The sequence below is a fragment of the Kribbella sp. WER1 genome (assembly GCF_054189145.1).
Genome location: NZ_CM135186.1, coordinates 7,738,158 through 7,852,615 on the forward strand (window position 1 = coordinate 7,738,158; position 114,458 = coordinate 7,852,615).

General features: G+C 69.0%; 102 protein-coding genes (2 of these 102 cut by a window edge). 56 read left to right on the forward strand and 46 right to left on the reverse strand.

Annotated features, from left to right (window positions below; translation table 11 throughout):
- Both ACXJJ3_RS37840 and ACXJJ3_RS37845 read right to left on the reverse strand, forming a co-directional pair.
- Positions 1-644, reverse strand: the 5' portion of a protein-coding gene (locus ACXJJ3_RS37840; protein ID WP_458166754.1) for an SDR family NAD(P)-dependent oxidoreductase. Its footprint begins 277 nt before the window's first position; 644 of the gene's 921 nt are visible here — the first part of the coding sequence; its start codon is at positions 642-644; its stop codon lies off the left edge, out of view.
- Positions 645-736: 92 nt separating this feature from the next.
- Positions 737-1,720, reverse strand: coding sequence for a hypothetical protein (locus ACXJJ3_RS37845; protein ID WP_458166755.1), 984 nt, complete (start codon positions 1,718-1,720; stop codon positions 737-739).
- A gap of 252 nt (positions 1,721-1,972) precedes the next feature.
- Between ACXJJ3_RS37845 and ACXJJ3_RS37850 the strand changes: the two genes are divergently transcribed.
- Complete coding sequence (locus ACXJJ3_RS37850) at positions 1,973-5,131, forward strand: alkaline phosphatase family protein (RefSeq protein WP_458166756.1); 3,159 nt, start codon at positions 1,973-1,975, stop codon at positions 5,129-5,131.
- A gap of 72 nt (positions 5,132-5,203) precedes the next feature.
- On the opposite strand, the gene ACXJJ3_RS37855 is transcribed toward ACXJJ3_RS37850, so the two are convergent.
- The 3 genes from ACXJJ3_RS37855 to ACXJJ3_RS37865 all read right to left on the reverse strand — a co-directional run bounded on the left by ACXJJ3_RS37855 (position 5,204) and on the right by ACXJJ3_RS37865 (position 8,169).
- A complete protein-coding gene (locus ACXJJ3_RS37855) occupies positions 5,204-6,493 on the reverse strand; it encodes an ABC transporter ATP-binding protein (RefSeq protein WP_458166757.1) in 1,290 nt (429 codons plus the stop codon).
- A 171-nt stretch (positions 6,494-6,664) separates the two neighbouring features.
- Positions 6,665-7,480 (reverse strand): LLM class flavin-dependent oxidoreductase, encoded by an 816-nt coding sequence (locus ACXJJ3_RS37860; protein ID WP_458166758.1) that lies wholly within the window; start codon positions 7,478-7,480, stop codon positions 6,665-6,667.
- 5 nt (positions 7,481-7,485) lie between these two features.
- The gene (locus ACXJJ3_RS37865) at positions 7,486-8,169 is read right to left on the reverse strand and encodes an alpha/beta hydrolase (RefSeq protein ID WP_458166759.1); all 684 of its coding nucleotides are present in this window, start codon (positions 8,167-8,169) and stop codon (positions 7,486-7,488) included.
- Between the two features lie 82 nt (positions 8,170-8,251).
- On the opposite strand from ACXJJ3_RS37865, the gene ACXJJ3_RS37870 reads away from it, so the two are divergent.
- Positions 8,252-9,154, forward strand: a complete 903-nt coding sequence (locus ACXJJ3_RS37870; protein ID WP_458166760.1) for a LysR family transcriptional regulator — start codon at positions 8,252-8,254, stop codon at positions 9,152-9,154.
- Positions 9,151-9,993 carry an aldo/keto reductase gene (locus ACXJJ3_RS37875; RefSeq protein WP_458166761.1) on the forward strand — a complete coding sequence of 281 codons (843 nt, stop codon included), beginning with the start codon at positions 9,151-9,153 and terminating at the stop codon, positions 9,991-9,993. The genes ACXJJ3_RS37870 and ACXJJ3_RS37875 overlap by 4 nt, the downstream gene beginning before the upstream one ends.
- Before the next feature lie 9 nt (positions 9,994-10,002).
- Here ACXJJ3_RS37875 and ACXJJ3_RS37880 read toward each other — a convergent pair whose 3' ends face one another.
- From ACXJJ3_RS37880 to ACXJJ3_RS37910, 7 genes are read right to left on the reverse strand one after another with little or no spacing between them, the layout of a single operon-like run.
- Complete coding sequence (locus ACXJJ3_RS37880; protein ID WP_458166762.1) at positions 10,003-10,878, reverse strand: sugar phosphate isomerase/epimerase family protein; 876 nt, start codon at positions 10,876-10,878, stop codon at positions 10,003-10,005.
- A gap of 37 nt (positions 10,879-10,915) precedes the next feature.
- Positions 10,916-11,740: a 3-keto-disaccharide hydrolase gene (locus ACXJJ3_RS37885; protein ID WP_458166763.1), complete on the reverse strand. Its 825-nt coding sequence runs from the start codon at positions 11,738-11,740 to the stop codon at positions 10,916-10,918.
- 16 nt (positions 11,741-11,756) lie between these two features.
- Positions 11,757-12,581, reverse strand: a complete 825-nt coding sequence (locus ACXJJ3_RS37890; protein ID WP_458166764.1) for a carbohydrate ABC transporter permease — start codon at positions 12,579-12,581, stop codon at positions 11,757-11,759.
- Positions 12,578-13,501 carry a carbohydrate ABC transporter permease gene (locus ACXJJ3_RS37895; RefSeq protein WP_458166765.1) on the reverse strand — a complete coding sequence of 308 codons (924 nt, stop codon included), beginning with the start codon at positions 13,499-13,501 and terminating at the stop codon, positions 12,578-12,580. The genes ACXJJ3_RS37890 and ACXJJ3_RS37895 overlap by 4 nt, the downstream gene beginning before the upstream one ends.
- On the reverse strand, positions 13,498-14,802 hold the full coding sequence (locus ACXJJ3_RS37900) for an ABC transporter substrate-binding protein (protein WP_458166766.1): 1,305 nt from the start codon (positions 14,800-14,802) through the stop codon (positions 13,498-13,500). Before ACXJJ3_RS37900 ends, ACXJJ3_RS37895 begins: the two co-directional genes overlap by 4 nt.
- Positions 14,799-15,545, reverse strand: coding sequence for a hypothetical protein (locus ACXJJ3_RS37905; RefSeq protein ID WP_458166768.1), 747 nt, complete (start codon positions 15,543-15,545; stop codon positions 14,799-14,801). Before ACXJJ3_RS37905 ends, ACXJJ3_RS37900 begins: the two co-directional genes overlap by 4 nt.
- Positions 15,542-16,597 carry a Gfo/Idh/MocA family protein gene (locus tag ACXJJ3_RS37910; RefSeq protein WP_458166769.1) on the reverse strand — a complete coding sequence of 352 codons (1,056 nt, stop codon included), beginning with the start codon at positions 16,595-16,597 and terminating at the stop codon, positions 15,542-15,544. Before ACXJJ3_RS37910 ends, ACXJJ3_RS37905 begins: the two co-directional genes overlap by 4 nt.
- Positions 16,598-16,706: 109 nt before the next feature.
- Here ACXJJ3_RS37910 and ACXJJ3_RS37915 point away from each other — a divergent pair, with 109 nt between their 5' ends.
- On the forward strand, positions 16,707-17,336 hold the full coding sequence (locus ACXJJ3_RS37915; protein WP_458166770.1) for a TetR/AcrR family transcriptional regulator: 630 nt from the start codon (positions 16,707-16,709) through the stop codon (positions 17,334-17,336).
- Between the two features lie 32 nt (positions 17,337-17,368).
- On the opposite strand, the gene ACXJJ3_RS37920 is transcribed toward ACXJJ3_RS37915, so the two are convergent.
- Positions 17,369-18,532: an MFS transporter gene (locus ACXJJ3_RS37920; RefSeq protein WP_458166771.1), complete on the reverse strand. Its 1,164-nt coding sequence runs from the start codon at positions 18,530-18,532 to the stop codon at positions 17,369-17,371.
- Positions 18,533-18,731: 199 nt separating this feature from the next.
- Between ACXJJ3_RS37920 and ACXJJ3_RS37925 the strand changes: the two genes are divergently transcribed.
- Complete coding sequence (locus ACXJJ3_RS37925) at positions 18,732-19,541, forward strand: sugar phosphate isomerase/epimerase family protein (RefSeq protein WP_458166772.1); 810 nt, start codon at positions 18,732-18,734, stop codon at positions 19,539-19,541.
- Positions 19,542-19,600: 59 nt separating this feature from the next.
- Here the strand turns inward: ACXJJ3_RS37925 and ACXJJ3_RS37930 are convergent, their stop codons facing one another.
- On the reverse strand, positions 19,601-20,470 hold the full coding sequence (locus ACXJJ3_RS37930; protein WP_458166773.1) for an aminoglycoside phosphotransferase family protein: 870 nt from the start codon (positions 20,468-20,470) through the stop codon (positions 19,601-19,603).
- Positions 20,471-20,840: 370 nt separating this feature from the next.
- Here ACXJJ3_RS37930 and ACXJJ3_RS37935 point away from each other — a divergent pair, with 370 nt between their 5' ends.
- Positions 20,841-21,338 (forward strand): GyrI-like domain-containing protein, encoded by a 498-nt coding sequence (locus ACXJJ3_RS37935; protein WP_458166774.1) that lies wholly within the window; start codon positions 20,841-20,843, stop codon positions 21,336-21,338.
- A 213-nt stretch (positions 21,339-21,551) separates the two neighbouring features.
- Here the strand turns inward: ACXJJ3_RS37935 and ACXJJ3_RS37940 are convergent, their stop codons facing one another.
- Entirely contained in the window at positions 21,552-23,546 is a 1,995-nt protein-coding gene (locus tag ACXJJ3_RS37940; RefSeq protein ID WP_458171992.1) for a HelD family protein, read from the reverse strand.
- Positions 23,547-23,652: 106 nt separating this feature from the next.
- Positions 23,653-24,336 (reverse strand): GntR family transcriptional regulator, encoded by a 684-nt coding sequence (locus ACXJJ3_RS37945; protein WP_458166775.1) that lies wholly within the window; start codon positions 24,334-24,336, stop codon positions 23,653-23,655.
- 94 nt (positions 24,337-24,430) lie between these two features.
- Between ACXJJ3_RS37945 and ACXJJ3_RS37950 the strand changes: the two genes are divergently transcribed.
- From ACXJJ3_RS37950 to ACXJJ3_RS37970, 5 genes are read left to right on the forward strand one after another with little or no spacing between them, the layout of a single operon-like run.
- Positions 24,431-25,435 (forward strand): polysaccharide deacetylase family protein, encoded by a 1,005-nt coding sequence (locus ACXJJ3_RS37950; RefSeq protein WP_458166776.1) that lies wholly within the window; start codon positions 24,431-24,433, stop codon positions 25,433-25,435.
- Positions 25,432-26,373: an ABC transporter substrate-binding protein gene (locus tag ACXJJ3_RS37955; RefSeq protein ID WP_458166777.1), complete on the forward strand. Its 942-nt coding sequence runs from the start codon at positions 25,432-25,434 to the stop codon at positions 26,371-26,373. Before ACXJJ3_RS37950 ends, ACXJJ3_RS37955 begins: the two co-directional genes overlap by 4 nt.
- A 1-nt stretch (position 26,374) precedes the next feature.
- Entirely contained in the window at positions 26,375-27,223 is an 849-nt protein-coding gene (locus tag ACXJJ3_RS37960; protein ID WP_458166778.1) for an amino acid ABC transporter permease, read from the forward strand.
- On the forward strand, positions 27,220-27,987 hold the full coding sequence (locus tag ACXJJ3_RS37965; RefSeq protein WP_458166779.1) for an amino acid ABC transporter ATP-binding protein: 768 nt from the start codon (positions 27,220-27,222) through the stop codon (positions 27,985-27,987). Before ACXJJ3_RS37960 ends, ACXJJ3_RS37965 begins: the two co-directional genes overlap by 4 nt.
- Positions 27,988-27,997: 10 nt before the next feature.
- Positions 27,998-28,852: an ABC transporter substrate-binding protein gene (locus tag ACXJJ3_RS37970; RefSeq protein ID WP_458166780.1), complete on the forward strand. Its 855-nt coding sequence runs from the start codon at positions 27,998-28,000 to the stop codon at positions 28,850-28,852.
- On the opposite strand, the gene ACXJJ3_RS37975 is transcribed toward ACXJJ3_RS37970, so the two are convergent.
- The 5 genes from ACXJJ3_RS37975 to ACXJJ3_RS37995 all read right to left on the reverse strand — a co-directional run bounded on the left by ACXJJ3_RS37975 (position 28,849) and on the right by ACXJJ3_RS37995 (position 34,225).
- Complete coding sequence (locus ACXJJ3_RS37975) at positions 28,849-29,214, reverse strand: DUF2255 family protein (protein WP_458166781.1); 366 nt, start codon at positions 29,212-29,214, stop codon at positions 28,849-28,851. The two genes, ACXJJ3_RS37970 and ACXJJ3_RS37975, sit on opposite strands and share 4 nt — an antisense overlap.
- Entirely contained in the window at positions 29,207-30,079 is an 873-nt protein-coding gene (locus ACXJJ3_RS37980) for a helix-turn-helix transcriptional regulator (RefSeq protein WP_458166782.1), read from the reverse strand. Before ACXJJ3_RS37980 ends, ACXJJ3_RS37975 begins: the two co-directional genes overlap by 8 nt.
- A gap of 65 nt (positions 30,080-30,144) precedes the next feature.
- Positions 30,145-32,166 (reverse strand): glycoside hydrolase family 36 protein, encoded by a 2,022-nt coding sequence (locus ACXJJ3_RS37985; RefSeq protein WP_458166783.1) that lies wholly within the window; start codon positions 32,164-32,166, stop codon positions 30,145-30,147.
- Positions 32,163-32,909 (reverse strand): FadR/GntR family transcriptional regulator, encoded by a 747-nt coding sequence (locus ACXJJ3_RS37990; RefSeq protein ID WP_458166784.1) that lies wholly within the window; start codon positions 32,907-32,909, stop codon positions 32,163-32,165. Before ACXJJ3_RS37990 ends, ACXJJ3_RS37985 begins: the two co-directional genes overlap by 4 nt.
- On the reverse strand, positions 32,906-34,225 hold the full coding sequence (locus ACXJJ3_RS37995) for an L-fuconate dehydratase (protein ID WP_458166785.1): 1,320 nt from the start codon (positions 34,223-34,225) through the stop codon (positions 32,906-32,908). Before ACXJJ3_RS37995 ends, ACXJJ3_RS37990 begins: the two co-directional genes overlap by 4 nt.
- Before the next feature lie 141 nt (positions 34,226-34,366).
- Here ACXJJ3_RS37995 and ACXJJ3_RS38000 point away from each other — a divergent pair, with 141 nt between their 5' ends.
- The 9 genes from ACXJJ3_RS38000 to ACXJJ3_RS38040 all read left to right on the forward strand — a co-directional run bounded on the left by ACXJJ3_RS38000 (position 34,367) and on the right by ACXJJ3_RS38040 (position 45,437).
- On the forward strand, positions 34,367-36,763 hold the full coding sequence (locus ACXJJ3_RS38000; RefSeq protein WP_458166786.1) for a glycoside hydrolase family 95 protein: 2,397 nt from the start codon (positions 34,367-34,369) through the stop codon (positions 36,761-36,763).
- Positions 36,763-37,755 carry an ABC transporter permease gene (locus ACXJJ3_RS38005; RefSeq protein ID WP_458166787.1) on the forward strand — a complete coding sequence of 331 codons (993 nt, stop codon included), beginning with the start codon at positions 36,763-36,765 and terminating at the stop codon, positions 37,753-37,755. The genes ACXJJ3_RS38000 and ACXJJ3_RS38005 overlap by 1 nt, the downstream gene beginning before the upstream one ends.
- Positions 37,752-38,702 carry a carbohydrate ABC transporter permease gene (locus ACXJJ3_RS38010; protein ID WP_458166788.1) on the forward strand — a complete coding sequence of 317 codons (951 nt, stop codon included), beginning with the start codon at positions 37,752-37,754 and terminating at the stop codon, positions 38,700-38,702. The genes ACXJJ3_RS38005 and ACXJJ3_RS38010 overlap by 4 nt, the downstream gene beginning before the upstream one ends.
- Positions 38,703-38,726: 24 nt before the next feature.
- Positions 38,727-40,415, forward strand: coding sequence for an ABC transporter substrate-binding protein (locus ACXJJ3_RS38015; protein ID WP_458166790.1), 1,689 nt, complete (start codon positions 38,727-38,729; stop codon positions 40,413-40,415).
- Between the two features lie 24 nt (positions 40,416-40,439).
- Positions 40,440-41,756 (forward strand): alpha-L-fucosidase, encoded by a 1,317-nt coding sequence (locus ACXJJ3_RS38020; RefSeq protein ID WP_458166791.1) that lies wholly within the window; start codon positions 40,440-40,442, stop codon positions 41,754-41,756.
- Complete coding sequence (gene larA / locus ACXJJ3_RS38025; RefSeq protein ID WP_458166792.1) at positions 41,753-43,030, forward strand: nickel-dependent lactate racemase; 1,278 nt, start codon at positions 41,753-41,755, stop codon at positions 43,028-43,030. The genes ACXJJ3_RS38020 and larA overlap by 4 nt, the downstream gene beginning before the upstream one ends.
- On the forward strand, positions 43,027-43,959 hold the full coding sequence (locus ACXJJ3_RS38030; RefSeq protein ID WP_458166793.1) for a glycoside hydrolase family 43 protein: 933 nt from the start codon (positions 43,027-43,029) through the stop codon (positions 43,957-43,959). Before larA ends, ACXJJ3_RS38030 begins: the two co-directional genes overlap by 4 nt.
- A gap of 102 nt (positions 43,960-44,061) precedes the next feature.
- On the forward strand, positions 44,062-44,556 hold the full coding sequence (locus ACXJJ3_RS38035; protein ID WP_458166794.1) for a SigE family RNA polymerase sigma factor: 495 nt from the start codon (positions 44,062-44,064) through the stop codon (positions 44,554-44,556).
- Positions 44,553-45,437: a hypothetical protein gene (locus ACXJJ3_RS38040; RefSeq protein WP_458166795.1), complete on the forward strand. Its 885-nt coding sequence runs from the start codon at positions 44,553-44,555 to the stop codon at positions 45,435-45,437. The genes ACXJJ3_RS38035 and ACXJJ3_RS38040 overlap by 4 nt, the downstream gene beginning before the upstream one ends.
- Here the strand turns inward: ACXJJ3_RS38040 and ACXJJ3_RS38045 are convergent.
- Positions 45,434-46,264: a ZIP family metal transporter gene (locus tag ACXJJ3_RS38045; protein WP_458166796.1), complete on the reverse strand. Its 831-nt coding sequence runs from the start codon at positions 46,262-46,264 to the stop codon at positions 45,434-45,436. The two genes, ACXJJ3_RS38040 and ACXJJ3_RS38045, sit on opposite strands and share 4 nt — an antisense overlap.
- 179 nt (positions 46,265-46,443) lie before the next feature.
- On the opposite strand from ACXJJ3_RS38045, the gene ACXJJ3_RS38050 reads away from it, so the two are divergent.
- Genes ACXJJ3_RS38050 through ACXJJ3_RS38060 form a run of 3 tightly spaced genes read left to right on the forward strand, consistent with a single transcriptional unit; the run spans position 46,444 to position 48,548 of the window.
- Positions 46,444-47,805, forward strand: a complete 1,362-nt coding sequence (locus tag ACXJJ3_RS38050; protein ID WP_458166797.1) for an MFS transporter — start codon at positions 46,444-46,446, stop codon at positions 47,803-47,805.
- A complete protein-coding gene (locus ACXJJ3_RS38055) occupies positions 47,802-48,125 on the forward strand; it encodes a carboxymuconolactone decarboxylase family protein (protein ID WP_458166798.1) in 324 nt (107 codons plus the stop codon). Before ACXJJ3_RS38050 ends, ACXJJ3_RS38055 begins: the two co-directional genes overlap by 4 nt.
- A 9-nt stretch (positions 48,126-48,134) precedes the next feature.
- A complete protein-coding gene (locus ACXJJ3_RS38060; RefSeq protein ID WP_458166799.1) occupies positions 48,135-48,548 on the forward strand; it encodes a (R)-mandelonitrile lyase in 414 nt (137 codons plus the stop codon).
- On the opposite strand, the gene ACXJJ3_RS38065 is transcribed toward ACXJJ3_RS38060, so the two are convergent.
- Both ACXJJ3_RS38065 and ACXJJ3_RS38070 read right to left on the reverse strand, forming a co-directional pair.
- The gene (locus tag ACXJJ3_RS38065) at positions 48,535-49,068 is read right to left on the reverse strand and encodes a hypothetical protein (protein ID WP_458166800.1); all 534 of its coding nucleotides are present in this window, start codon (positions 49,066-49,068) and stop codon (positions 48,535-48,537) included. The two genes, ACXJJ3_RS38060 and ACXJJ3_RS38065, sit on opposite strands and share 14 nt — an antisense overlap.
- Positions 49,050-49,604, reverse strand: coding sequence for a hypothetical protein (locus ACXJJ3_RS38070; protein ID WP_458166801.1), 555 nt, complete (start codon positions 49,602-49,604; stop codon positions 49,050-49,052). Before ACXJJ3_RS38070 ends, ACXJJ3_RS38065 begins: the two co-directional genes overlap by 19 nt.
- A gap of 103 nt (positions 49,605-49,707) precedes the next feature.
- Here ACXJJ3_RS38070 and ACXJJ3_RS38075 point away from each other — a divergent pair, with 103 nt between their 5' ends.
- Positions 49,708-50,709 (forward strand): LacI family DNA-binding transcriptional regulator, encoded by a 1,002-nt coding sequence (locus ACXJJ3_RS38075; protein ID WP_458166802.1) that lies wholly within the window; start codon positions 49,708-49,710, stop codon positions 50,707-50,709.
- Between the two features lie 112 nt (positions 50,710-50,821).
- The gene (locus ACXJJ3_RS38080; RefSeq protein WP_458166803.1) at positions 50,822-53,053 is read left to right on the forward strand and encodes a hypothetical protein; all 2,232 of its coding nucleotides are present in this window, start codon (positions 50,822-50,824) and stop codon (positions 53,051-53,053) included.
- Here ACXJJ3_RS38080 and ACXJJ3_RS38085 read toward each other — a convergent pair.
- Complete coding sequence (locus ACXJJ3_RS38085; protein WP_458166804.1) at positions 52,958-54,046, reverse strand: LacI family DNA-binding transcriptional regulator; 1,089 nt, start codon at positions 54,044-54,046, stop codon at positions 52,958-52,960. The two genes, ACXJJ3_RS38080 and ACXJJ3_RS38085, sit on opposite strands and share 96 nt — an antisense overlap.
- A 119-nt stretch (positions 54,047-54,165) precedes the next feature.
- Between ACXJJ3_RS38085 and arfA the strand changes: the two genes are divergently transcribed.
- From arfA to ACXJJ3_RS38105, 4 genes are read left to right on the forward strand one after another with little or no spacing between them, the layout of a single operon-like run.
- A complete protein-coding gene (arfA, locus tag ACXJJ3_RS38090) occupies positions 54,166-55,668 on the forward strand; it encodes an arabinosylfuranosidase ArfA (protein ID WP_458166805.1) in 1,503 nt (500 codons plus the stop codon).
- 20 nt (positions 55,669-55,688) lie between these two features.
- On the forward strand, positions 55,689-57,029 hold the full coding sequence (locus ACXJJ3_RS38095) for an ABC transporter substrate-binding protein (protein ID WP_458166806.1): 1,341 nt from the start codon (positions 55,689-55,691) through the stop codon (positions 57,027-57,029).
- A 9-nt stretch (positions 57,030-57,038) separates the two neighbouring features.
- Positions 57,039-57,932 (forward strand): carbohydrate ABC transporter permease, encoded by an 894-nt coding sequence (locus ACXJJ3_RS38100; protein ID WP_458166807.1) that lies wholly within the window; start codon positions 57,039-57,041, stop codon positions 57,930-57,932.
- A complete protein-coding gene (locus ACXJJ3_RS38105) occupies positions 57,929-58,831 on the forward strand; it encodes a carbohydrate ABC transporter permease (protein WP_458166808.1) in 903 nt (300 codons plus the stop codon). The genes ACXJJ3_RS38100 and ACXJJ3_RS38105 overlap by 4 nt, the downstream gene beginning before the upstream one ends.
- Positions 58,832-58,847: 16 nt before the next feature.
- On the opposite strand, the gene ACXJJ3_RS38110 is transcribed toward ACXJJ3_RS38105, so the two are convergent.
- From ACXJJ3_RS38110 to ACXJJ3_RS38125, 4 genes are all read right to left on the reverse strand, one after another.
- Positions 58,848-59,780 carry an aldo/keto reductase gene (locus ACXJJ3_RS38110; RefSeq protein WP_458166810.1) on the reverse strand — a complete coding sequence of 311 codons (933 nt, stop codon included), beginning with the start codon at positions 59,778-59,780 and terminating at the stop codon, positions 58,848-58,850.
- A 57-nt stretch (positions 59,781-59,837) separates the two neighbouring features.
- A complete protein-coding gene (locus ACXJJ3_RS38115) occupies positions 59,838-60,557 on the reverse strand; it encodes an alkaline phosphatase family protein (protein ID WP_458166811.1) in 720 nt (239 codons plus the stop codon).
- A gap of 216 nt (positions 60,558-60,773) precedes the next feature.
- The gene (locus ACXJJ3_RS38120) at positions 60,774-61,550 is read right to left on the reverse strand and encodes an alpha/beta fold hydrolase (protein WP_458166812.1); all 777 of its coding nucleotides are present in this window, start codon (positions 61,548-61,550) and stop codon (positions 60,774-60,776) included.
- On the reverse strand, positions 61,495-62,769 hold the full coding sequence (locus tag ACXJJ3_RS38125) for an MFS transporter (protein ID WP_458166813.1): 1,275 nt from the start codon (positions 62,767-62,769) through the stop codon (positions 61,495-61,497). Before ACXJJ3_RS38125 ends, ACXJJ3_RS38120 begins: the two co-directional genes overlap by 56 nt.
- A gap of 100 nt (positions 62,770-62,869) precedes the next feature.
- Here ACXJJ3_RS38125 and ACXJJ3_RS38130 point away from each other — a divergent pair, with 100 nt between their 5' ends.
- Both ACXJJ3_RS38130 and ACXJJ3_RS38135 read left to right on the forward strand, forming a co-directional pair.
- Positions 62,870-63,949 (forward strand): DUF5937 family protein, encoded by a 1,080-nt coding sequence (locus tag ACXJJ3_RS38130; protein ID WP_458166814.1) that lies wholly within the window; start codon positions 62,870-62,872, stop codon positions 63,947-63,949.
- A 71-nt stretch (positions 63,950-64,020) separates the two neighbouring features.
- Positions 64,021-64,479: a hypothetical protein gene (locus ACXJJ3_RS38135; RefSeq protein ID WP_458166815.1), complete on the forward strand. Its 459-nt coding sequence runs from the start codon at positions 64,021-64,023 to the stop codon at positions 64,477-64,479.
- Here the strand turns inward: ACXJJ3_RS38135 and ACXJJ3_RS38140 are convergent.
- Positions 64,443-65,669, reverse strand: a complete 1,227-nt coding sequence (locus tag ACXJJ3_RS38140) for a glycosyltransferase 87 family protein (protein ID WP_458166816.1) — start codon at positions 65,667-65,669, stop codon at positions 64,443-64,445. The two genes, ACXJJ3_RS38135 and ACXJJ3_RS38140, sit on opposite strands and share 37 nt — an antisense overlap.
- Positions 65,670-65,960: 291 nt before the next feature.
- Between ACXJJ3_RS38140 and ACXJJ3_RS38145 the strand changes: the two genes are divergently transcribed.
- A complete protein-coding gene (locus ACXJJ3_RS38145; RefSeq protein ID WP_458166817.1) occupies positions 65,961-66,854 on the forward strand; it encodes a GDSL-type esterase/lipase family protein in 894 nt (297 codons plus the stop codon).
- A gap of 50 nt (positions 66,855-66,904) precedes the next feature.
- Here ACXJJ3_RS38145 and ACXJJ3_RS38150 read toward each other — a convergent pair whose 3' ends face one another.
- The gene (locus ACXJJ3_RS38150; protein WP_458166818.1) at positions 66,905-68,623 is read right to left on the reverse strand and encodes a hypothetical protein; all 1,719 of its coding nucleotides are present in this window, start codon (positions 68,621-68,623) and stop codon (positions 66,905-66,907) included.
- Between the two features lie 143 nt (positions 68,624-68,766).
- Positions 68,767-69,720: a helix-turn-helix domain-containing protein gene (locus ACXJJ3_RS38155; protein WP_458166819.1), complete on the reverse strand. Its 954-nt coding sequence runs from the start codon at positions 69,718-69,720 to the stop codon at positions 68,767-68,769.
- Positions 69,721-69,821: 101 nt separating this feature from the next.
- Between ACXJJ3_RS38155 and ACXJJ3_RS38160 the strand changes: the two genes are divergently transcribed.
- The 5 genes from ACXJJ3_RS38160 (at position 69,822) to ACXJJ3_RS38180 (ending at position 76,585) form a co-directional block, all read left to right on the forward strand.
- Positions 69,822-70,955, forward strand: a complete 1,134-nt coding sequence (locus ACXJJ3_RS38160) for a glycosyltransferase WbsX family protein (RefSeq protein ID WP_458166820.1) — start codon at positions 69,822-69,824, stop codon at positions 70,953-70,955.
- Between the two features lie 2 nt (positions 70,956-70,957).
- The gene (locus ACXJJ3_RS38165; protein WP_458166821.1) at positions 70,958-72,952 is read left to right on the forward strand and encodes a DUF2264 domain-containing protein; all 1,995 of its coding nucleotides are present in this window, start codon (positions 70,958-70,960) and stop codon (positions 72,950-72,952) included.
- A 105-nt stretch (positions 72,953-73,057) separates the two neighbouring features.
- Positions 73,058-74,029: an ABC transporter permease gene (locus tag ACXJJ3_RS38170; protein ID WP_458166822.1), complete on the forward strand. Its 972-nt coding sequence runs from the start codon at positions 73,058-73,060 to the stop codon at positions 74,027-74,029.
- A complete protein-coding gene (locus tag ACXJJ3_RS38175) occupies positions 74,026-74,919 on the forward strand; it encodes a carbohydrate ABC transporter permease (protein ID WP_458166823.1) in 894 nt (297 codons plus the stop codon). The genes ACXJJ3_RS38170 and ACXJJ3_RS38175 overlap by 4 nt, the downstream gene beginning before the upstream one ends.
- A 151-nt stretch (positions 74,920-75,070) precedes the next feature.
- Positions 75,071-76,585, forward strand: a complete 1,515-nt coding sequence (locus ACXJJ3_RS38180) for an extracellular solute-binding protein (protein ID WP_458166824.1) — start codon at positions 75,071-75,073, stop codon at positions 76,583-76,585.
- Here ACXJJ3_RS38180 and ACXJJ3_RS38185 read toward each other — a convergent pair.
- The 6 genes from ACXJJ3_RS38185 to ACXJJ3_RS38210 all read right to left on the reverse strand — a co-directional run bounded on the left by ACXJJ3_RS38185 (position 76,582) and on the right by ACXJJ3_RS38210 (position 82,367).
- Positions 76,582-77,640, reverse strand: coding sequence for a hypothetical protein (locus ACXJJ3_RS38185; RefSeq protein ID WP_458166826.1), 1,059 nt, complete (start codon positions 77,638-77,640; stop codon positions 76,582-76,584). The two genes, ACXJJ3_RS38180 and ACXJJ3_RS38185, sit on opposite strands and share 4 nt — an antisense overlap.
- Positions 77,637-77,936: a hypothetical protein gene (locus tag ACXJJ3_RS38190; RefSeq protein WP_458166827.1), complete on the reverse strand. Its 300-nt coding sequence runs from the start codon at positions 77,934-77,936 to the stop codon at positions 77,637-77,639. The genes ACXJJ3_RS38185 and ACXJJ3_RS38190 overlap by 4 nt, the downstream gene beginning before the upstream one ends.
- 71 nt (positions 77,937-78,007) lie before the next feature.
- The gene (locus ACXJJ3_RS38195; protein WP_458166828.1) at positions 78,008-78,835 is read right to left on the reverse strand and encodes a carbohydrate ABC transporter permease; all 828 of its coding nucleotides are present in this window, start codon (positions 78,833-78,835) and stop codon (positions 78,008-78,010) included.
- A gap of 24 nt (positions 78,836-78,859) precedes the next feature.
- A complete protein-coding gene (locus ACXJJ3_RS38200; RefSeq protein ID WP_458166829.1) occupies positions 78,860-79,840 on the reverse strand; it encodes a carbohydrate ABC transporter permease in 981 nt (326 codons plus the stop codon).
- A gap of 8 nt (positions 79,841-79,848) precedes the next feature.
- Positions 79,849-81,189, reverse strand: coding sequence for an ABC transporter substrate-binding protein (locus ACXJJ3_RS38205; RefSeq protein WP_458166830.1), 1,341 nt, complete (start codon positions 81,187-81,189; stop codon positions 79,849-79,851).
- Positions 81,190-81,233: 44 nt separating this feature from the next.
- Positions 81,234-82,367, reverse strand: a complete 1,134-nt coding sequence (locus tag ACXJJ3_RS38210) for a DUF4185 domain-containing protein (protein ID WP_458166831.1) — start codon at positions 82,365-82,367, stop codon at positions 81,234-81,236.
- Between the two features lie 169 nt (positions 82,368-82,536).
- Between ACXJJ3_RS38210 and ACXJJ3_RS38215 the strand changes: the two genes are divergently transcribed.
- Entirely contained in the window at positions 82,537-86,436 is a 3,900-nt protein-coding gene (locus tag ACXJJ3_RS38215) for a hypothetical protein (protein WP_458166833.1), read from the forward strand.
- Here the strand turns inward: ACXJJ3_RS38215 and ACXJJ3_RS38220 are convergent.
- Complete coding sequence (locus ACXJJ3_RS38220; RefSeq protein WP_458166834.1) at positions 86,433-88,439, reverse strand: right-handed parallel beta-helix repeat-containing protein; 2,007 nt, start codon at positions 88,437-88,439, stop codon at positions 86,433-86,435. The two genes, ACXJJ3_RS38215 and ACXJJ3_RS38220, sit on opposite strands and share 4 nt — an antisense overlap.
- A 123-nt stretch (positions 88,440-88,562) precedes the next feature.
- On the reverse strand, positions 88,563-89,306 hold the full coding sequence (locus ACXJJ3_RS38225; RefSeq protein WP_458166836.1) for a FadR/GntR family transcriptional regulator: 744 nt from the start codon (positions 89,304-89,306) through the stop codon (positions 88,563-88,565).
- A 146-nt stretch (positions 89,307-89,452) separates the two neighbouring features.
- Here ACXJJ3_RS38225 and ACXJJ3_RS38230 point away from each other — a divergent pair, with 146 nt between their 5' ends.
- Genes ACXJJ3_RS38230 through ACXJJ3_RS38270 form a run of 9 tightly spaced genes read left to right on the forward strand, consistent with a single transcriptional unit; the run spans position 89,453 to position 98,584 of the window.
- Positions 89,453-90,760, forward strand: coding sequence for an ABC transporter substrate-binding protein (locus ACXJJ3_RS38230; protein ID WP_458166837.1), 1,308 nt, complete (start codon positions 89,453-89,455; stop codon positions 90,758-90,760).
- Between the two features lie 8 nt (positions 90,761-90,768).
- The gene (locus ACXJJ3_RS38235) at positions 90,769-91,701 is read left to right on the forward strand and encodes a carbohydrate ABC transporter permease (RefSeq protein ID WP_458166838.1); all 933 of its coding nucleotides are present in this window, start codon (positions 90,769-90,771) and stop codon (positions 91,699-91,701) included.
- 3 nt (positions 91,702-91,704) lie between these two features.
- Entirely contained in the window at positions 91,705-92,532 is an 828-nt protein-coding gene (locus ACXJJ3_RS38240) for a carbohydrate ABC transporter permease (protein ID WP_458166839.1), read from the forward strand.
- A 4-nt stretch (positions 92,533-92,536) separates the two neighbouring features.
- The gene (locus ACXJJ3_RS38245; RefSeq protein WP_458166841.1) at positions 92,537-93,703 is read left to right on the forward strand and encodes a mandelate racemase/muconate lactonizing enzyme family protein; all 1,167 of its coding nucleotides are present in this window, start codon (positions 92,537-92,539) and stop codon (positions 93,701-93,703) included.
- On the forward strand, positions 93,700-94,437 hold the full coding sequence (locus ACXJJ3_RS38250; protein WP_458166842.1) for an SDR family NAD(P)-dependent oxidoreductase: 738 nt from the start codon (positions 93,700-93,702) through the stop codon (positions 94,435-94,437). Before ACXJJ3_RS38245 ends, ACXJJ3_RS38250 begins: the two co-directional genes overlap by 4 nt.
- Entirely contained in the window at positions 94,434-95,552 is a 1,119-nt protein-coding gene (locus ACXJJ3_RS38255; protein WP_458166843.1) for an aldose 1-epimerase family protein, read from the forward strand. Before ACXJJ3_RS38250 ends, ACXJJ3_RS38255 begins: the two co-directional genes overlap by 4 nt.
- 4 nt (positions 95,553-95,556) lie before the next feature.
- A complete protein-coding gene (locus ACXJJ3_RS38260; protein WP_458166844.1) occupies positions 95,557-96,768 on the forward strand; it encodes a CaiB/BaiF CoA transferase family protein in 1,212 nt (403 codons plus the stop codon).
- Positions 96,768-97,820, forward strand: coding sequence for a hypothetical protein (locus ACXJJ3_RS38265; RefSeq protein WP_458166845.1), 1,053 nt, complete (start codon positions 96,768-96,770; stop codon positions 97,818-97,820). Before ACXJJ3_RS38260 ends, ACXJJ3_RS38265 begins: the two co-directional genes overlap by 1 nt.
- Positions 97,817-98,584: an enoyl-CoA hydratase/isomerase family protein gene (locus ACXJJ3_RS38270; RefSeq protein WP_458166846.1), complete on the forward strand. Its 768-nt coding sequence runs from the start codon at positions 97,817-97,819 to the stop codon at positions 98,582-98,584. Before ACXJJ3_RS38265 ends, ACXJJ3_RS38270 begins: the two co-directional genes overlap by 4 nt.
- Here ACXJJ3_RS38270 and ACXJJ3_RS38275 read toward each other — a convergent pair.
- Genes ACXJJ3_RS38275 through ACXJJ3_RS38285 form a run of 3 tightly spaced genes read right to left on the reverse strand, consistent with a single transcriptional unit; the run spans position 98,581 to position 100,896 of the window.
- A complete protein-coding gene (locus ACXJJ3_RS38275) occupies positions 98,581-99,258 on the reverse strand; it encodes a FadR/GntR family transcriptional regulator (RefSeq protein ID WP_458166847.1) in 678 nt (225 codons plus the stop codon). The two genes, ACXJJ3_RS38270 and ACXJJ3_RS38275, sit on opposite strands and share 4 nt — an antisense overlap.
- Before the next feature lie 10 nt (positions 99,259-99,268).
- Positions 99,269-100,039: an SDR family NAD(P)-dependent oxidoreductase gene (locus ACXJJ3_RS38280; RefSeq protein WP_458166848.1), complete on the reverse strand. Its 771-nt coding sequence runs from the start codon at positions 100,037-100,039 to the stop codon at positions 99,269-99,271.
- Positions 100,036-100,896 carry a fumarylacetoacetate hydrolase family protein gene (locus ACXJJ3_RS38285; RefSeq protein ID WP_458166849.1) on the reverse strand — a complete coding sequence of 287 codons (861 nt, stop codon included), beginning with the start codon at positions 100,894-100,896 and terminating at the stop codon, positions 100,036-100,038. The genes ACXJJ3_RS38280 and ACXJJ3_RS38285 overlap by 4 nt, the downstream gene beginning before the upstream one ends.
- A 99-nt stretch (positions 100,897-100,995) precedes the next feature.
- Here ACXJJ3_RS38285 and ACXJJ3_RS38290 point away from each other — a divergent pair, with 99 nt between their 5' ends.
- Entirely contained in the window at positions 100,996-101,964 is a 969-nt protein-coding gene (locus ACXJJ3_RS38290) for an aldo/keto reductase (RefSeq protein ID WP_458166850.1), read from the forward strand.
- On the opposite strand, the gene ACXJJ3_RS38295 is transcribed toward ACXJJ3_RS38290, so the two are convergent.
- The gene (locus tag ACXJJ3_RS38295; RefSeq protein ID WP_458166851.1) at positions 101,936-102,907 is read right to left on the reverse strand and encodes an L-threonylcarbamoyladenylate synthase; all 972 of its coding nucleotides are present in this window, start codon (positions 102,905-102,907) and stop codon (positions 101,936-101,938) included. The genes ACXJJ3_RS38290 and ACXJJ3_RS38295 overlap by 29 nt on opposite strands.
- 43 nt (positions 102,908-102,950) lie before the next feature.
- Here ACXJJ3_RS38295 and ACXJJ3_RS38300 point away from each other — a divergent pair, with 43 nt between their 5' ends.
- A complete protein-coding gene (locus ACXJJ3_RS38300; protein WP_458166852.1) occupies positions 102,951-104,312 on the forward strand; it encodes an MGH1-like glycoside hydrolase domain-containing protein in 1,362 nt (453 codons plus the stop codon).
- On the opposite strand, the gene ACXJJ3_RS38305 is transcribed toward ACXJJ3_RS38300, so the two are convergent.
- On the reverse strand, positions 104,305-106,623 hold the full coding sequence (locus ACXJJ3_RS38305) for an alpha-L-rhamnosidase-related protein (protein ID WP_458166853.1): 2,319 nt from the start codon (positions 106,621-106,623) through the stop codon (positions 104,305-104,307). The two genes, ACXJJ3_RS38300 and ACXJJ3_RS38305, sit on opposite strands and share 8 nt — an antisense overlap.
- 271 nt (positions 106,624-106,894) lie before the next feature.
- Here ACXJJ3_RS38305 and ACXJJ3_RS38310 point away from each other — a divergent pair, with 271 nt between their 5' ends.
- Entirely contained in the window at positions 106,895-107,665 is a 771-nt protein-coding gene (locus ACXJJ3_RS38310) for an SDR family NAD(P)-dependent oxidoreductase (RefSeq protein WP_458166855.1), read from the forward strand.
- Positions 107,662-108,912 carry a WS/DGAT domain-containing protein gene (locus tag ACXJJ3_RS38315; RefSeq protein WP_458166857.1) on the forward strand — a complete coding sequence of 417 codons (1,251 nt, stop codon included), beginning with the start codon at positions 107,662-107,664 and terminating at the stop codon, positions 108,910-108,912. The genes ACXJJ3_RS38310 and ACXJJ3_RS38315 overlap by 4 nt, the downstream gene beginning before the upstream one ends.
- Here ACXJJ3_RS38315 and ACXJJ3_RS38320 read toward each other — a convergent pair.
- Entirely contained in the window at positions 108,868-110,055 is a 1,188-nt protein-coding gene (locus tag ACXJJ3_RS38320) for a PucR family transcriptional regulator (RefSeq protein ID WP_458166858.1), read from the reverse strand. The two genes, ACXJJ3_RS38315 and ACXJJ3_RS38320, sit on opposite strands and share 45 nt — an antisense overlap.
- A gap of 101 nt (positions 110,056-110,156) precedes the next feature.
- On the opposite strand from ACXJJ3_RS38320, the gene hpnC reads away from it, so the two are divergent.
- The 5 genes in view from hpnC to shc are tightly spaced (each overlapping or abutting the next) and all read left to right on the forward strand, a layout consistent with a single transcriptional unit that may run on beyond the window.
- Positions 110,157-110,987 carry a squalene synthase HpnC gene (gene hpnC / locus ACXJJ3_RS38325; protein WP_458166859.1) on the forward strand — a complete coding sequence of 277 codons (831 nt, stop codon included), beginning with the start codon at positions 110,157-110,159 and terminating at the stop codon, positions 110,985-110,987.
- A complete protein-coding gene (gene hpnD, locus ACXJJ3_RS38330; protein ID WP_458166860.1) occupies positions 110,984-111,841 on the forward strand; it encodes a presqualene diphosphate synthase HpnD in 858 nt (285 codons plus the stop codon). Before hpnC ends, hpnD begins: the two co-directional genes overlap by 4 nt.
- Positions 111,838-113,163, forward strand: coding sequence for a hydroxysqualene dehydroxylase HpnE (gene hpnE, locus ACXJJ3_RS38335; protein ID WP_458166861.1), 1,326 nt, complete (start codon positions 111,838-111,840; stop codon positions 113,161-113,163). The genes hpnD and hpnE overlap by 4 nt, the downstream gene beginning before the upstream one ends.
- Positions 113,160-114,200, forward strand: a complete 1,041-nt coding sequence (locus ACXJJ3_RS38340) for a polyprenyl synthetase family protein (protein ID WP_458166862.1) — start codon at positions 113,160-113,162, stop codon at positions 114,198-114,200. The genes hpnE and ACXJJ3_RS38340 overlap by 4 nt, the downstream gene beginning before the upstream one ends.
- Positions 114,197-114,458 carry the 5' portion of a squalene--hopene cyclase gene (gene shc / locus ACXJJ3_RS38345; RefSeq protein ID WP_458166863.1) on the forward strand. It continues 1,637 nt past the right edge of the window, so 262 of the gene's 1,899 nt are visible here — the first part of the coding sequence; it begins with the start codon at positions 114,197-114,199; the stop codon falls past the right edge of the window. The genes ACXJJ3_RS38340 and shc overlap by 4 nt, the downstream gene beginning before the upstream one ends.

The window sequence follows — 114,458 nt, forward strand, 5'->3', positions numbered from 1 at the left end:
TCGAAGACGGACACGTTGACACCCGCGGGCGCTCGCCGCTGGAGTTCGTGCGCGTAATAGAGGACGGCGAGCTTGGAGTTGGAGTAGGCGACACCGCCCGCCTGCAGCGAGGCCGGTACGTCGGCAGCGGCGGGCCGCGCGAGCTCGAGAGGGTCCCGCCACTCGGCGGCCGGTACCCGAAGCAGCCTGCGCGGGAGGTTGGCGTAGTACGTATTGGATCCGAGCAGGACGACACGCGCCGGTGCGGTGAGCGAGTCCTGCAGTTCACGGATGAGCAGCGCGTGCGCGAGGTGGTTGACGGCGAAGGTGAGCTCGTACCCGTCCGCGGAGGCGCGCCGAGTGTCCGTGACCGTCAGCCCGGCGTTCGCCACCACTCCACGCAACGGCCGAACGTCGCCCGAGGCAACCATCTTCCGCACCTGAGCAGCCGCGTCCCGTACGTCGGAAAGCCGCGCCAGATCACACGCCACCTCGACGGCGGTCGCCCCCGCGGCCCGAACGTCCTCGGCAATCCTGGCCAGTCGTTCACCGGCACGCCCGACCAGAACCAGATCCAGCCGCTCCGCTTCCGCCCGCCGCGCCATCGCCAGCGCCGCCTCCCGCCCGAGCCCACCGGTCGGCCCGGTGATGAGTACAGATCCCATACCCACAGTCTCGAACACCGGCCCCCGCACAGCCATCCGTCCATCAGTCCTAGGACTGGAACACCACCGGCCGGCAGCACCGTCGCGACCGGTCAGGCGAAGGAGACGCCGGTGAGCTCGATATGGCCGGTCCAGCGGAGCAGGCGTACGCCGTCGACGTACAGCAGTTCGCTGTGGTCCTTGTTGATCCGGGCGAGGCCCTGGCGCAACGCTTCACCGCGAGAGCCGGCGCGGGCGAGTACGGCGTACGCGTCGACCATCACGGGTGCGTCGTACGCGGGGGCCGAGCCGCTCCACCAGACGGACATCGTGCTGATCCCGTTGTCGACGATGCCGCCGTCCATGCTGAGGTCGTCCTTCTTGCACTCGAAGTGGCTGCCCGGGTCGACCTTGCAGTCGTAGCCGCGCGTGCGGAGCTCGTCGACGACCGGGCGGTAGTCCTCGGCGACCGGCCAGTACGGCAGGTACTGCACTGTTGGGGCTTCCAACCCGAGCGTTGCGGTCGTGGGGGACTGGGCGAGGTTGAGCTTGCCCCATTGGGCCTTGCCGCGCTCGATGTTCTTGCCGGTTTGGAGTGAGGTGGTGATCAAGGAGCGGTCGGCCGCTGACAGCTTGACTGCGTCGAAGACGGGGGCGGCGAGCTTGAGCAGTTCGTTCACGCGGGCGCTGGGTGTGGCTTTGTCGTCCATGACCTGCAGTTGGAACTTATCGATGGTGCCGCCGGCGGTGATCTTGAAGCGTGCTTGCACGATCCGGCCGTCTTCGTACTTGTAGCAGCCCTTGAGCTGCCATGGTTCGGTGACTTCGTCGTAGCAGGTCAGGCCGGCCAGCGACGCGACCGCGGCCACGGCGGGCGGTGTCTTGATCGTGGGCGCTTGCGGCAAGGTGCCATCTGGTAGCGGCGCGGCCTGTGGCTTGTCAGGCCGCGTGAAGTAGTACGTCGTTGCGCCGGCCACCAGCAGCAGGCACAGGCCGGCAACCAGCGTGACGATCAGCCCCGTCCTCCGACGACGTGGGGGCCTGACCGGCGGCCCAAAGCTCTGCTGGAAGTGCTGCGGTGGAGCGAAGTCGGGCACCAGTGAGTCCTTTCGGGAGCGTCCTCGACCGAAGTGCCGAGCACGCGGATCAGACGCCAGTTTCAACGGCCCGGCTCCCCGAACAGGCACCTTGAAGGCTCAGCCTTAATCCGTCCGGAGCGTCGGTTTCTGAGAAGGCGGGTCGGTCCGGCTGTCTTGCGTTTGCGTTGCGTTCGACTGCGTGCCGGGGGTGTGTCATGCGTCGTCCTTAGGTTCCTCCAGGCCACCCCGAACGCTCGGAAGGACGAGTCGATGCAAGTAACACGTCAACGGCGTGCGAAGGACCGGACGGGCCTTGGTGCGCGACAGAAGGCACGGAAGCCGCTCATCGCGATGGTTGCGCTGACGGTCGTCGCCACCAGCACGAACGCGTTCGCGAACACCACCCAGTTCGGCTTCGAGCATGTCGGTCAGACCACCGACCTGGGTCAGGTCGTGTCGGACAACCAGTACATCAAGCCGATCGGCCGCCGCCTGGTCATCCCGTACGGCAAGATCATGTCGTCCTCGGTCAGCCCGGACGGTACGCACCTCGCGGCCTCGCTCACCGACGGCGGGCAGGTGCTCGCGATCGTGGACCTGAGGACCTCCAAGGTGCAGCAGTACGTCGGTAACAACGCGCAGTCGGATCTTCGCGTCAGCGGCGGCGACGTCGGCCAGGAGGGCCCGACGTACACGCCCGACGGGTCGCAGCTGTGGCTGGGCCGCGCCGACGGCTTCACGAAGTTCACGGTGAACCCGGACGGCAGCCTGGCCGATCCGACGAACATCAGCATCGCCGCGCAGGGCTCGAAGCGCGCGCTGTCTGCCGCGCCGGTGTTCTCGGCCGACGGCAAGACCGTGTACGTCGCCGTCAACGGCCAGAACCGGGTGATCGCGCTCGACGCGGCGACCGGCGCCGTACAGCAGAGCTGGGGCGTCGGCATCGCCCCGCGCGGCATGGTGAAGGTCGGCGACAAGCTGTACGTCAGCAACGAGGGCGGTCGCCAGGCGAAGCCCATGCCTGGCAGCGTGCTCGACCAGGTCAGCGCCGTCACCACGAGTGGCGACAATCCGCCGAGCGAGGTCGCGGCGAACGTGAAGGACCGCGACCCGTCGACCAAGTGGCTGTCCAAGCAGCCGACCGGCTCGGTGACGTACCAGCTGGCCAAGCCCGCAGCGGTGGTGCACTACTCACTGACCTCCGCGAACGACTCGCCCGGGCGCGATCCCAAGGACTTCACCCTGCAGGCGTCGAACGACGGCAGCACGTGGACCGACCTGGACAAGCGCACGGGCCAGCGGTTCGACTCGCGGTACATCACCAACAGCTACACGTTCAAGAACACCACCGCGTACCGGTACTACCGGCTGAACGTCACCGCGAACTACGGCGAGCCGCTCCTCCAGCTCAGCGGCTGGGACATCAGCGACTCGACCGCGCGCGCCGAGACCACGATGAACTCGTACGGCACCGCCGTACCGGCCGATCCGTTCACCGGTTCGTCCACCACCGGCACGGTCAGCGTCATCGACCTGGCGAAGCCCGCGGTCACCAGCATCGACGTCGGGCTGCACCCGACCTCGATGTACGCGAAGAACGGCACGGTGTTCGTCACCAACACGGCCTCCGACAGCGTGTCGGTGATCGACGCGTCCAAGGACAAGGTCGTCCAGACCATCGCCACCCAGCCGTGGCCGGAGGCCTCCGTCGGGTACGAGCCGACCGCCGTCAGCCTGACCGACGACGGTCGCCTGCTGGTGACGCTCGGTCGCGCGAACGCGGTCGCGGTCTACAAGTTCAAGAACGCGGTCGAGCCGGTCAGTTACGTCGGTCTGCTGCCGACGGACTACTTCCCGTCGGAGATCACCACCGCCGGCGGCAACGTCGTCGTCTCCAACACCCGCGGCGTCGACGCGCTCCGCAACACCAGCAGCCACGGCACCCACGACACGACCTCGAGCCTGCAGCAGTTCAAGCTGCCGGACGACGGCGTCGTGAGGACGTACACGCAGCAGGTCTTCAAGCAGAACGGCTGGACGCCGAACTCGGTCCAGCGCGCCACGGGCGGCGCCAAACCGGTGCCGGTCCCGCTCAAGCTCGGCGACCCGTCGACGATCAAGCATGTCTTCCTGCTCGTCAAGGAGAATCGGACCTACGACCAGGTGTACGGCGACATCCCGCAGGGCAACGGCGATCCGTCGCTGACGCAGTACGGCGAGAACGTCACGCCGAACCAGCACGCCCTGGCGAAGCAGTTCGGGCTGTACGACAACACGTACGACATCGGCACGAACTCCGCCGAGGGGCACAGCTGGCTGATGCAGGCCGACGACCCGGAGTACACCGAATCCACGGCGGGCGAGTACCAGCGCAGCTACGACTCGTACAACGACGTCCTCGGTCACCAGAAGAGCGGCTTCATCTGGACCGGTGCGGAGGCCGCGGGCAAGACCGCGCGGGACTTCGGCGAGTACCAGATGCAGCAGAACAACAAGCCGTCGAGCGCGAGCTGGCAGAACCTGTACTGCGACACGAAGAACATGGCGGCCGATCCCGCGCAGAACACGGCGTACCCCATGTACTCGAACGTCGACATCCCGTCGCTCAACGACATCTCGGTGCACGGCTACCCGGGTGGCGACCTGAGCATCCCGGACATCTACCGGTACGAGATCTGGAAGCGCGACTTCGCGAAGTTCGGGCCGGCGAACCTGAACATGTTCTGGTTCCCCAACGACCACACCGGCGGTCCGACCAGCGGCCCCGCCCAGGTCGCGGACAACGACCTCGCGGTCGGCAAGGTCGTCGACGAGATCTCGCACAGCAAGTACTGGAAGGACTCCGCGATCTTCGTGCTCGAGGACGACTCCCAGGCCGGCGTCGACCACGTCGACGGTCACCGCGCCCCGATCCAGATCATCAGCCCGTGGGCCCAGCACGGCACCGTCGACAGCCGGTACTACTCGCAGATCACGGTGATCCGCACCATCGAGCAGATCCTCGGGATCCACCCGATGAACCAGAAGGACAGCGCCGCCACCCCGATGCGTACGGCGTTCACCGGCAGGCCCGACTACACGCCGTTCACGCTCCAGCCCAACCGGACCCCGCTGACCCAGGGCCTGTCCACCTTGCCGACCTGCGGCGCGGACACCCCCGCACCGCAGAACCCGAACGCCGCACCGGCACCGACCGGCAAGGTCCCCGCGGCCGAGCAGGCGATCGCGACGCAATGGGAAACCTGGAAGGCGAAGCAGCCCTTCACCGGCCCCAACGCCAAGGTCGACTCCACACCTCCCGCCCAGATGAACCGCTTCTCCTGGTACGAGGCCCACGAGTTCACCAAGCCCTACCCGGGCGACACCAAGATCTACACCCCCGACGAGGTCCCCGGCGCCTACATCCCAGCCTCCGACTCCGACGGCTGACCCAACCCACCAGCGACGGCCCGCCGCTCCGGCGGGCGTCGCTGGTGGTGTACTCCGCTCCCGGCGAAGGACTCAACGTACGACGCGGTCGATGCGTTGGCCGTGTTCGTCGAAGATCTGCAGGCGTGAGGTGTCGACGGTGAGGTGTACCTTGTCGCCGGTCGTGAGGCCGGTTCCGGGGGTGAGTTCGAGGACCAGGTCCGCTCGGCGGTGCGACGGATCGGCGGTCGTGTCGGGTGCCGGCGGGGTGCTGGGCCGTCGCAGCAGTGATCTGGTGACGGCCGTGAGGGTGGACACGCGTCGTGCTGCATGCCGGGTGTGCGACCGGGCCTCGCGTTCCGGCGGCGGAGGTGGTCCGACGAAGTCGGGGTTGACGGTGTCGATGTTGCAGGCAACGAACGCGATCCACTGGTTGCCGTGGAACTCGAGCGCGCGCAGCGATCCTGTCAGCTGGTCGGTGTCGACGCCCTCGGCCGTTGCCGTGAAGGCGTCCGAGCGGGCGCCGACGATGACCTTGATCCCGTCGTGCCGACTGAGGATCAGCGAGCGGCTGTCCGTCGGCGGTAACGGCAGGGCCTGCGAACCGAAGTCGAGGCTGACCCGGTGGTGAGCGGTGACCCGGACGGTGGCCGCCATCAGATTGATCCGCGGCGTACCAAGGAAGCCGGCGGCGAAGGCGGTGGCAGGGTCGTTGAAGACCTGCGTCGGTGTCCCGACGTCCTCGATGCGGCCGTCCCGCATGATCGCGATCCGGTCCGCCAGCGTGAGCGCCTCGACCTGGTCGTGGGTGACGTAGACGGTGGTCACGTCGAGATCGCGAACCATGTCGCCGATCTCCTGGCGCAGCTCGGTGCGCAGGGTGGCGTCGATGTTGGACAGCGGTTCGTCCATCAGGAAGATGCGCGGCTGCCGGACGATCGCCCGGCCGATCGCGACCCGCTGCCGCTGGCCGCCGGACAATGTCCTCGGCAGCCGGTCGAGGGTGGAGTGGATGCGCAGGATCCGGGCGAGCCCGCCGGCCTTGGCGCTGGCCTCGGCGGGGGCTTCGCCGCCCATCCGCAGCGGGAACATGATGTTCTCGCGGACCGTGCGGTTCGGGTACAGCGCGCCGTTCTGGAACACGAGCGCGACGCCGCGGTCCTTGGGCGTCAGGTCACTCGCCTCGGTGCGGTCGAGCCAGACCTGGCCCGCGGTGAGTTCCTCGAGTCCGGCGATGATCCGGAGCAGGGTGGTCTTTCCGCACCCCGACGGTCCGAGCAGCACCATCACCTCGCCGGTCGCGATGTCCAGTGTCAGGTTGTCGACGGCAACATGCCGGCCGTCGTACACCTTGGAAACGGCATCGAGCCTGATGGCGGTCATCCTCACCTCCTCGGACCCCCGACTCCCGAGTACACCGGTAGGTCGCCCGGATTGTCCATACCTGGAGGCGATCCAACGGTGGTTGCCGAGGGCAAGCTGAAGCTTCCTCAGCTCCGAGAAGCTGATCGTGCCCGGCCGGTCGCGGAGAGTCGACCTGCTGCCCCGGTTGTCTCAGAGTTCGATCGGCCCGTCGCGGACGACACCGCGGACGTGGTCCACCGCGGCGCCGGGTCCGAAATCGGTCATCCACCAGGTGGCGCCGGCCGCGGCGTACGGTGCGGGGTCGATGCCTGGCTCGAGGGCGATCGCGATGTCGTACGGCGTGGACGTGTCGCCGCGGAGCTCCGCGATGGTGGTGGCGATCCCGGCGAGCTGGTCCGGGTGGTCGAGGTGCACCGGGAAGAAGCCGTCGTGCCGGGCGGCCCGTCGTACCGGCTTGGGATTCCCGGGGAAGCCGGCGACCCAGACGGGTACGCCGGGCTCTTGGACAGGACGGGGGAGGAACTGCATGCCGTCGACGGTGTAATGCTCGCCGTGGTGGTGAACCTCCTCGCCGGACCAGGCGGCGCCGAGGATCTCCAGCGATTCGTCCAGCATCCGGCCGCGCTGCCGGTCGTCTTGCGGCTCGCCGGTCTTCGAGAACTCGTTGCCGAACCGGTCGCTGCCCAGACCGACGCCGAGGGTGAGGCGGCCGCCGCTGAGGCGGTCCAGCGTGGCGGTCTCCTTCGCGACCTTGGCCGGCCGCCGTCGAGCCACCGGTGTGACCATCGGGCCGAGCCGCACCTGTTCGGTGGCCGTGGCGATCGCCGACAGTGTGATCCACGGGTCCGCCACCTGCCGGACCGGTGCTCGCCAGCGCAGGTGGTCCCACACGAACACGGCGTCCCACCCCGCCGCTTCCGCTTCGGCCGCGAGCCGCGCCACGACCAAGGGGTCCGCGAGCTCGTCGAAGATCGGCAGCCAGAGGGCAGAACGTAACTTCTTCACACAGCTCATCGGTAGCTCTCCAGGAGGTTGGCCAGTTCTGTCGGACGGCTCAGCGCGACGCAGTGACTGGCAGCGATCTCGTCCGGGGTGATGCCGAGGCGGTCCACCGCCAGCTCGCGCAGGAAGTCGGGCGGGAAGCAGCGGTCTTCGGTGCACAGCACGAACCTCGTCGGGATCTCCGGCCAGGCGGCCAGCGGCCACGGCTCGGTCCGCCCGGCCGGCGACGGGTGTTCCCTTGACCTGCGCATCGCCTCTTCCGCGAGTGCCTGCGGTACGTCGTGGAGGAACCCGACGTACGGATCGGAGCTTCCGGTGCGGCCACCGTCGCGGGCCGCGGCCGCTCGTACCGCCTCAGCGTATCCGGTGATGCGGCCCCAGTCCGCGGGTGATTCACCGGGCGCGGGGATCATCGCGGCCACGAGTACCAGCAGTTCGGCCCCCAGTCGATCGGCGACCATCGGTGCGGTGTAGCCGCCGAACGAGTGCCCGACGACGACCACGTCCTCTCGGTTGCCGACGGCATCGATCACCGCATCGGCGTAGTCGGTGAACGTGGCGGACGCGTCGCCGGGCAGGTCCGGCGCCACCACCTCGTGGCCCCGGCGCCGGAGTTCGGCGGCGACCAGGTGCCAGGACCAGCCGACGTCGCCGCCACCGTGGATCAACACGTACGTACTCATCTGGGTCATGGCACCACGCTAGGGCGCACGTCGAATCACGAAAAGCGATGATTTCCGATCATGTCGATCGTCAGTGCTTATGCTTGGCTGCATGGCGGACGTCGAACTGCGGTACCTGCGGACCATGGCCGTGATCGCCGAGGAGCGAACGTTCGGGCACGCGGCGGTCAGACTCGGCTACACCCAATCCTCGGTGAGCCAGCAGATCGCCGCACTGGAGAAGGCCGTCGGCGGCCTGGTCTTCGACCGGCCCGGCGGTCCGAGACCCGTCCGGATCACGCCGCTCGGCGAGGTGGTGCTGTCCCACGGCCGCGAACTTCTCGCGAAGGCGGAGGCGCTGACGAACGCCGTCGATCGTTTCCGGGACGGCAACGGCCGGATCGATATCGGCACGTTCCAGAGCGTGTCGAACCTGATCCTGCCGACCGTCATCCGCCGGCTGCTCGACGAGCATCCCGGCTGCGACATCAGGCTGTCGGAGGTGCAGCCGGACGATCCCCGGATCGGGGAACTCGATCTGCTCTTCCACGACGGCCCGGTCGAGGGCGAGGCGGAGCACGCCAAGCTTTTCGACGAGCCGTACCTGCTGGTGGCCCGCTCGGGCGCGTTCACCGCCGGGCCCGTCCGGGCGAAGGCCCTCGACGACGTTCCGATGGTCGGCTGGCCGCTCACCTATCACCAGAGATGGCTGGAGCGGACGCTCGCCCGGGCCGGCGCCCAGCCGCGATTCGTCTTCCGTACGACGGGCCATGAGACGATCCTGTCCATGGTCCGGGTCGGCATCGGCTGCGCGGTGCTGCCGTGGCTCGCCCTGCACGCAACCGATGCCTGGTCCGACGACGAGCTCAGCATCCACCCGCTGAAGCCATCGCCGTCCCGGGAACTCTCGTTGTACTGGCCCGCCGGCCGCACCGAGTCCCCACTCGCACTCCGGACACGAGAGATCGCGCTCGACGTCGCGGGCGAACTCTCGAGGTCCAAGGCCGCCTCGTGAGGCTCACCGGCCGGGTCGCGCTCGGCGTCGCCGGTTTCTCCTTCGACCCCCGCGACCGCGACGCCGACCTCGCGACGATCCGGGCCGGCATCGCCGCCGGTACGGCGATTCTCGACACAGCCCGTGCCTACACGCGTGTCGACGAGCCGTGGTACGGCGAGGCGCTGGCGGCCGACGCTGCTCGGGGTACCGGCGTACTTGTCGGGACCAAAGGCGGGCACACCCGGCGTGGGACCACGTGGGATGCCGACATCGGCGCGGAGCGGATCCGGTCCGACGTGGAGACGAGCTTGCGCGTACTCGGCGGCGAGCGGCTCGACCTGTACTACCTCCACCGGGTCGACCTCGCCGAACAGCCGGTCGAAGAGGGCGTCTCCGCACTCGCCTCGCTCCGGGACGACGGCAAGGTGGCGCGGATCGGCCTGTCGAACGTGACCGTGGCCGAACTCGACCGCGCCTGGACCGTCGCCGAGATCGATGCGGTGCAGGACCGGCACACAGCACTCGGCCAGGAGTCGGCGGACGTCCTCACCTGGTGCGAAACCCACCAGGTGCCCTTCTTCGCCTACTCACCCCTCCGCAACACTGCCACCGCGCCTAACTCGGCCGCCGCCGCACCCAGCCTGGCCGCCGCGCCTCGCTTGGCCGCGGCGGCCGGTGCTCGAGGCGTCTCGCTCCAACGCCTCCTGCTCCGCGCCCTCCTGGCATCGTCTCCCGCACTCTCGGTCGTCTCGGGCGCCACCCGCCCGGCCACCGTCCTCGACTCCCTCGCCGCCGAGACCGAACCCTGGGACGACCACCTCGAGGCCGCGTACCGAGCAGACCTCACGCGGCCCTGAACCCTTGTATCAGAAGACGTCCGGGCCGAGGTGTGTGGTGATCCACTCCGCCGAGAGCTGGGTCGATCGGAGGTTCGTGCCGGCCTCAGGTACGTCGACCTCGACGATCAGCCAGCCGTCGAACGCGTCGGGAAGGGCGGCGACGGCAGCGATCAGGTCGACGTCGCCGCGGCCGGGCTCGGTCCAGACGGTGTGGGCGGTGACGGTCGCCTCGAAGTAGTTCGCGTCGGCCTTCTTGGCCGCTGCGGCCTGGTCGAGGTGGACGTCCTTGAGGTGAACGGCGGCGATGCGATCGGCGTACTGCGTCATCAACGTTGCAGGGGTGCTGCCGGCCCAGGCTAGGTGGCCGGTGTCGGGGCCGAAGGCAAGGATCGAGGACGGGACGGCGTCGAGGACGGCGCGGATCTCGGGTTCGGTCTCGATCGGGCTGCCGACGTGCGGATGCAGCGCGGGTACGACGCCTTCGGCGCGGATGGCGTCGGCGGCCGCGCCGATGCAGTCGATGACCTTCGGGAGACCGGTGTCGCCGTACCCGATGGCCGGGTGGGCGATGCGGTCGGCGGTGAGGCCGGCGGCGAGGAAGACCTCGGTGTTGCCGAGTTCGGCCTGGACGGCGGCGTGCCGCTTGGCGGCCTCGGCGAGGTCGGCAGGGGACGTGTTGACGTCGGCGGAGTAGTAGCCGGGCGCGGGCGTCAGGCCGTGGTTCGCGAGCAGGGTGCGGTACCCGGCGGCATCGAGCCCGGCCGGCGGGTCGGCGTGGATGCCGCGGAACGGGGTGGTCGCGATCTCGGCGAAGGCGCCGTCGAGGACCGGGACGCTGAGGTCGAAACCTGCGGGGGTGAGGACCCAGGGGAGTGGGTTCAGCCCGACACGGAAGGTTGTCATCAGGGAACTCCTTCGGTGCAGATCGTGGGTGGACCGGTCAGAGTTCTTCGATCGTGAGGTTGCGCCAGCGGCAGCGGGCACCGCGGCCCCAGCGGGCTTCGCCGAAGCGGGGGTCGTTGTCGTGGACCTCCAGCGCGATGTGGCCGGCCGGACCGAGCGCGTCGGCGACCGCGTCGGCGTCGTACTGCGGGTGCTGCATCGTGGCGAGGTCGACCTCGGCGACGAACACGTCGTTGACCCAGGTGGTGATGCGTGGTTTCGCGCCGACGCAGCGGACCCGGAGGGTGTTCCAGTCGCCGAAACGCCACCTGTCGAGGAACTGCCCCGGGTCGCCGCGGCGGGTGAGCAGCGCGGGTTTGTCGGGGGTCATCGGCTCGGCGGAGCTGGCCGGGTCCTCGAGGCGGAGCCCGGTGGGGTTGCCGTTGGCATCGAGTTCGGCGTCGAGGACGTACGGTACGGCGTGGAAGCCGCCGGTGCCGTTGCCGAAGAATCCGCCGATCGACCCGGACTTGCGGTGGTCGACGAGGATCTGGAACCCGGCCCAGTTGTCCGGCCGGCGGCGGACCATGACGCCGGTGTCGGCCGGCCAGTCGGGTTTCGTTTCCAGGGTGAGCTCGAAGTCGCCGAAGGTCTTCTCGGTGACCAGGTAGCCGCCGTACCCGGGCTGTTCGGGGTCCTGGAATCCTTCGATCGCGCCGTCCAGCACCTGCCAGTGCGCGGGATGTGCGGCAGCTTGCTCTTCGTAGTCGGCGGCCAGTTCCGGGACGAGGTCGCGGACGGTCGGACCGCCCGGCCACAGGGTGTCGTAGGTGCGTGGTACGGCGTACCAGCCGTCGAGTGTGTGTCCGTCGAACAGTTCCACGGAGTCGTGTCCTTTCTCAGCGGCCGGCGAGGGCGCCGCCGATGCCGCCGATGCTGAAGTACTTGTTCAGGACCGCGAAGATGATTGCGGGTGGCAACAGCATCACGACGGACAGGGACATCACCGAGCCCCAGTCGACCGCGTTCTGCTGGAAGAAGGTCTGCAGGCCGATCGGCAGCGTGAAGATCGAGCTGGACCGCAGGAAGACGAGCGCGACCAGGTAGTCGTTCCAGGCGAGCAGGAACGCGAAGATCGCGGTGGACAGGATGCCGGGCAGCGAGTTCCGCAGCACGATCCGGGCGAAGGAGCCGAACACCGAGCAGCCGTCGACCCAGGCGGCTTCCTCGAGGGCATGCGGGATCGAGTCGAAGTACGCCGCCATCATCCAGGTGGCCACCGACATCGTGCTGCCGACGTACACGATGACCAGGCCGATCAGGTTGTCGGTGAGTCCGAGCCGGGCGAACAGCACGAACAGCGGGATGATCGCGGTGATCACCGGCAGCGACTGGATCACGAACAGCAGCAGCGACAGCCCGGAGACAGCCTTGCTGCGGCCGCGGGACAGGACGTAGCCGGCCGGTGCGGCGACGACGACCGAGACGAGGACGGTCGCGAGGGTCACGCCGAGGCTGTTGCCGAGCCAGATCCGTACGTCGGTCTTCGCAAAGACGTTGCGGAAATTGTCGATTGTCAACAATCCTCCGGTTCCGGACGGGCGGAGGGACAGCAGCAGCGTGGCGAAGATCGGCACCAGGACGACGAGCGTGACGAGCAGCAGGACGGCGAACCGCCACCACTGCCCACGGGTGCCGGGTTCGCGTGCGGTGATCGTGCTCATGCGATGTCCACCTTCCGGATCTGGCGGTAGAGCGCGGTGGACACGATCACCAGGACGAGCGTCATCAGGAACGCGATCGCGACGCCCGGCCCGGTCTGCAGGTCCTGGAACACGGTGCGGTACGCCAGGACGACCAGCGACGAGGTCGCGTCGACCGGGCCGCCGCCGGTCAGCAGGTAGATCGTCGGGAAGTCGTTCACGCAGAAGATCGTCATCAGGATCCAGCTGATGTACGTCGATCGTGAGATCAGCGGCAGCGTGATGTGGACGAACTGCTGCCGGCGGGACGCCCCGTCGATGCCCGCGGCCTCGTACACCGTGGTGTCGACCGCGGCCAGCGCCGCCGACGTCATCAGCATCATGAACGGGAAGCTGACCCAGACCTTGAACACGCAGACCGTGACCGCGGCGAGTGTCGGATCGGCGAGGAAGTTGACCTCACCGAAGCCGAGCTGGGCGGCCAGGCTCGGGATCGGGCTGCTGGGCGTGGCGACGAGCCAGTTCCAGGCGGTCGAGGAGACCACGATCGGGACCACCCAGGGCAGCATCAGCAGGACCTTGAAGACTGTCCCACCGGGGATCTTCGTGCGGAGCAACAGTGCGAGCCCGAGGCCGACGAGCCAGCTGCCGAACACGCCGACGACCGTGAAGATCAGCGTGAACCGGGCCGCGCTCCAGAACCGCGGGCTGGTCAGCACGTCCGCGTAGTTGCCGAGGCCAACGAAGTTTCCGGTGACGATCAGAGTGCCGTCGCGGACCGACTGGGAGGTGGCGACCACGAGTGGGTAGGCGTTGATCAGCAGCAGCAGGACGACGCACGGCGCGACCAGCACGATCATCGTGATCGCCGAGCGGCTGAGGCGGAGCCCGTGACCCGGCGCGGCCGAACTCGCTGCGCGCGGCACGGTCTGCGCCGTCATCGTTTGACGACTCCTTCGAGGCCCTGCTGGAGAGTGGTGAGCGCGCTCTTCGGGTCGGTCCGGCCCTGGAGCATGGTCTGCGCGAACTGGGCGAGCGCCTGACCTCCGTCCACTGCCGCGAGCGCGGCGAACGATGCCGTCTTCTTCGCGGCGTACGTCTTGCAGACCGGCATCCACTTCTCCACGATCGCGACCTGGTTCGGGTCCTTCGTGTAGTAGGAGGCGTTCGCGATCGACTTCAGCACCGGTACGGCGACACCGACCGCGCTCTCCCAGTACTTGTGGAGCTGGCCGAAGTAGTACTTGAGGAACGCCTCCGAGGCCTCCTGTGACGGGGTGTTCGTGTACATCATCAGATTGTTGACAAAGAACAATCCTGCGATCGTGCCGCTCGGGCTCTTCAGCGGACTCGCGACGTGCAGGTTCTTGCCGGTCTTGGCCGCCTGCGTCGCCAGACCGGGGGAGTGGATCCCGAGGCCGGCCTTGCCGCTGTCCCACTGGGCGCGAAGGTTCTCGATCGTGTAGGACACCGCGCCGTTGTCGACAATCCCCTCGTTGACAAGCTGCTTGACGAAGGTCATCGCCTCGACGTTCGCGTCGGTCACGCAGTCCGGCTTGCCGTCCGGGTCGAACAGGCCGCCGCCGTTGTTGACCATCATGGCGACCATCGTGTGGGCGCCCAGGTTGTTGTCCGACCCGGATCCGGTGGCGAAGCCGGTGACGCCGATCTTCTTCAGCGCCTGCCCGGCCGTGAGCAGCTCGTCCCACGTGGTCGGTACCTTCGCGCCGGCCTGGTCGAGGAGTGCCTTGTTGTACCAGAGCGGGCGGACGTCGGTCTGCCACGGCAGGGCGACGTACCCTTTGTCGGTCTTCATCGTCTCCAGCACGCCGGGCAGGAAGTCGTCGTACGTGCCGTCCTTCTTCATCGATTCGACGAGGTTGTCGGCGTACGCGATCGCTCCCTGCTCGGCGAACTGGAACGCCTGGAACCCGGCGCCGGAGCTGACCGCCGGACCGGTCTTCGACGCGATCGCGGACGAGAACGTCTGGTAGAAGCCGTTCCACTGGATGATCTGGTACGACGCCTTGCCGAACCCCTGCGCCGGGGCGTACCCGCCGATGATCTGCTTGCCGAGGGTGTTGTACGTCGGGGCGCCCCACGGCATGTCCCAGAACTTCAGCTCGCCGGACGCGTTGCCGGCCTTGCTCGCACCGCTGTTGCCGGACACGGTGCACGAGCTGAGGCCCGCCGCGCCGGCGATTCCCAGGAACCCGCGGCGGGTGAGTCTTCCGTGGTTCATGACAGGGCTCCTTCCGTGGCCGCGAGCGCGGCCGACGCCACCTGGACGTCGTCGTACAGGTGGTTCAGATCGGTGAGTCGATCGGCCGGAGCGGTGTCGTGCAGGCGCCGCAGCGTCGCGCGATGGCCGGTCTCGTAGACGGTCGGCGTGAGTACCGCGCCGTCGGGGCTGACGACCGTCAGCCGGGCGGGTCGAGCCGTGTCGCCGGCGGGGATCCAGAGCTCGACGCTTCCATCGGGGGTCGGCATCTGCACGTTCGCGGAGGCCGGTACGGCGGCGGTGCGGACGACGGAGAGGCCGACGTGAACGCCGTCGTCGGTCGAGCCTTGGGCGTACAAGACGTGGCCGGACAGATGCAGTACGGTCAGCCGGCGCACCGGATTGCGGAGTGCCCGGACGAGCGCCAGTTCGTGGAGCAGCGCGGTGGTCAGATCGCTGCCGGGCGGTGTCAGTACTCGACACTCCATCCGGTTGCCCTCGGCAACGCGGAAGGCCTGCGCGGCGCTGTCGATCACCGGGTTGGACGCCCACGGTGAGTCGACGAGTACGGGTGCGCTCAGCAGGTCGGCGAACTCGGCGATCCGCGGGTGTACGACGACGACCGCCGTACTGCCTGAACGCAGTGCGCGCCGTACCTCCGCGGGCCAGTCGGACGCCCCGTCGACGAGGCTCACGTCGGCGGGACGAGGGATCGAAACCGGCAGCGTCGCCAAGGTCGCCCGCGCGGTGTACGTGGTGTTCATGCGGCCGCCTCCGTCTTGTCGGCGGTGCGCACTGCTTCGGCCGCGGCATCGGCGACCGCGACGGTGAATTGCAGATCGTCGACAATCCTGTCCAGGTCGGGCGGCGCGACCTCCCCGCGGACGACGGCCGCGAGCTCCAGCCATTCGGCCTCGTAGCCGTTCACGGGCGTCGGGCCGAACGCCCTTGCCGACTCGGCGGTCGTGAGTGTGCTGACGGCCGAGCCCGCGTGGACGTACGACGGCGTGAACTCGGTCCGCAGTACCTGGTCCTCGGCGTACGCCTCGAGGACCCAGCTCGGCTGCCACGTCTGCGACATCACCGCATGCAGCTCGACGACCTTGCCTCCGGCAACCATCAGGATCCGGTACCCGAACGGCGTCACGAGCGTCGCGCTCAGCACGCGCAGATCGTCGTACCGGGGAAGCAGGCTGCGAACCAGCGGCAGGTCGTGCACGGCGAGGCCCATCACGCCCGCATGCACCATGCCCGCGCGCACCTCGACGTCCGCGAGATCCATTGCGGGGAAGGTCGGGCGGCTGAGTACTTCGGTCGCGACGTCTTCGAAGCGCGCGTTCGGCGGGAGGACGATCGACGACCGGATGGTGTGGCTGGTGGCCGGGAGGTCGCCCCAGTGCGCGACCGCCGACCGCCAGCCCGGATCGAACGTGTGCATCGCCCCGACCAGGACCGGGACGCCTGTCGCGGCGGACACCGCTGCGACCGCGGCGGCCTCGTCGGCCGACATCGCCAGCGGCTTCTCGCAGAGCACCGCCTTCTTGCCGGCCCGGCAGGCCGCGATCACCTGTTCGGCATGGAAGGCGTGCGGACTGCAGACCGCGACGATGTCGACGTTCGGATTGTCGACAATCTCCTGGAGCGACGTCGTGGACGCCGCCCCGACGCGGGCCGCGACCTTCGCGGTCACGGCGGTGTCGACGTCGTGGAGTTGGCGGACGGTGAAGTGGTCGGCGAGCCGGGCCAGGGTCGGCAGGTGAATCGCCTGCGTCACCGGGCCCGAGCCCAGGAAACCGACACCGAGAGTGGACTGCATACGTGGCTCCTCACCAGAGCGAAACCAGATCAGTCGTTCAGATTTCGGCAAACGTAAACGGCTGGTAAGGTTTCGTCAAGAGTTCGGCGACCCGATGGGGGTGGGGCCCGTGGCAGGCGAGACGGCACCGACGATCCGCGGCCCGTACCGCAGGGGGATCGAACGGCGGGAGCGCATCGTCCGGACCGCGTCCGAGGTGTTCGGCGAGTTCGGGTACGTCGGTGGTTCGCTGCGCAACATCGCCGAACGCGTCGGCGCTTCGCCCGCGACCCTGATCCAGTACTTCGGCAGCAAGGAAGGTCTGCTCGCCGCGGTGCTGGAGGACTGGACGGTCCAGACCGGCCGGTCGACGCTGCCGGAGAGCGCGCGCGGATTGGCGTACTTCCGTCAGATGCGTGACCTGATGGAGTTCCACGTCCACCATCGCGGTCTGCTGGAACTGTTCATCACGCTCGCCGCGGAGGCGACGAACCCGAGCCACCCGGCCCGCGATTTCATCCGCCGGCGCTACGCCAACGGTCTCCAGCTCTGGACCGGCAAACTGCGCGAAGCCATCGAGGACGGCGAAGTTCCGGCCCTCACCGATGAGCAGATCGAAGCCGAGATCCGCATCCTGGTCGCGGTGCTCGACGGGCTGGAGTTGCAGTGGTTACTCGGTGCCGACATCGACCTGGCTGGTCTGGTTGCTGTCCACGTCGAGCAAGCGATCGCGCGCTGGCAAGCCGGCCTCGCGACCTGACCGACCGGCGGATTCGCCGGGCGAGGCGTCGATCACGCAACCAGGTCGCGGGTTTGTAGCGGGCCGGCGGCGAGGAGGGTGCGGTAGCGGCCGGCGATGACGGCCAGACCGATCGCGGCGATTGCGGCGAGTGTTCCGGGGATCAGGAAGACGTGGGGTAGTCCGACTGCGCCCACGCCGAGGCCGCCGAGGGTTCCGCCGAGTGCTTGGCTGACCGCGGTGGAACTCATGAAGATGGCGCCTGCGGTGGCGACGGCGTGTGGCAGGAGACGCTGCGCGGCGATGATCCCGAGCGCTGCGAAGACGCCCCATACTCCGCCCATCAGAATCTGCCCGGCGAACAGCCCGACGGCTGTGTGCGTGAACGCGAAGAGGAGGTTGGCGCCGACCCCGAAGCCCGCACCCACCACCATGAGCGGCATCGAGCCAGTGCGTCGGGCGACCAGGACGCTCAGCGGCATGAGCCCGAGTTCGACGAGCGGCTGGATGCCGATCACGGCGCCGCTGATCTCGGGCGCGAGGTGGAGTTGCTGGTTCATGTAGAGCGGCAGGTAGGCGTACTTGATGGATTCACCGGCGTACACGAGCACGTACAAGGTCGTGAACACCAGCAGGGGAGTCATCTCCGCCAGGCTTGCCGTTCGCCGGGGGAGCTGTGCAGTGGCTGTGGATTCGGTGCGGAGCCTCAGCGTTCCGAGGGGCAGGAGTTGGACGAGGTTGCACAGTGCGGTGGCGAACAGTGTCGCGCGGACGCCGAACGCGGCGGCACCGAACGCCCCGAGCATCGGCCCGATCACCCACCCGGCAGTGAGCGCCATCCGGACGATCGCGACGACCCCTTCGGGGTTCGGAGTACGGTCGGCGCCCAGTTCGTCGTGGATCGCGGCGAACAACTGCGAACCCGCCGCTCCGGCGAACCCGAGCACAGCGGCACTGATGACGAACGGCAGCCAGGCAACCGGAGACCAGGCGATGCCGGCCCAGCCGAGGAAGCCGGCGATGCCGCACCAACGGAAGAGCCCCAGGCGGCTGCCGGTGCGATCCGATCGCGCGCCGACGACCCAGCCGGCGACCGGGGCAAGCAGGTTCGTCAGGTAGAAGAGTCCCGCGGTGCTCAGCGACGTGTGCAGTTCGGTGACGAGGAACGTCGCGATCTGCGGCGCGGCCGCGGACATGCCGAGTCCTGCGAGCAGCATGGACAGCGCCGATCCGCGATACAGCGGCTGGGCGAGAACGGCTCGAAACGCACTGCTGCGGCGAACATCGGCGGACGACACGGCGGCCACTCCTCGGCATCGGTCCAGCGCTTCGTCTCAAAACCGTGCAGCGCTCGGTTTTCGTGGGTACGATCGTACACGTCGTGACACATTCCGGTCCCACGAAGGAGTTCCACGCATGCCCGCTACTTCCGTCCAGCTGTACTCGCTGCGCGACGCGATCGCCGAAGACCTCGACCGGGCGGTCGCCCGGGTCCGGGAGATCGGCTACCGGAACGTGGAGCCGTACGCCTTCGTCGAGCGTGCCGCCGACTTCGAGCGCGCCTTCGCCGCGACCGGTCTGACGGCTCCGTCGGGGCACGCCGCGGTGATCGACGTGCCCGACGCGAACGTCGTGTTCGACGCCGCCGAGCGCCTCGGGATCGGGATCGTCATCGACCCGTTCATCCCGACCGACCGTTGGCAGAGCGCGGACGACGCCAAGCGGCTCGCCGAGCGCGTCAACGAGCTCACGCGGCAGGCGAGCGCGCGGGGCCTGCGGTTCGGGTACCACAACCACCAGTGGGAGTTCACCAACAAGAGCGACGGCCGCACCGTCTTCGACATCTTCGTCGAGCATCTCGAGCCCGAGGCGGTCCTGGAGGTCGACACGTTCTGGTCGACCGTCGGCGGCGCCGACACCCCCGCGGTGCTGAAGGCGCTCGGCGAGCGCGTCGTCGCGATCCACGTCAAGGACGGCAAGGTCGACGGCGACATCCTCACCGCACTGCCGTCGTCGGAGAGCGCACTCGTCGTACCGGAGGCCCTCCAGCGCGCCTTCGAGAACCAGACCCCGGCCGGCCAGGGCGACGTCGACGTTCTGGCGACGCTCACCGCCGCACCGCAGGCCATCCGCGTGGTGGAGTTCGACGCCTACTCGGGTGACATCTTCGACGGGATCGCAGAGTCCCTCACCTGGCTGACGGCCAACGACCCCGCGGGCGAGTAGCCAGGCCTGTCGGACGGGCTCCAACAACCAGTGCAGTCGGAGCCCGTCCGATCCGGTGATCACCAGCTGACGTCGTCGAGCGCCGGCCAGGGCGGACCGTCCCGCAGAACGTCGAGGAATGCGACGCCTGACTCTCTGCCGCTCGGGTGCTGGTCGTCGCGACGCCAGCGGTAGGCCGCGACCATTGCCAGCACGAGTCCGCGGCATTCATCAACCAGATTCTGGTCGGCGCTCGAATAGCGGTCCGCCACATCTTTGGGGACCCAGCCGAGGTCGTACTCGACGGGTCCGTGGGCGGTGTTCTCGAAGTCGATGAGGAGCGGCCCGTTCGTCGTACTGAGCACGTTCCCGGGGTGCGGCTCGCCGTGGAGGAGTTGTTCGGGTGCGTGCCGATTGACGATCGACCACTTCAGATCGCGCAGTATGTCGGCCAGAAAGCGTCGGTCCACGGCTGTGAGATCCGGAGTGATGTTGCGGTTGGCAACGTCTTCCTGTACGGCGCTGACACGGTCCATGGCGTGTGGGGTCGTGACGTCGAGCTGCCGTAGACCCGCATGAAGACATTCGAGCGCCCGCGCATAGTCGGCCGGCTGAATTGGTGGGGACTGCAGCGGCTCGCAGTAGGTCCAGAATGCGATCTTGAAGCCGTCATGTACGACGATATGTGGCTCGACCCGGGGGTCGAGCGGAGCAACCGGGCTGTCCGTCTGCGCGAGCCGTCGAACGACGTCAACCTCCCGCTCCGGGCTCACCTGATGACCGGCGTGATGGTTCTCGGGCGTGATCCGCGCCACGGTGTCACACGGCGTCAGGTGGACGACAAGACGGTTGGAGTCGTTGAGAACGCCGGCGTCGTCGACCTCCAAGCCGAGCGCCGACGCGATCGATATCGCGGCAGCCATTGCACGCTGTGTCTGCATTGATTGCATCCATGCCTCCTCGGCACAAGCAATTCGGTGACAGGGCAGGCTAAAGAGCGCGGACTTGTCACGCTGCCCGCGTCCGCCTGTCGACCGACAGACTCAAGAGGCAGGCACGCCAGCCGACAAAGTCAGCGCGTGCCGTCAACACCGGGTGAGCACATCACCCGACGCACGCTAGCAAACTCCGTCCACGAGACCGACAGGTTTACAGGCACCCGCTTGTTAACGGCCGACGATGTCGTCGTACGCGCGTACCTCGGCATCGCCGGAGAGAAAGTCATCACGCCGAGAGCCCCTCGTTCCCGCCGGAGGCCGGACGCCACAAGAAGGCCAGAGTTCTTGACCCTGCCCCTGGGGTCGGCTGCATGCTGACCGCATGGCTACCGAACCCAGCATTGTCGAGCGAGCCGCGCAGCCCTACGTCGGGATCACCGCGAAGGTGACGATGGGGCAGATCGGCGCCGTCGTGCCGCCGCTGAGCGGGGAGGTGTTCAGCTGGCTCGGCGCGCGCGGGATCAAGCCGGCGGGCCCGGCGTTCTGGCGGTACGTCGTGATCGACATGGGCAACCTTCTCGAGATCGAGGCCGGCGAGCCGGTCACCGAACAGGTCGACGGCGACGAGCGGGTGCGCGCGGGAGTGCTGCCGCCCGGGCGCTACGCGACACTGCACCACATCGGCGCCCCGCACACACTGATCGACGCGACCGGCCGGCTACTCGAATGGGCCGACCGACAAGGCCTGACCTGGGACGCCGCTCCGTCACCGAACGGCGAACAGTGGGGATGCAGGCTCGAGATCTACCACACCAACCCACAGGACGAGCCGAACATGGACAAGTGGGAGACCGAGCTCGCGTTCCGCCTGGCCGACTGATCCGGGGACGCGACCGAGCAACTGCTGAGGAGCGCGGCGACCCACCGCGGGGTGCTTCGTGATCTGCCACGGCCAGGTGAACGAGGACAGCACCGGTCCTGTCGAGGTCTGCGTCAGAGGAGTGGATCGATCGGCATGACCGGCGTCGCGTCGGTTCGCCGCGTGAGGTGTATCGCGCCGGTGCCAAGCCGCCGTCGGCGCTCGTCCGGCGACTTACGGTGCGGGGTTGAGGTTGATGATGCACAGTTTGTGGGTGGGGCGGGTGAGGGCGACGTACTGGTCTCGTTCGGTGGTCATTTCGTGGGGGAGGGCGACGATTGCCGAGTCGAACTCCAGGCCTCGGGTTTGGGAGGCGGGGACCAGGTGGGCCGATTGGGTGATCCGGGGGTCGGTGAGTTCGGTGAGTGTCGCGTCGGGGCAGATGACTGCGCGGAGGTCGTTCGGGTAGGCGGCGGTCTGGGTCTCGAGTTCGTCGAGCAGTGTGGCGACCAGGTCGGAGCGGGCGGCGAGGGTGCGGGTGCGAGGGCGGTCGCCGTGGCGGAGCGAGGTGCTTGGTGTCTGGTCGGGCGCGATGCGCTTCAGCAGATCGGTGGTGGAGTCCAGGACTTCTGCTGTGGTGCGGTAGTTGACGGTCAGCGTGTGCAGAGCGAAGTGGACTCCCACGTGCGGGCCGAGGGCGTGGTGCCAGTTTGCGGCGGTGGCAGCCGGCCCGGCCTGGGCGAAGTCGCCCACTGCGGTGATCGAACGGGACGGGCAGCGTCGCAGCATCATGCGCCACTGCATCGGACCGAGTTCCTGGGCTTCGTCGATGATGACGTGCCCGAAGATGCGCTCAGGTGGACCGTCGAGCAGGTCCGCGGCCTCGTCCAGCAACGCGGCATCGGCGACCGTCCAGTCGTAGCCCGGAGCGTGCGCCAGGAGATCCCGGACGAGCTGCTCCGGTGCCAGTCGGGGCCACAATCCCTGTACGGCGCTTTCGGTCTGGGCGTCGTCGAGCAGGGCCGCTCGTACGGCATCGGTGTCGAGTTCGTCAGCGGGATGCATGGAGAAGGTGTCGTCCAGCCCGAGTCCACGGAGGTCGTCGTCGACGGCCTGGTCGAGATCGAGCCCGGTACTCGCCGCAGCCTCGGCGTCGATACGGGCCAGGTCGTCAGCAAGGACTTGCTGCAGCCTCGTGACGGCGGCCTCGACCAGTTGCTCCTTGAAGACCGAGCGGGCCCGGTTGTGCGACAAGCCGCTCGTCGTTGCCGCGTCGCGTGCTCGGGCGATGTCGTGCTGAGTGAGTCGGAGCAGTTCTTGACCCACTCGTACTGCGAAGTCTCCGTCCAGCGTCTGACGCGCCCGCACCAGGGACGCCAGCTCGTCGGCCATCGCGAGGCTGCCTTTGCGTCGTGCGGACTCGACGGAATCCGGGGCCGCGTCAGGTATCCCGGCGAGTTCCTCGCACGTCGCCAGTACGGCGTTGTGCTCGCCGAGCGACGGCAGCACCTCGGAGATGTACTCGAGGAACCGGCCGTTCGGGCCGACGACCAGGACGCCGAGCTCGGCGACGCGCGGGGCGGCGTACAGCAGGTACGCGGCCCGATGCAGTGCCACGACACTCTTCCCGGTGCCTGGACCTCCCTGCACCACGGTGACACCGCGGTGCCCGCTGCGGACGATCGCGTCCTGCTCCGTCTGCAGCGTGGCGACCGCAGCGCCCATCTGTCCGGTACGGCGTGCCTGTAGCGCCTGCGTGAGCGGACCGTCGCCCACGACGTCCTCCGCAGTCGTCGCGGATCCGTCGAGGATCTCATCGGCGATCGCCAGCACCTGCCGCCCGTCGCACCGTAGATGCCGGCGCCGCCGCAGTCCGAGTGGATCCACCGGTGTCGCCGCGTAGAACGGCCCCGCCGCCGGCGCTCGCCAGTCCAGCAGATCCGGCCCGTTCTCGCCGTGGAGCCCGATCCGCCCGACATACAGCACACGCCCGTCCGCGCCATCGAGACGCCCGATCACGAGCCCTTGTTCAGCATCTTCCAACCGGCCGACCAAGCCCGCCAACCGCGCAGCCTCGGCTTCACGCGCGATCACGTCGCCAGGCGATCTCAGGACACCCGCCAGTCGAACCCGCGCCTCGGCGATCTGCGCCTCGAGCAACTCGTACAAGCGTGAAACCCGAGTCTGCTCGCTCAACGCCTCGCGCTCGACATCACCGTCGATCCACACCAACAGCCGACCTCCTCGTCGTTCCGGAGGACCACTATGAAGCCGAAAACCCAAGAAAATCAGGCTTGACTTACTTGGCTGACTCAGCCGACGGCGTGGTGGTGCGTCAGGAACTCGCGGTCGGTGGGTTGGCGAAGCTGGGCACGATGGCGGCCCGGGTGGCTCGGACGTGGTCGGTGGCCAGGGTGGAGGCGAGGTCAGGATCGCGGTTGGCGATGGCGTCCAGGAGTTGGGTGTGTTCGCTGAGGACCGTGAGGGAGTCGCGGTCGGTGGCGAAGTGCCAGCGGAGGCGGACGCCTACCGGTTCGAGCATGGCGCTGAGGGGTGGGTTGTCGGCGAGTTCGGTGATCGCCTCGTGGAAGCCGAGATTGGCGGCGGCGAGGGCCTGGTCGTCGCCGTCCTCCAAGGCGTGGCGGGCTTCTTCGAGGAGCCAGCGGGTGCGGCGGATGTCGGCGGTGGTGGCGCGGGTGGCGGCGCGGCGGGCTACCAGGGCTTCGAGGGCTTCGCGGATGTCGAAGAGGTCTTCGATGTCCTTGACCTGGAGTTGTTTGACCAGGACGCCACGGCGCGGGACCGAGGTGAGGAGTCCCTCGGCTTCGAGCATCGCGATCGCTTCGCGGACCGGGACCCGGGAGATGCCGAGTTCTTCGGCGACCTCGAGTTCGCGGAGCCGGACGCCTGGTTGCAGGCGGCCGGAGACGATCCAGTTCCGCAGGATCTGCCGGACCTGATCGCGCAGTGAGCGCGGGTCTCCCTCGACGACCTGGCTCAACGGCGTGCTGTTGCTCATGCGTCCCCACCCTGCATGCGATGGCCTTCTCACTGTCAGTGATCTTGTCGATTACCTTGACACCCTACCGTGTCTAAAGAGTATACGTGTATACATGGCGTCGACAGTAGAGCGTGACCTGGTGGGCTACGGCTCGCGGCCCCCGCGGGTCGAGTGGCCGGACGGTGCCCGGATTGCCGTCAACATCGCGATCAACTACGAGGAGGGATCCGAAGGGAACCCGCTGCTGGGGGACCGGACCCGGGACGAGCGCGCCTGGGTGCCGTCGCGGCTGCCACCGGAGCGGCGGGACCTGATGCAGGAGGCGGAGTTCGAGTACGGCAGCCGGGTCGGGATCTGGCGGTTGCTGTCGCTGCTCGAGGACCGGTCGATGCCGTTCAGCGTGTTCGCGTCCGCCCAGGCGCTCGAAGTACATCCGGAGCTGGCCAGATCCTTCGCCGAGCGGGACTGCGACATCGTCGGGCACAGCTACCGGTCCGTCGCCCGGCTGGACAAGACCGAGGACGACGAGCGGGCGGACATCCGCCGGGTCATCGACACCGTGAAACGGCTGACGGGCAAGGACGTGCTCGGAAGCTTCCCGCGGCCGCCGATCACCGAGCACACCCGGCGGGTGCTCGCCGAGGCCGGGCTGCTCTACGACTCGGGGACGACGAACGACGACCTGCCGTACTTCGCCCCGGTCGCCGGCCGGCCGATGCTGGTGTTGCCGTACGCAACGGATACGAACGACGCCCGGTTCTGGGGCGGCAGCAGCGGCCCGGGGTTCGCGACCGGGACCGAGTTCTTCGAGTACCTGCGGGACGCGTTCGACTTCCTCTACCAGGAGTCGGCCGCCGTACCGCGGATGATGTCGATCGGACTGCATGCGCGGATCATGCGGCCCGGACGGGCGATGGGCCTGCTCCGGTTCCTCGACCATCTGAAGTCGTTCGGCGACGTCTGGGTAGCTCGCCGTGACCAGATTGCTCTCAGTTTCGCTGAGCAATACGCACCACCGGACATGTGGAACTGGCCGGTCAGGCCGGACCAGCTGTCCGATTCGCCACGGGGCCCCTCGCCGGCCGACGCGCCGGCCACCGAAAGGAGTCTGCAGTGACCTTGCCACTGAGCGCCGTGAGGGCGGCTGTCGTACTGATAGCGGTCGGCGCGCTCGCGGCCGGCTGTGCCGAGCCGAGCACCGGAGCCGCCGGTACGCCGGCCCCGCAGAACACCGCGCCGGTCAAGAACGTCGCGTTCGACCAGAAGCTGCAGGACCTGCTCCCGCAGCAGATCCGGAGCGCGGGCGTCGTGAAGGTCGCGACCACGGCGTACACGCCGCCGATCGTGTACCTCGGTCCGGACAACAAGGACATCATCGGGCTGGACGCGGACATCGCCGCGGCGTTCTCGACGATGTTCGGCGTCCGGTTCGAGCTCACCGACCTCGGCAACTTCGGCGCGCTGATCCCGGCGCTGAAGGCGCAGCGGTTCGACCTGTCGATCTCCGGCATGGGTGACACGGTCGAACGTGAGAAGGAGCTCGACCTGATCGACTACATGTTCGACGGCAAGACGATCATGGTTGCCAAGGGCAACCCGAAGAACATCAAGTCGATGGACGACCTGTGCGGCAAGACCGTCGCGGTCGGGGTCGGCACCGCGCAGGAGGCGCTGGTCAAGCAGAAGTCCGCGACCTGCCCGAAGCCGATCGACGTATTGAGTATTCCCAAGCAGCCCGACGTACTGGTTGCCGTCCGCACCGGTCGCGCCGACGCCACGGTCGGCGGGTACGCGACCGGCGTCTACACCGCCCAGCACCAGATCGGCAACGGCATCGGGCTCGAGGCCCTGCCGGGTGTCCGCGAGGACGTCGGCTACAACACGATCGCGTTCGACAAGTCGAAGACCCAGCTCCGCGACGCGATCCAGGCCGGGCTGCAGGCGCTGATCGTCTCGGGTGCCTACAAGGACATGATGGCGAAGTACGGGTTGACCGACCTCGCCGTCAAGGAGGCCAAGCTGAACGACGCCGCCAACCTCACGTCGGGAGGCTGAGATGACGGCCATCGACACCGTCCAGGACAACCGCCCGGACTCCGGCGTCGAGATCGTCCCGCTGCGGCACTGGGGACGGATCGCCGGCGCCGCCGTCGTGATCGCGTTCATCCTGCTCGTGCTCTACACCGTCGGCAGCAGCCAGAACGTCCGCTGGAACGTCGTACCGCCGTACCTGCTGACCGTTGCCATCCTCAACGGTGTGCTGACCACCCTGAAGCTGACCGTGCTCTCGATGCTGTTCGGCATCGCGCTCGGCACCGTACTGGCGGTGATGCGGATGAGTCCGGATCCGGTACTGCGGACCGTCAGTTCCGGCTACATCTGGTTCTTCCGCGGTACGCCGCTGCTCGTGCAGATCTTCTTCTGGTTCAACATCGCGCTGTTCGTGCCGCGACTGAGCCTGCCGGGGTGGTCGGCGTCGACGAACGACCTGATCACGTCGACGACCGCGGCACTGCTCGCGCTGAGCCTGCACGAGGCCGCGAACATGGCCGAGATCGTCCGCGGCGGCATCCTCTCGGTGGAGACCGGCCAGCTGGAGGCGTCGCTGGCGCTCGGGCTGCGGCGCGGGCAGGCGATGCGCCGGATCATCCTGCCGCAGGCGATCCGGGTGATCATCCCGCCGACCGGCAACCAGGCGATCGGGATGCTCAAGGCAACGGCCATGGTGTCGGTGATCGGCGCCCACGAGCTGCTCACCAACGCGCAGAACATCTACGCGCGGAACTTCCTGGTCATCGAGCTGCTGATCGTCGCGACGATCTGGTACCTGTTCCTGACCACGCTCGCGTCGATCGGGCAGCACTACCTGGAACGGCACTTCACCCGGGGCGTGGTCGCGTCATGACCGATCGACCGATCGTCTCCGCGCGCGACGTCCACAAGAGCTTCGGCGACGTGGAGGTACTGCGCGGCATCGACCTCGACGTCGGCCAGGGCGAGGTGGTGTGCATCATCGGCCCGAGCGGATCCGGGAAGAGTACGTTCCTGCGCTGCATCAACCACCTGGAACGGATCGACCGCGGCATCCTCGAGGTCGACGGCGAACTCGTCGGGTACGAGGAGCGGCAGGGCAAGCTGTACGAGCTGAAGGAGAAGCTGCTCGCGCGACGGCGGGCCCAGATCGGGATGGTCTTCCAGCGGTTCAACCTGTTCCCGCACCTGACGGCGGAGCAGAACATCATGGAAGCACCCGTCCTGCTCGGGCGGATGGGCAAGGACGAGGCCCGTGCCGAGGCGGTCCGGCTGCTGACCGCGGTCGGCCTCGCGGACAAGGTGGCGTCGTACCCGCATCAGCTGTCGGGTGGTCAGCAGCAACGGGTCGCGATCGCCCGGGCGCTGGCCATGCACCCGAAGCTGCTGCTGTTCGACGAGCCGACGTCCGCGCTCGACCCGGAGCTCGTCGGCGACGTACTCGCGGTGATGAAGGACCTGGCGCGGCAGGGCCGCAGCATGATCGTGGTCACCCACGAGCTCGGCTTCGCCCAGGAAGTCGCGGACACGCTCGTGCTGATGGACCAGGGCGTGATCCTCGAGCGCGGTACGCCGAAATCCGTCATCCACAACCCTGCCCACGAACGCACCGCGGCCTTTGTCAAGAACGTGCTGTGAAAGGAACCACATGCTGCAATCACTCCGGCTGACGGAGTCCTCGACGGCCCTGAAGTTCGCGCCGCAGTACGTCGCGCTGGACCTGGGCTGGTTCGCCGACGCCGGCCTCGACGTGTCGATCGACGTCGACGCCGGGCCGGCCGGATCCTGGCTCGCGGAGAACCTCGCGACCGGGCGGGCCGACGTGGCGCTCGGCGGGGTCTGGCTGCCGTTGCTGTACGACCAACTCGGGCGTCAGCGGCTCCGCTCGTTCGCGGTGCTGTGCCATCGGAATCCCGCCGTACTGCTCAGTCGGGAGCCTGTGGACGAGCCGTGGTCCTGGACGCGGCTGCACGGACACAAGGTGCTGATGTCGCTCGCCGCTACCAGTCAGTGGATGTTCCTGGAGGGCGTACTCCGAGAGCACGATGTCGACATGTCCCGGGTCAAGTTCGTCCGGGATCTGCATGTCGACACCACGCGGGAGCTCTGGCGGGCCGGGTACGCCGACTTCTATCTGGTGGAGCCGCTCGCCGCCACGCAACTGATCGGTGAAGGCAGTGAGGTCGCGACCACGATGGCGGAGGCGGCAGGTCCGGTGCCGTGGAGCGTCTATTACGCGAGCGAGGAGTTCCTGACGACCAACCGGGACACGATCGATCGGTTCCGCTCGGTGCTGCAGCGTGCGTCCACCTGGCTGCTGGAGCAGGACGTCGACACCGTCGTGGAGGTTCTACGGAGGCGCTTTGCGAGCGAGGACCTCGGCTGGGCTGTCCGGCATTTCCGGACGCACGGGATCTGGCAGCGGACACCGGATTTCGACCAGGACGCGCTGCGGCGCTACCAACGGATGATGCTCGACTACGGCCTCCTCGACCCGGCCTAGCGGGGTTCGACGCGCAGGGTGGTGGCCCGGGCCGTCTCGTTGATGATCGCCCGGGTCGCCGATCCGTTGCCGTACTTCGCGAGGTAGGCGGCGTCGAGCTGGTCGTCGGCCGCGGCGTCGGGGACGTAGCTGACGTCGCGGGTCCGCCCGTTCCAGGAGATCGCGCCTTCGTGGTGGCGTACGACGCCCTTGTACCAGCTGCCCTCGGCGCCGCGGACCGACCGTACGTACAACTTGCCGTCGACAACGACATGCCACACGATCGTCAGCGTCCGTACCGAACCGTCGTTGCGGCGTCCGGCGACCCGGATCTCACCGACGCGGTCCAGCGCCTGCAGTTCGGCTGCGGTCCAGCTAGTCATGGGTTGCTCCTTCGGGGTGGAGTTCGTGGGTGGTCCAGCTGGCGAGGAGGTCGAGGGCGGCCGCGGAGGACGAGTCGGGCGGTGCGGTGTAGACGTTGATCCGTTGTCCGGGGTCGGCGGCGAGCTCGAACGCCTCGAAGTCCAGCTCGACGTCGCCGACCAGCGGGTGGTGGAAGCGCTTCTGGCCGGTGCGGTGGTACCGGACGTCGTGCGCCGCCCAGCGGCGCCGGAAGTCCTCGCTGCGGGTGGAGAGTTCACCGACGAGGTCGGACAGGTCCTTGTCGTACGGGTCGGTCCCGGCCGCGGCCCGCAGGAAGGCGACGCAGTCGTTCGCGGACTTGTCGTAGTCGAGGAAGAACTCCGTCGCGGCGCGATCGAGGAAGCAGAACCGGGCACTGTTCGGCGGCCGGCCCGGGGTGTGAGCCGCCGCGTGGTCGTACAGCGGGCTGTACAGCGCGCGTCCGAGCACGTTCGCGGCGAGCAGGTCGAAGCGGTCGTTCCGCAGGTACGCCGGCATCGGCATCTCGTCGAGGATGCGCTGCACCACCGGACGCACGCGCTGCTTCGCCGGCGTACGCCGAGGGACTCGGCCCGCGGGCGTGCCGGCCGCGCGGACGAGGCGGAACAGGTGGTCACGCTCGGCCTCGTCCAGCTGGAGCGCATGCGCGAGCCCTTCGAGGACGCCGTCGGACACGCTGCCGACGTTGCCGCGTTCCAGCCGCGTGTAGTACTCGACGCTGATCCCGGCGAGCAGCGCGACCTCCTCGCGGCGCAGCCCGGTCACCCGCCGGTTGGCGCCGTACACGGGCAGGCCGGCCTGATCCGGCGTGATCCTGGCCCGCCGCGTACCGAGGAACTCCCGCAAGTCACTCCTGCTCGTTGGACCCATTCCTCCACGCTACGTCGTCCCGCGTCGCCTACCAGACCCTGTCAGTACCCCTCCCGACCCCTCCCGCCCAGGCGGAGTACGCGGGCCGACGGCTCGGGGACGTCAGTGGTGATGGTGAGTACGTCGTCGGTCCACGTGTAGGTCCAGCCGTCGTCGGCGGTCGGGAAGTGGGGCGTGACAGTGGCGCGAGGGAGGCGGAGCTCGATCGCGGCGGGGCCGGGAGAGCGGTGCCATACGGTCAGGTAGGTCGTGTCGGGCCCGTGGAGAGCCAGGGCGACCCAGTCGTCGGTCCAGCCGGGCAGTCCGAGGGGCCAGCTGGGGACGAGGGTGTCGAGGGACTTCAGGATGTCGCGGTGCGCGGTGAGGGCCGAGCGGACCAGGTCCAGCTCGGGCGCGGTCATCCGGTTCAGATGGCCGGACAGGTAGAGGCGGCCGGGGATGCCGTTGACGAGCGCGAACGTGAACTGTTCGCGGGTGGTGCCCGTGATCGGGTACGCCCAGTGGCCGGCTTGTTCGGGGAGCAGGGCGGCCGGGGCGGCGGCGGTGATCGGTGCGTAGCGCAACGGATCTTCCTGGTCCGAGGTCGACTGCAGGTGCAGGCGGGACAGCATCGCGTAGTCCATCCGCATCGCGCCGGACGCGCAGTTCTCGATCAGCAGTTCCGGATGGCGGCGCTGCAGGTCGTCGAGCCAGTCGAGCAGCGCGCGGTTGTGTTCGAGGAGTCCGTGGCCGAGCGACGTACCGCCCTTGTCGGTGCCGGGGCCGGTCATCGTGTTGTTGTCGAACTTGAAGAAGCCGACCCCGAACTCCGCGACCAGCCGGTCGACGGTGTCGTCGAGATGCTTGCGGGCGGTCGTGTCGCGCAGGTCGAGCAGGTAGCGGCCGGAGTCGGCGACCCGGAGGCCGCGGCGGGTCAGGAACGCCGCGTCGGGCAGCTCGTCGGCGATCGGTGACCGGACGCCGATGACCTCGGGTTCGAGCCAGAGGCCGGGCACCATGCCGCGCGCGTGGATCCGGTCGACGACCTCGGCGAGTCCGTTCGGGAAGCGGGTGGTCGAGGGTTGCCAGGCGCCGACGGTGTTCCACCAGTCGCCCTCGGCGTACCAGCCGGCGTCGATGCAGAAGTAGTCCGCGCCGGCCTCGGCGGCGGCGTCGATCAGCGGCAGCAGCTTCTCGGTGGTCGGGTCGCCGACCAGGGTGTTCATGTAGTCGTTGAAGATCACCGGCATCCGGTCGTCGGCCGGGCGGCGACGGCGTACGGCGCGGCGTTGCCGGGTGAGCGCGGCGAACGTGCTGTCGCGGTCCGTCCCGGCCACGAGCGACACCGGTACGGACGTGAACGGCTTGTCGTCGGTGAGCTCGACGCTCCACTGGTGTTCCTGATCGGTCGGGCCGCTGAGCACCAGGTAGCCGCCGCGCCGGCTCTCGCCGATCTCGTAGTGCCACGGTCCGTTGTGCTCGATCTGCCAGCCGAGCGCGTACGGCGTACTCCGGTCGACGAGAACGCCGATCGGCAACTGTTCCCCGCTCGACCAGGACCCGAAGTTCGTCACCGCGTGCCGGGTGCGGGCGACATGCCGGTGGTCCTCGCTGGTGATGTCGGCGAGCGCCCCGGCCCGCAACGGCTGCACCGACCAACGGCTCTCGGCCATCCAGCTGTTGGCCGCGGAGTAGAGGTCGGCGTCCACGGACCCGAGGCCGACCGCGAGCGACGACAGGAACGTCAGCTCGAGCGATCCCGGTCCGGCGACGGACGCCTCGGACCAGGTACGGACGCCGGCTCCCGCTTCGAACACGCTGGTGACGCGCAGCCCGGATTCCGGGTCCTCCTGCAGGATCCGCAACGTACGGCCGGTCTCCTCGTGCCGGACGTACCGCAGCCGCTGACCGAGCACGGTGTCCACGTGCCGACTGCTACTGGGCGAACGGCCGGACCCGACGGCGGACACCTCGACCAGCGGCTGGCTGGTGTCCTGCGCGGGATGCTGGAACAGCCGCACCGGGCCGTCGTCGAGGGCGAAGGTCAGGGTCAGGTCGGGGGTGTTCCAATGCAGCAACGTCACAAGGCCTCATTCACGACGCTTTGTTCGAGGAGGTAGTCCTCGACGGTGAACAGATGGGCGGACATCCGGGTGCGGGCTCGGTCCGGGTCGTGCGCGGTCAGCGCGGCGAGGATCGACAGGTGCTCGCGGTGGGCGGTGTCGTCGGCGCCGGGCTGGGTGATCGAGCGGCGGAGCCGGTCTCGCATCGTGCGGCCGCCGAGCGCGTCGATCAGCGCGGCCAGGACTGGGTTGCCGGCCGCTGCCGCGATGATCCGGTGGAACGCGATGTCGTTCTCGATGACCGTTTCGTGGTTCGGTTCGCGCAGTGCCAGTTCGGCCTGGTTGTGCCGGAGCAGTTCGGCGGCGGCGTCGAGTTCGTCGATCCCGATCCGCTGGGCCGCGGCGGCCGCGGCCTCGGTCTCGAGCATCCGGCGTACCGAATGCAGATGGGTGGTGCCGCTGCCGTCCTGCAGGTCGACTACGAAGCCGATCGGTGCCAGCAGCATCGACGGGTCGAGCGTGGTGACGTAGGTGCCGTCGCCGCGCCGGGTCTCGAGCACGCCCATCATCGACAGCGCGCGAACCCCTTCGCGCAACGGGTTGCGGGAGACACCGAGAGCCGCGGCGAGGTCCTTCTCGACGGGCAGCCGGTCACCCGGCCGGAGCCGGCCGTCGATGATCAGCTGCCGGATGCCCTCGACCACGACGTCGGTCTGCGAAACGCCAGGGGTGCGGGCCTGTTCGGCGAGCTTGTCCGGCGTCATGGCTGCGCGTCCGTGGCCAGACGTCCGGCCCAGTAGCTGCCGTCCGGGAACCGGTACGTCTCGAGTGACTCCGTGTGCATCTCGGCACTGTAACCGGGCGCGACCGGGAGCACGTACGAGCCGTTCCGGACCACGCACGGTTCGACGAAGTGCTCGTGCAGGTGGTCGATGTACTCCGTGACGCGGCCGTCGAGGCTCCCCGAGACCGCGACGTAGTCGAAGATCGAGAGGTGCTGAACCAGTTCGCACAGCCCGACACCGCCGGCATGTGGGCACACCGGTACGTCGAAGCGGGCGGCGAGCAGGTAGACCGCGAGTACCTCGTTGACGCTGCCGAGCCGGGCGGCATCGAGCTGGCAGTAGTCGAGGGCGCCGGCCTGGAACATCTGCTTGAACAGCACGCGGTTCATGCCGTGCTCGCCACTGGCGACACCGATCGGAGCAACGGCCTTGCGGATCGCGGCATGCCCGAGGACGTCGTCCGGGCTGGTGGGCTCCTCGATCCACAGCGGGTCGAACTCGGCGAGGGCCTTGACCCATTCGATGGCCTGCGGCACCTCCCACACCTGGTTCGCGTCGATCATCAGGTGACCGTCCGGCCCGAGCACCTCGCGGGCGATCCCGCAGCGCCGGATGTCGTCGTCCAGGTTCGCGCCGACCTTGAGCTTCACATGTTTGTAGCCGGAGGCAACGGCTTCCTCGGACAGCCTGCGCAGCTTGGCGTCCGAGTACCCGAGCCAGCCGGCCGACGTGGTGTAGCACGGGTAGCCGGTCGCCTCGAGTTCCTCGATCCGTTGCTTGCGGCCCGGTTCCTGGCGGGCGAGCAGCGCGACCGCCTGGTCGGGAGTCAGTACGTCGGCCAGGTACCGCAGATCGGCGGCGTCGACGAGTTCTTCGGGGGACATGTCCGCCAGCAGCCGCCACAGCGGTACTCCGGCCCGCCGGGCGGCCAGGTCCCAGACCGCGTTCATGACCGCGGCGAGGGCCAGGTGGATGACGCCCTTGTCCGGTCCGAGCCACCGCAGCTGACTGTCCGACTGCAGCTCGCGGTAGATCCCGCCGAGGTCGGCGCACAGCTCGTCCACGTCCCGGCCGATCAGCGGTTCGGCGCGCCGGCGGGCCGCGGCCGCGCACAGGTCGGTGCCCCGACCGATGGTGAAGGTCAGGCCGTGGCCGGACAGTTCGGGGTCGTCGGTGCGCAGGACGACGTACGCCGCCGAGTGGTCGCCGTCCTTGTTCATGGCGTCGGACCCGTCGCTGTTCAGCGAGGTCGGGAAGCGGACGTCGACGACCTCCACCGAGGTGATGCATCGCATGGCGGGCCCTCTCACAGTGCGCGATAGATGGGATCTTTCCTCAGCTTTGATGCCGTTCAGTATGGACCAGTGTCCGTGGCAGCGCTACGATCCCGGAAATTCATGGGATTAATACCTCGTCGTCTCGACGGAGGACATGGTATGAGCAACCTGGTGAGCTCTGATCGCTCCGGCTCGCACCGGCTGTACTACGACCGCCCGGCGGCGACCTGGCTGGAGGCGCTGCCGATCGGCAACGGCCGGATCGGCGCGATGTGCGGCGGCGGACTCGGAACGGACCGGATCACACTCAACGACGAGACCCTGTGGTCGGGAGGCCCGGAGACCGTACGGGCGTTGTCGACGCCGCTCGGCGCGACCGGCGCGAACGCCGTACAGGCTGTGCGCGACGCGCTGCGAGCCGGCGACGTCAGACGGGCGCACGAGCTGGCCCGCGGCTTTCACTCCGGCTACTCGCAGGCGTACCTGCCGGCCGGTGATCTCCTGCTCGACCTGCGGGTCGCCGGTACGACGCCTGAGGCCGCCGGCGTGACGCAGTACCGTCGCGAGCTGGATCTCGACGCCGCGGTGGTCACGACGGCGTACGAGATCGGGGGAGTGGCGGTACGGCAGGAGGTCTTCGTCAGTGCGCCGGACGGTGTGCTGATCCAGCGATTGAGCTCATCCGAGCCGGTGCTTGCGCTGACGTGCCGGTTGACGTCGCAGCTGCGAGCACGCCGGCAGGCGGTCACTGACGGGCTCGGGCTGATCCTGCAGGCTCCGGCCGACGTCGCCCCGCCGCATTGCGACGTCCCCGAGCCGATCCGGTACTCCGACGGCGACGACCGCGGGATGTCGGCGGCGATCGCGATCCGCGCCCGGACCGACGGACAGCTCCGGGCCGACGAGTCCGAGCTCGTCGTCGACGGCGCGACCGAGGTCATCCTGATCCTCGCGACCGCCACCGGGTACGACGGTCCGTACGCCGTCCCGCAGCGCACCGGCGACGAGTGCCTGGCCACGGCGGACCGTACCGTCCGCGCAGCGCTCGATCGCGAGTACGACGACCTGCTGGCCGATCATCAAGCGGATCACCGGCGGCTGTACCGGCGCGCGTCTCTCGAACTGGCCGGACCGGCGGAGCTGTCCGAAGTACCCACCGATGTCCGGGTGGCCCGGGTGGGCGAGGATCCGGCCCTGGCCGCGTTGATCTTCAACTACGGCCGGTACCTCATGGTTGCGAGCTCGCGACCGGGCGGGCTGCCGACCAACCTGCAGGGGATCTGGAACGAGATCCTCCGCCCGCCGTGGAGCTCGAACTTCACGATCAACATCAACACCGAGATGAACTACTGGCCGGCCGAGACGACCAACTTGTCCGCGTGCCACGAACCCCTGTTGAGGTTTATCGTGAAACTCGCCGAGTCGGGCGGCCGGACCGCGCGCGAACGGTACGGCTGTGCCGGCTGGGCCGCGCACCACAACGCCGATGCCTGGTGCTGGTCGGATCCGGTCGAGGGTGACCCGCGGTGGTCGAACTGGCCGATGGCCGGCGCGTGGCTGGCCCGGCACCTGTGGGACCACTACGCGTTCACCGGCGACCTCGAGTTCCTCCGCGAGACCTGGCCCGTACTGCGCGGGGCCGCCGAGTTCTGCCTGGACTGGCTGGTCGAGATGCCCGACGGCAGCCTCGGTACGGCGCCGTCGACGTCGCCGGAGAACGACTACATCGCCGCCGACGGGCAGCCGGCCTCGGTCACCGAGTCCGCGACGATGGACATCTTCCTGATCTCGGACCTGTTCCAGCGCGTCGAACAGGCGGCCGAGCTGCTCGACGTCGCCGACCCGCTGGTCGCGGACCTGTCGACCGCGCGAAAGCGGCTGCCAGAGCCGTCGATCGGTGCGCGCGGTCAGCTCCAGGAATGGGCGGCCGACCTGCCCGAGGAGGACCCGCACCATCGGCACATGTCGCACCTGATCGGCGTCCATCCCGGCGACGCGATCACGCCGGACGGTACGCCGGAACTCGCCGCGGCGGCGCTGCGGACGCTGGACCTGCGCGGCGACGAGGCCACCGGGTGGTCGCTGGCGTGGAAGATCTGCCACCGGGCCCGGCTGCGCGACGCCGCCGCGGCCCACCGGCTGGTCCGCGCGTTCCTGCGCCCGGCCGACGACTCCGTGAAGGGACGTCCCGGGACCGGTGCCGGCGTCTACCCGAACCTGTTCTGCGCGCATCCGCCGTTCCAGATCGACGGCAACTTCGGCGCCACCGCGGGAATCGCGGAGATGCTGCTGCAGAGCCACACCGGCGAGCTCGAGCTGCTGCCGGCGCTGCCCGCCGCGTGGCCGAGCGGGCGCATCGCCGGCCTGCGGGCGCGGGGCGGCGTCACGGTCGACCTCGCCTGGACACCGCGGGGTGTCGAAGCAGTCCTGACCGCCGATCGGGACCAGGAGCGGGTCGTCCGCCACGGTACCGATCGGGCGCTGGTGCGGTTGACGGCCGGGATCGGTCAGCGCGTGAGTTCGGCCCTGATCGCCGGCCCGGACGAGGAGGTCTGATGGCAACGCTGACAACCGTCCAGCCACCGGCCGGTGAGCTACCTGCCCGGCCGAAACGCCGCCGACGGCGGGAACGGGCCGGCATCAAGGGCTTCCGCCGCAGCCTTCGGCGGCACTGGACCCTGTACCTGCTGATGGTCGTGCCGCTGATCTGGTTCGCGGTCTTCAAGTACGTCCCGATGTCGAACGCGGTGCTGGCGTTCAAGAGCTACAACGTGGTCAAGGGCATCTGGGGAAGCCCGTGGATCGGCTCGCAGAACTTCGAGCTGTTCTTCCACAACCCGGTGTTCTGGACCCTGGTGAAGAACACCTTCGTGCTCTCGGTCTACACCGTCGCGGCGAGTTTCCCGCTCGCGATCGTGCTTGCGCTGGCGCTGAACGAGGCCCGCCAAGGTCTCTTCAAGCGGACCGTGCAGCTGGTCACGTACGCGCCGTACTTTATCTCGACCGTGGTGGTCGTGTCGATGACGATCCTGGTGCTGTCGCCGCGGCTCGGCATCGTCAACGAAGGTCTGGGGTTCTTCGGCGTATCGGCGATCGACTTCCTCGGGAACCCGGACTACTTCCGGCACATCTACGTGTGGTCGGACGTGTGGCAGACCACGGGGTACTCCGCGGTGATCTACCTGGCCGCGCTCGCCGGGATCGACCCGGCGTTGCACGAGGCGGCGAAGGTCGACGGTGCGGGCCGGCTGCGGCGGATCATGCACGTCGACCTTCCGGGCATCATGCCGACCGCCGTGATCATCCTGGTCCTTGCGGTCGGCAACATCATGGCGATCGGGTTCGAGAAGGCGTTCCTGCTGCAGAACCCGTTGAACCTGAGCCAGTCCGAGATCATCGCGACCTACGTGTACAAGACCGGTCTGCTGAACGCGGACTTCAGCATGGCGACCGCGGTAGGCCTGTTCAACTCGGTGATCAACCTGGTCCTGCTGCTCGTCGTGAACACGGTGGCCAAGCGGATCACCGGGAACGGACTGTGGTCATGAGCGCCGACACGCACGCCAGGACGGTGCCGAACAAGCGCGTCGAGCGCCGGGCGGCGCGGGCCCGCCGGATCCGCGAGCCGCGCACCGACCGCATCTTCATGATCTGTGTCTACCTGCTGCTCGCGGTGTTCCTCGCCGTCGTGCTGTTGCCGCTGCTGTACGTCCTGGCCAGCTCGTTCAGCAGCCCGGAGGCGGTGTCGTCCGGCCGGGTGCTGTTCTGGCCGGTGGACTTCTCGCTGCGCGGGTACCACGCGGTGTTCGAGAATCCGCAGATCATCCAGGGCTACCTGAACTCGTTGTTCTACACGGTCGTCGGCACGATCGTCAGCGTCACGATGACGATCGCGGTCGCGTACCCGCTGTCCCGCCGGACCCTGGTCGGCCGGAACGTCGTGATGACGCTGATCCTGTTCACGATGCTGTTCACCGGCGGCCTGATCCCGACGTACCTCGTGGTCCAGTCGGTCGGGCTGCTCGACACGCGCTGGGCGCTGATCATCCCGCAGGCGATCGGCGTCTGGCAGGTCATCATCGCCCGCACCTACTTCCGTACGGCGATCCCCGACGAACTCGTCGAGGCCTCGCAGCTGGACGGCTGCGGCGACCTGCGGTTCCTGTGGTCGGTGGTGATCCCGCTGGCCAAGCCGATGATCGCGGTGGTCGCGCTGATGTACGCGATCATGCAGTGGAACTCGTATTTCGACGCGCTGATCTACCTGAAGAACCCCGACCTGTTCCCGCTCCAGCTGGTGCTGCGGAACATCCTGATCCTCAACACGACGGGCGGCGGGGCGGTCGACGCCTCGGTCGTGATCCAGCGTCAACAGCTCGCCGACCTGCTCAAGTACTCGCTGATCGTGGTCGCGAGCGTGCCGGTGCTGCTGATCTACCCGTTCGTCGCCCGCTACTTCACCAAGGGAATCCTGATCGGCGCCGTGAAGGGCTGATCCTCAAACCTCTGTGAGGAACCCATGTCTGTCAAGCTCAGCAGGAAGAGGCGTGCCGCGGTCGCCGGAATCAGCCTCCTCGCACTCGCCCTCGCGGCCTGTTCCGGAGGCGGCGGCTCGAACGCCGCGGAGGGCAAGCCGCTCCCGACGATCACCGGCAATCCGGCCGTCACGCTGAACGTCTTCGCGCCGCAGTCGGCCGACACGAACCTGGCCACCAACGACTTCACGAAGATGATCCAGCAGAAGTTCAACATCACGATCAAGTGGCAGACGACCACGTACGACGGTGGTCCGGCCAAGGAGAAGCGGCAGATCTCGCTGGCCAGCGGCGACTACCCCGACCTGTACCTGCTGATCCCGTGGGTCGACCAGTTCAGCCAGACCGATCTGCAGAAGCTGTCGACGCAGGGGGTCGTCGTACCGCTGAACCAGCTCATCGACCAGTACGCGCCGAACATCAAGAAGGCACTCGACTCCACCCCCGAGTGGAAGGCGATGGCCACCGCGCCGGACGGCAAGATCTACGGCCTGCCGCAATGGGTGGACTGCTTCCACTGCTCGTACCAGGACAAGCTCTGGATGAACTCGGCCTGGCTGAAGAAGCTCGGACTGCAGCAGCCGAAGACGACCGACGACATGCGCAAGGTGCTGCAGGCGTTCAAGACCCAGGACCCGAACGGGAACGGCAAGGCCGACGAGATCCCGCTCAGCGCCGACGTGCGCGACTTCCTGATCCCGTACTTCATGAACGCGTTCATCTACGATCCGCAGGGCTCCAGCGGGTACAACAACTCCACGCTGGTGCTGAACAACGGCAAGGTCGACGTCCAGGCGAACAAGGACGGCTGGCGCGAGGGACTGAAGTACCTGAACTCGCTCTACAAGGACGGCCTGATCGACAAGGGCGCCTTCACCCAGAACGGGGACGCGCTGTCCCAGCAGGGCAACCACGCCGGCTCCGTCATCCTCGGCTCCGCGACCGTGCTGCACCCGGGCATCTTCGTCAACACCGGTTCGGCGGACGGCCGGGACAAGCAGTACGACGCGGTCCCGCCGCTGACCGGCCCGGACGGCAAGAACTACACCGGCTACAACTTCCCGAGCGCGCCGGGCGCGACGTTCGTCCTGACCAGCAAGGCGACGCCGGAGAAGCAGATCCAGGCGATCAAGATGCTCGACTACATCTTCACCGACCAGGGCCAGATCAACGGCCAGTTCGGGATGGAGGGCAAGGGCTGGACGACGCCGGGCGCCGGCGACGTCGCGCTCGACAAGTCGCTGAAGCCGACCTTCAAGCAGATCCCGCTGAAGCCCGGGTCGGCCCCGCGGAACAGCGGCTGGGGCGCGATGGCGCAGTACAACAACACCGCGACCTTCCGGAACTCCGAGGCGATCGGCACCGACATCTACTCGCAGGCGGGCTACGAGCGGAAGTTGTACGAGGCAACCAAGCTGTACGCCGGGCACGAGGACAAGGCGCAGATCTACCCGTTCTGGAAGGTGTGGATCGCCCCGAGCCTGGCCAGTGAGCTCGCCACGCTGCAGACGAACATCGACAGCTACGTCCAGCAGAACGCGCTGCAGTTCATCACCGGCTCGAAGAACCTCGACACCGACTGGGACAGTTACGTCAAGGGTCTCGACGGTCTCGGCCTGAAGCGCTACCTGGAGATCCAGCAGGGCGCGTACGACAAAACCCCCAACAAGTAGTCCGAATCTCCCGAGGAGCGACCAGTGCCGTTCGACGCAACCTTCGAATCCCTGTCCGGCTTCGAGTGTCCGGAGTGGTTCCGGGACGCGAAGCTCGGCATCTGGTCGCACTGGGGACCGCAGTCGGTCCCACGGTACGGCGACTGGTACGCGCGCCACATGTATCGCGAAGGCAGCGACCAGTACCGGTACCACCTGCGCACGTACGGGCATCCGTCGCAGTTCGGCTACCGGGACGTCGTACCGCTGTGGAAGGCGGAGCGGTTCGACCCGGACGAGCTGATGGATCGTTTCGTGGCCGCCGGCGCCCGGTACTTCGTCGCCCAGGCCGTGCACCACGACAACTTCTTCAACTACGACTCGACGGTGAACCCCTGGAACTCGGTGCAGGTGGGTCCCGGCAAGGACATCGTCGGGCTGTGGAGGGCCGCGGCGGCCGGGCGTGGGCTGCCGTTCGGTCTCACGGAGCATCTCGGCGCCTCCTTCACGTGGATGAAGGCCACGGAGGGCGGGGAGGTACCGGATCCCTGGTACACCGACGATCCCGAGTGGCATCGGTACTGGCTCGACGCCGTCACCGAGATGATCGACAAGTACGAGCCGGACCTGCTGTACTCCGACGGTCCGCTGCCGTTCGGGGAACTCGACTACACGCCCGGCCTGCGCGCGGTCGCCCATCTGTACACCACGAATCCGCGGGCCGTGTACCAGCAGAAGGACCGGAGCCCCGAGGTGAGCGCCGTCGGGGTGATGGACATCGAGCGCAGCCAGACGCCGGGGATCCATCCCACGCCGTGGCAGACCGACACGTCGGTCGGCGACTGGTTCTACAACGTCCGCGACGTCTACAAGACGGCCGGACACGTGATCGAGATGCTGATCGACATCGTGGCGAAGAACGGCAACCTGCTGCTCAACGTACCGCAACTGCCCGACGGCACGATCGACACCGAGTGCGCGCACCTCCTCGACGAGCTGGGCGCCTGGACGCAGGTCTGCGGCGAGGGCATCTACGGCACGCGACCGTTCCGCGTGTTCGGCGAAGGCCCTTCGACCGTTGTCATCAAGGGATTCACCGAGGACCGCGTCGGCTGGACGAGCTCCGACTACCGCTTCACCCGCCGCGACGGCACGCTCTACGCCTTCCAGCTCACCTGGCCGGCCGACGGGCGTGCCGTCATCCGCAGTCTGGCCGGGCACGAGACAGTGACCGGCGTACGCCTGCTCGGTCACGGCCCGGTCCCGTTCGAGCAGGCGTACGGCGTACTTGTCGTCAACCTTCCCGCTGCGGCGCCGCTCGAGGTGGCGAACTGCCTGGCGATCGACCTGGCATCGGCGTGAGGAAGGTTCGGCTGGCGTACGGCGACACGGGTCTGGTCGTGGAGGTGGATCCGGCGCGGGCGACCGTGGTGGAGCCGGTCCACCACGACGCCGTGGCCGATCCGGTCGCGGCGCTGCGTCGCGCACTGCGGGAACCGGTCGCCGGGCCGCCGCTGCGCGAGCGGGTACGGCGTGGTCAGACGGTGGCGATCTCCGCCTGTGACGGGACGCGTCCGCAACCGCGGCACCTGATGATCCCCGCCGTACTGGCCGAGCTGGACGGCGTGGTCGACCTCGACGACGTGGTCGTGCTGGTGGCGACCGGTACGCACCGGGGCAACAGCGACGCCGAACTGCGGCAGATGTTCGGCGACGAGGTGGTCGACTCGGTGCGGATCGTCAACCATGACGGACGCGACCGGGACCAGCTCACCTGGATGGGGGCGCACGGCAACGGTGTGCCGGTCTGGCTGAACAGCCGATGGGTCGAGGCGGATGTCCGGATCACCACCGGCTTCGTCGAGCCGCACTTCTTCGCGGGATTCTCCGGCGGCCCCAAGCTGGTCGCCCCGGGACTGGCAGGTCTCGACACTGTTCTCGTACTGCACGACGCCGCGCGGATCGGCGACCCGCGGGCGACGTGGGGCATGACGCAGGGCAACCCAGTCCATGACGACGTTCGGGCGATCGCCGACACCACGGGTGTCACCTTCGCGCTGGACGTCGTCCTCAATCGGGACAAGGAGATCGTCGCGGCGTTCGGCGGCGACCTGTTGGCGATGCACGCCGCCGCCTGCGCGATGGCCAAGCAGATCGCGATGCAGCCGGTCGAGGTGCCGTTCGACGTGGTGGTCACGACCAACTCGGGGTTCCCGCTCGACCAGAACCTGTACCAGTCGGTCAAGGGCATGTCCGCCGCCCATCAGGTGGTGCGCCCTGGCGGGACCATCATCTGCGCGGCGGAGTGCCGGGACGGTTTCCCGGACCACGGTTCGTACCGCTCGGTGCTCGGCTCCGCCGATTCGCCGCAGGGGCTGCTCGACCGGATCGCCCGCAGCGCGGAGACCACGCCCGACCAGTGGCAGGTACAGATCCAGGCCCGGATCCAGGCGACCAGCCGGGTCGTGATGCACACGGGGTTCCTGACCGACGCCGAGTTGGCCGCCGTACAGCTGGAGCAGACGGCCGATATCTCCGCTGCCGTCGCCGAATCACTCGCGGCGGCCGGTCCGGACGCACGCGTATGCGTACTTCCGGAAGGCCCGCAGACCATCCCCTACCTGGAGGGCCGATGACGGCCGGTTATCTCTACGTCCACTTCAAGCGGGAGGGCGTCGACGGTGAGCAGATCTACTTCGCGTTGAGCGACGGCGACGACCCGTTGCGGTTCGACGACCTCAACGGCGGCCGGCCGGTACTCCGGTCCTCGCTGGGGGAGTGCGGCGTCCGCGACCCGCACGTCGTCCGGTCCGGCGACCGGTTCTTCCTGATCGCGACCGATCTGTGTCTGTACGAGAGCCTGGATTGGGACCGGCATCAGCGCCACGGCAGCCGGTCGATCATGGTGTGGGAGTCGGCGGACCTGGTGAACTGGGGCGAGGGCCGGCTGGTCGAGGTCGCGCCGCCCGGAGCGGGGAACACCTGGGCTCCGGAGTCGGTCTGGGATCCCGAACAGGACGCGTTCCTCGTGCACTGGTCGTCCACGTTGTACGACAACGCCGCGCACGAGGGCGACAGCTACAACCGGATCATGTGCGCGACGACGCGGGACTTCCGGTTGTTCTCGGAGCCGCGGGTATGGATCGATCGGGGCTGGCAGACGATCGATGCGACGGTGGTCGAGCACGACGGCGTCTACTACCGCTTCCTCAAGGACGAGCGCAGCCGGGGCGGCGACGCCCCGCTCGGCAAGTCGATCTTCTCGGAGACGTCAACGTCGCTGACGGCCGCGGAGTGGACGCCGTTGGCCGAAGGCATCGGCCTGGGCGCGGTCGTGCAGGGTGAGGGGCCGCTGGTGTACAAGTCGAACACCGAGGACAAGTGGTACCTCTGGATCGACGAGTTCACCCCGGACCGCCGGTACGTCCCGTTCGAGACGACCGACCTCGCCGGTGGCGACTGGGTTCCGTGCAAGGACTACCGGCTGCCGGAGGACCCGTGCCACGGCGTCGTACTCCCGATGACAGCGGCGGAGTACGCGCGGCTCCGCACCGCCTGGGCCTGACGCAGCCGTACATCTCTGCTTGTACGGTCGTCGCCGTGGTAGATGCAACCAACTTCGCGGTCGGTGGCGTGTCTAACCCGGTATCGAGGATCGGGAGGACAGATGAGTGATCGGGACGCCGCGTTCGAGGCGTACTTCGCGGCACGGTCCGACGCCATGCGCGGGACGGCGTACCTGCTGTGTGGCGACTGGCATCGTGCGGAGGACCTGGTCCAGCAGACGTTCACGAAGATCTACCTGGTGTGGCGGCGGATCCAGCGGCACGAGGCGATGGACAGCTACACCCGGCAGACGCTCGTCCGGACGTTCCTGTCCGAGCGGCGCCGCGGCTGGTTCCGGCACGAGTCCGTCGGCTCTCCGGAGGCCGACCGGGCCGGGCCGTCGCCTGGGCTCGCCGACGAGCGACTCGTGCTGCTGGAGGCGCTCGCGAAGGTGCCGCCGCGGCAGCGCGCCGTTCTGGTCCTGCGGTACTGGGAGGACCAGTCGGTCGAGCAGACCGCCGTACTGCTGGATTGCTCGGCCGGAAATGTCAAGAGTCAGGCTGCGCGTGGGCTGGCGACGCTGCGCGGTCTGCTTGCTGAGGAGAGGGTTCGATGAACGAAGAGGATCTCGGCGAGGAACTGCACGACGTCATGGTGCGCAGCAGCCCGCCGCCGTCGATGGACCCGGCGAGCGCGCTCGCCCAGGGCCGCCGGGCGCTCAAGCGGCGCCGGATCGTGCTGTCCGGAGCTGCCGCCGCCACACTGGTGGTCGGCGCCGTGGCCGGCCCCGCGCTGGCCGCGCACTACACCCCCGGCCGGCCGGGGGAGCCGATGGTCGCCGGCGGGTTCAGTACGCCGACGACACAGCCGACGACACAGCCGACGACGCCGGCTTCCACGCTGACGCCGAAGGCACCGGCCACCCGGAAGTCCGGCGACCCGTGGCCGGAGGGCCAGACGGACCGTACGGCGAGCGCCGGACCACGCGCCGACCGGGCCGTGGCGCTGCTGGACGAACTGACGAAGTCGGTGCCGGCGGGGTTCGGGACGCCGAGCTTGAAGTACCCGGACGGCGGGCCGATGAGATGGCCGCAGGCGCAGTACGCGTCGAACGACGGGGAGCAGGACTACTGGGAGTACCAGGCGCTCATGCCGGTGCAGATGAGCGACCGGTACGGCAAGCTGCTGGTGGAGTCGACCACGCCCACGGGGAAGCCGGCGCTGACGCCGTGCAAGCTGGCCCAGCAGTTCTGGAGCGGCAAGGGTACCTGCACCGTCGTCGACGTCGCCGGCAAGAAGGTCGGCGTAGTCACTGACAACGGCCAGGGCAGCTACGACCAGTGGGCGACGTACCGCTACGACGACGGCACCGTCGTCCAACTCGCCCAGGCCAGACAAAGCGACGACAAGAACCGCCCACCGCTGACCCAGCCGGTGTTCACCGCCGCCCAGCTCGCCCAGCTGGCGACGTCCCCGAAGTTCAAGATCAGTAGCTAGGCGCCGGCCGCGGTCACGATCGCGTCGGTGGCGAAGCCGGCCAGGAGGCCGAGGAGGATGCACCAGGTGGTGAGTTCCTTGCGGCCGGTCTTGCGGGCTACGGCGAGGAGTTCGATGACGACGTACAGGATCGAGCCGGCGGCCAGGCCGAGGAAGGCCACCGAGAGGGTGTCGTTGACGAAACGCTGCCCGACGAGGGTTCCGACGAAGGTCGGGCCGCCGCCGATCAGGCCGAGCAGGGCGAGCTTGAGCCAGGACGGGCGCTCGCCGGCGGCGGCGAGCGGGGCGACGATGCCGAAGCCCTCGGTGGCGTTGTGCAGGGCGAAGCCGATCACGAGGAGCAGCGCGAGCGACATCTCGCCGGTGGCGGCGGAGTTGCCGATCGCGAGACCTTCGGCGAAGTTGTGCAGGCCGATGCCGGTCGCGATCATCGTCGCGAGTCCGGCAGCCGCCGAGCTCGCGTGCGGCTTCAGGGCCGGGTCGTCGGTCGCGGCCGCGCCCGGGCCTGCGTTCGCTCGCGCCGTACGGCGGTGCGCCATCCAGCGGTCGTAGTACACGAGGCCGAGCAGCCCGATCCCGAGGCCGACCGCGAGGACGAGACCGTTACCGAGCGTGGTACCCCAATGCTTGCCGGCGAGCGCGGTGTCGATCGGTTCCCAGGCGTGCGCGAGGACGTCCCAGAGCAGGAAGAGCAGGATCCCGATCGCGACCGCGTTCAGCCCGGCCTTGAGCCGGGGCGCGGGACTGCGCAGCCGTCCGATCGGCAGGCCGAGATAGATGGTGAGGCCGGCGACGGCGCCGAGGACGGCGACCTGCGAGCTGGACATCGAGACGCTCCGAGGGGGTTGTTGAGTACACAAATACAACCCTGGAGATTAGATCAGGCAAGCCTGGCCTAACAACTCTCCGGCGGCTGGAACTTTCCTACGTCCGCGAAGGGGGTTCTCGTAGTACCTGCAACAGCCCGGCCTGTTACCGGCGCTGAATCCGCAGTTGGCTGGACAGCGTGACACAGACCGTGACTACCGGCCGCGCCGCGAACCTGGCGTTGCCGACGGCGTTGCTCGGGTTCTTCCTGGTGACGCTGGACGCCGTGATCGTGAACGTGGCGTTGCCGCGGATCGGGGCCGAGCTGGGCGGCGGCATCCAAGGGCTGCAGTGGGTGATCGACGGGTACACGCTGATGTTCGCGGCGTTCCTGCTGGCGGCGGGTTCGCTGGTCGACCGGATCGGGGCGAAGGCCGCGTTCGGGATCGGTACGGCGCTGTTCGTGCTGGCGTCGGCGGCGTGCGGACTCGCGCCGGATCTGCCGGTGCTGGTGGTGTTCCGGTTCGTCCAGGGCATCGGCGCGGCGGTGATCATGCCGGCGTCGATGGCGTTGATCGCGCAGGCGTGTCCGGATCAGGTCCGGCGCGCGCGGGCGGTCGCGTGGTGGGCGATGGGCGGCGCGGTCGCGTCGTCGGCGGGTCCGGTACTCGGTGGCGCGCTGACGGTCGTGAGCTGGCGGCTGATCTTCCTCGTCAACGTGCCGGTCGGCGTGGTGACGTTGCTGTTGCTGCGTCGTACGGCGGGGTCGGCTCGGCATCGGGTGCCGTTCGACTGGGGCGGCCTCGGGCTCGCGGTGATCGGGATGGCGGCCGTGACGTTCGCCGCGATCGAGATCGGGTCCGTGGATGTGCGGGTGGTCGGCGCGGCGGCGGTGGCCGTGGTGGCGATCGTCGCCTTCGTGGTCGTCGAGCGGAGGACGGCGCATCCGATGGTGCCGCCGGAGCTGTTCCGGTCGCGGGTCGTGGTGTCGGCGGTCGTGATCGGGTTCGCGTTCATGGTCGGGTACTACGGGATGCCGTTCGTGATGAGCCTGTACCTCCAGCGCGCCGGGCTGTCGGCACTGCAGACCGGTCTCGTCTTCCTGCCGATGATGCTCGTCGGCCTGATCGTCACACCGCTCGGGCCGCGGCTGGTCGAACGGTACGGCGCGCGCGCCGTCATCGTGACCGGTCTCGCGCTGATGACCGCTGGTCTCGCAGGGATCGCGCTCACGCCCGCGTCCACGCCGGTCGTCGTACTCGCGGCTCTGATGGTGCTGGTCGGCCTGGCCGGTCCGACCGTCATCCCACCGGTGATCGCCCAACTCCTGCACGCCGTACCACCGCACCGCGCGGGCACCGCCAGCGGCGTCTTCAACACCACCCGCCAGTTGGGCGGCGCTCTGGCCATCGCTGTCTTCGGCACCTTCCTGAACAGCCCGGCAGGGATCCACGCCGGTGCCCGAACCAGTTTGCTGACAGCGGCAGCCGTCACGCTCACGGCCGGGGCAGCAGCCGCCGGCGGGCTTCGTCGTACCGTTTCGAGAGAGGAATCATCGTGACCGAGAAACAGCCTTCGGGTGCCGAGCGGATGCTCGGCGACTTCGCGCCCGCCTTGGTCGGTTTCACCGACGACGTGCTGTTCGGGCAGGTCTGGAAACGCGACCAACTGTCCGCCAAGGAACGCAGCCTGGTCACCGTCGCCTGCCTGGTGACCAGCGGGAACACCGATCAGCTCGTCTATCACCTCGGGCTCGCCAAGGAGAACGGCAACACCGAGGAAGAACTCGTCGAAGCGCTGACGCATCTGGCCTTCTACGCCGGCTGGCCCAAGGCGATGGCCGCCATGGGTGTGGCCAAGCAAGTGTTCACCGAACGATAGGAGACACCAATGGAACTCATTCCTGTTGGTAAGGCCAACAAAGCGCCCGCGCAGAACTTCACCGGGGACGTGTATGTGACCTCGATCAAGGGCCCCGCAGAGCCGTCGCGGCTTACGGCGGCGTTGGTTCGGTTTGCGCCGGGGGCTCGGACCAATTGGCATTCGCATGCCGTGGGGCAGGCGTTGTATGTGACCGAAGGGGTCGGGTACGTCGGGACCCGCGACGGGGAGGTGATCCGGATGCGGGCCGGTGACACCGTCTGGACGCCGCCGGGGGAGGAGCACTGGCACGGGGGTACTGCGGAGACCTTCATGTGTCACGTCGCGATGCTCGAGGCGACTGCCGACGGCGACCCGACCACCTGGCTCGAGCCGGTGGCCGACGACGTTTACCGGGCGGCTGGTGCCGTCAGATCGAGATGAACTCGGTGATCATGGAGATCGCGCCCGGGCGGCCGGGGCCGATGGCGAACCAGAGGAGGGCGAGGGCGAGTTGGTCCAGGTCGTCGGCGGGGGCGGCCGACTTGAGGTGCAGGCGGCCGAAGACGCCGGCTTTCGCGGAGGCGATCCGGATGCCGGCGCGGTAGAGGTCGGTTCGCCCGCGGCGGTGGTGGCGGACCTCGTACGAGCGGCCCGCCAGTTGCAGCGTGCCGTTGTGGTCGCGGCGCCGACGGCGGACCGCGGCGCCGAAGGTGATCACGGCCTCTTCGGACGGTGCATCCGGGTAGTAGATCGTCACCGGATACGACTGCACCATGTAAGGGATCAGCGTCGTCCTGGCCGGTGGTTCGAACGGGAGCGCCTTGCCGCCGCCGGACCAGCGGAGAACCTGCCAGGTCGCGCGGATGTGGCTGCTGGGGTCACGCAGTACGGCGTGTCCTGTGTCGTCCGCGGTTGCGGTCCAGCCGAACGGTGACCTGCGGGTCACTGTTGGTTCGGCCACCGTTGGATCCTCCCCGGAAGCCCTCGCGCTGCGTCGTGCTGTTCCTTCAGCAGTACGTCGAGTGCCGCCTTCAACGTGGCCGCACGGGGATCGAGCAGCAACGGCAGGCTGACCGATTGCGCCGCCTGTCCGTCGGGTCCGGTGCGGTCGGCAATCACATAGGTGTACGTCGCGCGGCTCTGGGCGACCCCGACGCGGAACTCCGAGATCTCGGACCACGGCACCCGCTTGCCGCGGACAACCAACCCGTCGCGGTCGACCACGACCCGGACCCGGGGGAGCAGCAGCCACCCGATCCAGATCACGACCCCGAGCACCGGCCCCACGAACACCCCGCCGACCGCGATCGGCATCGAGGGATTCGGGCTGCTGAACGAGTACGCGAACATCCCGAGGAACGGCAGCGTGCACGCGACGATCCCCGCGACGGCCTTCAGTGACGTCCGGACCTCGAACACTCCGGTACGGCGGAACTGGTCGACGAGCCGCCCCGCTGCCGGCGGAAGCTCCCACGGGAGCGGAGGATGCGAGGCCACGGCGGGAGAATACGGCACTCCGGGGATCCGCAACGAATCGTGAAGGCGCAGCCTTAATCCACCGGATCCCGCAATTCCGCGTGCATCGTGGCATGATCTGGTGATGGTGCAACGCCGGGTGCGGATGAAGGACGTCGCTGCGCATGCGGGGGTCTCGCCGCGGACGGTGTCGAACGTGGTGAACAACTACGCCTACGTCAGCGACGAGATGCGGGCCCGGGTGCAGGCCTCGCTCGACGAGCTCGGGTACCAGATGGACTACCTGGCCCGCGGCCTCCGCTCCGGACGCTCGGGCTTCGTCGCGCTGGTCGTCCCGAGCCTGGCCGAGCCGTACTTCGCCGCCCTCGCCGAGAGCGTGATCAGGGCGGCGCGCGTGCACCATCTGAGCGTGCTGGTCGAGACCACCGGAAACGCCCCGGAGATCGAGCGCGAGGTCCTGCAGGGGTCGCTGACCCGGATGGTCGACGGCGTACTCCTCAATGCGGTCGCCGGGCCGGAGCAGGGGGTCGGGGACCTGCCGGCCGTGATCCTCGGCGAGTCCCCGCCGGTGCCGAACGCGCCACAGGTCGGGATCGACAACGTCGCCGCCGCGCGGACCGTCGTACAGCACCTGATCGACCGCGGGCACCGGCGGATCCTGGCGTACGGCAACCAGGACACCGAGACCGCGCGGCTGCGGTTCGAGGGGTACCGGCAGGCGATGACGGCGGCCAAGCTGGGCCGGCTGCTCAGCCTCGACCACTCGGGCGGCCCGTGGTCGGCCGAGGGGGCGTACGGCGAGATCGCGAAGCTGCTCCGGCGCCGGGCGCGGCCGCCGGAGGCGATCTTCGCGTTCAACGACAGCCTGGCCCACGGGGCGCTCCGGGCGATCCGGGATCACGGCCTGGCGGTCCCCGGTGACATGGCGGTCGCCGGGATCGACGACATCGTGATGAGCGCGTTCTCCGAGCCGCCGTTGACGACGATCGCGCCGGACCTGGACGAGCTCGCGGAGCGGGCGGTCGGGTTGTTGGTGGACCGGATCGACGGCCATCCGGCGCCGCACGAGTTCACCCGGACGCTGACGCCGTTCCGGCTGGTCGTCCGTGCGTCGACCGGCGGCTGAGGAGTCGGTCCGCGTGGCGATCGTGGCACGCCATTTGTTGCATCGATGCACAAGCCGATGCCAGAGTGTCCGGGCAGGACGCCCGCCCGAACGCGTTGCTGAGGAGTACGAGATGGACGTTTCCCGACGGTCCTTTGTCACCGCGGCCGCCGCCGGCGGCGTCGCCGCAGCCCTCCCACTGCAAGACGCCCGAGCCACGGATACCCGACCCGCAGACGCCCGAGCAGCGAAGCACTCCCGACCGCTCACCGCGCCGACCCTCGAGAAGATCCCCGCCACCGACCCCGCGCGATCCGGCATCCGCGCCGTCGCCGGCACCCAGGTCCTCTGGGAGTGCAAGGACCCGCTCCTGATCGACGTCAAGGTCGGCGACGCCCCGGCCCGCTCGGCCGCCGGCTACACGACGCTCACGATCTCCGCCGGTACCGCGACCGGCTCCGGCGAGGTCCGTACGCCGACCGGCGGCCGCTACACGTTCCGCGACGAGTGGCGGGTCGCCGACGCCGCCGCCACCCTGACCCGAACGGTGACCGCCACCGCGCCGAATCCCCTGCAGGAGATGGGATTCGCGTCGAGCATCGAGATCCTGCCGGTCGACCAAGGCCCGCTCCGCGACCAGGACCTCCTGCTGCCGGCGATCCGGACCGGCAGTACCACCGGCCTCGGCGGCGGCATCGCGGGCAACGACTCCGCGGAGTGGATCCTGGCCCGCGAGATGCGGCTGAGTCTGCCGTTCGCCGCGCTGCGCAACCGCGGCAGCGGACGGACCGTCACCCTGGCGCACGCCGACGCGGCACCCAGCACCGCGACCAACGGCCTCTACCCGGAGAACTCGAACGCCTGGTGGATCCACGAGAACGTCCAGTTCGCCTCGCTCGGCGTACACCAGACCGCGGGCAGGACGGCGTTGGCGCTCGCGTACCCCGGCAGCGAGGGCGACGTCACGTACCTCGGCGGCCAGTGGACGCGCCGCAGCCACCCCGCCCGTGCCGGGTTCACCCACACGTACCAGGTCCGCATCGCGGCCGCCGCGTCCGACTCGTTCGCGACAGCGGCCCGCGACGCCTGGCGTGACCACTGGAACCTGTTCAAGGTCACGCCACTGAAGGACCGCAACAGCGATGTCCACGCGGCCGGCCTGGCCCTGCTGGACAGCCAGGTCGCTCGGTACAACGGCAAACCCGGCCTGCCGTTCCGGTCCCGCTTGGACAGCGGCGAAGCCGATGCGGTCAGCTACATGATGGGGTTCGTCGGCCAGCAAGTGCCGGCCGGTTTCCAGTTGCTGCGCAGCGGACTGCTGGACGGCGACCCCGCGCGCGTCGCGAAGGGCCGGTCGATCCTCGACTTCTGGGCGACCGAGTCGCCGTTGCCGAACGGCCTGGTCCGGTTGTGGATCGACGGCGACCAACCGCGCTGGCGGGACTGGTACCAGATCTTCGTCCGGGTCGCGTCCGACGGTATGGACGGGATGGTCGACGCCTGCCGGCTGATGCGCGACCGCGGCGAACCCGTTGCCACGTGGGAGAAAGCCGTCACCGGATTCGCCGACTTCCTGGTCGGCAAGCAGTACGCCGACGGCTCGTTCGCGAGGTCGTACACCATGGACGGCTCGGTCGCCAGTGACGCCCGCACCAACACCTCGCACCCGATCCGCTTCCTCTGCCACACCGCCGCGCTGACCGGCAACGACAAGTACCAGAAGGCTGCCGTCGCGGCCGGCCAGTGGTACGTCGCGAACACGAAGGACTGGCAGTTCATCGGCGGTACGGCCGACAACCCGAACGTGCTCGACAAAGAGGCCGGCGGGATGGCGTTCAACGCGGCGCTCGCCCTGCACGACCTGACCGGCGAGGGCCGGTGGCTCGACCTGGCCCGCCGGGCCGCCGACTTCACCGAGACCTGGCTGGTCGCGTGGCGCTGGCGCATCGACACCCCGCGCCGCGCGTACGCACGCGACGGCGCGTTCGGGCTGTCGTTCATCGCGTCCGGCCACTCGGGGATCGACAGCTGGATCTGCTACCAGAGCTGGAACTTCTACCGGCTGTTCCTGTTCACGGGCGACACCCACTACCGCGACGTCGCGACGACGATCCAGACCGCCGGAGTACGGACGACGGAACTCACCGACCAGCCACAGGGGTACGCCGTACCCGGGCTGGTCGAGGAGGCGGTCGGACTCAGCGACCTGGTGGTCAGCGGGTCGAACGTCTGGCTGCCGTGGTGCACCGTCGCCGAGGTGGAGCCGTTGTCACGCTTCGCCGACACGTTCGGCACCGTCAACCTGCGCGCGCTCGAGAAGATCCCGCTCGCCGACCGGCAGCGCGCCAACCAGGCTGCCCGATGACCGGGTGGTGGTGCTCTCCCGGATCGTCAACGACCACGGTACGTCGACCTGGACGCCGTCGGTGCCGTCGATCAGGAGCCCGACCGCGCTGCGGACCAGCGCCTCCACGTCGGGCGTGATCGTGGTCAGTGACGGCGTACTGAACGCGGCCTGCCGGTTCCCGTCGAACCCGGCGATCGCGATATCGTCCGGCACCGCGACACCGCTCTCGTAGCACGCGCGGATCGCGCCGAGCGCCATCAGGTCGTTGAAGCAGATGACCGCGTCCGGCCGCTCGTCCCGCGCGAGCAACGTGAGCATCGCCTGCCGCCCGCACTCCTGGTCGTACTTCGTGACGCCGAGCAGAAGCTGCCGGTCGAAGGTGAGGCCCGCGGCGTCCAGGGCCTGCATGACGCCCTGGAAGCGCAGCAGTCCGGTGCCGATGGTCCGGTCGTGCTCGAAGTGCCCGATGACCGCGATCCGCCGGCGGCCGGTGCCGATCAGGTGCTCGGCGACGGCGCGGGCCGCCGCGACCGAGTCGACCGCGACGTGCGACCAGCCGGGCGGTGGTTCGCGTTCGCCGAGCAGCACCATCGGCTGGCTCGGCGAGCGTTCGGCCAGTTCGGGACCGGACAGGCTGAGCGGCGAGAACAGGATGCCGTCGATCATGTGGGTCTGCGCACCGCGCAGTACCAGGTGCTCGTTGTGCTGGGTGCCGCCTGTGCTCTCCAGCAGGCCGAGGTACCCGCGCTCGACGCACACCTGGGTGAAGAGCGCGGCGAGCTCGGCGAAGTACGGCGCGTCGAGCTCGGGGACGACGAGCGCGAGGAATCCGCCGCGTCCGTACTTGAGCTGGCGCGCGGACAGGTTCGGGCGGTAGCCGAGTGCGGAGATCGCCTCCAGCACGCGTGCCCGGGTCGCGGGTCGTACATGCGGTTTCTGGTTGACGACGTTCGACACGGTTCGCACCGAGACGCCGGCCTCTACGGCGACATCGCTCAATGTCACGGCCATACAGGGATTCTAACGATGAAGAATTCTCGGTGCCGAGCCGTTGACAGGCCGTTTGCACCCGTTGCAAACTTCCTGCACCGCGGGCGTTACATCGTTGGAACTTCGTGTGAGGACTGCCCATGCTCACGTCCACGATCGACCCGGCGTTCAGCGTCGGCGAGCTCAATCCCCTGCTGTTCGGAACCTTTGTCGAACATCTCGGTCGCTGTGTCTACACCGGGATCTACGAACCTGACCACCCCACCGCCGATGCCGACGGCTTCCGGGGCGACGTGGCCGCGCTGGTGCGCGAGCTCGGCGCCACCGTCGTCCGGTATCCCGGCGGCAACTTCGTCTCGAACTACCGCTGGGAGGATGGCGTCGGGCCGCGGGACCAGCGGCCCCGGGTGCTCGACCTGGCCTGGCGGTCGATCGAGACCAACCAGGTCGGCACCGACGATTTCCTTGCCTGGTGCAACAGAATCGGCATCCAGCCGATGCTGGCCGTCAACCTCGGCAACCGCGGCCTGGCCGAGGCGGTCGACTATCTGGAGTACGTGAACGGCGCGGCCGGTACCCGGTACGCCGATCAACGTGTCCGCAACGGCTACCCGAAACCCTGGGACGTCCGGCTCTGGTGCCTCGGCAACGAGATGGACGGCCCCTGGCAGATCGGGCACAAGACGCCGCTCGAGTATGCCCGGCTCGCGCAGGAGGTCGCGCGGGCGTACAAGACGTTCGACCCCGACCTGCAGCTGATTGCCTGCGGCTCCTCGAACACCACGATGCCGACGTTCGGCGAGTGGGAACGCGTCGTCCTCGAGCACTGCTTCGACGACGTCGAACTGATCTCCGCGCACGCGTACTACGAGCCGGTCGACGGCGACCAGGCGTCGTTCCTGGCCGCCTCGACGCACATGGACCGCTTCATCCGGGACGTCGTCGCGACCGCCGACCACGTGGCGGCGATGCGGCACTCGGAGAAGCGCATCAAGGTGTCGTTCGACGAGTGGAACGTGTGGTTCGCGGCCCGGCACGGACAGGTCGAGGAGGAACGGACCGAGGCGTCCGAGGCGCCCGAGCTGATCCAGGACGTCTACAACGCACTCGACGCGGTCGTGGTCGGGTCGTTGCTGATCACGCTGCTGCGCAACACCGACCGGGTCGGCGTGGCGTGCCAGGCGCAACTCGTGAATGCGATCGCCCCGATCCTCACGGTCGAAGGCGGTGCCGCCTGGCGGCAGACGATCTTCCATCCGTTCGCCCTGACCGCGCAGCACGCCCGCGGTACGGTGCTGCGCCTCGCCGGCGATCACGGTCTTATCGATACACCGGCGTACGGCGAGGTCGAGCAGGTCTGGGCGGTCGCGACGTACGACGCGGAATCCGGCGACCTGGCCCTGTTCGCGGTGAACCGGTCGCTGACCGACACCGCCTCCTGGACCGTCCGGCTGGGCGCCTTCGGCGACGTCCGGGTGGCCGAACACCTGACCATCGCCGAGGACGACCACTACGCCGTCAACTCCGTGGACGCGCCCGACCGGGTGGTCCCGCATCCCGGCCTCTCCGAAGTTGCCGACGGCGACCTTGACGTCACGCTGCCCCCGGCGTCGTGGCACTGCATTCGGCTCACGAGCCGTTGATCCCCAGAAAGGACCTGACGATGAACGCACCAGATCCTGGGCGGCTCGGCCGCCGAACACTCCTCGGTGCCGCCGGCGCCGCCGCGGCCGGCCTGTCCCTGGCCGCCTGCGGTGGCAGTCACGGCCCCGGCCAGGCCGGTGCGGCGCCCGCGACCGGCAAGGGCGGCGCCGACGGGTACGACGGCCCGAACGTCGAGCTGCAGTACTGGAACGGCCTGACCGGCGGCGACGGTCCGGTGATGAAGAAGCTGGTCGCGAACTTCATGGCCGCGAACCCGAAGATCAAGGTCACCACCACGTCGATCGCCTGGGCCGACCTGTTCCAGAAGCTGCCGGCCGCGGTGCAGAGCGGCAAGGCGCCGGACATCTGCCTGATGCACACCGCGGACATCGCGACGAACGCCGCCCGCCGGGTCATCCAGCCGATCGACGACGTCGTCAAGGGCCTGAACCTGACCGCCGCCGACTACGCGGACGCGGTCTGGAAGTCGGCGCACTACAAGGACTCGCAGTACGCGATCCCGCTCGACATCCACCCGGCGGGCCTCTACTACAACAAGAAGGTGCTGTCCCAGGTCGGTGCGGATCCGGAGAAGCCGCCGACCACCAAGGACGAGTTCATGGCGATCCTGGACAAGTGCAAGTCCAAGGGCGTCAAGGGCTACTGGGTGAGCGCGCTGAGCGTCGGCGGGCTGATCGCCCAGTCGATGATCTTCCAGAGCGGCGGCTACATGGTCAACGACGACGGCACCAAGACCGGCTTCGGCGATCAGCCCGCGATCGACTCGATCAACTTCTTCAAGGGCCTGATCGACCAGGGGTACTCGCCGCAGAGCGCCGCCGGTGACGGCGACTGGGTGTCGTTCAGCAACAACAAGGCCGCGTTCATGATCGTCGGCCCGTGGATGGTGACGCCGTGCAAGACCGCGAAGGGCCTGGACTGGGGCTGCGCGCCGATCCCGGTGCTCGGGTCCGACCAGCAGACCTGGGCCGGTTCGCACTGCTTCACGCTGCCGCGTCAGGTCGCGAACGACAAGAACAAGGCGGACGCGTCGCGTTTCTTCGTCAACTGGATGAGCCAGCACTCGGTCGGCTGGGCCGAGGCCGGGATGGTTCCGGCCCGCAAGTCGGTACGGGAGTCGGCGGACTTCGCGAAGTACACCGAGGTCAAGCAGTTCGAGAAGATGATCGACTGGGCGCACTTCCCGCCGAACGTGGCCGGCCTCGGCGACACCGACCCGGAGTGGACGAAGGCCGTCAGCTTGGCGATGACGGGCAAGAAGCCGGTCGACCAGGCGCTCCGCGACGCGGCCCAGAAGGGCGATCAGATCCTGACGTCGAACAAGAAGAAGTACGGGTGAGTCGGGGCCATGAGCCGGACCGCGCTACGCCACCACCGACCGTGGACGCCGTACCTGTTCGTCGCCCCGTTCGTCCTGCTGATGCTGACGTTCCTGATCTGGCCGGCCGTCCGCGGTGTCTGGATGAGCCTGCACAACTGGGACTTCATGCTACCCGGCAAGCCGTGGGTGGGGTTGCAGAACTACCGTGACCTGTTCGACTCGTCGTCGGTGATCTTCCAGCCGTTCTGGAACGGGATGCAGAACACGTTCCTGTTCGTGCTCATCAGCGTGCCGTTCCTGGTCACGATCCCGCTCGGGCTGTCGCTGCTGCTGAACCGGAAGTTCCCCGGCAGGACGTTCTTCCGCGCGGTGATCTTCACGCCGTTCGTGCTCGGCGTCGCGGTGGTCGGTGTGCTGTTCGGGTACCTGTTCGACCCGGAGGTCGGCCTGGTCAACGGGCTGCTCTCCGGGATGGGGCTGCCGAAGGTGGCCTGGCTGTCCAGTCAGCCGCAGGCGTGGATCACGATCCTGATCACCACGATCTGGTGGACGATCGGCTTCAACGCGGTGATCTTCCTGGCCGGGCTGCAGTCGCTCCCACCGGAGCTGTACGAGGCGGCCGAGCTGGACGGCGCCGGCCGCTGGGGGCAGTTCCGGCACGTCACCGTACCGGGCCTGCGGAACGTGTTCGTGTTCGTGCTCACCACGACGATCCTGGCCAGCGCGAACCTGTTCGGCCAGCCGTACTTGCTGACCCACGGCGGGCCGGGCGACAGTACGACGACGGCGATCATGGCGATGACCAACGAAGGCCTGCGGGGCTTCCGGATGGGGACGGCGGCCGCGATGAGCTATGTGCTGGCGCTCGCGCTGGCGCTGGTCTCGATCGCCAACTTCCTGCTGATGAGGGAGCGCAAGTGACGACGACTCTGCCGAACGTAGCCCCCACGGCGGCACCGGACGACGACGGTACGCGACGCCGTCGGCGGGCCTATTCGCGGAACCGGGTCGGCCCGCTGACGTACGTCGCGATGACGCTGATCTCGCTGCTCTTCGTCCTGCCGCTGCTGTGGATGCTGCTGACCACGTTCAAGACCGAGACCGACGCGCGGTCGATCCCGATCCACATCATGCCGGGCCAGTGGACGCTGCGTGCGTACCACCTGATCTTCGCCGACGCGGCGAACCCGGTGTACCTGTGGCTCGCGAACTCGCTGATGGTCTCGGTCCTGCACATGCTGCTGGTCGTCGCGGTCGCGTCGATGGCGGCGTACGCGTTGTCCCGGATGCAGTTCGTCGGGCGCAACCTGCTCTTCGGCGTACTGATCGCGACGCTGTTCGTGCCGGGCTTCATCTTCTTCATGCCGAACTACCTGACGATGAGCACGCTCGGCTGGCTGGACAGCATCTGGGCGCTGGTGGTGCCCGGGGCGGCCAACGCGTTCGGGGTGTTCTTCCTCCGGCAGTTCTTCCTGGCGATTCCGCGGGAGCTGGAGGAGAGTGCGCTGATCGACGGGGCGAACTCCTGGACGATCTTCACCCGGATCGTGCTGCCGCTGTCGAAACCGGCGCTGGTGACGCTCGCCGTCCTCAGCTTCCTCGGTGCCTGGAACGACTTCGTCTGGCCGGTGTTCGTGCTGTTCAGCCCGGAGAAGATGACGCTCGCACCGGGCCTGGCGACCCTGCAGGGCGCGTACACCACCGACTACCCGGTGGTGATGGCAGGCGCGACCCTGGCCGCCATCCCGGTACTGATCCTGTACGTCGTCGTCCAGCGCTACGTCATCGAGGGGGTCGCCAACAGCGGACTGAAAGGCTAGGCAGCGGACAACTTGGTCAGGGCACCTGGTGGCCGGCCGCCTTGAACAGCTCGTACCACTCGGCGCGGGTCAGCGGGACGTCGGAGCCTTGCGCGGCGCCCGCGACCCGCTCCGGCGTCGTGGTCCCGAGGACGACCTGCATCTGTGCGGGGTGCCGGGTGATCCAGGCGGTGGCGATCGCGATCGACGGTACGCCGTACTGCTTGGCGAGCCGGTCGATCACCGCGTTCAGCTCCGGGTACTCCGGGGAGCCGAGGAACGGGCCGGTGAAGAAGCCGGCCTGGAACGGCGACCACGCCTGGACCGTGATCCGGTGGATGCGGCAGTAGTCGAGGACGCCGCCGCCGTCGATCACGGTGGACTGGTCGAGGCCGGCCATGTTCGCCGCGACGCCCTGCGCGACGATCGGCGCGTGTGTCAGCGACAGCTGCAGCTGGTTGACCACGAGCGGCTGCCGTACGGCGGTCTTCAGCAGCTTGATCTGCAGCGGCGTGTGGTTCGACACCCCGAACGCGCGGACCTTGCCGGCCGCCTCGAGGTCGTCGAATGCCCGCGCGACCTCGGCCGGCTCGACCAGGGCGTCGGGGCGGTGGATCAGCAGGATGTCGAGGTAGTCCGTCCGGAGCGCGCGCAGCGACGCGTCGACGGAGGCGACCAGGTGCTCGTACGACGAGTCGTAGCCGAACGCCGGGTCGATGCCGGCCTTCGTCTGCAAGGTGATCTCGGCGCGCTCCGAGGGCGTCAGCCGGAGCGCGTCCGCGAACCGTTCCTCGGCGCCGTGCAGCGCACCGCCGTACACGGCCGCGTGGTCGAAGAAGTCGATGCCGGCGTCGCGCGCGGTCCGGATCAGCGTACGGATCTCGTCGTCGGTCTTGTCGCCGATCCGCATCACGCCGAGCGTCACGTTCGGGACGGCGAGGTCGGAGGCGCCGAGGGGCACGGTCTTCATCGAGGATCCTTCCGCGGGGTCGTGGAGCGAGGACGAGCCTACGCGGCGGAGGTGTGGTCAGTTCCAGCAGTCCGTGATCGGTGTGGTCTTCGCGGCGGCGCCGACGGGCGGCAGGCCGTACATGTCCTCGATCGTGCGCAGGACGCGGAAGTGGTCGATCCGCTCGGCGTAGCTGCCCGGCTTGACGTGCTGACCGTCGAAGAACGTCGCGATCTGGTTGCCGTTGTTGTTGTCGTCCTCGTCGAACGTGGTGATGAGCAGGCTGTTGTGCGTCTTCGCCCATTGCACGTAGCCGTCCAAGTGGCTCTTCAGCCAGCTGTCACCGGTCTCGATCGAGCAGTCGTGCATGTCGTTGCAGACGTTGGGGATCACCCACGACACCGTCGGCAGCTGGTTGTAGTCCGTGGGGAAGTCGCTGAACGGCTTGCTGTCGGCCGCCGGTACGTTGCTGAAGTTGGTCCACGGCGCGTGCCGGCGCGCGTACCGCCCGGAGTTGCAGACGGTCGATCCGGCGGACGGCAGGTCCTCGGAGTAGCCCGCGAACGTGAGGCCCTTGGCGATCAGCTGGGAGGCCTCGTTGTCGGCGGCGAACGTGTGCGGGCAGGAGTCGTCGGTGACGCCCTGGTTCGCGCCGGAGAACAGGTCGAGGTAGTTCGGCTGGCTCGGGTGCTCGATCGCGTACGACTTGGTGAAGCTCGCGCCGCCGGTGGCGAGCTGGTTGAAGTACGGCGCCTTGGACTTGCCCATGATCGACGCGGCGGCGGTGTTCTCGAACATCACGATCACGACGTGCGCGGGGCGCGGTACCGCTCCGGCGGGGGTCGTTGACGCTGATGTGGGTGTGGGCGTCGGCGTATCTGTTGGTGTGGATGTCGGTGTAGCTGTCGGTGTGGATGATGGCGCAGACGTTGGTGTTGTCGACGGTGAACAGGCACTGGCGACCAGGAGGACTGCGACCACAGGTCCGAGGATGCGCATGAGGAGCTCCGCGGGTTACACGGTGTCGAGGAAACGTGTCAGCGTCGCGAGGTACTGCGGGCGGTTGTCGCGGCGTACCGAATGGCCGGCGTCGGCGATCTGTACCGCGCAGAACTCACCGGCGGCGGCTCGCGCGCACTGCTCGGCGTACTCGGGGGAGATGAGACCGCCGCGGTCCGGCTCGCCGTGGATCAGCAGGACCGGGCAGGTGATCTCGGCCAGCTGCTCGGTCAGCGGCGCCGCGTCCTGGAACGTGAGGTCGAACAGGTGCGGGTTGACCTGCGCCTTCGACACGGCCCACGGTTCGAGCTCGTCGGCCGGCCAGCCCGGGTCGTTGGCGTGGCCGCGCGCGATCCGGTCCGGCAGGTCGAGGGCGCGGAGGTCCGCGAGCCAGTCCGGCTCCGACCACGGCTCGTCCTGATGGTTGCCGGGGGCACCGGTCGGCGGGTCCTCGAGGACGACGGCCCGGACCAGGTCCGGCCGGGACGCGGCCAGGTACGCGGCGGCCATCGCGCCCATCGAGTGGCCGACCACGACGACCCCGTCGTTCGGCGGCTGGTCCGACAGGACGAGAGCCGCGTCGTCGCGGTGGGCGGTGTAGCGGATCGGCTCCTCAGGAAGCTGAGACTCGCCGTGCCCGCGGGCGTCGACGGCGAGCGTTCGGCGGCCCGGGAGCGCCCGGATCACCGGCTCCCAGCACTGCGCCGAGTCGGAGAAGCCATGCAGGAAGGCGACCTCAGCGGCCCCTTCGTCGGTTCGGTACCACGCCAGATGCCCCGTTCGTCCGTGCACACCGCCCATGATTCACCGATCGGGCCCGCGGTGGAAGACACTTGCTCGGCAGGAGGCTGCCACTGGCGGCGAGAGTTGCGGCGGCGAGGGGGAGCCAGAGGGTGGCTTCGCCGCGGGCGGCGAGGGTGGTGATGACGGCGGGGGAGACGGCGAGGCTGAACCCCGTCGAGAGCTGGAAACGGGCCAACGCGCGTCCGAGAAGGTGCGGTGGGGCCAGTGCTGTGATGAGTGCGGTGGCGCTGCCCGCATAGATGATCTCGCCGAGTGTGCAAACTAGGGAGACCACAGCAACGGCCGGAGCGCGCCAGCTGTGGCCCAGCGACGTCGCGGCGAGGAAACCGAGGTAGGACACGGCGATCACCACACCGGCGATGGCCAAGGCAGTACTGCGGGAGACGCGTGACATCAGGATCGTGATCGGTACCTGGAGCGCGACCACCATCGTCGTGTTCGCCACCAGGATCGCGGCTGCCCAGGCGGGGGATTCGTGCAGCTGTGTCACCAGGATCAGCGGGATCGCGATCTCGGGGACATTGAGGCAGAAGACGTAAACCACGTTGGCGGCGAGGAGTGCGCCCAGCCGAGGTGCAGGGCCGTCGGCGCGGTGCTCGGTCGACGCGGCCGGTGCGCGGACGTGGGTCGACCAGGCGAGCGCGGCCGCGACGAAGTACGCGATGCCGGTGACGACCGCCATCGCCTGTAGCGCCGAGGTTCCGCCCGCGAGGCAGGCGGTGGCGAGCAGGGCGCCGGCGCCGATTCCGGCGTTGCGGAGGGAGCGTCCGGCCGCCAGGGCGGCGTCGCGTTCGCGTCCCTGAGCGACTACTGCCACGAGCGCTGCGTGGGCGGCCGGCCACGCCTGGTTGCCGATGCCGAGGAAGAGTGCGGCGGCCGCGAACAGCCAGACCTGTTCGGCGCGGGTCGCGAGCAGCAGCACCACGCCGACGACGCGGATCAGCATGGAGGCGGCGGCGACCGTACTGCGTGCTCCCCGGTCCAGCCAGCGGCCGACCGCGGGCATGCACACCAGCGCCGCGACGACGCCGACCGTCATCGCTATTCCCGCGACCGGGGCGGACAGCTTGAGTACGGCGACGCCGTACAGCAGCAGGAACGGCCGGAGCAGCCCGGTGCCGAGCGCGTCGACCGCGAGCGCGGCGGCGTAGCGCGGGCCTCCGGAGGCGCGGACGAGGGCCTGCGGCTGGATCTTGGTGGTCGCCATGGCGTCAACGGTGCGTTCCGGGCGCCGTACGGCGGGTGCCGGTTGACGAACACCGTCAATTGTCGTGGTCGACGTACCGGCGGCCGGTGAGAATGTGGGGGTGACGTTGAGGATCGACATCGGCGGTGGGCCGTCCGGGCGGGTGCGGTTCGCCGTGTCGCCGTTGGCCGAGCTCACCGCGATGCTGCACGTGCTGGCCGAGCCTACGCATCACCCGCAGCTCGCGGGCTGGGCCGCGGACGTGTGGGGCGGGCTGCGGCCGGAGCTGGCCGAGCGGCTCCGGGAGGCGGAGTTCCTGTGGCGGTCGTCGCGGGCCGACTTCCTGGTCCCCGCCCGGCCGCGGCCGACGCTCGCTGAGGAGCTGGACGACGTCGACCGGATCGACGACGAGACGTACGTGACCGCCGCGCTGATCACCACGTGCGGGAGCAACCGCGTCCACTTCGGTACGCCGTCCCCGCTCGCCGATGCGACGGCGCGCGAGCGGGCGCTCGATCTCGCGCAGGCCCGCGGTGCCCTGCAGGAGGCGTTCGCGGAACGGCTGCTGGCGGATCCGGCCGCCGTCCGTGCGCGGGTGCGGGACACGCTCGAGCAGTGCGCCGAGGCGTTCTTCGACGCGGCGTGGGCGGGTGTCGTCGTACAGCTCGCCACCGATCTGCGGGTGAAGAACGATCTGCTGAAGCGGCAGGGGGTCGAGGCCGCGCTCGGGTCGGTTTCCAGCGCGGTGAGGCTGTCGGCGGACGGTACCTGCATCGTCGTCGACAAGCTGCAGGACAACGCGACCACCGGGGCCGGCGTCACGTTCCTCCCCAGCGTCTTCGGCCGCCCGCACCTGGTCGCGGTCCACGCGCCCGGCTGGCAGCCGGTGCTCCAGTACCCGGTCGCCGATCCCGTCCCGTCGGAGCCGGTTTCGCTGGAAACAGTCACTCACCGGCTGGAGGCGCTGGCGCATCCCGTCCGCCTCCGTCTGCTCCGTACCCTTGCCCGCGGCCCCCACACCACCAGCGAGCTGGCCGACGCCTGGCAACTCACCTCGCCCGAGGTCTCCCGCCACCTGGCCGTCCTCCGCCGCGCCGGCCTCCTTACCTCGGAACGCCACGGCCGCTACGTCCGCTACACCGCCAACCACCCCGCCCTCACCACCCTCGGCACCGACCTCCTCACGGCCGTACTCCGCTAGCCGGCCGTGACCGTGAAGCTGTTGCCTTAATCCGAGGTGGTTGCTCTCGGCCCGTTGTTACGTTCCCCGGCATGAGAGCAAAGAACACGATCCGCGCGGCCGTCGCCGCGCTGGCACTGGGGATCACAGGTACGGCGGCGGTTGCGCTGCCGGCCCACGCGGGGACCGAGCTGAACGGGTACTTCCCGTGGATCAAGGGGTGTACGAGCGACCAGAAAGTGATCCACTCCACCGGGGTCTGGGACAAGTACGGCCGGTACGTCGGCCAGATGCGGATCTACTGGTCGGCGCGATGCGTCACCAACTGGATCCAGGTCGCGCCGAGCAACCCGAACGGGATGGGGATCGCGACGAGCATCGACGGGCGGTACGGGTCGGCCGGCACCTCCGCGAAGGACAACGCGGTCGGGACCAGCGGGATGCTGTACTCGCCGGCCTCGGCTCCGTGCCTCGGCGTCCACATCATCGTGAGCTCCGGGCCGTGGTCGGACAGCTACAACGACCCGGCGCCGGAGTACACCGTCTGCTGACGGCTGCGGCTGGCGATGGCAAGGGTGACGACGGCTGCGAGGGCGCCGAGGATGTAGGCGTTGCCGAGGAGCTGCTGGGCGACGGTCCAGGTGAACTCGCGGTCGTCGGCGCGGGGGACCCAGCGGTACGGGGCGAGGATGAAGTAGCCGTACCACGCGGTCGCGAGCGCGAGCTTGGCGGCGGGGCGACGGGCGGGGACGACTCTGGTCACGGCGACGCCGAGCGGGATCACCCACACCCAGTGGTGGTTCCACGAGATCGGGGCGCACAGCAAACCGACCGTCGCACAGACCGACAGGCTGGCCAGCTGCTGCCCTTGGTCGAACAGCCGGCGGCTCAGCCACAGGCCTGCGACGACGGTCACCAGCACCAGCACCATCCACGCCACTCCGCTGGACGGTGCGCCGAGCCGGACGAGCAGGCCGTTCCAGGACTGGTTGCCGGCGAACGCGGGCGGGCCGATCCGGCCGGAGTTGAACACGAGCCGCGTCCAGTACTCCCACGACGCACTCGGTGACGCGATGAACCCGATCAGCAGCGTGCCGCCGAACGCCGCGCACGCGTACCGGAAGGCGCGCCATTGCCGGGTCACGAGGAGCAGCGCGAGGAACACCAGTGGCGTCAGCTTGATCCCCGCCGCGACGCCGACCCAGACACCCCGTCCGGCGTGCTTCCGGTCGAGGACGTCGTACATCACCAGCGCGCAGAGGAACAGGTTGATCTGACCGTACGACAGCGTCTCGCGCACCGGCTCCACCAGCAGGCACACGGCGACGGCTACCACGATCGCCGCGGTCCGGATCCGCGGGTTGCGCAGCGCGTACCGGATGATCACCCACACGGCCGCGATCGAGCACGCGATCGACATCCCGTACGCGAGCGGCCAGGGCAGCAGCGCGAACGGTACGAAGACCAGCGCGGCGAACGGCGGATACGTGAACGGCAGCGAGATCGTCGGCAGCCGTGCCGAGTAGAGCGCCGACGGATCGGTCAGGATCGTGTCGCCGCCGAGGCGGTAGACCTTGAGGTCGGCGCCCGTGTGATCCCACAACAGTGGCAGCAGGATCGAGACCGCCGTACCGGCGAGGACCGCCAGGGCCCACATCCAGCCGGTCGACGGCAGCGCGAAGCCGCTTGGCCGCGGTGCGCTGGTCAGATGTCGTTGCTGCGTCGACGGATTGTCGGTCAACCCGGTTCTCCCCCCCGTATCACCCAACTTCCAGGATCCGACTCCGGGGGGATCCGTGCTAGCGCGGTATTGGAGCGACCGTGTTACAGCCTGTTAACGGCGCGGGCGGCGAAATATCGTCCGGTGATCGGGCAACACAGTCCAAGGACTGCCGCCGGGACAGTCGCTACCGTCGCTCCGAAAGGAGGCGATTGAATGTCTGGATTCGGTCGACGAGTGCTTTTGAAGGCCGCGGCAGGTGGAATTGTTCTGGGGGCGTCAAATCTCGGGAACGCGTCCGCGGCGACAGTTTTGCCGAGCGACAAGAAGATTCGCAATCTGGGCCGCTGGCAAACCCTGCCGGACGGTTCGGTCCGCGGGTATTACCAAAGCGGTCTCGAGTTCGATTTCGTCGGTACGTCGCTGCTGGTGACGCTCGGCGGGACCTGCCGGCTGCTGTACCGGGTCGACGGGGGACCGGTGCAGCGGAACATCACCGCGAGCGGCACGGTGGTGATCGCGTCGGGGCTGAGCCGGGGACGGCATTCCGTCCAGGTCTACTCGGAGTACCAGCAGTCGTTCCCGGTGATCAAGTCCTTCGAGGTCACGTGTGTGACGCCGCCGGCGAAGCGGCCGACGATGGAGTTCGTCGGGGACTCGATCTCGGTCGGGTACATCGGGCCGGGCCTGGTGAACTCGCTGGGCAGCTCGTTCAGCTACAAGACGCCCGAACTACTGGGGATGGCGCACAACACGGTCGCGTTCGGCGGGATCGCGATGACGCCCGGGTTCGGTTCGCCGGACAGGTCCGGGATGCTCAGCCGTTACACCAAACTGTCGGAATACGTCCCGGGTGAGGTGAACGTTCCCGATTGGGACACCTCGAACTATGTGCCCGACTACATGGTGATCAACCTCGGGACGAATGATTCCACCAGCCCGAACTTCAAACCGGCCTATCTGGCGTTCCTGCGGAATGTGCGCGGCTACTACCCCGACGTCACGATCATCGCGATGTCGCCGTTCAACACCAACCACCGCGACGAGATCGCCGAGGTGGTCGGCACGACCGGCGACCTGTACGTCGACACCACCGGCTGGATCGACCCGGCGACCGAGACGACCGACGGCACCCACCCGACGATCGCCGCCCACGACAAGATCGCCGCCAAACTGGCGAGCGCGATCCAGCAGCTGACCTCGTAGTACAGCCGAGGCCGGGCTCTCCGCCGCCGACGGAGAACCCGGCCTCGGGGTCAGTGGCGCCGGCGTTTGGTGAGGCCCGTCCGGGAGACCCCGGCGATCGCGTCCAGCCGGAGCGGCCGGCCGGAGTCGCGGATCTCGGAGAGCGTCGGGCAGATCCAGCCGCCCTCGTCGAACTCGTTCCACGCGTAGATCAGGACGGTGTTCGCCGGCGCGCTCGAGGAATGGCCGGCGCCCCAGGTGATCGCCGCGCCGAGGTGGTTCGCGATCTCGGTCGGTGTCGCCTGCTGGGTCCAGTTGTCCTTGAGCGGGGTGTAGTCGGCGATCCACGACACCGGATAGTCGTACCGGGGCCGGTTGTCCCATCCGGTCGACACGGTCGGGACGACCTGCCCGCCCGTGGTCGCGTAGTCGTTCCACAGGCCGGACTCAGCAGCGGCGAGGCTCGCGTACGTCGCGCCGTTCACCCCGCCGGTCGCGTACCGGCTGACCGCGTCCGCGCCGACCGTCGCCTTCAGGTCGGCCGCGCTCTGGGCGGTCCACCCCATCACGACGATGTACGGATTCGCGACGCCGAGCTCGGCCGCCTTGGCCCGGATCTTGCTGACCTTGTCGGCGTCGGCGCCGGACAGGAAGTACAGCAGCGGGCGTCCGCCGAGCACCTTCTGGTAGTTCGCGTCGGCGAAGTGCGACGCGAGGATCGGGAGGTTCGCGTCGAACGCGCCGGTGAAGTTGCCGTCGAGCAGCGCGCACCAGTTGACGTCGTTGCGGTGGGCGCTGGACAGGTACAGGTTCCGCGCCCGGTTCAGCGGGTCCTGCGGGTAGTACACGAACGCCCAGTAGTCGATGCCGGCCGCGGCGGCGTACTGGATCTCCTGGTCCATGATCGCCTGGGTGGCGCCGTTGGTGTTCACGGACTCGGTCACCGCGACGCTCACGTTGTCGATGTACAGGTCCGACGTCAGCGTCTCGTTGGTACGCAGCGCGAGGCTGTCGAACGTCGGCGCGGTCACCAGCAACGCCGCATGGTTCATCCGCCGTACGCCGTTCACGTACACGTCCACCCACGGCGTCTCGCCGGGTGGTGCCGGGTCGGCGATGACCTTGATCGAGTACCACGTGTTGTCGGCGACGTCCTGCAGGATCTTCCAGGTCCCGTCCGGGGCACGCATCATCAAGTGCTTGCCGCTGGCATCGGTCGTCGTCGCGATGTCGACCGCCGCCGTCGAACCCGCGACCAGCAAGGCCCGCGCCCACTTGCCGGCGATGGTCTCCTTCCAGTCCCACTGCACCGTCATGGCACGGCTCTGCCCGGTGAACGTCCGGGCCATCGACGCCATCAATGTCGTCGACTCGTCGTGCAGGTGCACGGTCTTCCCGGTGCGGTCCGGGCCGTCCACCACCGAGACCGTCGTACCGGCCGGCGTCGACACGGTCCAGCCGGCTGGTGCGGCGCCGGTCGTCTCGGCGTCGAAGTTCTGGTTGACCAGCAGCCGGTTCGGCACCGTGATCTGGGCGTAGAACGGCAGCCGGAACTGGTACTGCTGCGGGGACAGCGTCCGGTTCACGGTGCTGCCGACGTGCGAGTCGCCGCCGACCCAGGCGTCCCAGCGGATCGCCCCGACCAACGCCGCCGCGGCCTGCGCCTTCGGCCCTTTCGCGGCGGCGGTCCCGCCCGGCAGGCCGAGGACCGCCCCGCCGGACACGGCAGCCGCCGCCTTCAGCACGTCCCGGCGGTTCAGCCCGCCGGAACCCGACTCACGAACAGACATGACAGTTCTCCCATCAGGCGCCTCGACTGTTCGTGCATCATTGCGTGCCGGCGCTCGATCCGCCTTCGCTGCGGTTGACGGAATCTAGGACGAAGTTGGCCGAAGTTGGCTGGACCTTCGATAAAGGTTGCCTACGGCATCTTTTAGCCGACGATCTGCCCGCCGAAGCGCGCGCCGCTCACCGGCAACGCCGGCGCCGGCTCGGCGGTCGTGTGGTACCGCGCCTCACCGGTCCGCGCGCGGTTGCGGTACGCCGACGGGCTCAGGCCGTACGCCGTCTTGAACCGGCGCGCGAAGTACCCGGCGTCCTCCCAGCCGACCCGGGCGCCGATCTGCGCGACCGGTTCGTCGGTCTGGACCAGCAACCGGGCGGCGGCCTGCTCCCGCAACCGGTTGAGGTAGGCGATCGGCGGCGACCCGAGCTCGCGCTGGAACAGCCGGACGAGGTGGGTCCGCTCGGTGGTCGTCGCGGTGGCCAGCTGCGCGAGCGTCCACGGGCGGCCGGGGTCGTCCTCCATCAGCTGGGCGGCCCGCGACACCGCGGGATGCAGCGGCGCGATCGACCGGCGGTGGATCGCCTGCTCCGGCGACCAGCAGCGGTTCAGGATGTTGAGGTAGATCAGCAGGTGGCCGACGAGCTCGATCCGGGTCCGCCGGGCCGGTGTCATGTCGCTCATACTGTGCAGCTCGGCGATCGCGAGACTCACGTCGTACTTGCCGAGCTCGATCCGCTGCGGGAGCGGCAGGCTCGACTTGTGCACGGTCTGCATCAGCGGCAGCTCGGCGTCCAGGAACGACAGCGTGCCGTCGATCAGCTCCGGCGCGACGAAGCTGTCGAACACCACGAGGTCCTCGCACTGCGCGTACCCGTGCCACTGGTTCGGCGGTACGACGATCGCGCTGCCCGGGCCGATCGGGTGGTCGCCGTCGGCCGCGATGTGCACCCCGCGGCCCTGGGTGACCAGCGCGATCTCGAAGAAGTCGTGGTCGTGTGCGGCGACGTCGCCGGGCATCCGGTGCCGGTCGGCCCACACCGGCAGGCCGTCGGGGTGGAAGACGGCCGCCCGTTCGTACCGGGGTTTGCTGCGACTGGCCACTTTTGTCCTACTTTCCCTCAATCTCTGCGAAGGTGCGGCGCCTCGATCGTCAATAACATCACATCACTCAGTACCGTGACAGAGCTCGAGGAGTGACCCCTGTGTCCGAACGCGACGTCGCGATCGCGGCGTACTACTTTCCCAACTTCCACGTCGACCCGCGCAACGAACAGTGGCACGGCACCGCCTGGACCGAGTGGGAACTGGTGAAGCGGGCCGAGTCCCGGTTCGAGGGTCACCTGCAGCCGCGGGTCCCGCTCGACGGCTACCTGGACGAGGCGGATCCGGACGTGATGGCGGGCAAGATCGCGATGGCCACCGAGTACGGCGTCGACGCGTTCCTCTTCGACTGGTATTGGTACGACGGGCGCCCGTACCTGGAACGCCCGCTGGAGGCGGCGTTCCTGCCGAACGCTGCGGCCGGTGAGATGAAGTTCGCGCTGATGTGGGCGAACCACCACTGGAGCAACATCCACCCGTGGAAGTCCGCGACGCCGCCGACCCAGCTCGCGTCCGGCACCGTCGACGCCGGGCAGTTCGAGGCCGCCACCGACTACATCGTCGAGCGGTACTTCGGGCACCCGGCGTACCTGCGGATCGACGACCGGCCGTACCTGTCGATCTACGAACTGGACACGCTGGTCGAAGGGCTCGGCGGGGTCGCCGCCGCCAAGGCCGCGCTCGACGGCCTCCGGGCCCGGGCCGCGCGCGCCGGGTTCGCGGAGATCCACCTGAACGCGGTCGCCCGCGAGCGGCAGGTGCTGCCGGACGACGGGATCCAGCTGGACGGTCCGACCCTGATCAGCCGCCTCGGCTTCGACAGCGTCACGTCGTACGTCTGGGTGCATCACCACCCGATGCCGACGCTGCTGACGCCGTACGCCGACATGCTCGCGCAGGCCGCCGACGGCTGGAAGCGGTACGCCGCGGAGTACGAGCAGCCGTACTACCCGAACATCACGGTCGGCTGGGACTCGTCGCCGCGCACCGTGCAGTCCGACCGGTTCAACCCGGCGCTCGGGTACCCGCACACGAACATCATCGCGGACGCGTCCCCGGAGCAGTTCGGGCGGGCACTCGAGCAGGTCCGGGAGTTCGTTGAGCAGACCAACGTTCCGCTGGTCACGATCAACGCCTGGAACGAGTGGACCGAGGGCAGCTACCTGGAGCCGGACACGCTGCACCGGCACGGGCACCTCGAGCAGATCCGCCGGGTCTTCGGCCCGCGAGGCTGACGATGGACACCGGCTGGACGCGGCAGCACCTGGTCGACCTCGCCGACGAGTCGCTGCTGGCGATGCGCCCGTGGGCAACACCCGGTCATGCGCGGTTCGACCTGCCCGGACCGGCCGGCCAGGCGGGTGCCGCCGCGGACGGGCTGGAGGCGTTCGCCCGGTCGTTCCTCGCGGCCGGTTTCCGGCTCGCGGCGGCCGAGTCCGATCCGCACGACCACGCCGGGTGGTACGCCCGCGGTGTGACCAGTGGTACCGACCCGGACTCGCCCGAGCGGTGGCCGTCGCTCGTCGACGTACCGCAGGCGCGCGTGGAGGCGGCGGCGCTGTCGATCGCGCTGCACGAGACACGGCGGTGGGTCTGGGACCGGCTGCCGTCCGGCGTCCAGGAGCGCGTGGTCGACTGGCTGGCCGGGTCGATCGGTGCGTGGTACCCGGAGAGCAACTGGCAGTGGTTCCACAACGTCACGCAGGCGTTCCTGCGGTCGGTCGGGGGACCGCACGACCCGGCGCGGACCGAGGAGTTCCTCACGTACCTCGACGGCTGCTACCTGGGCGACGGCTGGTACAGCGACGGCCGGCCGGACGGGCGCGGCGGGAACATCGACTGGTACGCCGGGTTCGTGATGCAGCTGTTCTCGGTGTGGTACTGCCGGATGTCTGCCGGCGAGCCGGGGATCGTCGAGCGTCAGGCGCTGTACGCCGAACGGCTCCGTGCGTACGTCGCGAGTGCCGCCGGGCTGTTCGGCGCCGACGGTGCGCCGCTCTACCAGGGCAGATCGTTGGTGTATCGGCACGCCGTGGTCGGGGCGCTCTGGACCGGCGCGGTCTTCGACGCGAACCCGCTCCCGCCCGGGCGGCTCCGTCGTACGTGCCTGGGAGCGATCAAGTACTTCGTCGAACATGGCGCGTACGGCAAGGACGGGCTGCTCAGCCTCGGATGGCTCGACCGCTTCGAGCCGATGCGGCAGCCGTACTCCGGTCCGGGTTCGCCGTACTGGTCAAGCCTCGGGTTCGCCGGCTTGGTGCTGCCGGCCACCCATCCGGTGTGGACCGAGCCGGAGCAACCCGCACCGCCGACCTCTGTCCACGCGATCCGCCCGATCGGCTGGCTGGTCTCGCGGACGTCCGACGACATCGTCCGGGTGATCAATCACGGCGTTGACCACAGCACTGCGACACCAGGCGCGGAGAGCCCGCTCTACAACAGATTCGCCTACTCCACCGCGACCGCACCGATCCCACTCCCCGACGGCTCAGCCGGCCATCCGGTAGACAACCAGGTCGCCGTCGTCGACACCAAGGGCCGCTGGTCACAACGCCCCCTGATCAACCTGATTGCCATCAACAACCACCGCGCGGAGAGTCAACACATCGCGCGCTTCGCGCGCGGGAAGGAAGAGTCGGAGCCGACCCCGGACGCGGCGTCCAACGTGCCCCCGGACGGGGTGTCCGAGCCGTCCCCGGACGCGGGGTCCAACCCTGCCCCGGACGGGGTGTCCGACACCGGCCCGGCCCCGGACGGGGTGTCCGACACCGGCCCGGCCCCGGACGCGCCCCCGGACGGGGTGTCCGAGGCGGGGTCGGATGCGGGTCCCGTGCTGGAGTGTGTGTCGGTGGTTCGTGGACCGGTCGAGGTCCGCGCAGTGCGCCTCGTGGGTGCCGCTCACCTCGAGAGTGGGTGCAAGGCCGTGGCCGTGGTGGTTTCTGGGTATGGGGTGCCGCGGAGGCCGGTTGATGGGGCTCGGGGGGATTTGGTTAGCAGGGTGGTGGCGCTCAGCCCGGGTGGGGTGACGGGAAGTGCTGTGCATGCGGTGGAAACGCCCTTCGGGGGTGAGCTCGAGGTGCCGTGGTGTCGGTTCGACGGGCCGGAAGTGGGGCGTTGGTATGTGGTCGGGTCGTATCTCGGTGTCGCCGCTCCGGACTGGCCGGTGGTCACGGTGTCCGGAGCTGGCCGCCCGAACGTGACCTGGCCGGACGGCCCGGTTGATGTCATCTGAGCGTGCCGCAAATCCTGTCCTAGTTTCGGTCAATCCAGCCGGTGGCGGGTGCCGGACAGCCGTCAATAACATCCGGAAAAGTTCGCTGGCCGAGAGGAGGAGTTCATGGCCATGACCGTGAAGCACAAGCTCGCGACCACAGGCAGCACGGCGGTCGCAGGGGAGTCGCCGCGGCGGTTCCAGCGGCTGCGCCGGGACCGGGTGCTGGTCGCGCTCGGGGTGCCGGGCGCGACGGCGCTGATCCTGTTCCAGTATCTTCCGCTGCTCGGCAACATCATCGCGTTCAAGGACTACCAGCCGTACCTGGGGATCACGGACGCGCCGTACGTCGGGTTCCAGAACTTCTCGTTCCTCTGGGACGGCAACCCGGACTTCCGGAACGCGTTGATCAACACGCTGATCCTCACCGTCGTCCAAGCCGTGCTCGTGTTCCCGATCCCGCTCGGGATCGCGCTGCTGCTGAACAGCCTGGCCGGTGAGCGGCTGAAGCGGCTGCTGCAGTCGGTGCTGTACCTGCCGCACTTCCTCAGCTGGGTGATCGTGGTCGCGATCTTCCAGCAGATGCTCGGGAACGCGGGCATGCTGAACACGTTCTTGATCCAGCACGACCTGCCGATGTTCCACATCATCGGCGTACCGGACCTGTTCAAGGTGCTGCTGACCACGCAGGTGATCTGGAAGGACGCCGGCTGGGGGACGATCATCTTCCTGGCCGCGCTCGCCCAGGTCGACCAGGAGCAGTACGAGGCGTCGGCGGTCGACGGCGCGAACGCGCGGCAGCGGCTGTGGCACATCACGCTGCCGTCGCTGCGCGGGATCTTCGTACTGCTGCTGATCCTGCGGCTCGGGGACAGCCTGTCCGTGGGCTTCGAGCAGATCATCCTGCAGCAGGGACCGGTCGGCGCGGACGCCAGCGAGGTGCTCGACACCTGGGTCTACAACAACGGCATCATCGGCGGCGACTGGGGGATGTCGACCGCGGCCGGGCTGGTGAAGAGCGTCGTCGGCGTCCTGCTGGTGATCGGTGCGAACAAGCTCGCCCATCTGTTCGGCGAACAGGGGGTGTACCAGAAATGAGTACCCGTCCGATCTGGATGGAGCGGCCCAACCCGGTCGTCCAGGCAACGAAATCGGTCGCGCTGGGGATCGCCGTACTGCTGGTCATCGTCCCGTTCTGGTCGATCGTCGCGACGTCGCTGGCGGATCAGAAGACGATCGACACGTCCGGCGGCGGCATGGTGCTGTGGCCGGGAGGTACGTCGTTCGGCGCGTACCGCGCGATCCTGTCCGGGGGAGTGGTGACGCGTGCTCTCACGATCTCGATCGGCATCACCGTGGTCGGCACGTTGTTGTCGCTGGCTGCCACCGCCGGACTGGCCTACTGGCTGTCGCGGCGTGGCGCGGCCGGTGCACGCCCGATGCTGATGGTGGTACTCGGAGCCGTCCTGTTCAGCCCGGGGCTCATCCCGAGCTACCTCGTGGTCAAGCAGCTCGGTCTGCTGGACTCGTGGTGGTCGCTGATCCTGCCGGTGGTGGTGAACGCCTTCAACGTGCTGGTGATGCGGGCGTTCTTCCAGCAGTTGCCGCAGGAGCTGTTCGAGTCGGCGGCAATCGACGGCGCGTCCAGCGCGACCACGCTGGTCCGGATCGTGCTGCCGCTGTCCAAGGCGGTACTGGCCGTCATGGGGTTGTTCTACGCGGTCGGCTATTGGAACGCGTTCTTCAATGCGCTGCTGTACATCCAGAGCACGGACAAGTGGCCGATGTCTCTGGTACTGCGCACCTTCGTCGTGAACCAGACGACGATCGGCGGTGACCAGGTCGGCGCCGGTGCCGAGGCGATGCCGCCGCAGCTCCCGCTGCAGATGGCGATCCTGGTCGTCGCGCTGGTACCGATCCTGGTCGTCTATCCCTTCCTGCAGAAGCACTTTGCCAAGGGAGTCATGATCGGCGCCGTCAAAGGTTGAGGCCTTTTTGGTCAGGTCAGTCAGGAGAAATGCAATGGTGTACAGATCAATCGGGCGCAGGTCCTTTCTGGTAGGTGCGGGAGGCGGCGCAGCCGCGCTCTTGGGCGTCTCCGGCTGCAGCTCCGGCGGTGGCAGCAGCCAGGCGAACTCGGTGGAGTCCAACACGAAGGTGACGCTTCCGGCGTACGCCGAGTACGGCGGGATCACGCCCGATCTTCCGGCGAGCGCCACCGGCGTCGACCCGGCGTTCCGGCACTTCCCGAAGGAACGTCCGAAGTCGGTACCGGACAAGCCGGGCAACGGCGAGACGGTCAGCGGGATGAGCAACATCTTCCTGCCCGTCCCACCCGGTGCCGGAGGCAACAGTTACTGGTCCGGCCTGAACGAGCGGCTCGGCGTGGACCTGAAGCTGCAGATGGTTCCGGCCGCCGACTACGAGCAGAAGTTCGCGACCACGATCGCCGGCAACGAGCTTCCCGACGTACTGCAGATGCGGCCGGTCGCGAACCTGCCCGCGCTGCTGGACAAGCGGTTCACCCGGCTCGACGAGCACCTCGCCGGCGACGCGATCAAGAAGTACCCGAACCTGGCGAACATCCCGACCCGGACCTGGAAGTCGGCGGTGTACAACGGCGGGATCTACGGCGTGCCGATCCCGCGTGGCGCGGTGCAGCTGTACAGCTTCATCCGGCAGGACCTGTTCGAGACGGCCGGGGTGTCGCCGGAGCCGAAGAGCTTCGCGGAGCTGACCGACGCCGCGAAGGCGCTGACCGACCCGAAGGCCAGGCGCTGGGCGTTCGGCGCCTGGAACCAGGTGCGGGACTACCTGCAGATGATGAACAAGGCGCCGAACGGCTGGCGTGAGGAGGGCGGGAAGCTCACCCACCAGTACGAGACACCGGAGTACAAGCAGGGCATCGCGGACCTCACCCAGCTGTGGAAGGCCGGCGTGATGCACCCGGACGCGTTCTCGGACCAGCTCCCGTTCAAGAACCTGTTCAACGCCGGCACGATCGCGATCAACGCGATCGACGGCTACCTCGGCTGGAACCAGTACATCCAGACCGCTGCCGGGAACCCGAAGTTCAAGCTCGGCCTGATGCCGGCGTACACCCGCGAGGGCGGCGAGCTCGCGCCGTGGTGGCAGGGCAGCGGCAACTACTCGATCACCGCGCTGAAGAAGCAGTCCGACCCGAAGAGGATCGAGCTGCTGCTGCGGGTGCTGAACTGGCTGGCCGCGCCGTTCGGCACCGAGGAGTACGTCTACCGGGTGTTCGGCAAGGAGGGCGTCGACCACACCGTCACCAAGGACGGCGACCCGACCCTCACCCAGACCGGCCAGACGAACACGGCCGTGCCGATCCGGTACCTCGCCGACGCGCCCGCGGTCGTGTACCAGCCCGGCCGGCCGCAGGACGCCGACGTCCAGCACGCGTACCAGACGAAGGTGCTCGCGAAGGCGGCGGTCAACCCGACGGTCGGGTTGTTCTCGAACACCAGCGCGACCAAGAACGCCGTACTGGACAAGGCGATCAGCGACGGCGTGAAGGACATCGTCCAGGGACGCAAGCCGATGAGCACGCTCGACGACCTGGTGCGGACGTGGCGGAACACCGGCGGCGACGCGATGCGCAAGGAGTACGAGACGCAACTGCAGAGCCGCTAACGCGTGACGGCGCCGTCGGACGAGCTCACGGTGAGGCGTACCGGCTGCGGGCAGGCCGTGCCCGGGACGAGGACGACCTCGACGCCGGCGCCGGACGAGGTGAGCGCGATCACCGGTACGCCGGAGGCGGTCGCGGCCGTCGCGCAGGCGGTGCCGAGCTGCCGCTCGAGGTCTTTCCGGCCGGCGTCCGTCAACGTCAACGTAGCCGCGACCGCGCGCTGCTGAACTGCGTCCTGCTGACGATCCGCCGGGTTGGCCGCCCACGCGAACGCGACGAAGCCGAACGCGGCCGCGACCGAGAACAGGATGACGATCGCGGTCGTGACGCGGTACCGCCGCCGGGTCCGGAGATACTTGTCGACCCGCGCCACCCGCTGCAGCGCATTGCGGTACTCCTGCAGCCGCGACTCCACGACAACCCGTTGTGCGTTCAGCGTCGCGGCCCCGGCGCGGGTCTGCTCGTCGGGCGTGGTCGCGAGTTTCAGCTCCGCGTCGTACGCCGCGTCCTTCAGCCGGTGGTACTCGATCCGCACCGACTCGAACGCCGTCTTCAGGTTCTGGAGGGTGTCCTTGCCGCGGTGGAGGGTGCTGTCGCCCGCGACCTGCTTGCGGAGCGGACCGTTCAGGCCCCACCGCCGGTCGTTCTTGGCGAGCTTGGTCAGGCGCGCGAAGTCCGTGTTGATCGGTGCTTGTGTGTAGTACAGCAGGCCGATCGCGATCAGGATCGCCGCGACCGCAGCCGTGACGCCGATCAGGGCGGCGAGCAGCCGGCTGTGGTCGGCGGTCCACGAGAGCTTGCCGATGCTGGAGAGCTGACTCCCCGCGATCATCGCGGCGGCGACCGCCGCGAGCGCCCCGATCAGCCAGTTGACCGCCGTCCGCATCTGGTTCAGCGCGTCGGCATGCACGTCCCCGCGATCGACACTCGCACTCTCCGCAGGCTTCGCGGGAACCTCTGGCTCGGCGGCGGGCCTCGCGGCAGGTGCGAGTCGTGCTCCGAGCGCCTGCAGTCCGGAGCCGAGCCTGCTCCGGAGCTTCAGGACCAGCGGTGTCACGACGATCCTTTGGCTTCTCCCGTGTACTCGGACCGCAGCGTCCCCTGCACGTAGACCCGGATCGTGATCTCGTTGGCCTCGGCAAGCGACCCCAGGTCCTCGTCCGCGACCTCGGAGCCCTCCGGCACCTGGAGGTCGATCCGCAGCGCGTCCTGGTGCACGGCCAGCAACCTGCCGAGCCGCAGCCTCGTCAGCCCGCCGCGGACCGTGATGTTCTCACCCTCGTCGCCGGCGTCCGTCGGCCCGAAGATCCGGTAGGCGAAGATCTCGTCGTCATCGCCGTCGTTGTCGTTCATCTGCCCCCCCACGCCAGAGCGGCGAGTCCGTCCCCCTCAAGAGTTGCCCCGGCGTCACACCCTGTCAACAGCTACTTGAGACCCGCCAGCCGGACGCCGTTGACGATGTACCGCTGGAAGATCAGCACGAGGACGATCGTGGGCAGTGCCGCCAGCGTCGAGCCCGCCATCAGCATGCCCCAGTCGTTGCCGCGCGACGAGCGGAACGTCGCGAGGTACTGCATGATCTGGGTGAGATCCGGGTTCGACACCACGAGCACCGGCCAGACGTACGAGTTCCAGTACGCGAGGAACGAGCCGATGCCGACCACGACGTACGGGCCGAGGGACTGCGGGACGAAGATCTGCACGAAGATCTGCCAGCGGGTGGCGCCGTCGATCAGCGCCGCCTCCTCCACCGCGGCCGGCATGTTCAGGTAGAACTGGCGAAGGAAGAACATCTGCGCGCTCGACGCGACACCGGGCACGATCAGTACCGCGAGCGTGTCCAGCATCCCGAGCTTGCTCACCACCACGAACGACGTGAGCAGGATCGCCATCGCCGGGATGAACATCGGCGTGATGCAGACGATCCACCACAGCCGCTTGCCGGCGAACTCGAGCCGGGCGAACGCGTAGGCCGCCGTCGAGTTCACGACCAGGCTGGCGATCGTGAAGATGACGGCGCCGAGGAAGGTGATCCCCATTGCCCGGACGAACGCCGGGTCGGCGAGGATCAGCCGGTAGTTCTCCACCCGCCACACGTCGGGGAAGAACTGGAACGGGCTGCGCAGTACCTCGGTCTGGCTCTTGAAGCCGGACATCGCCATCCATGCGAGCGGGAAGAGCGCGGTGACGGCGATGCCGGCCACCAGCAGGTACGACAGCAGCCTGCGTGGGGCGTACCACGAGCGGTTCATCGGAAAGGTCCTTTCGGTGACGCCTCAGGCGTCCGACGACTTCTCGGAGCTGACGACCCGGAAGATGATGATCGAGATGGTGCCGATGACGATGAAGAGCAGCAGCGCCGCCGTCAGCGAGTAGCTCGTCGCGTACGGCGTACCGTCGCGGAAGCTGTTGAAGATGTACAGGTTCGGCGTGTTCGTGGCGTCGACCGGACCGCCGTTCGTCATCACCAGCGGCAGCTGGAACTCCTGGATCGTCAGCGTCAGCCCGGTGACCAGCAGGAACAGGATGACGTTGCGCAGCGACGGGATCGTGATGTACCGGGTGCGCTGCCAGAAGTTCGCGCCGTCCAGCCGGGCCGACTCGAAGTAGCTCTCCGGGATGTCGAGGATGCCGGCCAGCATGATCAGCGTGGAGACGCCGAAGCCGAGCCAGACCGCCGGGATCGCGACCGCCGGCAGCGCGGTGGCCGCGGTGTTCAGCCACGCGACCGCGCCGTGCCCGAACAGCCCGATGAACCAGTTCGCGAAGCCTTCGTCCTGGTAGATGAAGACGAAGATGATCGCGGCGACGACGCTGGAGACGACCGCCGGTACGTAGACCGTGGTCTTCATGAACGCCGCCAGCCGCTTCGACAGCGTCGCGATGAAGCTGGCGAGCAGCAGCGCGAGGACGAGGATCGCCGGGACGACCATCAGCGCGAGCTTGAGACCGACCCACAGCGACGCGTAGAAGTCCGGGTCGGTCAGCACGTACTGGTAGAAGTCGAACCCGACGAACTTCGCGTCCTTGTAGAAGCTCATCTCGAAGAAGCTCAGGTAGAACGCGTACACGAGCGGCCAGATCACGAAGATGCCGAGCAGGATCACCATCGGCGCGATCATCAGGTACGCGGTCCGGTGCGCACGCAGGTGCCGCGGCACCTGGTCGGCGATCCTGCGGTCGCGGCGGCGGGGCCGGCGCGACGGGCCGGTCACCTGGGTGACCTGGCCCGCCGGCTGGGTGGAGGTATCGAGCATGCTTCCGGTCAGCCCTTCGGTGCGGTGCCCTTGAGGTGCTGCTGCTTGATCACGCGATCGATCGCGTCACTGGCCTTCTGGGTCGCCGACGGGATGTCGGACTTGCCCTTCATCACGGACTCGATCGCGGTCGCGAACGCCAGCGAGATGTCGAACGGGTACGCCGGCTCCGCCTTGCCGTGGGCAACGACCTGCTCGGAGATGATCTTCATGAACGGGTCCGACGTCGCCGCCGGGTCACTGGCCAGCGCCTTGTCCACCGACGTCCGGACGGTGTACTTCGAGAAGCCGCTCTGCCGGAAGAAGTCGGCCATCACGGCCGGGTCGCCGGCCAGCAGGTAGTCGATGAACTTCGCGGCCGCTTCCTTCTTCTTGGACTTGCCGTCGACCGTGAGCGTCCAGCCGCCGAGCGTCGCGGTCGGCTTGCTCGCGTCGCCGTCGACCGACGGGAACGGCGCCACCGCGGTGTTCTTGATCATCGCCGGGAAGCTCTGCTTGAGCTGGCCGACCGCCCAGGAGCCGTCCGCCATCATCGCCACCTGGCCCTGGCCGTACGGCGACGCGTCGGCGTACCCGACCTTCGGCTGCTGCGGCATCCAGCCCTTCTGGAACAGGGTCTGGTACAGCTGGAAGAGCTTCGTGTAGCAGCCGTCCTTCGCGTTCGCGGCGGACCAGTCGTCGTTGATCGGCAGGTGGCCGCACGCGTTGTACTGCAGGCCCCAGCTCGACCAGCCGATGTCCGGCGCGACCGAGGCCATCGTCATGCCCTTGACGTTGCCCTTGGTCAGCTTCTGCGCCCAGGTGAGCAGCTCGTCCCAGGTCTTCGGCGGCGTGTTCGGGTCCAGCCCGGCGGCCTTGACCAGGTCCTTGCGGTAGTAGAGCACGGTCGACGGCTCGACCAGCATCGGGTACGCGTAGTGCTTGCCGCCGACCTTGACGAAGTCGGCGACGTTCGGCTTGATGTCGTCCCACACCTTGTCCGGGAGCAGCCCGTCGAGTTCGGCGAACTGACCGTTCGCGACGCCGGCCGGGATGCCGCCGTAGTTCGTGGTCGCGACGTCGGGCTGGGTGCCGGCCGCCTGCGCGGCCTTCAGCTTCTGCGTCCAGGTGTCACCGGGAACCACCTGGTACTTGACCTTGACCGCGGTCTGCGACGCGTTGAACTTGTCGACGTACGTCTTGAACCACTTCTGCTGGTACGGCTCGAACTGCTGCTGCCAGAAGGTGATCTCGGTCGTGCCGCCCTTACCTCCGGAGCCACCCGAGTTGTCGGACGAGCCGCAGCCGGCCAGGGCGAGGGTCGCGGCCACTGCTGATGCGACGAGGATCCTGAGTCTCCGGTGACGCATGTTCTTGCTCCTTGTGATCTGTGATAGGTGGTGCCGGGTGCCGGTCACTTCGACTGCTTCACGAGGTCGGCGCGGTACCAGAACACGTTGTAGGGACCCCACTGGGAGATCGAGAAGTAGATCGTCCGGCCGCCGTTCGCGACATACCTTGGATGCAGGTACGGCGAGTAGACGCTGGGCAGATCCTCCTGTGTGACAAGGGGCTTCGGGTCGCCCCACGGGCCCCAGGGCGTGATGCCCTCGCGGATCGTGGACCCGGCGCCGCCGCCGTCGGTCGCGGTCATGATCCAGCGCCCGAGGTACTCGCTCCACATCACCGACAGTTCGCCGACGGTGCCGTCCACGATCCGGGTCGCGGCCGCCGGGTCCTTGCCCCAGCTCGGCTTGCCGTCGTGGACGCCGGTGAAGTACTCGTACGCCTTCTGGTGCTCGACGTCCGCCGCGGCCACCCGCATCAGCGCGACGCCGCCGAACCGGCCGTGCGTGACACCCCAGAAGTAGAGCGTTCCGTCGAGGTTCGTGACGCTGACCTGGACGAAGTTGCTGTTGCCGTCCCAGCGCGGGGCGTCGAGGACCGTCCAGTTCTGGCCGTGGTCGGTCGACCTGGCGAGGCCGGCGTAGTTGGTCTCCCACTCGCCCGGGTCGCCCCAGTGCCGGACCGACATGAACGCGAGGTACATCGCGCCGTTCGCCGCGAAGCCGTACGTCGGGATGATCGTCATCTCGTCGTTGTCGACCTTCTTGCCCGGGATCAGCTCCTTCGCCCACCCGGTGTCGTCGGTGACGTAGCCGCCGAACGTGATCCCGTCCGCGGGGTTGGTGTCGGTGGTCCAGGCCATCGTGTTCGACCGCCACTCGGTGCCCCCGCCGCCGGTGTGGCCGGCCTCGCGCTGCCCGAACGTGTCGCCGAACACGAACCAGGTCCGGCCGTCGGCGTCGAACATCGACCCGAGGTCCTGCCCGACGACCTCGACCGATCCGGTGTGGTTGAGCGAGTCGTGACCGGTCAGCTGCGCTACCTTCGTCAGGTTGTCGATCCCGCTGAGCAGGAACGGCGCCTGCTGGTCGCCGCTGAGCCGCGGATCAGGTGTGGAAGGCGTGCCGCCGCAGGCAGCGGTGCTCGACAGTGCCAGCCATGCCAGCCCCGCGACGACACCTGCCCTGCCCACGCTGTTCATGCGGGGGAGTGTGGCAGAAATCGATTTCCCGCACAATGGGTCAAGGAGCGATGCGGAGGCAACGATCTGGGCACGACGGGTCGCGTCCCGCGGGGTGGCTGCGGAGCGGGTTCGGAGGCTGACGTGGCGTGTACGGTGCAGCTGTGTACGGACCAGGTGAGGTGGCCGCGTGACGATGCCGGACGTCGACTTCGCGCGGATCCGGCCGTACGGCGTACCGGCGGGGCGGGCCGCGGCGTTCGAGGAGCTGGCGTCGTTGCTGGTGACGGCGGGAATTCCGGGGCTGGTGGAATGGCCCGCCGGCGTGGCGTTCGACCGGTTCGGGAATCCGGACGGCGGGCGCGAGGGGCGCGGCGTGCTGCCGGGTGGCGCGGTGTGGGCGTGGCAGGCGAAGTACCTGTTCTCGCTGGGGGACCGGGAGCTCGGGCAGGTCGGCGAATCGGTCCGCCGGGCACTCGAAACTGAGCCGAACCTGAGGCGCTACATCGTGGTACTCCCGTACGACCGCCCGGCCGGCGACACCCGGCGTGCGCAGTCGGCGTACACCAAGTGGCTCGCGAAGACGGCCGACTGGGAGCGGGTCGCCGCGGAGCGGGGGACGGACGTCGAGTTCGTGTACGTCGGCGCGAGCGAGCTGGTCACCGAGCTGACGAAGGTGGAGAACGCCGGGCGGCTGCGGTACTGGTTCGGCGCCTCGGTGCTGACCCCGGACGAGCAGCGCGACCGGTTGACCGACGTACTGAACAAGGTCGGTCGCCGGTACACGCCGAAACTGCACGTCGAGGTCTCTACGGCCTGGGCACTCGAAGGGCTCGGCCGCACGACGTCGTACGTACGCCGGATCCAGCTGGCGCTGGCGGACCTGCGAGTGGTCGGTCGGGCGCCGGGGCTTGATGGGTGCGCGGAGCAACTGGCTCGGGCGGAGGCAGCACTCGACGGGTTCCTGGCTGCGGTCCGTGGCGGGGGCCGCGTGCCTCGGATCACCGCTGAACTGGAGGCCGCCGAAGCGGCGCTCGATGCTGTTGCGCCGGCTGCGGGCGGCGCCTCGGCACAGTTCGACCAGCGCGCTGCCGGGGTCACGCAGCAGGCTGTGGTGCGGGCAGCCGGGGTCGCGCGGTGGTCTGTGGAGGCGGCGCTCGGTCTGGTTCGCGGCGTCGCGACGGCGGCTGCGGATCGTGGGATGTTGCTGATGACCGGGCGCGCGGGCGTCGGGAAGACGCACCTGTTCTGCGACGTCGCGTCGGGGCGGATCGCGGAGGGTCTGCCGACGGTCGTGCTGCTCGGGCAGGACTTCGACGGCGGTGCGTTGTTGCCGCAGATCGGTACGCTCGCCGGGATCGACGGCCGGCTGGACGACGTGCTCGGCGTCATCGATGCGGCGGGGGAGGCCGCGGGTCGGCCCGCCCTGCTGATGATCGACGCTCTCAACGAGAGCGCAGGCGCCGACCGGTGGGCCGACGAACTGCGCGTGCTCGCCGGGGCGGTCGACCGGCGTCCGCACGTGGTGCTCGCCGTGTCCTGCCGGACCGAGTTCGTCGAGGCGGTGGCCGGCGGCAACGACTTCCCGCGGGTCGAGCATGTCGGCTTCGCGGAGTCGACCGCCGAAGCCGTCGATCGGTACACCGCGGAGTACGGGCTGGAACGGGTCACGTTCCCGATCCTCGACCCCGAGTTCGGCAACCCGCTCTTCCTGAAGCTGGCCTGCGAAGGACTCAGCACTCTCGGGCGGCAGAGCCTCGGCAACACCGGACTGACGACCGTGTGCAACGCCTTCCTCGAAGCGGTGAACGAGCGCCTCGCGAGGCCGTCCCGCTGCGACTACGACGCGGCGTCACACCTGGTCCAGTCCGTTGCCCGCCGGTTGGCGGAGTTCGGGCCCGGACCGTACCGGCGTACCGAAGTCGTCGAGCTCGCCGATGCCGCGCTGCCGAACCGCCGCTGGTCCCAGAGCCTGTACGTCGGCCTGCTGCGGGAAGGTGTGTTGCTCGAGGCAACTGCCGACACCGTCGTCTTCGGCTACCAGCGACTCGGCGACGTCCAGCGCGCCGGCCTCCTCGCGGAGCGGACACCCGCCGAGCTGCAGGAGTGGTTCCGCACGGCGAGCTGGGCCGAGAACGGCGTCATCGGGGCGCTCGGACTGTTCCTGCCGGAGCGGTCCGGCACCGAGATCGTCGACCTCTTCGCGGACGCGACCGGCGGTGCCGACCGCCGGGTCACCGACGCGTTCCTCCAGAGCCTGACGCTGCGCTCCGCGGAACACACCACCCGCCGCACCGCCGAACTCGTCACCGAACTCCTGCCCGCTCCGGAAGCCTGGCTCGCCCTCGTCCGGGTCGCCTGCGTTCCTGGCCACACCGCGAACGCCGACTTCCTGCACAACGTGCTGTCCGCCCTTCCGCTACCAGAGCGGGACCGCACCTGGTCGCGGTGGCTGACGGCGCTGGACGATCAAACGCCGCTGGAGGACGGCGAACCGGTGGTCCGTGCCGTGAACATCCTCCTCGCCTGGGCCTGGCCGGAGGCACCCGGTCCACGACTGGACGGGGTGTCGCGCCTGGCTGCGCAAGTCATCAGCTGGCTTCTTACGTCGACGGTCCGGCCTCTGCGTGACCGTGCAACGAAGGCGCTGGTGGCGTTGGGAGAGGACCGTCCGGACGAACTCGCGAGTGCGGTGCGGGCGTTCCGCGGCTGCGACGATCCGTACGTCGTCGAGCGTCTGACCGGTGCCCTCTGCGGCGTCGCGCTGCGCTCCACGTCCGCGGACGTCGTCATCACCGTCGCCGACGCGGCCGCCGAGCTGGTCGCGGACGGCGTACCCACGCATCTCGTCACACGCGACAACCTTCGACGCATCGGCTCGGCTGCCGCGGCGTACGAGTGGTCAGGGCCGGACTGGCAGCCGCCGTACGGCGCCGCCTGGCCGGTCGAGGGTTTGAGCGACAACGGCTCTCCGTGGGACTTCGGGCGGCAGGTGGTGGAGCCTGCGCTGGAGGAGTTCGTGGTCGACGATCGGACGGCGTTGCTGCGGGAGGCGCGGCGGGCGGTCTTCGCGCGTGCGGTCGAGCTCGGCTGGAACCAGCTCGCCGACCACGGACGGAAGTACCAGTGGATCGGGCTCTACGAGACGCTCGGCCGGTTGGCCGACAACGTTGAGGTGCGCGATCTGCGGGACGGCGAGACGTACGCCGGTCTCGACCAGGTGATCGGCCGCGACATCGACCCGACCGTACTGGTCCGGCCGCGTCCGGAGCCGGAGACGAGCTGGTTCAGACCGGTGACCGCCACTTTCGTGGACTCGGAGGTGCAGCGGGCAGCTCCGCGAGCTGATGCTCACCCGGCGGCAAGTCGTTCGACGCCTGCGCCCGCCGCCGCGCTGGACGGCGTACCCGACCCGCTTGACCTGATCGCCCTGACCGGCCCGAACGGGGCGCCTTGGCTGTCGCTGGTCCGGTACGACAACTGGTCCGAGGAACTGCCGCCGGAGGTCGCCGCGACCCGGGTGCCGACGCTCAACATCTGGATGCGGACGCACTCCTATCTTGTTGCCTCCGGCCACGTTCCCGCCCTGCGCGCGTGGGCCCGCGGGCAGGACTACGACGGACGATGGGTGCCCGAGCATCCCGAGATCGGCAGCCGGCTCCTCGCGACCTTCCCGTCCTCGCCCGACTGGGACGTCGACCCCGGCGCCGTCGATCTCCCGATCGCCCTGCACTGGGCGAACTACGGATACACCGGCACCGGCACAACCCGGGACACCTCCGGCGCCGTGAGCGGATACGTACCCAGCCGGCTGCTCGCGGACGCGCTCGGACTTGCGCATGGCAACGACTTCGCCTGGCCCGACTGTGAGGGGCGGCCCGCCGTATTCGACCCGACGGCCGGGATGAGCGGCGTCGGCGCCCTCGTGATGCGACGGGACCTGACGGCCGCGCTGGCCCGTGCGGGGTACACGCTGTTCTGGACGGTCTTGATCCGCAAGGAGTTCCAGAACGACGGCTTCGACGAGTACCGCGGGACCAGCGCGAGCGCCTCCTATCTACTGATCGACGACCGCATCGAGAAGCTCTAGCGGGCGCCGGCTTCGTTCATCACCTGCTGGGCCGCTGGTGGGAAGTTGCTGTCGGTGACCTGGGTGTTGCCGATCACCTGGTTGTTGTAGCCGGGGCCTTCGGGGTTGCGTTCCGGGCCGATGTCCCACCAGTTGCCGGTGACCAGGTTGTCCTTGGTGTTGAACGTGTCGGGGTTACCGGCGTCGGAGTTGATGTACACCCAGCGGCTGCTGCCGAGGAACACGTTGTCGCGCATCACGACGTACCGGGTGCCTTGGTCGATCAGGGCGCCGAACGTCACCTGGCTGTCGTACACGTAGTTGCGTTCGATCACGGTGCCCGGGCTCGCCGACAGCGTGTAGATGCTGCCGCCATCGTGCATGGCCTGCTTGGTGTCGTGGATCAGGTTGTACGCGACGTAGTTCTCGCGGAACGTCGTAGGCGTCGTGTAGATCGGCTGGTACTCGTACAGCCCGGCCTTCAGGTAGTACTGGTTGCCGCCCGGATCGTTGATGCCCCAGCCCCAGCCGATGTCGATCCCGTCGTACGGCAGGTCCGTCAGCGTGTTGTGGGTGATCGTCGCGCGGGTCACGTACGTCGACAGGATGCCGGCGTTGTCGCGATACTCCTTCGAGACGCCGACAATCCTATTGTTGACAATCCTGATGTCGTGGTTGGTCATCCGCTGGTCCCGCGGGTGGTGCGCGTCCGGCTGGACACCGCCGACGACGATCGCGGATGCCGCGCTGTTCGTGAAGCTGTTGCCGCGGACATCGATCTCGGCGGCGCCGTACCCGGTGCCGGCGGCGTGCGCGTTCGGGTCCATGCCGAGGCCGAGGCCGACCGACCCGAGCTGCTCGAAGCTGTTGCCGTCGAAGCTCACGTGCGCGGCGGCCGACACCTGGACGGCGGCCGGGATCTGGTGCCACTCGTTGCGGGTCTTCTCGAACTCGGGGCAGCCGTTCTGGCAGCTGGTCAGGAAGTCCGCCGGTTTCGCGTACTCGCCGACGGCGTGCGCGCCGCTCTGCTGGTCGACGTACCCCTGTGGACCGCTCGGGAAGTTCCAGGTGCTGTGCGCGAACGTGATGTTGCTGAAGGCAAGGTTCTGGACCGGAGCGGCGTAGCTGCCGGCGATCTGGACGAGCGACTCCAGCCGCGGCAGCCGCACGTCGGTGGAGGTCATCGACTGGCCTTCGGCGGGGCGGTAGAACAGCTTGCCCTTCGCCGAGTCGAGGTACCACTGGTTCGGGCCGGAGATCAGCTCGTACGCGTTGTTCAGGTAGATCGCGCCGCGGGCGTACGGCGACTTCAGGGTGTCGTAGCCGAAGTTGTTGTTGTCCCAGGCCGGCTGCTCCATCACCAGGGTGTTGCCGTCGACCGAGTGGACGGGGGAGTAGCGGTCGGTGAACGAGCCGAGCTCCTCGATCTCCAGCGCGCCCGGGTTGGACAGACCGCCGATCTGCTTGGCGAGAGCCGGGTCGGTGATCGTCAGGCCGCGCTCGCTGAAGACGAGGTTGTCGCGGGTCTTCTTGGATTCTGCGAGGAGGAGCTGGGTCTTCTGGGCGAGTTTGCCGTTGACGTAGAGCTGCCGCGACTCGGTGCCCTTCGGGACGTCGGCGGACCAGATGTTCTTGGTGGGGTCGGTGAGCTTCCAGTGGGTGATCTTGGAGCCGCCGGAGAGTACGGCGCGTTGGCCCGGGACGCTCTGCCAGGTGACGGTGTGCCCGTTTCGGCCGCCGTCGCGGGTGCCGAACCGGAGCGGTGCGGGGAGGTCGTAGGTGCCGCCGGCGAGGAGTACGCGGACGTCGGTGGTGGAGCTGCGGGCCCGGACCAGGGCCTGCGCGGCGCCGAGGGTCCGGACGACCTGGTCGGCGTCGAGGTTCGTGGGTTTCTTCCCGTCCGGGGCGACCAGGATGACGTCGGTCGGGCGCGGGGCGGCGAAGGTCGGGGCGGCGAGCGCGGTCGCGGCAAGCACCAGCACGGAGGTGGCGGCAAGCACACGAGCCGGACGATGTCGGGTCATCCATGACTCCTATGTCGTCTGTTGTCTGTCATCTGTCAGCCGCAAGCTAAAGTAGGCAGACCGCACCGTCAAGCCCTGACGACCGAAACCGGACGTCAGGGCGAGGGATCAACGAGAGAGGGGTTATGCGGGGCGGCGGCGGTGCCAGGCGGTGCGGATGTGGGTGGTCATCGCGGTGGCGGCGCCGGCGGGGTCGCGGGCGAGGATGTGGTCGAGGATGATGCGGTGTTCGGCGTTCGTGGTGCGGACGTCCTCGACGCTGGGGTGGCCCTGGTAGCGCATGCTGGTCCGGGCCTGGCTGTGGACCGTGCTGACGATCGAGCGGGCCAGCCGGTTACCCGACGCCGCCATGATCCGGTCGTGGAACTCGACGTCGGTCTGGATGAAGATCTCCGGCCGCGCCGTATCGGCCTCGAGTCGGTGGTAGACAGCCTCGATCGCGGCCAGGTCCTCGTCGGTCGCGTTCTCCGCGGCCAGGCCCGCCAGGTTCGACTCGAGCGCGATCCGCACCCCGACGAGCTCGTCGAGGATGCTCAGGTTCGCGTCGTTCCGCACCGCGGACGCGAGTACGTCGGCATCCAGCAGGTTCCAGCTGGAGTCGTCCTTGACGACCGCGCCGACCCCGCGCCGTACCTCGACCAGGCCCTTCGCCTCGAGCAGCTTCACCGCCTCGCGGACGGTGATCCGGCTGACCTGGAACTGCTCCGACAGTGCCGATTCCGGCGGCAGCGCCGCGCCCGGCGGGATCGAACCGGACACCACCCCGTCGAGCACCGACTCGACGACCAGGTCCGCGAGTCGGGCCGGCCGGCGCGCCGCCGCCGCGGGCGCGAGTCGCACGGTTGCCTGTCCGGGGTCCGACGCCACCTGTGCCTCCGAGGTCGATGTACCGATGCGTACACGGATTGTCGCCCAATTGTCAGCAGTCAACAAACTCTTGACAACAGACAACAGACAACTAACATCTTGCCACAGCGAGAGCCCCATGAACCCCGAAGAAGGAGGGCGCGATCATGCCGAGCGCCTCAGGCCACGTCTGGCAGTTCCGCCGCGGCTGGATCGCCGCCGCGCTCGTCCCGGCGCTGGCCCTGGTCGCCACCGCCTGTGGCGCGGCCGCACCGCAGAGCCAGGCCGGAAGCAGCGGCAGTACCGGATCCGGAAAGCTGGTCGTCTGGGACTGGCACTCCGGTGACGCCACCACGAAGGACTACTACGCGAAGGCCAAGTCCGACTTCGAGGCCAAGCACCCCGGCGTCCAGGTCGAGTTCGTCGCCCAGCCGTACGACCAGTACTACACACTCCTCGGCACCGCGATCCAGGCCGGCAAGGGCCCGGACATCTCGATGTTCAACGGCGGCGCCCAGATGCGTGAGCGGGCGAGCGCGCTGCTCCCGCTGGACGACAAGCTCGGCGACCTGAAGGACCGGCTCGTCGGCTGGGACGCGTTCAAGAAGGACAAGACGACGTACGCCGTCCCGGTCACGCTGCAGGGCTTCCCCTTCTACTACAACAAGGCCGTCTACAAGAAGGCCGGCCTCGACCCGAACAAGCCGCCGGCCACGCTGGCCGAACTGCAGACGGACTGCGCCGCGATCAAGAAGTCCGGCAACGCCTGCTTCAACCTCGGCAACAAGGAGGGCCTCGGCATCGAGTTCTTCCTGTCCGGCTTCGGCCCGGGTGTGTTCAGCCCGGCGCAGTACGACGACTGGCTGGCCGGCAAGCGGGACTGGAAGTCGCCCGAGGTCAAGCAGATCTTCGAGCTGTGGAAGAAGACCAACGACGACGGCTGGTACAACAAGGGCGTCAACTCGACCGCCATGTTCAACGACCAGTTCACGATGTTCTCCGGCGGCAAGGGCGGCAACGTGATCGGGCTGATCTCGGACACCGCGCACTGGAAGTCGTTCGACGAGTTCCTCGGCCCGGACCTCGGCGTCTACAAGCCGCCGATCTCGGACCCGGCCAACGTCACGTCGACCTTCCTCCCGGCCGAGGGCGGCATCGGGTACGGCGTGATGAAGTGGACGAAGGACCCGGCGCTGGCGATGGACCTGGTGAAGAGCCTCGCGAGTACCGACGCCGAGAAGCTGTTCTTCGAGAAGGCCGGTGCGATCGCGGCCGACAAGACCGTCGACACCAAATCGGTCGACATCGCGGCGGCGGGCCAGATCGTGTCCTGGCTGCCGGAGAGCAAGCCGTTGCTGCACACCGCGCTGTCGGCGAAGACGCTCGACCTGATGCACCGGCTGTCGCAGCAGCTGATCAGCGGTGACGTGACCGTCGACCAGGTCCTCACCCAGTTGGCGGCTGCAGACAAGTGACGGGACAAGTGAGTGCTTCCGGAGAGCAGACCGTGGCGGCACCCGCGGCCCGGCGGGCGACAGCCGTCCGCCGGTGGCGGCTCAGCGAGCAGAAGATCGCCGCGCTGGTACTGGTGACACCGGCCCTGCTGATCATCGTCGGGCTGCGGGTGGTGCCGCTGATCCTCGGTGCGCAGTACTCGCTCACCGGGGACGGCGACCGGAACGGTGTGTTCGTTGGCCTGGCCAACTACAAGACGCTGGCCGCCGACCCGGTCTTCCGGACCGCGGTGCGGAACGTCGGGCTGCTGTTCGTGGCGCTCCCGGTCGCGGTCGCGGTCCCGGGGATCCTGGCCACCTTCCTCTTCCTGAAGGTGCCCGGCCACCGGTTCTACCGGAGCGTGTACTTCTTCCCGGTGGTGCTGTCGCCGGTGATCATCGGCGCGATCTTCAACATCCTGCTGTCCGTCGACGGGCCGCTGAACCAGCTGCTCGGCGCGGTCGGCCTCGGCCCGGTCGACTGGCTGGGCAACTCGCACCTCGCGATCGTTTCCGTGATCGCCGTGCACATCTGGGCGACGTTCGGGATGGCACTGGTGATCTTCATGGCCGGCTTCTCGACACTCGACCAGTCGCTGCTGGACGCGGCCAAGTGCGACGGCGCGAACCTGCCGCAGACGATCCGGCACGTGGTGATCCCGGAGCTCAGCCAGACGATCCAGTTCGTCTTCGTGACCACGATGATCGGGATGCTGACCGGGATGTTCGGGCTGGTGTACGTGATGACCGCGGGCGGCCCGGGCGGTGCGACGTACCTGCCGGAGTTCTACATCTGGGTGACGCAGGGGCAGATGAACAGCCCGGCGCTGGCGTCGGCCGCGTCGATGGTGCTGTTCCTCGTGATGCTCGTCGTCGGGCTGGCGCAGATCCGGCTGATCAAGCGCGCCACCAAGGAGGTGTGACCGATGCGCGAACGCGGTTTCACCCGGTGGATCGTCGCCGTACCGATGGGCCTGCTGGCGCTGGCGACGATCTACCCGATGCTGTTCACGCTGAACGTCGCGATGAAGTCGCGCCGTGAATACGTACTCAACCAGTTCTCGCTCGCCGACCACGTGACCGCGGCGAACATCGCGGACGCCTGGGGCTCGTCCGGACTCGGCCGGTATACGGTCAACTCGATCGTGGTCACCTTCGGCGCGGTCGTGCTGTTGCTGCTGCTCGGCTCGATGGCCGGGTACGCGTTCAGCCAGGTGACGTTCCGCGGCCGGAAGTGGCTGTTCCTGGTCTGCCTGGGCGCGTTGATGATCCCGTTCCAGGTGATCATGGTGCCGTTCTTCCGGGTGCTCGGACAGGTGCACCTTCTGGATACGTATCCAGGCTTGATCCTCGCCTATACCGGGCAGTTCCTGCCGTTCACGATCTTCCTGATGACGAGCTTCTATTCGCGGATCCCGGCCGAGGTCGTGGAGGCGGCCCGGGTCGACGGCAGCACGACGCTCGGGGTGTACCGCCGGATCATGCTGCCGCTCGGCCGGCCCGCGCTGCTCTCGGTCGGCATCCTGAACGCGTTGTTCTGCTGGAACGACGTACTCATCTCGCTGCTCGTGATGCAGTCCGAGCAGCACCGCACGCTGATGGTCGGGGTGACCGCGCTGCGCGGGCAGTACTCCGACGACATCCCGCTGTTCGCCGGCGGGGTACTCGTCGCGGCCCTGCCGGTGATCGCGATCTACCTGTTCTTCCAGCGCCAGATCACCGACGGTGTCACCGCCGGCTCGACCAAGGGATAGCCATATGCGCATCACGGGATACCGCACGCTCAGCACGGTGCACGACTGGGGCAGACCGATCGGCGACGCGAACGGGACGGTCGGCTCCGGCCGTACGTCGGTGCCGATCGTCGTACTGACCACGGACACCGGGCTGGAAGGGATCGGGCTGGGCTCGCACGAGGGGATCGACGCGCTGTTCCCGGCGCTGGACGGGCAAGACCCGCGGGCGGTCGTGGCGCTGTACGACCGGATGCTCGCGTGGGTGTTCAAGCGCGGGCACACCGGTGCCGTGTTCGGTGCCATCGGGGCGCTCGACATGGCGTTGTGGGACCTCAAGGCGAAGGCCGTCGAGCAGCCGTTGTGGCGGTTGCTCGGGGCAAGAGATCACGTCGTACCGGCGTACGCGTCGGGGCTGGACGGCCCGTTGGCGGACGACGAGCTGAGCCGGTTGCACAAGCAGTTCGCGGAGCGCGGGCTGCAGGCGGCGAAGCTGAAGGGCGGGCTCGACGTCGCCGACGACCTGCGGAGGCTGGACCTGCTGAGCGAGCTGTACCGGGAGCAGACCGGGTCGGCGCCCGCGCTGATGCTGGACGCGAACGAGTCGTGGGCGCGGAAGGAAGCAGTCCGGCACATCCGGCGGATCGAGGAGCACGCGGACCTGGCCTGGGTCGAGGAGCCGGTCCGGCGCTGGGACGTCGACGGGCTCGCGATGGTGACGCGCTCGGTGAAGGCGGCGGTCGCGACCGGGGAGAACCTCACCGGGCTGGAGCAGTTCCGGCCGTTGCTGGCGGCAAATGCCGTCGACATCGTGCAGACCGGGAGCGTCTGGGGGATCACGCACTTCCTGCGGGTGTCGGCGTTGGCGCACGCGTTCGACCTGCCCGTCAGCCCGGTCGGGTACGACGTGAACCCGCTCGGGCACGCGGCGGCCGTCGTACCGAATCATCTGTCGATCGAGATCCAGGACCTCGGGACGCCGGTCGGGATCAGCGCGGACCAGGAGGTCGTGGACGGTCATCTGGTGCTCGGCGAGGCGCCCGGTCTCGGGTACGTCGTCGACGAGGACGCGATCGCCCGACTGGCTGGTTCCGGCAGCTGGGACGACGACGCCGGCCCGCACGTCCGCCCTGACCGCGCCGGTCGCCGCCTGGTCGTGAAGCCCGCGATCCGCAACGGGGAGGCCCGATGAAGTCGGCGGTGGTGACCGGCGCGGGTGGCTCGCTCGGACGGGCGATCGCGTTGCGACTGGCGGCCGACGGCTACGGCGTGGCGCTGCTCGACCTGCCCGGCGACGGGCTGACCGAGTCCGAGAACGTCCTGAAGGCAGCGGGCGCCACCGTCCGCGCACTGCCGATCGACCTGCGCGACGCCGAAGCGATCGTCAGCACGATCGCCACCGCCGAGGACACTCTGGGCCCGCTCGACGTCCTCGTGAACAACGCCGCGATCTACCCGGCGACGCCGTTGCTCGACATCCCGCTCGCGGAGTACGAGGACGTGGTGGCGGTCAACCAGCGCGCGTACTTCGTCGCCGCCCAGACCGCGGCCCGCTCGATGCGCGCCCGCCGTACCGGCTCGATCGTCAACGTCGCCTCGATCACCTGGCACGGCGGCTGGGACAAACTCGCCAGCTACGTCAGCACGAAGGGCGCCGCGGTCTCCCTCACCCGCGCCCTGGCCCGCGAACTCGGCCCGGAAGGAATCCGCGTCAACGCCGTCTCGCCAGGCGCGTTCCCCACCAAGGCTGAGACGATCCACGAGAACCCGGAGGCCTACACCGCGTTCGTCCTCGACCACCAGGCGATCAAACGCCGCGGCACTCCGTCCGAGATCGCCGCGGTCGTCTCGTTCCTGACCGGCCCGGACGCGTCGTTCGTCACCGGCCAAACAATCAATGTCGACGGCGGATGGGTGATGGAGTGAACATCTTCGGATCGGACCTTTCGGTGGCCGCGTTGCGGGAGCGGACCGGGGATCTGGCGAGTGTTGCCGGGGTGCGGGAAGTTGTGCTGGGCAACGGGGCGGAGCGCGGGGTGCGGGCCGTGCAGTTGCGGAGTGCGGCCGGGCTGGAGGTGGAGGTGCTCGTGGACCGGGCGCTCGATCTCGGGAGTGCGCGGTTCCGTGGGGTGCCGTTCGGGTGGCGGTCGGGGAACGGGTTCCGGCATCCGGGGCTGCACGAGCACAACGACGAGGGCGGGTTGTCGTGGTTGCGGGCGCTCGACGGGTTGCTCGTGTCGGGCGGGCTGGACCACACGTTGTTCGGGAACGAGGTCGACGCGACGCAGTACCGGTATCCGCCGAAGCAGACGGTCGCGCACGGGTTGCACGGGCGGTTGACCGCGATTCCGGGGCGGCTGCTCGAGGCGGGCGAGGTGTGGGACGGGGACCGCTGCACGTTGCGGGTGCGTGGTGAGGTCGTGCAGGCGACGTCGTTCGGCGAGCACCTGCGGCTGACCCGGACCGTCGAGGTGGACTTCGACGGGCTCGAGATCCGGTTGTCCGACGTGGTCGACAATCTCGGGTACGAGCCGACGCCGCACATGTTCCTGTACCACCTGAACTTCGGCTGGCCGGTGATCGACGCCGGCACCGAGGTGGTCGCACCGATCGCGGAGACCACCTGGCAGAGCGACTCGGCCGCCGAGCAGGGCGTCTCGTACCGCGTGCTGCCCGACCCGCAGCCGGGGTTCGTCGAGCAGGTGTACGAGCACCGGCTGGTCGCCGACGCGGACGGCCGGCACCGGGTCGCGTTGATCCGCGGCGACAGCACGTTCGGCGTCGAGGTGAGCTGGGACGCGGCGACGATGCCGTGCTTCTTCGAATGGCAGAACCTCCGCAGCGGCCAGTACGCCGTCGGTCTCGAGCCGTCGACGCACCACGTCACCGGCGACGCGGCCGCCCGCGAGGACGGGTCGATGACCTGGCTCGAACACGGCGAGTCCCGCGCGTACCAGACCACGATCCGGGTCCTCGACGGCGTCGAGGCGACCGCTGCCGCCCGGGACGCCGTCCGCCGCGTCGCCGGGCAACCCGACTGACACGATGGGAGAACAGATGGGCATCCTCGACGGGTACCGCGTGCTCGACTGCTCGATCGCGATGGCGGGACCGTTCGCCGCGCAACGGCTGGGCGACCTCGGCGCCGACGTCGTCAAGGTCGAGCCGGTCACCGGCGAGTGGCAACGGCACGCGGCGGCCGGCGGCGCGCAGGGCAACGCGATCAACGTGTCGTTCCTGTCCCTGAACCGGAACAAGCGGTCGCTGGCCGTAGACCTCAAGTCCGCGGCCGGCAAGCAGGTGCTGACCCGGCTGGTCGAGACGGCGGACGTATTCCTGCAGAACTACCGGCCTGGCGTCGCCGAGCGGCTCGGTGTCGACTACGCGACGCTGTCCGCGATCAACCCGCGGCTGGTGTACGTGTCGATGTCCGGGTACGGCGAGGACGGTCCGCACCGGAACCTGCCCGGCCAGGACTTGTTGCTGCAGGCAAGATCCGGCGCGATGCTCTCGACCGGCCGGCACGGCGAACCACCGCAGCCGGCCGGGCAGTACCTCGTCGATGCCGTGACCGCGTCGACGGCGTTCGAGGCGGTGCTTGCGGCGTTGCTGCACCGCGAGCGGACCGGCGAGGGGCAGCTGGTGAAGGTGAACATGCTGGACGCGATCACCACGTTGCAGATGCAGGAGCTGTCGGTGTTCACCGCCGGCGGCGTACCGCAGCAGCGGGGTTCGGAGCCGCATGCGCACGTCTATATCCGGGCGCCGTACGGGACGTTCAAGACGGCGGACGGGTTCCTCGCGCTGGCGATGCCGGACCTGCCGACGCTCGGGCGGGTGATCGGTGAGGACAGCTTCCTGGAGATGGACTCCGAGGTGCACGGCTGGACGCATCGGGACGAGCTGTTCCGGTTGACGGCCGAGCGGTTGTTGCTGCGTACGACGGACGAGTGGCTGACGGCGCTGACCGAGGCCGGGATCTGGTGCGGCCCGGTGTACGACTACCAGCAGCTCGTCGACGACCCGCAGATCCGGCACAACGGGACCTTCGTCGAGTACGACCATCCCACTGAGGGGCGGGTGAAGACGCCGGGTTTCCCGTACGCCTTCGAGAAGACCCCGGCGACCGTCGAACGCGGTGCGCCGCTGGTGGGAGAGCACAGCCGCGAGGTGCTGACGGAGGCAGGTTTCACCCCCGACCAGATCACGGATCTGCTGCACGAGGGAGTAGTCGCAGAAACCCAGGTGGTGCGGTGATGGGAGTTTATCGGGGGCTGACGTGGGATCATCCGCGGGGTCGGGACGCGTTGGTGGCGGCTTCGGCTGAGCGGGGGATCGACCTGGTGTGGGACGTGCATCCGTTGAGTGGGTTCGAGTCGACGCCGATCGGGGAGCTGGCCGAGACGTACGACGTGATCGTGCTCGACCACCCGCATCTCGGGGACGCGATGGAGCACCTGCAACCGGTGGACGAGCTGCTCGACGGCGAATTCGCCGGGCCGAGCGTCGCGTCGTACCAGCTGGCCGGGCACCTGTGGGCGCTCCCGCTGGACGCCGCGACGCAGGTCGCCGCCACCCGCACCGACCTCGCGGGCCGACCACCACAGCTCTGGCGTGAGGTGGTGGAACTCTCGCATCGAGCGCCGGTCGCGCTGTCCGTCGCCGGTCCACATGCGCTGCTCACGTTCCTGTCGATCTCGGTCGCGCTGGGGGAGGAGCCAACCTTCGCGCCCACCGAGACCGCCCGCCGCGCACTCGACCTGATGACCGACCTGACCACCCGCGCCCCACGCCACACCCGGACGCTCGACCCGATCGCACTGCTCGACACCATGGCGTCCGACGACAGCATCGCGCACTGCCCCCTCGTCTACGGCTACGTGAACTACGCGTCCGCCGGCGTGACCTTCACCGACGCCCCCACCGAACGCCCGGGCTCCCGCCCCGGCTCGACGATCGGGGGCACCGGCCTCGCGATCACCCGTCGCTGCCGGCCGACGCCCGAGCTCCTCGACCACCTCCGCTGGTTGCTATCGGCAACAGCGCAGGAGACGTTCGTGCCGGCGCACTCCGGCCAGCCGGCTCGCCTCAGCGCCTGGACGTCGGACGCCGTCAACGCAGCGGCAGCGGACTTCTACCGCGGCACGCTCCGCACCATCACCGCGGCCTGGGTCCGCCCCCGCCGCCCCGGCTACATCGAGTTCCAGACCGCCGCGAGCGAGGTGGTCCGCGAGATCGTCGACGGCGCCGTCACGACCACCGCGGGACTCGACCAGATCGAGATCCTGTGGAAAGGCATCAGCGCATGACTGACGAAGTACTGTTCGAGCAGCACGGCCACGTCGCCGTCATCACCCTCAACCGGCCGGCGAAACTGAACGCGGTCACCGCCGAGATGTCCGACGCGCTCGTCGACCTGACCCGGCACTGCAACGACTCCGACGACGTCCGCGCCGTCGTGCTGACCGGCGCCGGGCGAGCGTTCAGCGCTGGGTCCGACATCGCCGAGCTCGACAAGTACGAGACCCCGTGGGCGTTCCGGAACCGGGCCGACTACTGCGACGCACTGAAGGTACTGCGCAAACCGGTCGTTGCCGCAGTCAACGGCTACGCGCTGGGCGGCGGCCTGGAGACGGCCATGATCTGCGACATCCGGCTGGCCGCGAGTACGGCGGCGTTCGCGGCCGCGGAGGTGAAACTCGGCTGGATCGGCGGCGGCGGAATGTCCGCGTTGCTGACGCACAGCATCGGCCCGGGAAACGCGGCGCTGATGCTGATGACCGGCGACCCGATCGACGCGCAGCGCGCGCTGGCCTGGGGACTGGTGAGCGAGGTGCTGGAACCGGACGCCCTGCTGCCGCGTGCGCTCGAACTCGCCACCACGATCGCCTCCCGCGCTCCGATCGCCGTCGAGACCGCGAAGGCGAACGTAGCGGCCGCCCTGAACATGCCGCTGGAACAGGCCGTCGCCTACGAACGCGACGTACAGACCATCTGCTTCGCAACCCGCGACGCCGCCGAGGGCCGAGCCGCCTTCGCCGAGAAGCGCGAGCCGAAGTTCACCCGGTCCTAGACGGCGAGGTTGCGCCGGATCCAGTTCTCGATGCCGGCGACGTGGGCGAGCGACAGTGCGGCGGCGACGCTGGGCTGCCGTTCGCCGATGGCCAGTGCGATCGCCCGGTGCTCGCGTTGAGTCTGCTCGAATGCGTCCTCCTGGGTGACCGCCCGCCAGGCCCGCGCCTGGTGGGTGCGGCCGGCGACGCTGTCGATGAACGAGCACAGCACCGGGTTGCTCGCCGCCGCCGCGATCCGGTGATGGAACTCGAGGTCGTTCGCGACCAGGTCGGCGATCGGGCTGTCCGGGCCGACCGTGCCGATCAGCGCCAGCAGGTCGGCCGCGTCGTCGTCGGCCATCAGCCGGGCCGCCTTCTCGGCCGCCATCGGCTCGAGTGCCCGGCGTACCTCGAACAGGTCGAGCGTGCTGGAGTCCTGGTGGAAGTCGATGATGAAGCTCATCGTCTCCAGCAGCAGATCGGGCGTCAGGCTGGTGACGTACGTGCCGTCGCCCCGCCGTACGTCGAGGATCCGCAGCATCGACAGCACGCTGACCGCCTCGCGCAGCGGGCTCCGCGAGATGCCGAGCTGCTCCGCGAGGTCGGCCTCGCGGGGCAGCTTGTCACCCGGCTGCAGCCGGCCGTCGAGGATCATCGCCTTGATCTTCTCGATCGCGACGTCGGTCAGCGCCATGTACTGCCTTTCAGTCTTCTTTGGGACGTAGCCGCAGCGTAGCCATTCCGCCGTCGACGGCCAGCGCCGTACCAGCCGTCGAGCCCGACGAAGGTCCGGCCAGGTAGACGATCGCGAGCGCGACCTCGTCGGCTTCGACCAGCCGGCCGTGCGGCTGGCGGGCGTCGAGCGCGGCGCGTTCGGCGACCGGGTCCGGCGCGGCGTCGAGCAGGCGCTGCACCCAGGGCGTCGCCGCCGTACCGGGGTTGACGCAGTTGACCCGGATGCCTTCGCGGAGGTGGTCCGCGGCCATCGCCATGGTCAGCGACTGCACCGCGCCCTTCGTGGTCGAGTACAGCGCGCGCTGTGGGATGCCGGTGGTCGCGGCGACCGAGGCGACGTTGACGATTGCGGCGGCCGGAGACTTCCGCAGGTACGGCAGGGCCGCGCGGGTGACGCGGACCGCGCCCATCACGTTGACGTCGAACACCTTGTGCCACTGGTCGTCCGGGTTGTCCTCGACCGTGCCCTGCGCGCCGATTCCGGCGTTGTTGACCAGTACGTCGATCCGCCCGAACGCCTCGACGACCTGCTGCACCGCCGTCCGCACGCTCTCGTCGTCAGTGACGTCGGCCCGGATCCCGAGCACGCCCTCGGGCGCACCGGACGGGTCGAGGTCGAACGCCGCGACCCGCGCGCCGCGGGCGGTCAGCTCGCGGGCGGTCGCCGCGCCGATGCCCGAACCACCACCGGTGACGATCGCGACCAGGCCGTGAAACTCCTGGGCGTACTCCGCGCTCATCGGCCGGCCTCCCACGCGACGTACTCCTGGCGCTGGCGGCCGAGGCCGTCGATCTCGACCTCGACGACGTCGCCCGGCTTCAGGTACGGGAACCGGCCGGACAGCGCGACACCTTCCGGCGTACCGGTCATGATCAGGTCGCCCGGGTCGAGCACCATGTACTGGCTGAGGTGGTGGATCACCGTCGCCACGTCGAAGACCTGGTCGGCGGTGCTGGAGTCCTGCCGCGGCTCGCCGTTGACGAAGCTGCGCAGCGTCAGCTTCTGGTGCTCGACCTCGTCCGGCGTGACCAGCCACGGGCCGACCGGGCTGAAACCGGCCGCGATCTTGCCCTTGCTCCACTGGCCGCCGGACTGCTCGATCTGGAACGCCCGCTCGGACAGGTCGTTGGCCACCACGAACCCGGCGACGTGGTCCAGGCTGTCGGCGGGGGAGTCGAGGTACGACGCGGGCTTGCCGATCACGACGCCGAGCTCGACCTCCCAGTCGGTCTTGGTGCTGCCGCGCGGGATCGTCACCGCGTCGTTCGGGCCGGCCAGCGTGTTCGGGGCCTTGAAGAAGATGACCGGCGTGGACGGCGGCTCGGCGCCGGACTCGGCGGCGTGCGCGGCGTAGTTCATGCCGATGCAGACGATCGCGCCCGGCCGGGTGATCGGGGCGCCGATCCGCAGCGCGTCCGCGTTCTCGACCGGCGGCAGCTCGCCGGCGGCCAGCGCGGCCGCGACCCGGGCCGGACCGTCGGTCTCCCAGAACCGGGCGTCGAGGTCCGCGGTGACGCCGGTGAGGTCCCGGACCCCGTCGTCGGTGACCACGACCGGCTTCTCGGCGCCGACCGGACCCAAGCGGGCGAACTTCATCGCGACTCCTTAGATCTTATCTTTTGCCGGACTTCTCCGGCTTTGTGAGCGATCTTAGCTACCTTGACACGCTAAAGATATGATGTCTAGCGTGCTGCCGTGATCGACCTTCCACGCTTCGGGCTCGGCTGCGCACCGCTCGGCAACCTCTTCGAGGAGTTCTCCGAGGCGCAGGCCGACGCCCTCCTGACCGCCGCCTGGGACGCCGGCGTCCGGTACTTCGACACCGCGCCGCACTACGGCCTCGGCCTGTCCGAGCAGCGCCTCGGCCGGTTCCTCGCCACAAAGCCCCGCGACGAGTACGTCGTCTCCACGAAGGTCGGCCGGCTGCTCCGCGACAACCCGTCCTGGGACGGTACGGCGCTGGACGCGACCGGCTTCGTCGTACCGGCCCGGCTCCGGCGCGAGCTGGACTACTCCGCCGCCGGCGTCCGCGCCTGCGTCGAGGACTCGCTCACCCGGCTCGGCCTGGACCGGATCGACATCCTGTACGTCCACGACCCGGATCTGTCGGGGGGTCCCGGCGCGACGGAGTCGGCGTTGACCGCGTTGGCGGACCTCCGCGCCGAGGGAGTGGTCGCCGCGATCGGTACCGGGACGCTGGGGATCGACGCGCTCGTCACCACCGCCCGCTCCGGGCTGGCCGACGTACTGATGGTGGCCAACCGGTACACGCTGCTCGATCAGAGCGTCGCGCCGGAGCTGTTGGCCGCGTGCGACGAGTACGGCGTACGGATCGTCGCGGCGGCCGTCTTCAACAGCGGCCTCCTCGCGACGACTCCGACCCGGGAGGCCAGGTACAACTACTCGTCAGTCCCGGACGATGTCTTCGACCGAGCCGTCCAGCTCGACACGCTGTGTGCGAAGCACGGCGTCGAACTCCCGGCGGCGGCGCTCCGTTACCCGCTGGAAGACCCGCGCGTTGCCGCGGTCGTGGCCGGCGCCAACACGCCCGCTCAGCTCCACCAGAACCTGACCCACCTGACCGCCGAGATCCCGCCGGAGCTCTGGCAGGACCTGGCTGATCACGGCCTGATCTTCAGCCGCGAGGACCCGCGGCGCGGTTGAGGCGGTTCGCGATCGCCAGCCCGAGACCAGTCTCTTCCGGCAGCGACGCGAGGATCAGGTCGCAGCCCTGGCGGTCGAGGTCGCGGAGGTAGGTGAACAGGCCGCGGGCGTAGTCGTCGAGCGAATCGGGCAGTCGGACGACGGCGTGAGCCTTGACCGGGGTCCCGGACAGCGCCGGCGGGAGGAGGATGCCGACCCGGTGTCCTTCGTCGGTGGCCCGTTGGGCTTCGGCGGCGAGGTCTTCCGGGGCGACGAGGACGACGCGGGCGCTTGGCGCGTAGTGCGAGGGATGCTGGCCGGGTACGCGGACCGTGCTGGTCTCCGGTACGGCGAGGGCGTGCCCGAGGGCGTCTTCGAGGTCCTCACGGGTCACGCCGCCGGGACGCAGTACGGTCGGCGTCGCGCCGGTCACGTCGACGATCGTCGACTCGACGCCGACGCCGCACGGGCCGCCGTCCAGGACGTACTCGATGTCGTCGCCGAGCTCGGCCCGGACGTGCTCCGCGGTCGTCGGGCTGACCGAGCCGAACCGGTTGGCCGACGGCGCGGCGACGGCGCCGCCGAACGCGGTCAGCAGCTCCAGCGCCACCGTGTGGTCAGGCACCCGGATGGCGACCGTCTCGAGGCGGCCGGTGGTCTCCAGCGGCACCCGCCGGCCGCGCCGCAGGACAAGCGTCAGCGGGCCGGGCCAGAACCGCTCCGCCAGCAGCCGCGCGGTGTCCGGTACGTCCTCGGCCCAGTCGTCCAGCTGGGCGGCGCCCGCGATGTGGACGATCAGCGGATGCGAGGGCGGCCGGCCCTTCGTACTGAAGATCCGGCCGACGGCCTGCGGGTTCTCGGCGTCGGCGGCCAGGCCGTACACGGTCTCGGTCGGGATCGCCACCAGGCCCCCGGCCCGCAACACGTCGACGGCTTTCTCGATCTCACTGGCTGTTACCGACACACCTGTCATCGTCTCACGGCATGCCGCCTGAAAGGGTGGGGGTATGACTGATCGCCCGGTGCTCGTGCCGCCCGCCGGTGTGCGCGGCGAGAATCTCCAGGTCTGCTACGCCGCCGCCCTGCACAACCTGCTCGACGTCAACACGATCCCCGACGGGACCGCGGCGTACGTGCGGGCCGGCGGCGGGTACTCCGATCCGTGGACGCGGGACGCCGCGATCAACGCGTGGCACGCGGCCAGCCTGCTCGCGCCGGACGTGGCCCGGCACACGCTGCTGAAGGTCTGCTCGGACGGGCTGATTGCCCAGGACAACCAGTGGTGGGACCAGATCATCTGGGTGATCGGCGCCCGTCATCATCAGCTGGTGACGGGCGACGCGGCGTTCGGCGCGGAGGCGTTCCGGATCGCGTCCGCGTCGTTCGAGATCCTGCGCCGGGAGCGCTTCGATCCGGCGACCGGGTTGTACCGCGGTCCGTCGCTGATGCAGGACGGGATCGCCGGCTTCCCGGAACCGCCGTACCAGCCGGGCAATTCGTCGTCGTTCGTGCTGGATCACCCCGGTGCGGCCGAACTTCGTTGCCTGTCGACCAATGCCGTGTATGCCGGGGCGCTCAGTTGTCTCGAGCAACTAGCCGGTGAGGACGGTGCGTCGTACGCCGGCCAGCGCGCTGAGTTGGTTGCTGCGATCAACGAGCATCTCTGGTCGGACTCGGCCGGGCAGTACGGGTACTTCCTCGGGCCGGACGGGCTCGATCCGCATCAGGAGACTGCCGGGCTCGCGTTGGCCGTCGAGTTCGGCATCGCCGCCCCGGAGCGCGCGGCCGGGATCGTCGCGGACATCCACCACGAGCCGTACGGCGTGGTGAACGTGTGGCCGCACTTCCCGCGGTTCGACGCCGACCACCCCGGCCGGCACAACGCGATCTGCTGGCCGATGGTGATGGGGCTGTGGGGGTCCGCGGCGGCCAAGGCCCGGCAGGCGGCGGAGTTCGGCCGGACGGTCGACGATCTGGTCAGGCTGTTCCGGTCGAGCGGTGACGAGCTGTTCGAGCTCTACAACGCGACGACCGGCGCGGTGGACGGCGGCTGGCAGGTGGGTCGGCAGTGGGAGTCGTTGCCGCATCAGACCTGGTCGGCGACGGCGCTGCTGCGGCTGGTCCACGAGGGGCTGTTCGGGCTGGAGTTCGATGCCGACGGCATCAGGTTCCGGCCTACGGTGCCGGCGTCGTACGCCGGTACCTGGGTGTTGCGGTCGCTCCGGTATCGGCAGGCGACGCTGGACATCACGGTGCGCGGGGAGGGCACGGAGGTCCGATCGTTCCAGATCGACGGTGAACTCCAGGACACGCCGTACGTGCCGGCCACCCTGAGCGGCCGGCACGAGATCGACGTCGTCGTCAGCTGACCACCGTGATCTCCGGCGGCCCGGTGATCTCGGTCGAGCCGCCCGCGACCGCGCGGACCTCCAGCGGGCCGTACGGCGTCGGCACCGAGCCCTTGGCCCATTCGAGCCCGCCGAGCTGGGGCGCGATCGTGACCGTCCTCATCCCGGGCGCGGTCGGCCGGACGCCGAGGAGTGTCGCGACATAGTGGTACAGGGGATGCGCGCCCCAGGCGTGGCAGTCGCTGCGGGTTGGCTCGGGGTGCTCGATGACGGTCTTGAGGCCTTGGTCCAGGAGGCCGTACCAGAGGTCGAGACGGTCGAGCAGTACGTCGGTCCGGCCGATGCGGTGGAGCGCTTCGAACAGGTAGTGGTCGAAGTACACCGTTGTCCGGGCCAACGATTGGTCGAGCATCGTCCGGACGGCTGATTCGCCGTACTTCGCGCCGGCGAGGAGGGCGAGTGATTGCGCGTGCTCGCTGTACGAGGTGTGGGCGAGGTCGTCGGCGTACAGGCCGCGATCCTCGTCGTAGAAGGCGTCGGCGGCGTCGAGCAGTCTGTCCGCCAGCTGGAGATAGTCCGCGGCGGGCTCGCCCAGCCAGGTCTGCAGGTCGGCGGCCTGTCGAGCGACCAGCGCCAACTGCAGATGCAGCACCGAGGACACGCCACTTCCAGGCCCCGGCCAGTCGGCGTGGACCTCGCCGTCCTGGACGATCCCCGGCGGACAGCCCGCCTCCCAGCCCGGCACCCAGTCGGTGAAGTTCCACCCGTGCAGCGCGTGGAAGATCCCACGCTCGTCGACGTTCCGACGATGCACATCCAGCGCCGCGCGAACACCTGGCATCAACTCCGCAACGAAGCCCAGATCCCCACGCCACAACGCGAAATCGTGCACCATCGCCACCCACCACAACGTGAACGGCGGAATCGGCGACGACCGCCGCGCCGGCGTCCGCGACAACACCAACCCGTCACCCCGCTGACTACGTGCAAACGCCCGCAACGCCTGCCGCGCGAGCCGGTCGTCTGCGGTCGTCGCGTAGGCAATCAGACACTGCAGCCGGGTGTCACCGGCGTACTGAAGTTGCTCGTAGTACGGACAATCCATCGTCGTCTCGTGACTACAGGCCTGCAACGTCCGAAACGCCAACGCGCCGACTTCGGCCAGCCGTGGATCACTCGCGGTGAAGCGGCTGCGGTCCTCATACGGGTAATGCGTCTCCTCGAACCGCAACCCCTCGATCGTCAGCGGCTCGTCCGCGGTGGTGACCAGGACCTCGACGTATCGCCCGGCCTGCCACCACAGCGTCCGATGCCGCTCCCGCCCGCCGCCGGCGATGAACAGATCCCCGATCCCGTCCTCTTCCAGCCCCGGCCGCCCGAAAAGCTTGCCTTCAACAACATCCCGATGGCCCTTACCGCGTTGAGGATCGGTCTCGTACAGCGACTCCTGCCAATGCACCCGGACCTCGGCCCCACGCCCACCGAGGAGATCGAGTACGGGATAGGTACACACATACTGCTCAAGATCAATCACCACCCGCCGACAAACCCCCGCCGGCACCACCAGCGCCACGCCACCAAGCAACCCCTGCCATCCCTCCGCTTCCCCCTCCAGATGGTCCTTCGCCTCCACCACCCGCCCCCGCGTACCCACTCCCACCAAATGCTCCGCAACATGCCGCACCCGAGCCCGCACCACCCACCCCCGCAAAGGCCCCACCAACCCGGCCGGTACCAACCGCCGACCCACCTGAGCCCCACCATCCGCGCCGTTCAAGCCACCCGCTGTGGTGGCGTCACCCGCCACACCCGCGGTGCTCGCACTGATCGCGTCAGCCGTACCGCTCGTGGCTTCGGCTGTGGTCGTGGCTCTGGCTCCGATTGTGGGGGCTGTCCAGGTGAGGGTGTCGGTGCCGGTCTGCCAGCCCCACGGATAGGTACGGCCGTCGCTGACGTGGCGGGATCCGCAGCCGTAGCCGTCGCCTTTGGGGCGGAGGCCGTGGCCGGGGAGTACGGCGGCCTGCCAGTCCGCCGTACCTGTGTCGAGGTCGAGGCCGGAAGATGCGAGCAGGAACGTCGGCCCGTCGCCGAGGCTCAGCTGTGCGAGAGGTGCGTCCTCGCCGAGGCTCCAGACGCGGGCGGCCAGCCAGTGTTCGCCCGCTGGCAGTCGCAGGCGGTAGGTCTCGAAGGGCCAGTAGTCGATCTCGCCGCGCGACGGGCCGCGCCCTACGAGTTCGCCGTCCAGCCATAGCTCGTAGCGCTCGTCGGCGGACACGTGGACGACGGTCTCGGTCGGCTCCCCGCAGCCGACACGCAGCCGGAAGCCAACCACGCCCCCGTCGTCCGCCGCCCGAATCCACCGCGCCGCCCACTCGTCCGGCCCGCCCTCGCCCTCCAACCGCTCGGCGCCAGCGGGGTGCGTCTTTGGCTGTAGTTGCTCGGTGTTGGCGGGGTGGTTTTGGTGGGGTGATTGGTTGGTTTGGGTGGGGTTTTCGGGGTGGGGGTTGGCGGAGGTGGGGTTCTTGGGGGTGGGCACTGGTTAATGGTGTCAGTCTGCGGGGGTGGTGTCGCGGGAGTAACCTGATACGGGCTTGGGAGGTGCGATGCGGCTGGATGGGAAGGTCGCGTTGGTCACCGGCGGGTCGGCGGGGATCGGCGCGGCGGTGGTGGGCCGGCTTGCTGTGGCGGGCGCTCGGGTGGTGGTGCATGGGCGGGATGCGGAGCGCACCGCGGCGGTGGCGGGGCGGGTTGGTGGGGCCGTTGTGCGGGGGGATCTGGCGGTAGCCGGCGGGGCTGCGGAGGTCGCGGAGGCCGCGGTGAGAGTGCATGGGCGGGTGGACGTGCTGGTGGCCAACGCGGGGGCCGGGTGGGCGGGGGCGTTTGTGGAGATGCCTGCGGGGGACCTGGATCGCCTCGTCCGGCTTGATCTGCTGGCTCCGCTGCAGTTGGTTCGTTGCCTGTTGCCCCCGATGGTGGAGCGGGGGAGCGGACACATCGCGTTGGTCGGGTCGATTGCCGGGCGTACGGCGGTCGCGGGGGAGGCTGTGTACGCCGCCGCGAAGGCCGGGATCGACGTGTTCGCGGAGAGCCTCCGGCTGGAGCTTCGTGGTACAGATGTTGGTGTGAGCCTCACCGTCCCGGGCGTCGTGGACACCGGGTTCTTCGCCGCCCGCGGCCGGCCGTACGAGCGCCAAAGCCCGCGGCCGGTGCCTGCCACCCGGGTCGCGCAGGCGTTGGTTGATGGCATCACCAACGACCGGGCCGAGGTCTGGGTGCCGGGCTGGCTGCGGGTCGCGCCGGCGGTTCGGGCGCTCACGCCGGCCTTGTATCGCAGGCTTTCCGCCCGGTTCGGCGAACAGGTGGAGGCACGATGAGCGGCGTGGTGGTGCCTTCCGCGGATGCCTTCTTCCTGCATGTCGAGGGGTCGGGCGCGGCGCAGCATGTGGGCGGTGTGGTGGTGCTGGAGCCGACCCAGCGGCGACCGTCCATCGACGAGGTACGAGCGTTGGTGGCGGCCGAGTTCGCGCGGCTGCCGAGGATGCACCAACGGCTGGGACCGCAGTCGACGTGGCGGCGGATGCGGTGGGTGGACGCGGGCTCTGTCGACCTGGACTGGCATGTGGTGGAGTACCGGTCACCGGACGGCTGGAACGGCCTCTTGCGGTACGTCGGGGACCTGGCGGAGCAGCCGATGCCGCGGGATCGGCCGCTCTGGCGGATCGCGATGGTGCGGGACATCGGCCCGGGCGGAGCGGATGCGCTGGTGGTCTTGCTGCACCATTCGATTGCCGACGGCATCGGTGCGGTGATGCACACGTTCAGCTTGTTCGAGCCGCGTCCGACGCTGCCGGTCCCGGCGGGCCCGATGCCGGGGCGGTTGACGCGGGCGGCGGCTGTTGCGGTGGGCCTGGCCGAGCTGGCGACCGACGGGTTCGGCCGGCGGCTGCCGCCCGGTTCGCTCGACAGGACGTTCGGTGTCGCCGAGGTCGAGCTGGACGTCGTACGCCGCTTCGCCGTAGCCCGCGGTGTTCGCGTCACCGACGTACTGATCGCGCTCCTCGCCGACGGCCTGTACGCCGTGTCGTCGGGCCTCCCGTCGACGCTCCGGTTCTCGGTGTCGACGGTCGTCCGTACGGCGAACCGGTCCGAGGTGGAGGGCAACGCGATCGGCGCCACGATGGTCGAGGTACCGGTGGACGGCCGCCCGTTCGACCAGCTCCTCCTGGAGGTGTCCGCGAGAAACGAGCGCCTCCGCCGTTCCACCCGCGCCTTGGCGGCCCGGTTCGTGATGGCGACCGGCCTCCGGGTGGTCCCGGAGCCGATCGTCGGCTGGTTCGCGCGGACCGTCTACGGCCCGCGGTTCCTCAACGCGGTCGTGTCGAACATGCCCGGCCCGTCCGTCCCGATGACGTTCGCCGGCGTTCCGCACCACCGCGTGTACCCGATCCTCCCGGTCGCCCCCGGTACGCCGATGTCGGTCGGCGCGCTGAGCTGGGGCGGCGTCCTCGGGATCGGGATCGCCACCGACCCGGGCATGGTCGACGCGGCCGCGCTCGCCGATCACGTGAACCGGGCGCTACGGGCCGGGCCATTCGAGGGCGAGGAAGAGGCGAGCGCGTGAGTCGGGGTCGTCCAGGCGGTCGCCGTACAGGGTCCTGAGCCGGGCCATCCGGTAGCGCACGGTCTGCGGGTGGATGCTCAGCTCGTGGGCGATGGCCTGCCGGTCGCCGAAGTGCCGCAGCCAGCTGGCGAGCGTCTCGGCGAGCCGTTCCCGGGCGGCGTCGGTCTCGCCTTCGAGCGGCGCGAGCATCTCGGCGCGGAGCGCGGCGACCAGCGCCTCGTCGCGCCACACGATCAACGCGTCCAGGTGCTCGTCGGCGAACACCGGGTCGTCGGACAGTACGCCGGTACTCCGCAGCCGGACCGCGATCCGCGCGATCTCGAGGCTGCGCGGCAACTGCGCCAGCGTGACGGCGTTGCCGACCACCGCGCCCATCCCGGCGAGTTCGCGGCTGAGCTGCAGGCGACGGCCCGGACCGGACGGTTCCGGAACGATGGCGCCGACGACCAGACCGTTGCGCCGGATCGGCAGCGCTCCGGGCTCGAGCCGCCCGACCAGTGTGGTCGCGGCGTGGTGGTCGCCGCTGTAGATCACCACCGCGGCGGTGTCCGGGATCCGCCAGGCCGCCTGCGCGGCGGCGATCCGGATCGCCTCGCTGGTCGCGCTGCCGGCCAGCAGCAGGTTCGCGAGCTCTTCGCGCCGGCGCTCGCGGGCGACCGCGTCGTCGATTTGCTCCTGCAGGTAGCCGTTCGCGGCCGAGAACGAGAGCTGGTTGACGAACACGAACACCGAGTCCGCCAGCGCCGCGAGGTGGTCCGGCGCGAAGTCCAGCCGGAGCGCGGTCGCCGCGACGTGCCGCCACGCGACCCGGGCGCCGAGCTGGAACGCGGTCAGCAGCCGGGTCAGGTCGTTGCCCTCCCGGAGCTGGGTCCTGCCGATCTCCTCGAACACCGCGCGGACGGCGGCGTCGGCGCGGTCGAACGGGGTCTGCTCCGGGTCCCGGAGGTTCGCCAGCGACATGTCGAGCAGCCGGTGCACGAACAGCTCGGCAGGCCCCAGTACGGCGTCCCGCTCGGTGTCCAGGAACGCCGCGTAGTCCGGCCAGTGCTCGACCAGCCGGTCGCGGACCTCGTCGAGCAGGTCCGGGAGATCGTCCAGCAGTGCCTTCTCCAGGCCGGCGCGGTCGAAGGTGGCGATGGTCATGTGCCCTCCCCAGGCAACTGTAACGCCGTGACAATTTCCGGCCGCCGGAATGTTCTCCGGCGGCGCAGAGTTGGCAGGAAACCGCTTCCGATGATGGAGATGTGCATCCAGAGGGACTGCAGAGCGAATTCGGCAGGAGGGAACAGGGAGAGAACTTCCCTGTTGTGCTGAAAGTTCTTCCCGGCAGGCCGCGGGCGGGACTCCATGCCGTCTATGCCTATGCCCGGACGGTCGACGAACTGGGCGACACCTACCCGGGTGACCGGACGACGGCTTTGCACGACTTCGCGGCCGACCTGGACCGGATCTGGTCGGACGGGCAGCCGGCACATCCCGTCCTGCGCAGGCTGCTCCCGGTCGTGCGTGCCCATGACCTCCGGGCGGACCCGTTCCACCGCCTGATCGAGGCGAATCTGCAGGACCAGACGGTCACCCGGTACCCGACGTTCGACGACCTGCTCGGCTATTGCCGGCTGTCCGCGGATCCGGTCGGCCGGATGGTGCTGGGTGTCTTCCATGTCAACGATCCCGAGACGGAGCGGCTGTCGGATCTGGTGTGTACGGCGCTCCAGCTGGTCGAGCACTGGCAGGACGTCGGCGAGGACCTCCGGGCCGGACGCATCTACCTGCCACAGGAGGACCTGACGACGTACGGCGTCCCCGAGAGCGATCTCCACCGGACCGAGGGGTCCCCGGAACTGCGACGGCTGATCCTTTTCGAGACCGAACGAGCCGCGGAACTCCTCGACGAAGGAGCCGCGATCGTCCGGCGGTTGCACGGCTGGGCGCGGGTGTCCGTGGCCGGGTTCGTGGCCGGCGGGCAGGCAACCGTCCGGGCGTTGCGGCGTACCGGCGGCGACGTGCTGGCGTACGACGCGCGGCCGTCGAAGGCGGACACGATCCGGCTGATGGTCAAGGTGGTGGCGCGATGACGATCGCTGAGGCGTACGACGCGTGCCTGGACATCACGAAATCGCAGGCGCGCAACTTCTACTACGGCATCCGCCTGCTGCCGCCGCCGAAACGCGACGCGCTGTCGGCGCTGTACGCGTTGGCCCGGCGGATCGACGACATCGGCGACGGCGACCTCCCACTCGCGGACAAGCGGACCGCGCTCGCCGAAGTACGCAAGGACCTCGGCCGGCTCGACGACCTGACCGACCCGGTGTACGTCGCGGTCGCCGACGCGGCCCGCCGGTACCCGGTCCCGCTCGGCGCCTTCGAGGAACTCGTCGCGGGCGTCGAGACCGACCTCGGCGACGTACGGATCGCCGACTTCGACGAGCTGGTCGTGTACTGCCGCCGCGTGGCCGGGTCGGTCGGGCGGCTCTGCCTGTCGGTCTTCGGCGCCGCGGGCGACTTCGACACGCTCTCGCAGTACGCCGACCAGCTCGGCATCGCGTTGCAGCAGACCAACATCCTGCGCGACATCCGGGAGGACTTCGGCAACGGGCGGATCTACCTGCCGGCCGACGAACTGGAGCGGTTCGGCGCGCGGATCGCGCTCGACGAGCACGGCGTCCTCGAGGACCCGCAGGGCCGGCTGGCCGGCTACATCCGGTACGCCGCCGGGCGCGCGCAGGACTGGTACTCGCTCGGCTGGCGGCTGCTGCCGTACCTCGATCGGCGCAGCGGCGCGTCGTGCCGGGCGATGTCGGGGATCTACCATCACCTGCTCCGCCGGATCGGCGCGAACCCGGTGCTCGTGTACGACCGGCGGCTGTCGTTGTCGACGGCGGAGAAGGCCCAGGTGGCGCTCGTCTCGCTGGCCGGGGTGCGGTCATGAGGCGGGTGGCGGTGGTCGGCGGCGGCCTGGCCGGGATCACCGCGGCGCTGGCATTGGCCGACGCGGGATGCGCGGTCGTGCTGCTCGAAGGGCGGCCGAAGCTGGGCGGGCTGACGCATTCGTTCGAGCGCGGCGGCCGGTGGATCGACAACGGGCAGCACGTGTTCCTCCGGTGCTGTACGTCGTACCTGCGGCTGCTCGACCGGCTGGGGGTGCGGGACCAGGTACACCTGCAGCGGCGGCTCGACGTACCGGTGCGGAGCGGGCGGCACCCCGGCGTCGGGCGGATCCGGCGGAACGGGATGCCGGCGCCGCTGCACCTCGGGCCGGCGTTGCTGTCGTACCGCTGGCTGACGTTCGCCGAGCGGATCGCAGCCGTGCGGGCGGCACTGGCGATGGGGCGGGTGGATCGGACCGCCGCGGCGACCGACGCGCAGTCGTTCGGAGTCTGGCTGGCCGCGCACGGGCAGGACGCGCGGGCCGTCGAGGCGTTGTGGGAGCTGATCGGCATCGCGACCCTCAACGCCCGCGCCGACGACGCGTCGCTGGCGGTCGCGGCGACGGTGTTCCAGCTCGGGCTGCTCCAGCGCAGCGACGCCGCCGACATCGGATGGTCGGCCGTACCGCTGCAGCAGTTGCACGGCGACGCTGCCGCGCGGGCGTTGACGGCCGCGGGTGCGGCGGTGCGGTTGCGGGCGCGGGTCCGGGCGCTGGACGCGACGGACGGCGCCTGGGCGATCGAGGGGGAGACGTACGACGACGTCGTACTCGCGGTGCCGCCGGACGACGCGGCGACGCTGCTTCCGGACGATGCGGTGGAGCTGCCCGCGGGGTGGGCGGAGGGCCTCGGCAGTTCGCCGATCGTCAATGCGCATGTGGTGTTCGACCGGGTGGTGCTGGACGAACCGTTCGTGGCCGGGGTGGACAGCCCGCTGCAGTGGGTGTTCGACCGCGGCAAGGAACCGGACGGCCAGTATCTCGCGGTCTCGTTGTCCGCGGCCGACGCACTGGTCGACGTGCCCGTCGCGGACCTCCGCGAAGTATTGGTCCCCGCTCTCCGGCAGCTGCTTCCCGCGGCTGCCGACGCGCGTGTGAAGGAGTTCTTCGTGACCCGAGAACGCACTGCCACCTTCCGGCCGGCGCCGGGAACCGCCCGGTTCCGCCCCGGCCCCAGCACCCGTCGCACCGGCCTGTACCTGGCCGGCGCCTGGACCGCGACCGGCTGGCCCGCCACCATGGAGGGCGCGGTCCGCAGCGGCGAGGCGGCCGCCGCCTCGGTCCTGGACCACGCCGCCGTACCGGTTCCGGACGCGGCCTCATGACCGCCGTCGACCCGATGCCCTCGGCAACCAAGGTCCCGGAGCTGCTGGCCCGTGGCAAGGACCTCGTCGAGCCGTCGTTGCGTACGGCAATCAATCGGCTGGACGACCACACCCGGCTGATCGCGTCGTACCACTTCGGCTGGTGCGACACCGACGGCCGGCCGATGACCGCGAGCTCCGGCAAGGCGATCCGCCCGGGCCTGACGCTGCTGGTCGCCGAAGCGGTCTGCGGTACGCCGGAACCTGCGGTACCGGGCGGCGTCGCCGTCGAACTCGTGCACAACTTCTCGCTGATCCACGACGACCTGATGGACCGCGACACGCGCCGCCGGCACCGGCGGACCGTGTGGTCGGTGTGGGGCGACGCGACCGCGATCCTGGTCGGCGACGCGCTCGCCTGCCTCGCCGACGAGGTGCTGGACGAGTGCGATTCGCCGTACGCCGCCCGCGCCGGTCACGCGCTGGCGGTCGCGACCCGGGCGCTGATCCGCGGGCAGGTGCTGGACCTGGCGTTCGAGCAGCGCGACGACGTCGGTATGGAGGAGTGTGTCGACATGGCGCTCGGCAAGACCGGGTCGTTGCTCGGGGCATCGGCCGAGCTCGGGGCGATCCTGGCCGGCGCCGACACGGCGGTCTGCGAGGCGTTCCGGAACTACGGGCGCGAGCTCGGCCTGGCGTTCCAGCTCGTCGACGACCTGCTCGGGATCTGGGGCGAGCCGGAGAAGACGGGCAAGCCGGTGTTCTCGGATCTGCGGGCGCACAAGAAGACGCTGCCGGTCGTGTGGTCGCTCGAGTACGGCGGGACGTACGGGCAGGAGCTGGCCGATTGGCTCGCGAAACCCGGCGTACCGTCCGAGGACGACGTACAGCGGGCGGCTTTCCTCGTGGAGCGTGCCGGTGGGCGGGAATGGGCGCTGGCCGAGGCGGGGGAGCGGGTCCGGCGGGCCGGTCGCGCCTTGTACATGGCCGGGGTGGACTCGGCCGGGCGTGCGCAGTTCGACGAGTTGTCGCGGTTCGTCGCGGAGCGGCAGCTGTGACGGCCTCGCGGGTGGACGCGCCGGTCGACGTCCGGGTCCGGGAGTGCCTGGACGCGGCGGTGGCGTACCTGCGGTCGCTGCAGCACGAGGACGGGTGGTGGAAGGGGGACCTGGCAACCAACGTGACGATGGACGCCGAGGACCTGATGCTGCGGCACTTCCTCGGCGTCGCGACCGAGCGGACCGATACGGAGACGGCGCGGTGGATCCGGTCGCAGCAGCGCGACGACGGGACCTGGGCGACGTTCCCGGGCGGAC

Bases quoted from the DNA above. Each gene is read 5' to 3' on its own strand.
- ACXJJ3_RS37970 (WP_458166780.1), top strand. From the start codon at position 27,998: ATGCTGCAATCACTCCGGCTGACGGAGTCCTCGACGGCCCTGAAGTTC.
- ACXJJ3_RS37900 (WP_458166766.1), bottom strand. From the start codon at position 14,802: ATGAACCACGGAAGACTCACCCGCCGCGGGTTCCTGGGAATCGCCGGC.
- ACXJJ3_RS38315 (WP_458166857.1), top strand. From the start codon at position 107,662: ATGAGCGGCGTGGTGGTGCCTTCCGCGGATGCCTTCTTCCTGCATGTC.
- ACXJJ3_RS37990 (WP_458166784.1), bottom strand. From the start codon at position 32,909: ATGACGCCGGACAAGCTCGCCGAACAGGCCCGCACCCCTGGCGTTTCG.
- ACXJJ3_RS38275 (WP_458166847.1), bottom strand. From the start codon at position 99,258: ATGGCGCTGACCGACGTCGCGATCGAGAAGATCAAGGCGATGATCCTC.
- ACXJJ3_RS38200 (WP_458166829.1), bottom strand. From the start codon at position 79,840: ATGCTCGATACCTCCACCCAGCCGGCGGGCCAGGTCACCCAGGTGACC.
- ACXJJ3_RS37870 (WP_458166760.1), top strand. From the start codon at position 8,252: ATGGCGGACGTCGAACTGCGGTACCTGCGGACCATGGCCGTGATCGCC.
- ACXJJ3_RS38260 (WP_458166844.1), top strand. From the start codon at position 95,557: ATGGGAGAACAGATGGGCATCCTCGACGGGTACCGCGTGCTCGACTGC.
- ACXJJ3_RS38285 (WP_458166849.1), bottom strand. From the start codon at position 100,896: ATGAAGTTCGCCCGCTTGGGTCCGGTCGGCGCCGAGAAGCCGGTCGTG.
- ACXJJ3_RS38265 (WP_458166845.1), top strand. From the start codon at position 96,768: ATGGGAGTTTATCGGGGGCTGACGTGGGATCATCCGCGGGGTCGGGAC.
- ACXJJ3_RS38150 (WP_458166818.1), bottom strand. From the start codon at position 68,623: ATGTCTGTTCGTGAGTCGGGTTCCGGCGGGCTGAACCGCCGGGACGTG.
- ACXJJ3_RS38300 (WP_458166852.1), top strand. From the start codon at position 102,951: ATGACTGATCGCCCGGTGCTCGTGCCGCCCGCCGGTGTGCGCGGCGAG.
- ACXJJ3_RS37920 (WP_458166771.1), bottom strand. From the start codon at position 18,532: ATGCTGCTCGCAGGACTCGGCATGTCCGCGGCCGCGCCGCAGATCGCG.
- ACXJJ3_RS37880 (WP_458166762.1), bottom strand. From the start codon at position 10,878: ATGACAACCTTCCGTGTCGGGCTGAACCCACTCCCCTGGGTCCTCACC.
- ACXJJ3_RS38075 (WP_458166802.1), top strand. From the start codon at position 49,708: ATGGTGCAACGCCGGGTGCGGATGAAGGACGTCGCTGCGCATGCGGGG.
- ACXJJ3_RS38210 (WP_458166831.1), bottom strand. From the start codon at position 82,367: ATGAACAGCGTGGGCAGGGCAGGTGTCGTCGCGGGGCTGGCATGGCTG.
- ACXJJ3_RS37890 (WP_458166764.1), bottom strand. From the start codon at position 12,581: ATGAGCACGATCACCGCACGCGAACCCGGCACCCGTGGGCAGTGGTGG.
- ACXJJ3_RS38060 (WP_458166799.1), top strand. From the start codon at position 48,135: ATGGAACTCATTCCTGTTGGTAAGGCCAACAAAGCGCCCGCGCAGAAC.
- ACXJJ3_RS37910 (WP_458166769.1), bottom strand. From the start codon at position 16,597: ATGCAGTCCACTCTCGGTGTCGGTTTCCTGGGCTCGGGCCCGGTGACG.
- ACXJJ3_RS37855 (WP_458166757.1), bottom strand. From the start codon at position 6,493: ATGACCGCCATCAGGCTCGATGCCGTTTCCAAGGTGTACGACGGCCGG.
- ACXJJ3_RS37895 (WP_458166765.1), bottom strand. From the start codon at position 13,501: ATGACGGCGCAGACCGTGCCGCGCGCAGCGAGTTCGGCCGCGCCGGGT.
- ACXJJ3_RS37905 (WP_458166768.1), bottom strand. From the start codon at position 15,545: ATGAACACCACGTACACCGCGCGGGCGACCTTGGCGACGCTGCCGGTT.
- ACXJJ3_RS37930 (WP_458166773.1), bottom strand. From the start codon at position 20,470: ATGCAATCAATGCAGACACAGCGTGCAATGGCTGCCGCGATATCGATC.
- ACXJJ3_RS38085 (WP_458166804.1), bottom strand. From the start codon at position 54,046: ATGGCCGTGACATTGAGCGATGTCGCCGTAGAGGCCGGCGTCTCGGTG.
- ACXJJ3_RS37865 (WP_458166759.1), bottom strand. From the start codon at position 8,169: ATGACCCAGATGAGTACGTACGTGTTGATCCACGGTGGCGGCGACGTC.
- ACXJJ3_RS37850 (WP_458166756.1), top strand. From the start codon at position 1,973: ATGCAAGTAACACGTCAACGGCGTGCGAAGGACCGGACGGGCCTTGGT.
- ACXJJ3_RS38095 (WP_458166806.1), top strand. From the start codon at position 55,689: ATGAACGCACCAGATCCTGGGCGGCTCGGCCGCCGAACACTCCTCGGT.
- ACXJJ3_RS38035 (WP_458166794.1), top strand. From the start codon at position 44,062: ATGAGTGATCGGGACGCCGCGTTCGAGGCGTACTTCGCGGCACGGTCC.
- ACXJJ3_RS38240 (WP_458166839.1), top strand. From the start codon at position 91,705: ATGCGCGAACGCGGTTTCACCCGGTGGATCGTCGCCGTACCGATGGGC.
- hpnE (WP_458166861.1), top strand. From the start codon at position 111,838: ATGAGGCGGGTGGCGGTGGTCGGCGGCGGCCTGGCCGGGATCACCGCG.
- ACXJJ3_RS37925 (WP_458166772.1), top strand. From the start codon at position 18,732: ATGCCCGCTACTTCCGTCCAGCTGTACTCGCTGCGCGACGCGATCGCC.
- ACXJJ3_RS38250 (WP_458166842.1), top strand. From the start codon at position 93,700: ATGAAGTCGGCGGTGGTGACCGGCGCGGGTGGCTCGCTCGGACGGGCG.
- ACXJJ3_RS38040 (WP_458166795.1), top strand. From the start codon at position 44,553: ATGAACGAAGAGGATCTCGGCGAGGAACTGCACGACGTCATGGTGCGC.
- ACXJJ3_RS38170 (WP_458166822.1), top strand. From the start codon at position 73,058: ATGGCCATGACCGTGAAGCACAAGCTCGCGACCACAGGCAGCACGGCG.
- ACXJJ3_RS37995 (WP_458166785.1), bottom strand. From the start codon at position 34,225: ATGCGATGCATCACCTCGGTGGAGGTCGTCGACGTCCGCTTCCCGACC.
- ACXJJ3_RS38205 (WP_458166830.1), bottom strand. From the start codon at position 81,189: ATGCGTCACCGGAGACTCAGGATCCTCGTCGCATCAGCAGTGGCCGCG.
- ACXJJ3_RS38030 (WP_458166793.1), top strand. From the start codon at position 43,027: ATGACGGCCGGTTATCTCTACGTCCACTTCAAGCGGGAGGGCGTCGAC.
- ACXJJ3_RS37975 (WP_458166781.1), bottom strand. From the start codon at position 29,214: ATGACTAGCTGGACCGCAGCCGAACTGCAGGCGCTGGACCGCGTCGGT.
- ACXJJ3_RS38010 (WP_458166788.1), top strand. From the start codon at position 37,752: ATGAGCGCCGACACGCACGCCAGGACGGTGCCGAACAAGCGCGTCGAG.
- ACXJJ3_RS38175 (WP_458166823.1), top strand. From the start codon at position 74,026: ATGAGTACCCGTCCGATCTGGATGGAGCGGCCCAACCCGGTCGTCCAG.
- hpnD (WP_458166860.1), top strand. From the start codon at position 110,984: ATGACGATCGCTGAGGCGTACGACGCGTGCCTGGACATCACGAAATCG.
- ACXJJ3_RS38115 (WP_458166811.1), bottom strand. From the start codon at position 60,557: ATGTTCGAGAACACCGCCGCCGCGTCGATCATGGGCAAGTCCAAGGCG.
- ACXJJ3_RS38270 (WP_458166846.1), top strand. From the start codon at position 97,817: ATGACTGACGAAGTACTGTTCGAGCAGCACGGCCACGTCGCCGTCATC.
- ACXJJ3_RS38320 (WP_458166858.1), bottom strand. From the start codon at position 110,055: ATGACCATCGCCACCTTCGACCGCGCCGGCCTGGAGAAGGCACTGCTG.
- ACXJJ3_RS37935 (WP_458166774.1), top strand. From the start codon at position 20,841: ATGGCTACCGAACCCAGCATTGTCGAGCGAGCCGCGCAGCCCTACGTC.
- ACXJJ3_RS38245 (WP_458166841.1), top strand. From the start codon at position 92,537: ATGCGCATCACGGGATACCGCACGCTCAGCACGGTGCACGACTGGGGC.
- ACXJJ3_RS37965 (WP_458166779.1), top strand. From the start codon at position 27,220: ATGACCGATCGACCGATCGTCTCCGCGCGCGACGTCCACAAGAGCTTC.
- ACXJJ3_RS38280 (WP_458166848.1), bottom strand. From the start codon at position 100,039: ATGAGCGCGGAGTACGCCCAGGAGTTTCACGGCCTGGTCGCGATCGTC.
- ACXJJ3_RS38195 (WP_458166828.1), bottom strand. From the start codon at position 78,835: ATGAACCGCTCGTGGTACGCCCCACGCAGGCTGCTGTCGTACCTGCTG.
- ACXJJ3_RS38220 (WP_458166834.1), bottom strand. From the start codon at position 88,439: ATGACCCGACATCGTCCGGCTCGTGTGCTTGCCGCCACCTCCGTGCTG.
- arfA (WP_458166805.1), top strand. From the start codon at position 54,166: ATGCTCACGTCCACGATCGACCCGGCGTTCAGCGTCGGCGAGCTCAAT.
- ACXJJ3_RS37950 (WP_458166776.1), top strand. From the start codon at position 24,431: ATGGCGTCGACAGTAGAGCGTGACCTGGTGGGCTACGGCTCGCGGCCC.
- ACXJJ3_RS38080 (WP_458166803.1), top strand. From the start codon at position 50,822: ATGGACGTTTCCCGACGGTCCTTTGTCACCGCGGCCGCCGCCGGCGGC.
- ACXJJ3_RS38310 (WP_458166855.1), top strand. From the start codon at position 106,895: ATGCGGCTGGATGGGAAGGTCGCGTTGGTCACCGGCGGGTCGGCGGGG.
- ACXJJ3_RS37960 (WP_458166778.1), top strand. From the start codon at position 26,375: ATGACGGCCATCGACACCGTCCAGGACAACCGCCCGGACTCCGGCGTC.
- ACXJJ3_RS38000 (WP_458166786.1), top strand. From the start codon at position 34,367: ATGAGCAACCTGGTGAGCTCTGATCGCTCCGGCTCGCACCGGCTGTAC.
- ACXJJ3_RS38045 (WP_458166796.1), bottom strand. From the start codon at position 46,264: ATGTCCAGCTCGCAGGTCGCCGTCCTCGGCGCCGTCGCCGGCCTCACC.
- ACXJJ3_RS38015 (WP_458166790.1), top strand. From the start codon at position 38,727: ATGTCTGTCAAGCTCAGCAGGAAGAGGCGTGCCGCGGTCGCCGGAATC.
- ACXJJ3_RS38005 (WP_458166787.1), top strand. From the start codon at position 36,763: ATGGCAACGCTGACAACCGTCCAGCCACCGGCCGGTGAGCTACCTGCC.
- ACXJJ3_RS38230 (WP_458166837.1), top strand. From the start codon at position 89,453: ATGCCGAGCGCCTCAGGCCACGTCTGGCAGTTCCGCCGCGGCTGGATC.
- ACXJJ3_RS38165 (WP_458166821.1), top strand. From the start codon at position 70,958: ATGGACACCGGCTGGACGCGGCAGCACCTGGTCGACCTCGCCGACGAG.
- ACXJJ3_RS38190 (WP_458166827.1), bottom strand. From the start codon at position 77,936: ATGAACGACAACGACGGCGATGACGACGAGATCTTCGCCTACCGGATC.
- ACXJJ3_RS37945 (WP_458166775.1), bottom strand. From the start codon at position 24,336: ATGAGCAACAGCACGCCGTTGAGCCAGGTCGTCGAGGGAGACCCGCGC.
- ACXJJ3_RS38110 (WP_458166810.1), bottom strand. From the start codon at position 59,780: ATGAAGACCGTGCCCCTCGGCGCCTCCGACCTCGCCGTCCCGAACGTG.
- ACXJJ3_RS38340 (WP_458166862.1), top strand. From the start codon at position 113,160: ATGACCGCCGTCGACCCGATGCCCTCGGCAACCAAGGTCCCGGAGCTG.
- ACXJJ3_RS38135 (WP_458166815.1), top strand. From the start codon at position 64,021: ATGAGAGCAAAGAACACGATCCGCGCGGCCGTCGCCGCGCTGGCACTG.
- ACXJJ3_RS38125 (WP_458166813.1), bottom strand. From the start codon at position 62,769: ATGGCGACCACCAAGATCCAGCCGCAGGCCCTCGTCCGCGCCTCCGGA.
- ACXJJ3_RS38100 (WP_458166807.1), top strand. From the start codon at position 57,039: ATGAGCCGGACCGCGCTACGCCACCACCGACCGTGGACGCCGTACCTG.